Below are 115343 nucleotides of genomic sequence, written 5' to 3'. Positions count from 1 at the left end.
CAGCTGGCTGAAAAACTGCTGAAAGACCGTGGTGTCGAGCTGCAGCCGCCAGCCCCCGTGGTCGCCGAACCCGAAACCAGCGTCGCCCCCGTCGAACAGGCAGGTGAAGCCATGAACACTCCCGCCCAGCCCACTGCACCTGCGCCCATGCGTACCACCCCGCTGACCCGGGACGAAGCCTTCAGCATGCTGGCGGGCATCGCCCAGTTTTTCAAACAGACGGAACCGCAAAGCCCGGTGCCGTATCTGATAGAACGTGCCATCAAGTGGGGCAACATGCCGCTGGAAGGCTGGCTGAGCGATGTGATCAAAGACAGCAATGTGGTGGACAACATTCGCGACGTACTTGGCACCCGCGAACCGAAACCCTGACCCACGTCAGCGACTATGCTGCTACCGTGAGCTTCCCGTACCGCCAAGGAAAGCGCCATGCCGCCACGTTCCACTCCCCCCACCGGTTTCGTTCGTGTCCGTGGTGCCCGCGAGCACAACCTGAAAAACATCGACGTGGATATTCCGCGCGATGCGCTGGTGGTGTTCACCGGGGTGTCCGGCTCGGGGAAATCCTCACTGGCGTTCTCCACCCTGTACGCCGAAGCCCAGCGCCGCTATTTCGAATCGGTGGCACCCTACGCGCGGCGCCTGATCGACCAGGTGGGTGTGCCGGATGTGGATGCCATCGAAGGCTTGCCCCCGGCAGTCGCCTTGCAACAGCAACGGGGCACGCCAAGCGCTCGCTCTTCGGTGGGCAGCGTGACCACATTGTCCAGCTCCATCCGCATGCTCTATTCACGCGCCGGGCATTACCCGGCAAGCCAGGCCATGCTGTACGCCGAGGACTTTTCGCCGAACACCCCACAGGGTGCGTGCCCGCAGTGCCACGGCCTGGGCCGCGTCTACGAGGTGAGCGAGGCGACCATGGTGCCCGACCCGTCACTGACCATCCGCGAACGCGCGATTGCGGCCTGGCCAATGGCCTGGCAAGGGCAGAACCTGCGCGACATCCTGGTCACGTTGGGGTATGACGTGGACATACCCTGGCGCGACCTGCCCCAGGCCCAGCGCGACTGGATCCTGTTCACTGAAGAAACGCCCACTGCACCGGTCTACGCCGGCCTGACCCCGGCACAAACCCGCCAAGCCCTCAAGCGCAAGCTGGAGCCCAGCTACCAGGGCACTTTCACGGGTGCCCGGCGCTATGTCATGCATACCTTCATGCATTCGCAAAGTGCACAGATGCGCAAGCGCGTCGCCCAGTACATGCGCCCCAGCGCCTGCCCGCTGTGCCACGGCAAACGCCTGAAGCGTGAAGCGCTGGGCGTGACCTTTGCCGGGCTGGACATCGCCGAGCTGTCGCAGTTGCCGCTGCAAGCGCTGGCCGAGGTGCTGCGCAAGGTCGCGGCAGCGGACTACCTGGAGCCAAAGCAAAGCCAACTGACCCTGGAAAAGCGCCTGGCCGCGCAGCGCATCGCCCATGAACTGCTGGAGCGCATCGACACCCTGCTCGAACTGGGCCTGGGCTACCTGGCCCTGGAGCGCAGCACGCCCACCTTGTCATCGGGCGAACTGCAACGCCTGCGCCTGGCCACCCAGCTGAATTCGCAGCTTTTCGGCGTGATCTACGTACTCGACGAACCCTCGGCCGGCCTGCACCCGGCCGACAGTGAAGCGCTGTTCCAGGCGCTGCAACGCCTGAAGCAGGCGGGCAACTCGGTGTATGTGGTGGAGCACGACCTGGACACCATGCGCCGGGCCGACTGGCTGGTGGATGTAGGCCCCGCCGCCGGCGAGCACGGGGGCAGCATCCTGTACAGCGGGCCACCGGCGGGCCTGGCCAAGGTCGAGCAGTCCTGCACGCGCGCCTACCTGTTCGGCGCCCAGGCGCAGGCCCCGCGTACGCCACGTCAGCCCCGTGGCTGGCTGAAGCTGGAAGGCATCAGCCGCAACAACCTCGACAACGTCAGCGCAGCATTTGCGCTGGGCTGCTTCACGGCTGTAACGGGTATTTCCGGTTCGGGCAAGTCGAGCCTGGTCAGCCAGGCCCTGCTGGAGCTGGTGGGCGCGCACCTGGGCCATGCCGGGCAAGGCGACGAGCCTGAAGAGCAGAGCCTGGAAGACGAACCGCAACAGACCAGCAGCGGCCACGTCAGCGCCGGCCTCGAGGCTATCAAGCGCCTGGTGCAGGTAGACCAGAAGCCGATCGGGCGCACGCCGCGCTCCAACCTGGCGACCTACACCGGGTTGTTCGACCATGTGCGCAAGCTGTATGCCGCGACCGAACAAGCCAAGGCGCAAGGCTTCGACGCCGGCCGCTTTTCCTTCAACGTGGCCAAGGGCCGCTGCGCCAATTGCGAGGGCGAGGGTTTCGTCAGCGTCGAGTTGCTGTTCATGCCCAGCGTGTATGCACCCTGCCCGACCTGCCACGGTGCGCGCTACAACCCCGAAACCCTGGCGGTCAGCTGGCAAGGCATGAACATTGCGCAAGTGCTGCAACTGACCGTCGACCAGGCCCTGCAGGTGTTTGCCGAACAGCCGCCGGCCCGGCGGTGCCTGCAGGTGCTGCAAGACATCGGCCTGGGTTACCTGCGCCTGGGCCAGCCGGCCACCGAGCTGTCCGGGGGTGAGGCGCAACGCATCAAGCTGGCGACCGAACTGCAACGCATGGCCCGGGGCGCGACGCTGTACGTGCTGGATGAGCCGACCAATGGCCTGCACCCACAAGACATCGACCGGCTGCTGGTGCAACTGAACCGCTTGGTCGAAGCTGGGCACAGCGTGGTGGTGGTGGAACATGACATGCGGGTGGTGGCCCAGAGTGACTGGGTGATCGATATTGGGCCAGGTGCCGGGGCTGCCGGGGGCAAGGTGGTGGTCAGCGGTACACCGCAAGTGGTGGCCAACTGCAAGGAAAGCCGCACGGCGGCGTTTCTGGCCAAGGCATTGTAAGGGCCCGTACCCGCACGTGTGCCTCCGCCAGCATAGATTTCTGACGCACCCGTCAGCCAGCAGGCCCGGCCCTTCCTCGGATAAACCCGCTCCCTTGTGGGAGCGGGCGTGCCCGCGAACACCGGCGCAGCCGGTGCCAGCCACCGCGCTGGGTTAGGTGCCACCCGCGAATACGGTGCTACCGGCAACGCACACTATGTTCAAAACCAAAGCCTGCACCTAGCAGCAACAAGCGCCGCTCAAGTACAGTCTGCCCCATGAACAAATACGCCCCACACGCGTGGCTACCCCACGAAAAGCCCACCCTGCCAGGTTCCCCCTCCACGCCTTTGCATTCGCCAGCCAAACGCCTGGCGTATGGCGTGGTCGGCCTGCTGGTAGCCATTACCGGTGGTTTGGGCAACGCGCTGGTCACCGCCAACCTGGTATTCCTGCAAGGCGCGCTAGGTGCCACCACCGCGGAAATGGCCTGGCTGCCAGCGGCCTACGTGATGACCAACGTGTCCATGAACCTGCTGTTGGTGAAATTCCGCCAGCAATTCGGCTTGCGCGCCTTCACCGAGGTGTTCCTGGTCCTTTACGTTCTGGTCACCTTCGCCCACCTGCTGGTCAACGACCTCAACTCGGCCATCGCCGTACGCGCTGCCCACGGCATGGTGGGCGCCGCGCTCAGCTCACTGGGGCTGTACTACATGATCCAGGCCTTCCCCGCACAATGGCGGTTGAAGGCCATGGTACTGGGCCTGGGCGCTTCGCAGCTGGCATTACCCCTGGCGCGGATCTTTTCCGAAGACTTGCTGCAAATAGCCGAATGGCGCGGGCTGTACCTGTTCGAACTCGGGCTGGCCCTGGCGGCACTGGGATGTGTCCTGCTGCTCAAACTGCCACCCGGCGACCGCTTCAAAACCTTCGAGCCACTGGACTTCCTGACCTTCACCCTGATGGCCAGCGGTACCGCCCTGCTTTGTGCCGTGCTGTCGCTGGGGCGCATAGACTGGTGGCTGGAGGCCCCGTGGCTCGGCGTGGCGCTGGCGGCATCGATTGCGCTGATGCTCAGCGGCCTGGCCATCGAACACAACCGCCGCAACCCGTTGCTGATGACCCGCTGGCTTGGCAGTGGCGCCATCATCCGCCTGGCCCTGTGCGTGGTGCTGATCCGCATGGTCACCTCGGAGCAATCCACAGGGGCGGTAGGCTTTCTGCAGGCCTTGAACATGAGCAGCGAGCAGATGCGCAGCCTGTACTGGATCATGCTGCTGGGTGCCGTGGCGGGCCTGGCCAGCAGTGCCCTGACCATAAACCCCAACCACCTGATCATCCCGCTGTTCGTGTCCTTGCTGGCCATGGCCGTCGGTGCATTCATCGACAGCGGTTCCAGCAACCTCACGCGCCCGGCACAAATGTACTTCAGCCAGTTCCTGCTGGCCTTTGGCAGTACCTTCTTCCTGGGGCCGTCGATGGCCCTGGGCATCAGCCATGTGCGCGCCAACCCCCGTAACCTGGTCAGCTTTTCGGTGCTGTTCGGCATCTGCAACAACGTTGGCGGCCTGGTTGGCGCGGCCTTGCTCGGCACCTTCCAGACCTGGCGGGAGAAGTTCCACTCCAGCCACCTGATGGACCACCTCAGTTATTTGGAACCACTGGTCAATGCCCGCGTACAAAGCGGTGCAGCAGCCTACAGTGGCATCCTCGCCGACCCGGCCCTGCGCACTGAAGCCGGCATGCGCCTGCTGGCCACGGCCGCCAGCCGCGAAGCCAATGTCATGGCCTACAACGATGTGTTCGTCCTGATCGGCAGCATCGCCATACTGACCATGATCTGGATCTGCATACGTAGCGCCTGGCTCTGGTACTCGAAACGCCAGGCCACCACCACCGACTCCACCCCCGGCGTGCCCACCCGATGACCGACGACACCCGTACCACGACCACCACCGCCATCGCCGAAACCCCGGAAGGCGCCACGCCCCCCAGCGAACCGGGTAGCCCGGTACGCACGCGGCGGGTGCGCTTGCTGTCCTCGATCTGCTTTGCCGCCGTGGCCCTGGCAGGTGTTCTGCTGGTGCTGTATGCCTGGCGCCTGCCGCCCTTCAGCAGTGCCATCGAAAGCACCGAAAATGCCCTGGTGCGCGGGCAGGTCACCCTGATCGGCCCCCAGCTCAGTGGTTACATCGTCGACGTGCCCGTGCACGACTTCCAGTTCGTCAAGGCCGGCGACCTGCTGGTGCAACTGGACGACCGTATCTACAAGCAGCGCCTGGCCCAGGCCCTCGCCCAATTGCAGCAGCAACAGGCAGCCCTGGCCAACAACCTGCAACAGCGCAAGAGCGCCGAAGCCACCATTGCCCAGCGCCAGGCCGCCATTGGCGATGCCCAGGCCCAGACGGCCAAAGCCAAGGCCGACCTGCGCCGTAATCAGGCGCTGGTCAGCGACGGCTCGGTTTCCCGCAGTGAACTGGACGTGACCCGCGCCAACGAGGCAGCTGCCGTCGCCAGCCTGGCCCAGGCCAAGGCCGCGCTGGAAATCGCCCGCCAGGAGCGGGAGACCGTGGTGGTCAACCGGGCTGCGCTCGAAGCGGCCGTGGAAAACGCCAAGGCCGCCGTGGCGCTGGCGCGCATCGACCTCGACAACACCCGGGTTACCGCCCCGCGTGACGGCCAACTGGGGCAGATCGGCACGCGCCTGGGTGCTTATGTCAATTCAGGTGCACAGTTGATGGCGCTGGTGCCCGACAGCCTGTGGGTCATCGCCAACATGAAGGAAACCCAGATGGCCAATGTGCGCATCGGCCAACCCGTGAGCTTTACCGTGGACGCGCTGAACCACCTGAAGCTGTACGGGCACGTGCAGCAGATTTCGCCAGCCACCGGTTCGGAGTTCGCCTTGCTGCAGGCCGACAATGCCACCGGCAACTTCGTCAAGATCGCCCAGCGGATACCGGTACGGATCACCGTGGATGCCGACCAGCCACCCGCCCGGCAGTTGCGGCCGGGGATGTCGGTCGTGGTCAGTATCGATACCCGGGAGCAGCCTTAGCTGCCGGGCGCAGTTGCCTGGCTGCCTGCGGCGTCTCGTCGCAGGGCCAGGCCCCTTGGGCAAACCCTCGCAACCCCGTAGAATCGCGCTTCCTTTTCGCCCGTCGCCGTCAACGGTGGCAACCAGCAGCAATGACAGAGTCCGTGCCTGAACACATGCCCACCATGTGAAATAGGCTCAACCCTCCCCGCCCGGCCCCATCCCCTACGGCCCAGCGGTTGAGTCTTGCCCAGGTCGCATCCGTGCAGCTACTCGCCCTTTGCGGGGTCGAGCCGGTGTGCGCGTCCGAAAAGGCGCTCATTCCGCTCATCCAACCAGAGGTACCTATGTCTCCGCGTTTGCTGGCCATGGCGCTGGCGCCCCTGCTCGGGCTGTTCATCATCGCCCTGGGCAACGGCTTCATGTCTTCCCTCACCACCCTGCGCCTGGGCGCCGCCGGTGAGTCTGCCACCACCATTGGCATCGTTTCGTCGACCTACTTCATCGGCCTTACACTGGGCGCCATCTTCAACGACCGGCTGATCCTGCGCATCGGCCACATTCGCGCCTATACCAGCTTCGCCTCGCTGATTGCCGTGACCATCTTGCTGCAGGGCTTGTTCTACGACGTGACCTGGTGGTCGGTGCTGCGCCTGATCAACGGCTGGGCCGCCGTGGGCGTGTTCCTGGTGATCGAAAGCTGGCTGCTGCTGGCCGGCGACGCGAAAATCCGCGGCCGCCTGCTGGCGCTGTACATGATCGCCTTCTATGGCGCCGGGGTCATCGCCCAGGCCGGCCTGGGGGAGATCACCCAGTTGGGCGATACCGCGCCGTTCATGCTGGCCGGCGTGCTGGCCGCGCTGTCGGTGCTGCCCATCGTGATCCTGCCGCGGGTATCGCCCTTGCTGGAGCAGGTCGAACCCCTCAAGCCCCGGCAGTTGCTGGGCGTGGCCCCCTCGGGCCTGGTGGGTTGCTTCGGCTCTGGCGTCGCCATCGCCGGCATCTATGCCCTGCTGCCGCTGTACCTGCAACGCATCGGCCTGGAGGTGGGCGAAGTCGGCAACATGATGGCCTGGGTCATCCTTGGCGCCATGCTGTTGCAGTACCCGGTCGGGCGCTGGTCGGACCGCAAAGACCGCCTGGACGTACTGCTGGCGCTGGCCGCCTTGTGCGTTGTGCTGTCACTGGTCACGGTCTTCCTGCCATCGGACTCGTTCCTGCTGCCGGCCATGCTGTTCCTGTTGGGCGGTGGCGTGTTCACCCTGTACCCGGTCGCCGTCAGCCATGCTGCCGACCGCGCGCCGTCCGATGCGCTGGTGCCGATGATCCAGGGTTTGCTGCTGATCAACTCACTGGGCTCGGCCATGGCACCGGTAGCCATTTCGCCGATGATGACCGAGTTTGGCGAGGCCGGACTGTTCTGGGCGTTTGCCGTGGTCAACCTGGCCATGCTGTGCTTCTTCATGTGGCGCCGTGGCAAGCGCCCGGCGGCAGAGCACCCGGCGCCGTTCGCCGCCTCTACCACGTTCTCGCCCACCGGTGCCGAACTGCGGGTAACCGAAGACCTGATGCATGCCGCGCAAGAGCATCCGCCGCTGGAGCCCGCCGACCCTGCACCGGCTGCCCAGAGCCAGGCCCACTGAGCCAACGGGCTGCCGTAACCCCGGCGGTCCCACCGTGCTGCCTGCCCCGGCCCCGTGCGTGCGTACCCGCGCCTACGGCATGTGGGGTTGGGCAGGCAGCGCCTGCACGGTCAGGTTATCAAGGACCAGCAGGTTATCGTCCTCTTCGGAATCTACGGTCACCCGAATTATCTCAGGTCCATCAATGATGAACTCCTTGGTGCCATAACGCATGGCTCCCGGGCCGTCGGAGGAAAGCTCCTCGTAAACTTCAGCGATCTCGGCCTGCATCCCGCAATAGCTGTTACAGCCCCAGGAAAATCGCACCAGCCGCCGCCCGGCCCCCTCGAGCACTAACTGGATGGTGGCACTCACCGCGAGGTGCTTGCCGGCGATGCGTCCGCCGCTGCCCGGGTGTGCGGTGTCGCTGACGCCACGCTGGCTACCGCTCAACTGGAACTCGACGCCGTCGGCGGTGATCTGGGTGTATGGCCCCACCGCTAACGCCTCGAAGTCGACAGACGGTGTGGGTATAGGTCGTCCTACTGCCTGGTCTTGAGCCTCGTAGGCAAACGCAGCAATGCCTGCCTTGTTTTCGGGAAACGTTACACGCACCACCGGGATCAGCTGTTGGTAATGCTGGTTGTAGCGAATCTGGTCATATTGTGCTTTGGCCAATGCCTGGCGCTCGCCCTGGACGTAAAAGAACGAGTGCACCGGGAGCACCCCGCCCTCACCCTTTGACCACGCGCGTAGCAGCACTTCGTTGTTGATGCTCCAGAGGTCGTCAGCCAAGCCGGCCCGAGCGGCGATTGCCGTGTGGAAGCCTTCAGCGCTGGAACCTTCAAGTGCCCGCATGTCCCACCCGCAAACTCGATAATTGCCGGCTTGTGGGTAACGCTCCAGCCACTGCTGAGCTGTGATTATGCCGAGCGCCTGGCAGGTGTCGGTGGTTGACTCATAACCGGTGATCGGCCCGCAGCCCTGCAAGGTAGGGCGCTGGTTGGTGTTAGCGTTGATCGGGAAGGCGCACAGCACGTGCAGGTCGGCGACTTTGTCTTTTGGGACGGCTTGGTTCGGATACAGGATCAAGCCGTTCTGGTTACCGAATGGCTTGCCGAAATTGCTGTCCTGGCGGAGCCAGGAGAAGGCCACACTGCCTTTTCTAATCTGACTATCGGTGGGGTCCCAGGGCAAGAAGTTCGAGCTGCTGCCAGTGGTGCGCAAAGCGATGCCGCTGCATAAGTAGCCAGGCTTGTCCGGGCCGCCGCAGTCGTCGGTAATGCTCTGGTACCACCGTTTCAGCTCGATGACTGCCAGGCTGCCGCGCTCATCGAGTGAGGCTAGGGTGGAGGACGGTGCAGGCGCTACAGCGGTACAACCGCTGATGAACAGCCATACCAGACACATGATAGTTCGCATGATAATGGACCTCAGCCTTGATCGTGATTGCGGATTGGCCGAGGCATTTATGCATTGGCAAAGGGAGGCAGCTACTGGCAGAAATGACAGGTACCCCCCGATGTATGGGTATCCACCCCCAAACCAGGGCGGGCTAGCCTGCTTCTACCCCACCAACCCTCGCACACAGAAGTACAGGATCGACGGCCCCATCAGGCACCCCAAGCCGGTATGGAACGTGGCGGTCAGCGCCCCATAAGGCACCAGCCGCCGGTCCGTCGCCGCCAACCCGGCGGTCACCCCCGACACAGTCCCCGCCAAACCGCCGAACACCATTGCCGAGCGTGGGTTGTCCAGCGCCAGCAAACGGGCCGATACCGGGGTGAAGACCATCACCAGAATCGCCTTGATCAAACCGGTGGCGATCGACAGGGCCATCACGTCCGAACTGGCACCCAGCGCGGCGCCGGTCACCGGGCCGACGATGTACGTCACGGCGCCGGCACCAATGGTGGTCATGCTCACCGCGTCGCGGTAACCGAAGGCGTACGCCACGCCCGCCCCGACAATGAACGGCAAGACCGTGCCGAGCAGCAGCGCCACCGCGCCGATCATCCCGGCACGGCGAGCCTCGGTGGCCTGCACCTCGAACGCCGTGGCAACGATGGCGAAGTCGCGCAGCATGGCCCCGCCCATCAGGCCGATACCGGAAAACAGCGCCATGTCGGCCAGGCCTTTCTGGCCGCCTGTGAGGGTACCGCCCACCCAGGCCAACACCAGCCCGATGACAATGGCGATGGCCGAGCCGTGCACGCGGCCGAAGGTCAGGTACCTGGACAACAACACCGACAGCCACATGATGCCGCCCACCACCGCGAAGGCAGTGATCAGGCCGTTATGTTCCAGGGCATTATCAATGATCGGCCACATGTTCAGCGCCCCCCTGCAGGGGCAGCATGCCCATTGGCCTGGGGTGGCGCCTCGACCGCGGGTAGCGGTTCGCCGCGGTGGCTACGGCTGATCAGCGCAATGGTCGCACCGCACACCAGCACCGCACCTATCGCAGCCAGCAGCGCCACCGGCCCGCCGTGCAGGGCAGTGACCACGTTCTGTTGCGCCGCCATGGCCACCACGACCGGAATGTACATGGCCCCCCAGAAGCCCACACCGAACTCGCACTCCTTGCTCATGCCACCGTGACGGTGCATGTAAAGGCGTGCGCAGATCAGCAGGATCATGGCGATGCCGACCCCGCCTACATTGGATTTGACGCCCAGCAGTACGCCCAGGAAGTCGCCGACGATAACCCCAGCCAGCGTACAGACCGCCAGCAGTGCCACACCATAGATGATCATTGTTGTTGTCCTCAGGTAGTGTCGAAGTTGCTTGTTGTTGTTCTTCGCCATCGGTAAACCCGCAAGCGCCGCACTGGCTTCATTAACGGGCGTAGCCCGTGCCAGCCGGCGCGCTGCCCGCCATCATCGCCGGTCCGCCACCTCCTGGCGCAGCAGCGCATCCAGGCTGTCCCATCGGGTGCCTTCCACCGCCAGCACCCTGCCCTGTTCGAACACCGGCCTGGCCAGGCCGCTGAGCGTGCTGCCAGGCGGCATTTCCAGGTGCAGGCGCACGCCGCGTTCATAGGCATTGCGCAACGCTGCCCGCCAGTCCACCCGGCGCGCCATGTTGCCGGCCAGATCGTCGCGCAGGCGCTGCGGGTCGACTATCACCCGTGCGCTGCTGCCACTGAGGTAAGTGATACGTGGCCGCTGCAGTTCGACCGCAGCGAAGGCCGCAGCCAGCTCTGCTGCCGGGCCAGCCAGCAACGGGCAATGCGATGGCACGCTGACTGCCAGCCGGCGCGCGATGCCCCTGCCCAGGCTGCGCGCGCGGGCCGCCACCGCCGCCATCGCCGTTTCGCTGCCGGCAATGACGATCTGCTGCTCGCTGTTGAGGTTGGCGACATACACCTCGCCGCCCACCTCGCCCAGCAAGCGCTCGACACTGGCCAGCTCCAGGCCACTGAGCGCAGTCATGCCATAGCCGCGCGGATAGGCCCGTTGCATCAGTTCGCCGCGCAGGGCAACCAGGCGCACAGCGTCGGCAAAGCCCAAAGCACCGGCCACCACTGCCGCCGGGTAGGCGCCGACCGACAAGCCCGCCACGCAATCCGGCCCTGGGCTGCGCTGCATCAACCAGCGCGCCCAGGCCACGCCACTGAGCAGCAGGCACAGCTGCACGGCGCGGGTCGACTGCAGGGCGTGCGCGTTGTCCAACGCCAGTGCGGCCTGGCCGAGGGCATCGCTGGCCTCCTCCAGCACCGGCCCGCTGCCTTCGGGCAGGCGCTGCAACATGCCCACCTGCTGGGCACCCTGGCCCGGGAACGCGAACAGAGTGCTCATGCGGCACGCTCCCGTACAGCCCACGGGTCTTCGCACAGGCATGGCCCCATGGGCGACTTGAGCAATACACGCTGGGCGAAACCGGCCCATTCACGCAACGCCACAGCCCCGGCCGGGGTTTCCAGCTGCGCATCGATACGGCATGGCGCGCCGTCCAGCATCGCCAACAGCGTGCGGGCCTGCGCGCGCGCCAGCGGTTGCGGCGTGCGCACCAGTATGTCCAGGTCGCTGTCGGCGTGCAGCACGTCGATACCCGTTGCAATCTGGTAACCCACGCCACCTGTCGGCCCCCAGGCCAGGCCGCAGGCATCGAGCATTGGCGCTACCGAGGCCAGAGCCTGCAATGCTGGCCAGGCGCGCTGTGTTGGCCGGTGCAAGGCTTCGGGGGCCTGCTGGCGTTGAATGTCGCCAACCCGCATCAACGCTGCCAGGCGCTGCGCCCGCCCTTGGCCACGCACGCCCACGGCGACCCAGCCGGCGTCACACACCGCGCGGCGCACGACCACCGGCTGGCCGCCGGCCAACACTTTCCGTGCCCACAGCGGCGCGTCGGCCGGCAGGGCCGAAGTGGGCATACCCCACAGCAGGTCATGGGGGCGTGGCGCGCTCACCTCAGGCACCCTGCCATTGGCGGCGCAGTTGCTCACGCACTTGCCGCGAGGCACTGCGGTGTTCGCCCGCCAGCCGCGACGACAGGTCAGTCGAGCTGCCAATATCCCGGACCGCGTCGGCAAGGCAGGCACGCACCAGGGCAATGTCGGCGCTGCCAGGCGCTTGGGCGTTGGCCACCGTCAACCGACGCCACAGCAGGCCCAGTGAGGCATAGCTGGCCAGGTCATAGGCCATGGGCGGCACCTCGGCGGCCAACGCTTCCAGTTGCTCGACACTGCGCAGGGTAATGCGCGCGGCTGCCGCCTTGCCCATGGCATGCACCATTACCCCGGCGTCGTCCAGGGCGATCAGGCGCTGGGCCTGGTAGCCGTGGGCAAGAAAAGCGCCAGACATGGCCTTGCCGACCAGCAGCCCGATGACCGGGTGGCCGGCCAGCCGGGCCTGGGCATAAGCCTGCACAGCGCCAGCCAAGGCCTGATGGATACCCAAGGCCTCCTCACGGCGACCGTAGGCCTGGCTGGGCACATCGATTACCGCGACAATTGCGCGCTTGTGCCCCTGGCGGTCAGCTTCGACCGCGTCGCTCACGGCCTTGGCCAGGCCCCAACCCTCCAGCAGACCGACTTCGCCCCCGCGGGCCCGGGGGAACGGATTGGCGGGGTCCGGTACCACGGCGATAAAGCGCGCCAGGCGGTTGTCCAGTTCGCCATCGATAACCTGCAACGACGCCGGGTAGCCCGGCAAGGGTTGGCCGCCTGCCAGGCCCGGCAGCCAGTTCAGGGCACGGTTCATTGGGCTTCTCCTTGGTAAAGGGCACGCACGGCGGCAGCGTCCAGTTGCGGGCAGTCGGCGCCCAGCCGGGCCAGGCGCTCGAGGAACCAGGCGTGTTGCCGGGCGCGGTCAGCGCCAGGCGAGTCGAGCAATTGCAGCAGGCAGTCGCGCAGCGCCTGGATGTCATCGGCCACATAGCCATCGACCAGCCCGCTGGCATGGCGCTGTTCGCCGCCGCTCAGGCTCCAGATGAACGGCCGGTCCTTGGCGTCATACTCGGCAATGCCGGCTTCCTGTTCGATGACCTGCGGCCCGTTGAGGCCCAGGCGGGCCTCGCGGGTGACCAGTAAATGGCTGCACAAGCCAGCGGCGATCGACATGCCCCCGAAGCACCCCACGGAACCGGCAATCACCCCGATCACCGGCTGCCAGGCCCGCAGTTCGACGATCGCCGCCTGGATTTCGGCAATCGCTGCCAGGCCAAGGTTGGCTTCCTGCAACCGCACACCGCCGGTTTCCAGCAGCAGCACTGCACACGTGGGGATGCCATTGCGGTTGTCTTCGATGGCCAGCTCCAACGCCCCGGCAATCTTGGCGCCGCCCACCTCGCCCATGCTGCCGCCCTGGAAGCCGCCCTCGATAGCGGCGACCACCGCATTGCGCCCGTTCAGCGTGCCTTTGGTGATGACCACGCCGTCGTCAGCCTGCGGCACGGTGCCCTGCAAGGGCAGCCAGGGCGACATCAGCCGGTCGAAGGGGCCGAGCAGTTCGCGGAAACTGCCCGGGTCGAGCACGGCGCGGGCGCGCTGCCGGGCACCCAGTTCTACGAAGCTGCGGCTGCGCAGCAAGCGTGCGGTGTCAGTCATGGGCGATCTCCTCGAAGCCTTGTTCCAGGCGCAGGCGGACCACCCCTGGGGTGGCGCCGAAGTCATGAATGTCGATGTTCACGGCCGGCCAGGCGCGGCCCTCGAACAGGCGCTGGAACAGTTGCGCCCAGCGCGCGGCGCTGCCATCGACCGAAGTCACCACCTGGATCTGCAGGTGGCCGGCGGTGCCGGGTTCGATCAGTACTTCAAGGTCGCCGGAGCTGACACAGCCCACCAGCGTGCGGCCACGCCCCGGTTCGGCGGCGGGGAAATCGAAGGTCAGGGTTTCCATGTCACAGGCTCCCGGCTTTGTCGAGGAACAGGCAGGCGGCCAGTAGATCGGCGGCGCCGCCCGGTGAGGCGTTCAGTTGCAGCAGTTGCTGGTCCAGCGCACGCAAGTGGCGGCGCCCGGCCAGGGTGGCACTGCCCCCGGCACCCAGTACCGCGCGGGCGCCCTGCTGCACGGCGGCCAGTCCGGCAGGGCCGCTGCGCCACAGCACACAGGTATCGCTGAGCACGGCCATGATGGCGAGCAAGGCATCGAGCCGTGCGTTGGCCTCATTGGCACCGTTGGCACGGCTGCATTGCAGGTGGGGCAAGCCGTGGCCGATAACCGCAGGGAAGCCTTGCTGCGCCTGTTCGCGGGCCCCGCTGCTGCCATAGCGCTGGCGCACCTGCAGGCCGTGGCTGTGCTGCTGCGGCATGGCCGGGTCGTCGAACAGGGCGATGCGCCCCGCCCGCGCGGCCACCGTGCTGGCGTCGGCATCGGGGTCAAGGGCCTTGGCGGCGACCAGCAGGCCCAGGGCCCAGATTGCGCCGCGGTGAGTGTTGACCCCATGGGTCGCGGCCAGCATCGCGGCTTCGCCTTCACGGCCGAGCTCGCCCAAGCCGGCTCGCAGGGGTTGGCCGATGGTGCCGATGGTTTGCGCGGCTGCGGCCATGTTGCGCAGGGAGGGCCACAGGGCCAGGGCCGAGGCGTGCATCAGGGCCAAGGTCATGTCGGTGTGAGCGCCGTTGCTGCGGCGGTCGACCAGGCCGGGTTTGGGGGACAGCTCGGCTTCGTCGATCAGGGCTTCCACGGCCAGGTCGGCCAGGTGGTCTGGCAGTAGGATCCGGGTTGTGTGGGCTGGCCTCTTCGCGGGTAAACCCGCGCCCACAGGGACCGTAACAGGTTCAAGGCGCAAGTCGTGTGCTTTCATCACCAGCTCCTGAACCGTGCCGGCGGGTTGTACAGGCCGCCGGACCATTCAACCAGGTCGGCAACGCTGCGCGCTGCCAGCAGCTCGCGGCTGGCGTCGGTGCGGCGGATGCCCAGGTCTTCGGGCAATGCGACCAGGCCTTGCTGGCGCAGGCGCTCAGTGGCCTTCGGGTCATGCCGCAGGCCGATGGCGGTAACCCCGGCAACGGCGGCGATCATCTGCTGGCGTTCTTCCAGGCTGCGGGCCTTGTACAGGTAAGCAATGCCCTCTTCGGTCAACAGGTGGGTAACGTCGTCACCGTAGATCATCACAGGGGCCAGCGGCATGCCGGCCTTTTTCGCCACGGCCACCGCATCCAGGGTTTCCACGAAGGTCGGTTTGCCGCCTTCCTGGTAGGTTTCGACCATCTGCACCACCAGCTTGCGGCCGCGCTCCAGCAGGGTTTGCGGCACGGTCATATCGAGCCAGGCCGGCGTTGCATGGCGCCGGCCCCGGGGGTCGTGGCCCATGTTAGGCGCCCCGCCAAAGCCGGCCAGGCGGCCACGGGTCACTGTCGACGAATGGCCATCGCCGTCTACCTGCAGGGTCGCGCCAATGAACAGGTCCACGGCGTACTGCCCGGCCAGCTGGCACATCATGCGGTTGGAGCGCAGCGAACCGTCACGGCCGGTGAAGAACACATCGGGCCGCTGGGCGATGTAGTCCTCCATGCCCAGCTCGGTGCCAAAGCAATGCACGCTTTGCACCCAGCCGCTTTCGATAGCGGGGATCAGCGTAGGGTGCGGGTTGAGGGTCCAGTTGCGGCAGATCTTGCCCTTGAGCCCCAGCGACTCGCCGTAGGTGGGCAGGATCAGCTCGATAGCAGCGGTATTGAAGCCGATGCCATGGTTCAACGACTGCACCTGGTGTTTTTCATAGATGCCGCGAATGGCCATCATCGCCATCAGCACATGCACCGGCTTGATATGACGCGGGTCGCGGGTGAACAGCGGTTCGATGTAGAAAGGCTGGTCGGCAACTACCACGAAATCGACCCATGACGCCGGGATATCGACCCGCGGCAGGTCATCCACACGGTCGACCAGCTGGTTGACCTGGGCGATGACGATACCGTCGCTGAATGCGGCCGGCTCCACCAGCGCTGGGGTGTCTTCGGTGCTGGGCCCGGTGTACAGGTTGCCCTCACGGTCGGCCATGAAGCCTGCCACCAAAGTCACGTTGGGGATCAGGTCGACCAGCAGCCGCGAGTACAGCTCGATATAAGTGTGGATCGCGCCGACTTCGAGCAAGCCGTCTTCAAGCAACTGGCCAATGCGCAGGCTTTGTGGCCCGGCGAAGGAGAAATCCAGCTTGCGGGCGATGCCGCGCTCGAACAAGTCCAGGTGCTCTGCACGGCTGACGCTGGGCATGATCATGTGCAGGTCGTGCAGGCGCCCAGGGTCGACTTTGGCCAGCGAACGCGAGAGGAAGTCGGCCTGCTTCTGGTTGTTGCCTTCCAGCACCACCCGGTCGCCGGGGGCCAGCAACAGCTCCAGTGCTTCGACGATACGCTCGCTGGGCAGCACCGCACCGTCGGCAAGGTGGCGGACCTGATCGAGGCGGCGTTGCTTCTCGGCACGCCGTCGCGACCATTGCGGCGGTGGATTCTGTGTTGTTGTCATGGTGACTCCACGGGTTCGCTGTCGTGGGGTCACCTTAGGGCGGCGCCCAGCCGGGCATCAATCAAGCTCGGCGCCGGATCGTTACGCTAAGGTTAATGATCGGGGTTGGTTGCGGCGCGGATTCCAGAGGCGCCAATGATCAGACGTTTTGGTGAACCTCTTGGTACAGTTTTGACAAAACTTTTCGCCGCTTTTATACAAACATCCTCTTACACTTCAGCCCTCGACCTGATGCACTTCCCTATCGCAAGGTTTCATATCATGGCTTAATTGGCAATGTTCATTTTCCACGACAAGGCTTTAGATTTAGGTAACTTTTCCTACAAATAAACCCATCTTCCCGCTCGGACTATCAAGAGAACTTCACATGGACGAGGACTCAGAAAAAAGAAGAGCCTGCGACTCAATGGACGTCATATTCAAAGAGGCTCATCGGTACCCGTATTTCGAGCTGCTGGAGCTGATCTACCAGCTGCACGGGGACGACCTTGAACAGCGCCCGTATAGCGAGCAGACCCGCCGCAGGCTGAAGATCGAAGTCTCGCCCACCCTGTCCTTTCCCGTTGCCGACGTATTGAGCGGTGAGCGCCTGGCGGAACACCGCTACAGCATCCAGACCAGCTTCCTGGGGCTGCATGGCACGGACTCGCCACTGCCCTCCTACTACCTCGATCAGCTGAGCTACGAACATGCCCAGGGCATTGGTATACGTCCGGCTTACTTCAATTTCTTCAACCACCGTTTACATACCTTGCTGCATCAAGGCTGGCGCAAGTATCGCTACTACCGGCGCTTCAAACCTGGCGCCACAGATGGGTTCTCGCGCTATATCTTCGCCTTGATCGGCCTGGAAGACGCGGGGCTGCGCGGCGCCACGCCGCTACCGTGGAGCCGGCTGCTCAGTTTCGTGGGGATGATCGCCAGTCGCAGCCGTTCCCCCGGCATGGTGGCCGGCATGGTTGCGCATTGCTTCGACCTCAAGCAGGTATCCATCCGCGAATTCGAGAAGCGCATGGTGCTGATTCCCCATTCCCAACGCAACCAGCTTGGCACCGACAACTGCGCCTTGGGCGGGAACTTCCTCGTAGGCGGCAGCACCGAGTCACGCAGCAGCAAGTTCACCATCGTTATCGCGGGCCTTGATCAACAGCAGTTTCGCGCCCTCCTCCCCAGCGGCGACAACTACCACCGGCTGGCCAAGCTGGTGGACTTCCTGCTGCGGGACGTGGGCGCCTATGACCTTGAGTTGCGCATGCGCGCCGAGCAGGCGCCCCCCTTCAGCCTGCGGGCCAAACACGGCACTCACCTGGGCTGGACCAGCTTCATCGCTGACCGCAACGACCCCACCCCGCCACCTGTTCGCATCATGGTACGCGCATGAGTACAAATGGTTTCCCGCCCAGTATCACCCTGGTCATTCTGAACCCAGAAACACTGCACCACGGCACCGAGCCACAGCACCGCTTCGACCGTACCGGTGGCACCCTTGGCCGACAAGGCGCCTGGCAGCTGCACGACCGGGAGTCGCGCATCCTGCCTGCCCATTGCGAAATCCGCTGGCATGAAGGCCACTTCTGCCTGATTGACCACAGCGGCAGCAGCTTCATGAATGGCAACGACACCGCATTGATATCCGGCACCCCGATCCGCCTTAGGCATAACGACAGGCTGCAGATCGGCGATTACCAAATAGCGATCCACCTACTTGGTCAAGACGAAACGAAAAGAATGCAGCAGTTGCACACCGCCTCTGACAGAGATCCTCTGTCGGAGCAACGAATGACCCAGCAACAGTGCCCTCTTCAAGTCCTGGGAGTACCCACCAACGAGCTGTTCAATTCATTCCGCACCAGCGAGCCCCAGCCCCTGGACGAGCTTGACCCCCTGGCCTACCTGGACAGGGCCGCTCAGGCTCGAATCGACCCGGAAATTGCACGCATCTTCGGCAAGGAGGCGCAATGAACAAGCCCTTTGCACTCCTGTTGATCTGCCTGACGCTAGGTGGCTGCAGCACAACGAATCGCGTCTACCAAGTCCTGAAAGACCCAACGCTGCCGGTCGGCGGGCCCAGCGATGACATCAGTCGAGTAGCGCTCAGTCTCTACGCAGCCGACACGCCCGCCGCAGTAGGGCCGGAACAAGCCAATCTTGAGTCCCCTTCAACACTACGCCCTTCAGGGCACTTGTCAGCCAACCTCAGCGCGGCCGATGCCACTGCGTTGTCTGACAAGGTGAACGCGCTGGCGCAACAGCTGCACCAGAACTACCCAGGCTCCACGGACGATGAGAAGACCCGAGCACCTGCCGACCTGGCCAGTTATGCCTTGGCTCAATCCGAGCCCCCACCCGCCCCCGATCCAGCACCACAACGCCAAGGACCCTCGTCGATCGCCTTCAAGATCCTGCAACTGCGCGACGACTCGCTGTTGCTCGATGCCACCTATGAACAGGTAGAAGAAGACCTGGACGAGGCGCTGGGCACGACATTGATCAGCGTCGACGACTTCCGCCTGGTGCCAGGCCATTTCAAGTACATCGAACCTGAAGAGGTCAATGAACGAACTCGCTACATCGCAGTAATTGCGCGCCTGGGCAACAGCCCCGGTGGCAAATGGAAGGATACCCTGCGTATTCAGCCTCGCGGTTACGACCATACCGTCCATGTCCACTTCGAAAACAATGGCGTTGAACTTCGGCACGACCGTGAGTACCGCCGCGATCAATAACATCATCTGTTGAAGGAAGCACTTATGAGTTCACGCAATTCCGTACTCTGGAAAGAGGGTTTGTTCGTCAAGCCCCAACACTTCCAACAAATGGCACATGCGGCGGAATCGGCACTACACCAACGCGTATCCAGCCTGAATGACGCGTTTTACGGTTTCAGCGAACTGGAACTGAATGCCGAGTACCTGAGTTTTGGCAAGGTCGCAATCATACGGGCGCGTGGCGTGATGCCGGACGGCACGGTGTTTGACATCCCTGGCGACATGCCGCCACCAGCGCCTCTGGAAATCCCCCAGGGTGTCTCGAACAAGGTCGTCTACCTCGCGCTGCCTTTGCATGCGCCTGGGGCTCCTGAAGTCCGCTGGCCCGACAGTGAGGGGGTAGATGGACGCTTCATCGCCAAGGGCGTTCCGGTCATGGACAACCATGGCGCCAGTGGCGATTCGATGATTCTTGATGTCGCCATTCCAAACTTGCAGATCAAGCTGCAGGACGACGACAACAGTGCCTACAGCTGCTTGGCCCTGACCAAAGTCATGGATAGACGCCCGGACGGCAGCTTGCTTCTGGACCCGCGCTTCTATCCGACCTGCATCTCGATCAAGGCCGCCCCCGCCCTGCTTGGCTTTCTGGAGGAGGCCTCACAGCTGATACGCGAGCGGGCGCGCAACCTTGCGGCGCGGATCTGCTCGCCTGGCCAGTCGGGGATCGCCGACGTGACCGATTTTGCATTGCTGCAAGTGCTGAACCGTCTGCACCCCTACTTCCATCACCTGGCACGCCGGCGCAATGTGCACCCGGAGCAACTGCATATCGCCCTGGGCCAGGCCTGTGGCGAACTGGTCACCTTCACCGACGACGGGCGCTTGCCCCTGGACTACCCGGCCTATCAACACGACGACCTGGCCGAGTCCTTCCACATGCTGGAAGAAACCTTGCGTCGGTCACTGAGCACCATCTTGCAGCCGAAGGCCGTTTCACTGCCCATTGAAGAGCAGCAGTACGGTGTACTCACCGCGACCCTGCACGAGCGCCGACTGCTTGAAGCTGCCACCTTCATTCTGGCCGTGCGGGCCGACCTGCCCGGCGAGGAACTGCGCAGGAAGTTCCAACAACAGGGCAAGGTCACCTCCATCGAGCAACTGCACCAGTTCGTGCACCTGCAGATGCCCGGCTTAGCGCTCATTCCTCAGCTTGTTACCCCCCGGCATCTCCCCCATCACACAGGCTTCGTCTACTTCGAACTGGATCGCCAGCACGAAAGCTGGGAACAGCAGCTCAAGAACGCCAGCGGCTTCGGCTTCCATATCGCCGGTGAATTCCCCAACCTGGAGATGCAGTTCTGGGCGATCAGGCCGGACTGACTCTCCACTGGCCAATAAATATCCCGATCCAGATGACTTGGTATCGGGATTACTGCGCCGACTGCTCCGCCTATCGTTCAACCACTTCGTCGCGTGTGCGCTCTCGCAAAAGCCGCTGGGGCAATGCGAAACCTGCAAAAAGCGTCCGTGTGAAGGGGTTATTGGCACCGGTTGCGTGGAATTTGTAGCGTGCCGTATCGCCGGCAATCTTGAAGCTCAGGTCAACGCTAGTGGGAGTACGTGCATTCAAACCACCACGGCTAAGCAAGCGATACAGTGACCAAGGCCCCTGGTAACCCAGGCTGACAGTGGTACCCGCCGCCTGCACCAAGGTGATACGGCTATGGCTGCTCTCCCCCGCAGACCCAGGCCAGGTCATTCCAATTGGCTCCTTGCCCCGCAGGGCAAAGGCATGCAGTTGCCCATCCAGCCCGAAGACGCTCCCGCGCAGCCCATGGCTGAGCGCGACCGGCTCCAGCCCAAAGCTCACGTTCAACTCGCCGCGGTTGTCGAAGAACGCATTGCGGATGGTCTCGGCCTGCTTGAGCTGTGCCATGACCTCGGGGCGTATCAGGTATCCCTCATCGGCACTGGAGTACAGGGCACTGAGGTTGTCCTTGAGGAACACCGTGAGGTACGCGTCTTCGAAGCGCTTGAGCTGCCCCTGAGGCCCGAAGAAAGCTTCAAAGTCCTTGAGCGACAGGTCCGGCCCAGTCGGGTCGATGGGATAGCGCGAAGCCAGTCGTTCCTCATAGAGGCTGTACACCTCCGAGTTCCAGCGCTGCTCCAATTCGCGCAGCGCCATGACCATCAGCACCTGGGAGGTCTGGTCCGCCAACTGGCGCACATGCCGGTTCAGTGGCTCTGGCAACCCGGTGGCGACCCGCTGCAAGTTGCGAATAGGGTCGGGCGCCTTCTCCGAGAAGCGACTCAGTGCCAGCGCCAAGGCCGCTTTGCCCTGATTGGGGTTGTCCTGCACCGCTTTCACATAGTCGTAGACAGCGGCGATGGCCTGTTGCATCTCATCGTAAAACGACGGCTTGTCACCCTGCACATCCAGCATCCCGGACAGGCCCGCGAAAGCGCGGTAGATTCCCATCGCCTGCAACCGGCCTTCCTGCTCGGCCGCTGAGTCGTTGTTGTTTTCGGCCGCCAGCGAGTAAATCAAGGTATTGCCACGCACCGTTTCCAGCAGGCGGCGCATCGGTGCAGCTGGCCCAGTCACCTGTTCCAGCACGCTCAACCCATGCGCGAGGTCGGTAAATGGAGTAACGGAAAACTGGTTCAGCACCCGTCGCCAGCTGTCGATGTAATCGGCACTGTACAAGGCACGCAAGCGCTCTGTCAGGGCCTGGCGGTCCACTTCGGAATAGTCGAGCGTCCGCCGCTCCCCCAACACCCACTGATCGATCAGGGCGAGGTCAGCCACATTCTGGCTGTACTGCTCGAAGTAGTCCCGAAAGCCGCTCGCGGTCAGCAGTGGCGGTAAAGACAGATTGCCATCTACGGCCGCCTGATGGTTTCGCTGCGCCAAGGGGACGTAGACGATATCGAAAGCCGGGCCGATCTCGTTACGCAGGTCCAACTCACCGTGCAGCTTCTGCTGGGCTTGTTGCCTCAGGCTGATATAGACACGCTGAGCCAACGGCAACTTACGCAACTGTTGTTGTGCTTGGGTCACCACCTTCTGGTACTGCGGCAGTTCTACGTCGGCGAAAGCCAATGCGTACTTCAAGTGGCGCATCAGGGCGGCCTGCAACTGGCCTTGCCCCGGATACGCCTTCTGCCATTCTCGCGCCATCCACAGCTCCACCAGTTCGGGCCGGCGATTAGCGCGGTCTTCGATCATGCGGTATACACGCAGCGCCGCCAATTGCTCTTCACTACCTGGCGTAGCGTGCTGGATGGCCGCCGCCACACCGCCCGAGATCGCCGGCAGAAAACGCGCCGCCAGGGCATGCAAGTACGCCTGGTCCACCTGTGGGCTGATGGCCTGGCCCTGGTACAACCCCATATCGGTGAATACGGTCCACCCTGATCGGTAATCGCCATACAGACTCACCGCATCGCGGATTTCGTCCAACGGTTCCAGCAAGTTGCGCCCGGTCAGGTCCTGCTGGGTATCCGCGCCGGTACTGCTGAATGCATGGCTTTTCTGAAGAACATGCTCGGCCTTGTCGCGGTTGACGCTGTAGAAGTACAGCCAGCCGCCGATCATCGCCACCCCGCAGATGCCAGCGGCCACCGTGCCCCCTCGCAACAGCCGGGCCTTGTGCTGCGTCACCTTGTGGTTGTCACCGGCCAGGCCCGCTTCGGGGTAGACCACCCGCTGCAGCAGCTGTTGGGCGAAATACACCACGGACGTGCCTTGTGGCTTGGTGGACAGTGCCGGTGGCGTGAACGCAAACGCCCGAGCAGAGGCGTCCGCAAGCAGGTTATGAACCTCCCCGCGCTGGTACACGGAAGAGAAGTACACACCCCGCACCAGAGGCGGCGTGGTGTAACGGTCACTGGCCAGCACGTCGCCGAGGAAGTCCAGCAGCATGGAATGAGCGCCGCTCAGCTCCCGTAACAGCGAGTACGCGCTCTTGCGCACCGCAGCTGGCATCCGCTCGGTGGCAGCGAGCAGTTGGCTACCGAGCTGTTCGATGAATCGCTCGTAGGCCTTGCCCATTTCATCCAGCCAGGCATCGACGTCCTTCACCGAGTCCAGGGTGAAGGTAAAACCTTGCACCTCTTCCCGCTCGCGGGCCGGCAGCTTGGCGAACAGTTCCTCGAAACCGGCCAGCAGATCGATCTTGCTCATGACCACGTACAACGGCAAGCGCGTGCCCAGCTCGGCGCCCAGCTCCGTCAAACGCGCACGCAGCACGAATGCAAGGTCACGACGCTCCTTTTCAGAGCGGCCGAACAGGTTAACCATATCCACCAGCAAGACCACGCCGTTGAGCGGGCGTCGGCTGCGGTTCTGGGCAAGCCAGCCAATCATGTGCCGCCACAGGCGCCGTTCAACCCCGGCAGGCAGGCCGATGGTTTCAGTGGGCTTGGCAACCTGAACGGTGACTTCTTCAGCTTCACCCTCCCCCTCTTTTTCACTCGCTGAGGGTGGCTGCACGGCCTCGATCACTTGCACCGGGCGCTCAGGCTGACTGATGAATGCGCCTGGTGGGTCGATGACTACCGCGTCGTCACCGATCCACCAGTCAATACCAAACGCCAGGTCCGGGTCTGCGCTGGATCGCCGCAGGACACCACGCTCGATCCTGGTGAGCGCAAAACGCTGATCCGACCGGCTTATGAAACTCGACTTGCCTGCGTTCTCCTCGCCGAGCATGAGGTACCACGGTACATCGTTGCGATGCCCTCGCCCACCTCGGCTATCGCGCAAGCGCGCCACACTGGCGTCGAGGGAGCGCTGCTGAGCGTGTAGATACGGCAAGCAAGGGTCCGCCACCTCGCGCTGCTGTTGTTGCTGCTCGCGGATGATCGCGCGGTTGCGCCGATGCACCTGTACCGTCCAGATTACACCTGGCAGGCCCAGCAGCAGCATGGTCAACGCAACACGCACCGGCACATCTGCCAACGGCTGATGATCACGCCACTGCCAGTGGGGCCCCCACCACCACAACCCGATCACGGCTGCGGCAAGTAACAGCAGCATCACAATAATGATTACGGGCATTGCCTGACGCTGCACCAGCGATATACCACGCAGCCATCCGTCCTTGTTTATTTTCATCGCGGTAACCCTTACCGACTGCAAACATGAATGACCCATTCCCCTCAGGGCATAGCCCCACGACAGTAACAGCGTTCAAAAACATTATTCAATAACGTGCCCAAAGAAATAGCATCTTACATATTTTTCGCAGTCAAGGTGAAAACAACGGCATTATTAAAAAGGCAAGCGACAAGGGAAGACCGCAACTAAGCCGCAAGTTGTAGGAAGTTTCCCACAACAATTAGCCACCCTGCCACATCAACCTTGGCGAGTGCCGCCAATCAGAGCAGACGACATACTAAACATGAAGTTTAAAGACTGGTTCAGGCTGGAGCAGCGCTACCTCCAGACGCTAGGTGACGATTTCGTGGCAGACGAGCCGCGGCTTGCCCCCTTCCTTGGCAGTACCGCCTCAGATGCAGACGCCGAGTGCGTGATGGAGCACTTCGCCTTCCTCACCGCACGCTTGGCCATGAAGGTCGACGACCATCTGCCCGAGTTGACCCACCCGTTGTTGCAACTGGTTTACCCAAACGTTCTACGGCCACTGCCCAGCATGACGCTGATGCAGTTCACACCAGCCGATCATGCGTTGACCGAGACCCAGCTACTGCCCAAAGGAACCCCCGTGTTCGCCCGCCCGGTCGAGGGTGTGCGCTGCGAGTTCCGCACCTGTGTGGACCTGGCCCTCGCACCTCTGGAGGTCCGCAGCGTTACCGCTCGGCCCAGTGCAGACGCGCCGGTGATGTCCATCGACCTCGCCACCCTGACCGAGCAACCGCTGCGGCGCATGCGGTGTGATCACCTGCAGTTTCATCTGGCAGGCGGCAAGCGCAACGCGCTGACGGTGTATCAGTGGCTAGCGGTGCATCTGGACAAACTCTACCTGCACGTTGGCGAACACCGCTTTTCACTCCCACCTTCGGTGACGTTCATCGGCTTCGACCCCGATGAAGCGCTGCTGCCCAGCGCTGGCGGGCAGCTGGATAGCTACCGTGTTCTGCAGGAGTTTTTCTGCTTTCCCGAACGCTTTCATGGCTTTCGCATCGACGGCCTGCAGAATGTCTGGCCGGATGAGGCAGCCACGCACCTGCAGCTGGAGTTCCGCTTCAACGCCCCACTACCGCCTGACCTGCGAATTGATCGGACAACCGTGTTGCTCAACTGCGTCCCGGCAATCAACCTGTTCCCCCGCCTGGCCGACCCCATCGCCCTGGATGGGCAGACCGTGAGCAAACTGATAAAGCCCGGGCGGCAGAACGGTGGGCAAGACGAGATTTTCAGCGTTGATCGTGTCAGCAGCCTGCACCAGAAATCCCATCGAGTGGTTCAGGATTTCAAACCGTTCGAGGCACTGGACTCGCGCTTTCCTCTTGCCGAGCCGTCGCCACGCTACTACAAGCTCGACATCGAGCATGAACCTGTGAACGACAGGGTGCAGCACCGTGTGAGCCTGGTGCAGCGAAACCTCACGCCCTATCTCGCCCAGCAGGAACGCCTGAGCATCGAGCTGACCTGCAGCAACGGCACACGGGCGCAACAGCTCAAGGTGGGTGATGTCGATGTGACAACTCAGGACACCCCGTCCTTCGTCACCTACCGCAACCTGACCCGTCCTTCTCGTTGCTACCCACCGATGCTGCAAAGCGGTGGCCATGGCGACCGCCATTGGGCACTGATATCCAACCTGGCCCTGAACAACCTGTCGCTGTCGTCCCCGGCTGCGTTGGCGTCGGTCCTGCGCGCCTATGACTTTGTGGGCATGCACGACCTACAGCAACAGCGCACAACGCAGCAACGCCTGAACGCCATCAAGCAGGTGGACAGCGAACCCTACGACTGGCTGATCAAAGGCCTACCCATGCGCGGACTGCGCACCACCCTGCACATCGACCCCGCAGGCTTCGAATGCGAGGGCGAGGTGCAGCTGTTCGGTAACGTGCTGTCGCACTTCATGGCGCTGTATGCCAGCAGCAATTCCTTCCATCAGTTGCAGATCGTCAATACCGCCAACGCAACCCGCCAGCTGTGGCCAGCCCGTACCGGGCAGCAGCCGGTCATGTGACCAGGAGGTCTACCGTGAAGAATGTGCCTGAGCAAGATTACGAACGAGGTCATACAGATGCGCGCAGAACGCAGACCCAGAGCGAGCTCTTCCCACAGTTCGATGCCCTAGGCTTTAACACCCGCTCAAACACCTTGAACCCCATTCTGGACATCGCCTCGCCACTCCTTGGCCTAGTCATCCGCCTGGAAGGCACAGAGAAATACGAGCACGCCGAGCAACTGTACGCCCACGTCAAAACCCTGATCCTTGGCATGGTCGAGGAAGTGCGTCAGCTTGAGCAGTGCGACGAAGGCGACCGCGTGGTGTTCTCCTACAGCCTGTGCTGCGTGGTTGATGAAGCCGTGATGGCGACACCATGGGGGCAAGGCTCGCCCTGGAAAGCCCAGTCGCTGCTCAGCGCCATTCACCAGGAAACCTGGGGTGGGGAGAAGTTCTTCAGCGTGCTCGAACGCCTGCTCGAAGCACCCGAAGCCCGCTATGACCTGTTCGTGTTCCTGTTCTGGTGCCTGGCACTAGGCTACCGCGGCAAGTACGCCAACCGCACCAATGGTGACGCGGAACTGGAGGTCTGGATTGACCGGCTGCGTAAACGCGTCCTGCAACTGCGCGAAACCCGCGTGAAAACCGAGCGCCTGACGGACCCGTTCAGCAATGTGGCGCCCCGTCACTACCGCATGCATCGCCAATTGCCCTGGTGGACACCTTGGGTGGTCATGGGCGTGATCTGCACAAGCGTTTACGCCTACTTGTCGATAAAACTCGACGGCATTACCCAGCAAGTATTGGCTTCACTGCAAACAATGCTCCAACCCTAAATCCGGCTCTGCCGGATTGATATGACTCAGCAGTCACTGCGCTCATCAGCGCAGCAAGTACGGCTTTGCCCATGAAAAGTTGGAAATCCGCATTTAGCGAACTTTCCTACGACACTTACGGAAGTTTCGTCGGCGACACGAAATGAATTCCTCACTACGGTCTTGAATGCACTTTTGCTGCGCGCATCGCCACGCAGCCAGCCCTATAAACCTGCCCGAAGGAATGAACAGCAGGAGTTCTGCATGAGCAACTTGAACGATGTGCGCTTTACCTTCAGTACACCGGCCGATGAGGCTATCGCATTCGATGTCGTCTCCTTCGAACTGATCGAGGCCATCAGCGAGCTGTACCGGCTAGAAATAGAACTGGTCAGCTTCGCCGAGGATGCCGACTTCGCCAAACTGCTCGACCAACCCGCCACGCTCACGATCTGGCAGCAGAATGAGGCAGTACGCCATGTCCATGGCCTGGTCAGCAGCTTCGAACAAGGCAAGACTGGCCACCGCCGCACCCGCTACCGCGCCGTGGTCGAGCCGCAGTTGGCGCGCGCCGGCTTGCAGTCGGACTGGCGTATCTTCCAGCACCGGCCGGTGCCGCAATTGATCGATGAACTGTTCCGTGAACGGCTGTGGGGTACGCTGAAACAGTACGTGGTCGCCCCCCACCAGAGCCGCGAATTCTGCGTCCAGGCAGGTGACCTGGACCTCGACTTCTTCTGGCGCCTGTCGGCCGAAGAAGGCCTGATCTCGATCTTCGAGCACAGCGAAGGCCGCCACACGGTGATCCAGGCCGACCAGATCAGCCAGTTCGGCACACTGGAAGGCGAACCGGTCATGTACGTCGCCAACCGCGGCGGTATCGCCGAACAGCCCTGCCTGCATCAATTCAACTACCGCGAGCAAGTGCGCAGCAACGTACAGACCCAGCGCGATTACACCTTTTCCCACCCACGCTACGACCTGCAGCAGACCCAGTTCCCACTGGCGGCCAGCAACCAGCAGAACGACTACGAACGCTACGATTACCCCGGTCGCTTCAAGCACGATAACGCCGGCAAACCCTTTACGCAGACCAAGGTCAACGCCCTGTTCGGCGATGCCCGCGTGGCCGAGGTCGCTGGCGACGATGCCCGCCTGCGGCCGGGCATTGCCTTCCAACTGGCGGGCCATGCCCGCGAGGACATGAACATCCTCTGGAGGCCGCTGCGCATCAAGCATGAAGGGCGCCAGTTCACCGCGTTGGAAGAAGATGCCGCCGAGTCCGAGCACGGCACCTCCTATCACTATACCGCCACCCTGATCCCTGCCGAGGTCGAATGGCATGCCCCGGCACGCCCCAAACCCGTCATCGAAGGCCCACAGATGGCCAAGGTGGTCGGGCCGCCCGGCGAGGAAATCTACTGCGACGAGCATGGCCGTGTGCGCGTGCAATTTCCCTGGGACCGCCTGGGCCATGAAGACGACAAGAGCTCATGCTGGGTCCGCGTGACCCAGGCCTGGGCCGGCGCCACCTGGGGCCATATGGCCATTCCCCGCATCGGCCAGGAAGTGGTGGTGAGCTTTCTCAACGGCGACCCCGACCAGCCGATGATCACTGGGCGCAGCTACCACGTGGTCAACCGCACACCGTATCGTTTGCCCGAATTCAAGGCCGTGAGCCCGATCCGCAGCAAGGAGCACCACGGCCAGCGCCACAACGAACTGCGCCTGGACGATACCACCGGGCAGATCAGCGCGGCGCTGATGAGCGATCACGATCACTCGGCGCTGAACCTTGGCTACCTCACCCATCCGCGCCACGCCGGTGGCAGGGGCCGGGGCCAAGGCTTCGAGCTGCGCACCGATACCCACGGCGTGGTCCGTGCTGGCGGCGGCCTACTGCTGAGCACCGAACTGCGAGCCCGCGCGAGCGAACACCACACGGATTTGGCGGAGACCGCCGAGCGCCTTAAAACGGCGCAGGAATATCACACCACCTTTGCCAGCGAGGCCCGCAATCATCTGGCCCAGGAAGATGGCGATCAGGATGAGGTGGGTGATGCGCTCAAGGCGCAGCACGCTGCCATTCGCGGTAGCGGCGGCAACCCCGAAGCCAACCGCTTCCCCGAACTGGCCGACCCGCAATTGGTGCTCGCCAGCCCGACCGGCATCGCCACCAGCACACCGGAATCCACCCACATCGCCAGCGGCGAGCACCTGGGCCTGAGCACGGGTGGGCACACCAGCATGGCCATCGGCAAGCGCCTACTGATCAGTGCCAGTCGAGGGGTGCGGCAGTTCGTGCAGAGCATGGGTTGGCGGTTGGTTGCAGCGTCCGGTGATATCGACCTCAAGGCGCTGAAGGACAACATTAACTTGCTGGCCAAGCTCAAGGTCAGCGTCACTGCCGAGCGGATCACGCTCAGTGCCAAGGAAGAACTGGTGATCCTGGCCGGTGGCAGCAGCACCACCTACAACGCAGGTGGCATCGTGCACGCCACGGCGGGTCAGTACACCGCGCATGCTACCGACTTCATTTACAAAGGCTCGAAAAGCCAAGCGGCGGCGTTTCCTGAAGACCTCAAGGCGGGCGCAGGCAACCTGGAAGTGCTCCAGCACTATGCCAGCCGCCATGCCTACGACAAGGCTGACTACCGCGTAGAAGATGCGCTCGGCCGGGTGTTCACAGGCACACTGAATAGCGAGGGCTTCGCCAGCGTGGCAGGGCTCGCCTCCGGGCCGGCCAAGGTGACGCTGGGCAAAGACCCGACTGAAACATGGTCGCCAGCAAGTGAGATTAAAGGCAGCAACCACCCCGCTGCGGACTCTACGGTCGCCGAAAACGCCATTCAAGCAGCCCAGCAGATCGCCGACACCATTCTCTCGAATGCATCGGTCACCTCGGCCTCAGATGTCAGGGGACTGCTCAAACAAGTGCTCAAGAACCAAGCATCCGATGAACTGAAGACCCTGGTTTCCGCGCCAGTGGGGAAGACAAAACCATGAGCACGCCACCATCTGCACGTCCAGCCGAAACCGCCGTAGCGCCGATCAAAGATATACCCGACGAGGACATTGAAGAAGGTGCCAATAGCGTCGACCTCTGGCTAAGGGAAATCAGCGAGAACAGATTAAACCTGGCCAACTTGAAAACGGCTGCCGAGTTCATTCCCATCGCCAACAACATCATGGCCGCGATAGACGCCGTAGGGGACATCATCGCGCTGACAGAAAATGAGAACCCAAGCCTGCTTGATTGGGTCAGCCTCGGAATCAATCTGATCGGCATGATCCCGTTTCCACCGGCCATGGCATTCGCAAGAAAGAGCCTCAGGCCCGCCTTACACTTGGTCAGGCAGCAGGTAAACGCTAATCCCAAAGGTGCGATCGGTGACGCATTGATAACCGTCCTGACCAATCACCTCAACGCAACGATATTAGGGGAGTTGGAAAACTTTGTAACCTACGCTCAAGCCGAACTATCAGGAATACTGACGAAGTGCGGCAGCTCCGGCAAAGCACTGATGCTGTCGGTCGCTGGCGGCGTCGATGACTTCCTCCGGGGCCAGTTGAAACACAAGCCTGCAGCCTCAAGCGAGTCCCTTTCGTTCTTCGAGGAACTGGCGAAACACGCAACTCTGCCTATCGAATACGCTGCCGTTGAAGCGCTGAATCAGCTATCCAAACTTATTCCGCCTTGGATCAAGAAAATTGGCTTCAAATATGTCGCACTCCTTCGGCAACTGGCCACCAAAGTGGAGGACAGCTTCAAGGATCTCGCCAACGCCGGAAATGCACATAGCATCGCCTATCTGCTCACCATGGTGGCCAAGGCCGCTGGGCGCAAGCGCGCTCACCTAAGCGCCAATGTTTCGCCTACTGGCATAAAACAGGCCAAGGGCGTAAGCAATCAACATGAGCTGGGCGCCATCGGTAAACAGCCTGGTCCACGACAAGACGCCAAGCCCGCCAAAAATGGGACATGCCCCTGCACGAAGAACAGCATCACATTCGCTCGGGGCTCGGAACAGCTTATACATACCGATTTTACCCTCTCCGGGCCATTCCCCATCTCTTGGACTCGCAACTACCGATCCAGCCAATCAGCACTCGATCTCGGCCCATTGGGTGCCCGCTGGATATCCCCCTACACCGTGCACTTCAACGTTCTCGAAGACAACCTAACCTATCAGGCCGATGATGGACGATCACATGACTACCCGCTGCCCAAAATCGGCAAGTTCCACCATGACCCGATCGAGGAAGTCGTAATCGTTCGCACCGGCGAAAGCACACTGTCGTTGGCGCGCGGTCACGAAGTTGAAGAGCAGTATGAAGAGGTTGGGGATGTCTTTCGACTGGTAGGTATCCGGCGGCGTGGCGGAGCCCGCGTGGCCCTGCATTACGAGCACTTCAACGGGGGTCGCCATATCCTTTCCGACCTGCTGACCTATCAAAATGACGACCTGCACCAGCACATTCATTCAGAGATTGATAACAGTGGTCACATCGTTAGCCTATGGCTGATGGAGGGCGGCCTGCCGACGCGTCAGTTGAGTACATACGAGTACGACAGCGAAGGCGACCTCATCTGCGCGAAAGATGAGCATCAACGGCAATGGAAGTATGAGCATCAACACCATCTGATCACGCGCTATACCGACCGTACCGGGCGGGCAATGAACCTGGAATGGCTGGGTGATGGGCCTGATGCCAAGGCCGTTCACGAGTGGGCTGATGATGGTAGCTATGAAGTACGGCTGGAGTGGGATCGCAATATTCGTCTGACGTACGTCACGGATGCCCTTGGCTACGAGACCAAGCACTATTACAACATCCTCGGCTACACCTATCGTGTCGTTCATCCTGACGGCAATGAAGAGTGGTTCTTCCGCGACGATGCAATGAATGTCGTGCAACACGTTCATCGGGACGGAAGCATAGACCGATATGCCTACGACGAACGCAGCAACCTCCTGCAACACACCCGCCCAGACGGCCAGTCAGTACATCATGCCTACGACGAGCTAAATCAGCGATTCAAGACGCGCGATGCCGAGGGTGGGCTGTGGAAGTACGATTACGACCAACGCGGCAACGTTATCGAAACCCTCGATCCGCTGGAGAATAGAACTCAGTACGCCTACAACAGCGATAACCTGCTCATCGCTATCACCGACGCCAATGGCGGCGAGAAAAAACTTAGCTATACGCCTGACGGACACCTGGCCAGCTACACCGACTGTTCGGGCAAAACCACCCAATGGAAATACGACACCTTCGGGCAACTGACGAAGCTGATCAATGCCGCGGGTGAAGAAACCGACTATCACTACGAGGCGGGCCATCTCAGCAGCCTGTTGTATCCCGACAAGACCCGAGACCGTTTCGAATACGATGCCGAGGGCCGTCTGCTCAGCTACGTCGACGCCCTGCACCGTCGCACCACCTGGACCTACAACGAAGCCGGGCTGATCCAACAGCGCCTCAACCCCGACGATTCCACCCTCCATTACCACTGGGACAAGATCGGTCAGTTGGTGCGCCTGCGCAACGAGAACAACAGCGAGGCCAGCTTCAAGTACGACCCCGTGGGCCGCTTGGTCATGGAAACCGGTTTCGACAAACAGATCACCGACTACTTCTACGACAACAGCAGTGAGCTACCTACCCGCCGCCTCGATGGTAACCGTATCACCCACTTCGAGTACGACCCAATGGGCCGTTTGGTCGAGAGTAACGCGGGCGAGCGCGGCGGCAAGGTTTGGGAAACAGAGACCTTCGCTTACGACGGCAACGGCAGATTGCTGCTCGCCGAAAACAAAGACTGCAAGCTGCAATGGTTCTACGACCTCGCGGGCAACAACACTCGTGAGCACCAGCACTTCAAGTACATGCAGCAGCCAAAGGTCGCGGTGTTCACCCATGAATACGACGCGCTCAACCTGCGCATTGCTACCACAAGGCCCGACGGTCACCGGGTCAGCTGGTTGACCTATGGCAGCGGGCACCTGCTGGGGCTGAAGTTTGACGATCGCGAACTGCTCAACTACCAACGCGATGATCTGCACCGGGAAATTGCCCGCGAGCAGGGCAATGGCTTGGTACAACGCCAGACTTGGACGCCAAACGGCCAATTGCTCGAACAGACGTTGGCACACCACGGCGCCACCAAGCGCATCGCCATGCGCAGCTATCGGTACGATGAAGCTGGGCAGCTCACTCATATCAATGACCTGAATCGCGGGGACCTTCGATACCGATACGATCCCGTGGGGCGGCTGCTCGAAGCCAGGCTCAACAATGACAAGGAGCTTTTTGCCTTTGACCCAGCGAGCAACCTGCTCGACCCTCAGGCTCCGCCTGGGCCAAATCCGCATTCACCACGCAAGATCGGCGACAACGTACTGCGCAGCTACTGCGGGACACAGTACCGCTACGACGAGCGCGGCAACCTGCTGGAAAGAATCGAGAATGGCAAAGCAGGTCACTTCACCTGGGACCTCTACAACCGGCTGCGAAGGTACGAAGATGATCGGCTGATTGTCGATTTCGCCTATGACGCACTTGGCCGTCGTCTCTACAAGAATTCTCGCTCCAAATACCGGGATCGCCCGCAGGCAGGTCCACTGTGGAACGAAAACGCTCGACGCCAGCGGGATGAGGAATTGGGCTGCGGGTTCACCTGGTTCACCTGGGAAGGTGACACGCTCGCTACGGAGTGCCGTGACCGGGAGGAACGCGGCGGTAGTACGACCCACTACGTGTTTGAGCCTGGAACATTCGTTCCCGTTGCGCAGGCGGTAATCAACTCGACGCTCGATTTGTTACCACAACCTACCTACGGCGATCACTACGACATTGATCGGGACCCGGTGTGGCTGCACAAGCCAAATCCAACGCTGGTAGACACGTTCGGCTGGTATCAATGCGATCAGATTGGCACCCCTATGGAGGTTACGGATGCAAATGGAGAAATTGCGTGGAGTGGGGCCTACAAAGCCTGGGGAATGGCAAAAGAGATAGGGAGCATCAAAACAAATCACACTATCATTGACAATCCAATACGGTTTCAAGGGCAATACTATGACATCGAAACCCATCTTAACTACAACAGGTATCGCTACTACACCCCTCATCTCGGACGCTTCATCAGCAAGGACCCCATTGGTCTAATAGGTGGAATAAATTTATATCAGTACGCATACAATCCCATATTTTGGATAGACCCACTAGGTCTCGCACAACGCGGGCCTGTTCCAGGAGGTAAGGGCCCCCACAACGAGGTCATTGCCGCTTGGGGCAGAGAGGTCATCGACAATGGCGGTTCAGTCCTTTCTGGGGGTGGAGTTAAGAATGAGAGACTGATTCCTACTCCAGGCGGGCACAAGAATGGTAGGCGTGCAGATATCGTAATTCTTGACAGCGAGGGAAAACTCATTTACGGCCAAGTCGGCAGAACTTACGTCAACGGCCAGCCAGTGAAACGCGAGGTACTAGCAATGGATGACTTGAAAAACCGTACGCAAAATGGTGACGTACCTGATGAGATTCAGTTCCGCGCCTACTGTCCTTGCAAGGATAAAAAATGATGGACATCACTATCTTCATGACACTCCGCGAATTCATAAACATAAACAAAGAACTAGCAATAAAAACCGGACTAACAATCTATGGCGCAAACAGCCCCGAGTCATTATACGAGCCGTTATCCGCACATAAACAAGACGCATGGACTGAAGCTTCACCGCTCGGACTGCTTATTGGAACCCCTGAGAATAGCGAACAGCTACATAACTTACCTCAGGGAAAAATATTAAGAGACAACCGACAAGGTTTTGTCACTGCAACCTTCGGTGGAGAGGATGAATTCGCCCTAGGCGGCTCTCACTTCGGGTCTGACCCATCACCAATTTCTGACAAAGTAAACAAAGAACTTCGTAAATTACTTAAGAAACACTCTAATCCTGGCATTACAGCAAGTAACGGAGACATTCTCAAGAATCACTTCTGGACTGAAGAGGCTCTAATACTAAACAAACAGTGGCATCGATTCCTGAGGACCGGGAAATATCAATACAAAAACAAAACCCCAGGATTCAAGCCACTGCTATCAGAAAGTAAAAATTCGAACGCGCGGTTACCAAAACCAAAATAGTGAAGACACAACATGACTACAAAAAGCGGTGCTTTCCAAAATATTCAGTTGAATTAGTGTGTTGGAGCACCTTCAAATCGAGCGTAAAATCATGAATATAGTTCGACTAGGGGATATGACCGATCACGGGGGGCGCGTCATAGACTCGATCCCCCACACCGACCTCAACGGAAAAGCCATGGCAGGAAAAGGAAACATGGTGCTTTGCCCAAAGTGCAAGGGGGCATTTCCGATTATCGAAGGCAGCTCCACTTACCGAGTCAACGGCGTGCCCGTCGCCCTCGACGGCATGAAAACCGCCTGCGGCGCCAGCTTGATCGCTAGCGCATCACACGGCAGCGTTCATCGTTGAAATCATGAAACTGAGATGAGTCGGCGCGCAACGGGCGTCAATAACCACGCCTTTTGTCGCCGCTCTCAGCACAGGAGAGAGCCCTGATTAGTTGACGAACACCTGGCCAGCTACACCGACTGCTCGGGCAAACCACCCAATGGAAAGACGACACCTTCGGACAACTGACGAAGCTGATCAATGCCGCGGGTGAAGAAACCGACTACCACTACGAGGCGGGCCATCTCAGCAGCCTGGTGTATCCCGACAAAACCCGAGACCATTTCGAATACGATGCCGAAGGCCGTCTGCTCAGCTACGTCGACGCCCTGCACCGTCGCACCACCTGGACCTACAACGAAGCCGGGCTGATCCAACAGCGCCTCAACCCCGACGATTCCACCCTCCATTACCACTGGGACAAGATCGGTCAGTTGGTGCGCTTGCGCAACGAGAACAACAGCGAGGCCAGCTTCAAGTACGACCCCGTGGGCCGCTTGGTCATGGAAACCGGTTTCGACAAACAGACCACCGACTACTTCTACGACAACAGCAGTGAGCTACCTACCCGCCGCCTCGATGGTGACCGTATCACCCACTTCGAGTACGACCCGATGGGCCGCCTGGTCGAGCGCAGCGCAGGGGAGCGTGGTGGCAAAGTTTGGGAAACCGAAACCTTCGCCTATGACGGCAATGGCCGCTTGCTACTCGCGGAAAATCATGCCTGCAAGCTGCAGTGGTTCTATGACTTGGCGGGTAACAACACCCGAGAACACCAGCATTTCAAGTACATGCAACAGCCAAAGGTCGCGGTGTTCACCCATGAATACGACGCGCTCAACCTGCGCATTGCTACCACAAGGCCCGACGGGCACCGGGTCAGCTGGTTGACCTATGGCAGCGGGCACCTGCTGGGGCTGAAGTTCGACGATCGCGAACTGCTCAACTACCAACGCGATGATCTGCACCGGGAAATTACCCGCGTGCAGGGCAATGGCTTGGTACAACGCCAGACTTGGACACCAAACGGCCAATTGCTCGAACAGACGTTGGCACACCACGGCGCCACCAAGCGCATCGCCATGCGCAGCTATCGGTACGATGAAGCTGGGCAGCTCACTCATATCAATGACCTGAATCGCGGGGACCTTCGGTACCGATACGATCCCGTGGGGCGGCTGCTCGAAGCCAGGCTCAACAATGACAAGGAGCTTTTTGCCTTTGACCCAGCGAGCAACCTGCTCGACCCTCAGGCTCCGCCTGGGCCAAATCCGCATTCACCACGCAAGATCGGCGACAACGTACTGCGCAGCTACTGCGGGACACAGTACCGCTACGACGAGCGCGGCAACCTGCTGGAACGGAACGAGAATGGCAAAGCAGGTCACTTCACGTGGGACCTCTACAACCGGCTGCGGCGATACGAAGATGACCGGCTGATTGTCGATTTCGCCTATGACGCACTTGGCCGTCGTCTCTACAAGAACTCTCGCTCCAAGTACCGGGATCGCCCGCAGGCAGGTCCACTGTGGAACGAAAACGCTCGACGGCAGCGGGATGAGGAACTGGGCTGCGGGTTCACCTGGTTCACCTGGGAAGGTGACACGCTCGCTACGGAGTGTCGTGACCGGGAGGAACGCGGCGGTAGTACGACCCACTACGTGTTTGAGCCTGGAACATTCGTTCCCGTTGCGCAGACGGTAATCAACTCGACGCTCGACCTGTTGCCGCAACCCACCTACGGCGATAACTACAACATTGATCGCGATCCGGTGTGGCTACACAAACCGAACCCAACATCTGTAGATACCTTCGCCTGGTATCAATGCGATCAGCTTGGAACGCCAATGGAAGTGACGGATGAAGACGCGCAGATTTCTTGGAGCGGCAATTACAAAGCGTGGGGGCTGGCACAGGAAGTAAGAGGCGAGACGGCCCTGTGGCCTGCAATCGGAAATCCTCTACGCTTTAAAGGGCAATATTTTGATATTGAGACTGGCCTCCACTACAACAGACATCGCTACTACGCCCCCGACCTCGGGCGCTTTATTAGCAAGGATCCAATTGGATTCTCTGGCGGTATAAATACATACAGTTATGCACCGAATCCCAATAACTGGATAGACCCCCTCGGACTCGCATCATACTGCCCCTGTGAGTGCGAAAAAATCCTTGCCGCTGAGGGTGTGATTACAGGCCGACATGGAGACCTGAAGAGGATTGGAGGCCTTCAAGATTCTCATCACATCTACCAAGACGCAGCCGTCGCCAAGCTAAAGAACTATAATACTTCAGACGCAATAACTGTCAGCATTGAAGGCAGAAACCAAGATGGAAAAACTAAAGGAACGCCTCATTACAGAGCCAACCAGTCGCAAAATAATTCTTCAACCGCCGGATTGCTTGGGAGTGAAACTGTAGTAGCATTTAACTCACTCCGAGCGGCTGGGCTCAGCCCGGCAGCCTCAAAATGCGCCACACTCAAAGCACGAGGCTACTTAACCGGACTCGGCGCCTCAGCGGGAACCACAACACTAACACCAGCAGCACGAGCCAGGAGAAAATGATGGAAGTCAACCTTAGCGCACAACAATACTCTGCACTTTCAAACCTTATAAATTCGATCTCTAAAAGAGATAGCGCCACCCTATCTAGTGAATTCAACATATCACAAGAGATACAGGAAGAAATCATCGAAAGCTTAGAGAATTATTATGATACTTCGACTATCCTTACTGCACCTCCGAAGGACAGAGCATCCGAGTCAGCCGGCGGCGGCAGGTCCTTCATCGAGGCATTTCATATGAATGACGGGGCTATAGGCATCGAATGTATCCTGTTCGCGGATGGAGAGCCGGGCGAGGCCATTATTCATATCGAGATGTCTACAAACACTACCAACCCCAAACTAACCTATAAGTACATCGGCTCTTGAGAGGCAACTTATATTGAGGAGTATAATAAGACTGGGGGATACAACTGATCATGGAGGAGTGGTGATTGACTCCATCCCCCACACCAACCTCAACGGCAAGCCCATGACTGGGAAAGGAAACATGGTGCTTTGCCCAAAGTGCAAGGGGGCATTTCCAATTATCGAAGGCAGCTCCACTTACCGAGTCAACGGCGTGCCCGTTGCCCTCGATGGCATGAAAACCGCCTGCGGCGCTAGCTTGATCGCTAGCGCCTCACACGGCAGCGTTCACCGTTGAAGTCATGAAACTGAGATGAGCGGGCGCACAACAGGCATCAATCACCACGCCTGTTGTCGCGCTCGACACGAGTCCGTACACCTTTACATCTCCCTACATAGGCCCCTGCAATGCCGAGCCCTACCCACCTTGATACCCATGCCATCGATCAATTGATCCAGTACCCCTACCACGGCAGTTAACTCTCAGCGCGAGTCCACCACCCCCCAATAACATCGGCTACCCACACACCAACCCAGCCCGGTAAACCTGAAACCTTGCTAGAGTGGCAACACTTCCAGGCACGCAAAAATGCAGATTCCCCCTGCAGATTTGTCGATTGTACAAGGCAAATTCGCATGCAAGGATCGCCAGATCCTCCAGCGGAATCCAGACTTCACTTGGAAAATCAATAACAAAGCAGGGAGAAGGCAATGACTGCGCACGCTTACACCTCGGCCACCGACCATGTACTGGCCGAGGTCCGCAACCAGGTCGGCCACCTGACACTGAACCGCCCCGCCGGCCTCAATGCCCTTACCCTGGACATGGTCCGTAGCCTGCGCCACCACCTGGAGCAGTGGGCTCGGGACCCGCACGTACGGGCGGTGGTGCTGCGCGGTGCAGGCCCCAAGGGTTTTTGCGCCGGTGGCGATATCCGTTCGCTGCACGACAGCTTCAAGGCCGGCGATACGCTGCATGAGACCTTTTTCGTCGAGGAGTATGCCCTCGACCTGGCCATCCACCGTTACCGCAAACCGGTGCTGGTGCTGATGGACGGCTTCACCCTCGGCGGTGGCATGGGCCTGGCCCAGGGCTGTGACCTGCGTGTGGTGACCGAGCGCAGCCGCCTGGGTATGCCTGAAGTCGGCATTGGCTATTTTCCCGACGTGGGCGGCAGTTATTTTCTGTCGCGCCTCCCCGGCGAGCTGGGCATCTACCTGGGTGTGAGCGGCGCACAGGTGCAGGCCGCCGATGCGCTGTACTGCGGCCTGGCCGACTGGTACCTGGCCAGCGACCAGCTCGCCGCCCTGGATCAGGGCCTGGACCAGCTGAGTTTCGGCGACCACCCGCTCAAAGACCTGCAGGGCCTGCTGGCCAGGCTCGGTAGCCAGGTGCTGGAGGATGCCCCGCTGGAAAAACTGCGCCCGGTCATCGATCACTTCTTCGCCCTGCCCGACCTGCCGGCCATCGTCGAGCAATTGCGCGCGGTCAGCATTGGCGACAGCCACGCCTGGGCCATGGTCACCGCCGATCAGCTGGAAAGCCGCTCGCCGCTGGCCATGGCCGTTACGCTGGAGATGCTGCGCCGGGGCCGCGAACGGGATCTGGAAGCGTGCTTTGCCATGGAACTGCACCTGGACCGCCAGTGGTTCCAGCATGGCGACATCATCGAAGGCGTACGCGCCCTGATCATCGACAAGGACAAGCAACCGCGCTGGAACCCACCCACCCTGGCTGCACTGCAACGCCAGCGGGTCGAACAATTCTTCGAAGGCCTGTGAGCCCGGGAGTACACCGATGCAAGACCTGGAACTGAGCGAAGAACAGATCATGATCCGCGACATGGCGCGCGATTTTGCCCGTGGCGAAATCGCCCCGCACGCCCAGGCCTGGGAAAAGGCCGGCTGGATCGATGACGACGTGGTGCGCAAGATGGGCGAACTGGGCCTGCTGGGCATGGTCGTGCCCGAAGACTTTGGCGGCAGCTACACCGACTACGTTGCCTATGCCCTGGCGGTAGAGGAAGTTTCCGCCGGCTGTGGCGCCACCGGGGCGATGATGAGCATTCATAACTCGGTAGGTTGTGGCCCCCTGCTGGCGTATGGCACGGCCGACCAACAGCAGCAATGGCTGCCGCGCCTGGCCACGGGTGAAGTGATTGGCTGCTTCTGCCTGACCGAGCCGCAAGCTGGCTCCGAGGCGCATAACCTGCGGACCCGCGCAGAGTTGATAGACGGCCAGTGGGTAATCAATGGCGCCAAGCAGTTCGTCAGCAATGCCCGGCGTGCCGGCCTGGCGATCGTGTTTGCGGTTACCGACCCGGACCTGGGCAAAAAGGGCCTGTCGGCCTTTCTGGTGCCCACCGACAACCCGGGTTTCAAAGTCGACCGCAGCGAACATAAGATGGGCATCCGCGCCTCTGACACCTGCGCGGTCACGTTCGACAACTGCCGGGTGCCGGCCGCCAACCTGCTGGGTGAGCGCGGCAAGGGCCTGGCCATCGCCTTGTCCAACCTCGAAGGGGGCCGGATCGGTATCGCCGCGCAAGCGCTGGGCATCGCCCGTGCGGCGTTCGAAGCAGCGCTGGGTTATTCCCGGGACCGTGTGCAATTCGGCAAGCCGATCAACGAGCACCAGAGCATCGCCAACCTGTTGGCCGACATGCAGGTGCAGGTCAACGCCGCGCGGCTGCTGATCCTGCATGCTGCGCGCCTGCGCAGCGCCGGCAGGCCGTGCCTGTCAGAGGCATCCCAGGCCAAGCTGTTCGCCTCGGAAATGGCCGAACGGGTGTGCTCGATGGCGATCCAGGTACATGGCGGCTACGGCTACCTGGAAGACTACCCGGTAGAGCGTTACTACCGCGATGCGCGGATCACCCAGATCTACGAAGGCTCAAGCGAAATCCAGCGCATGCTGATTGCGCGGGAATTGAAGCACTACACGCTTTAGTAGGTCGACGACCGCACCCTGGCGCCAGGCTCTGCCAGCTAGCGCCAGTAGCGGGCGTCGTCCACCACCTCGGCGTGCCTTTCGAACAGCGCTGGCAACTGCTCCTTGAGGTAGTCGATCCAGGTACGCACCTTGGCATCCAGGTAGTGCCGTGACGGGTAGATCGCATACAGCGCACTCTCGCGCAGCCGATACGGCGCCAACAGGCGGCACAGCCGCCCCTGCCCGATCGCCTGGCTGGCGGTGTAGAACGGCAACAGGCCAATACCCATGCCCAGCTCGCTGGCTACCAGCATGGCATCGGCAACATTGGTGGAGAAACCGTCCTTCGGTACGATCACACACTGGTCGACCCCCTGCGGGAACACCCAGTCGCCTTCGTACAGGGGGTAAGACATGCGCAGGCAACGGTGGCCGTGCAAGTCTTCGGGGCTTTCCGGTACGCCATTGGCTTCCAGGTACGCCGGGGCCGCGCAGGGGATACTGAAGATATTGCCCAGCGGCACGGCGATCAGCTGCGAATCGGGCAACGCGCCGTCAACGGTAATCACCACATCATGCCCTTCGGCCAGCGGGTCGGGGTTGCGCTGCGACAGGGTCAACTCGATCACCACCTCCGGGCACAACGCGTTGTAGCCGGCCACCAGCGGCATCAGCAACAGCCCCAGGCCATGGGGACAGTGCAGGCGCAACCGCCCACGCGGCGTCAGGTGCGCACCACGGGCCTCGCCCACCGCTTCTTCGGTCAGCAGCATGATCTGCCGCGCCCGCTCGAGAAACCGCTCACCGGCCTCGCTCATGCGCAAGCGCCGGGTGGTGCGGTGCAACAGGCGGGTCTGCAACTGGTTTTCCAGCTCCGCCACGATGCGCGAAACCTGTGCCGCAGAGATGTCCAGGGCGTTGGCGGCCGCCGCGAAGCTGCCGCATTCCACCACACGGGCGAAGGTACGCATGGCATGCAGCATGTCCATGAAAGTGAGCTCCTTAGCGGGTGTTATTATTGCGTTAAAGGCAGGAATCTATCACGACTTAGCCCATTTATTGTGTACGGCCTTTGAATACATCATTAGTCATACATTGTAAAAGGAGCCAGCCATGAAACCCTCCCTCGCTGTAATCGCCCTTTCCGCTGCCTTGGCTTCGTGTGCAGCCCTCGCCGCCACGGGCAACGATCAGCCAGCCAGTAGCAACTATGCATACGGCATGCACCTGGATGTGGCCAAAGTGATCTCCATCACCCCGCCCAGCAACGTCGGCGACTGCCAGATCGGCACCGCTCACATGGTGTACCTCGACCACCATGACCAGAAGCACGAAATCAGTTACCGCGAGCTGAGCCACTGCTCGCAACAGTAACTCAGGCCAGCAGCTGCGTTATCCAGCCTACCTGCTGGTTGAAGTCGTCTATCTTCGCCTGTGGCACTGCGCCCCGGGCCCGCTGGAAATTGGCCAGGGTGTGCTGTTTCTGGCGCAGCATGCGCTGCCATTTACCCATAAAAGCCGCGCTCTTTTCCTGCATCAGCAACGGCCCGAAGTACAGCTGTTGAGCGGTGTACACCGCCCTGCCCGGCTCGGCAACGATGATTTCGTAGTCGAAACGGTTTTCCCGCAGCAGTTCCTCGTGGACGATCCGGTAGCCATTGCCGGCCAGCCACTGGCGTAGTTCGCGCTCACCGCCGTTGGGCTGCAGTACCAGGCGGGTGACGCCGGCCAGGCGCTGCGGGCCTGCCTGCAAGATGGCGCACATGGTGTCGCCGCCCATGCCGCACAGGCTGACCACCGTGATACGGTCCTGTGGCTCGATGGCGGCCAGGCCATCGGCCAGGCGCACGGCCACAGCGGCCTCCAGGCCGTTGCGGCTCACCGTGCGCTGGGCCGAAGCGAACGGCACCTGCGCCACCTCACCGGCCACCCCGGCCTCGATCACCCCGCGCAACATCAACGCCACCGGCAGGAAGCCATGGTCCGAGCCAATGTCGGCCAGGCGCGCGCCCTGCGGCACATAGGCAGCGACGCGCTCCAGGCGCCGGGACAAAGTCTGTTCGTTCAACGTAAACCTCTGGTCTGGCAATCGGCCGCGATTCTGCCGGTGAACGCCGCGCTTTACAAACGCCGGGGTGCGCTCGACCGGTGCGCTGCGCTCGCGTAGGCTTGCCGTTTTCCTTCCGTTGCAAGGCAAACCACACCATGGCTCAAGCAGACATCATCTATACCCCCGACCCGGACGCCGACTCGATTTCTTCCGACGTCGCCGAGTACAACGGCGTGCTGGTCACTACCCAGATCCCGACCCGTGCCGACGGCAGCCTGGAGCTGGGTGACATCGTCGCGCAAAGCGAGTGCACCCTGCAGGCCTTGAAAGTGGCGCTGGAAAAAGCCGACAGCGGCATGGACCGCGTGCTGCACCTGACCATCTACCTGACCGACATGGCCGACCGCGCTGCATTCAACGAGGTGTACCAGCGCTTCTTCAGCAAGCCCTGGCCGGTACGTGCCGCCGTTGGGGTAGCCGCCCTGGCGTTCGACGGCATGCGCGTCGAAGTGACGGCGATGGCCGCCAAGCGCTGACCGACCGTCGTTGCCGCCCCCTCGCACCCTGGCTGCACACCTTCGGGCAGCCCACGGGTGCCGCCAGACCGTTTCGCCGCTACAATGCGCGCCTAACCCGTGACAGCCCGAAAATACAACGACATGTCCCTGCCAAAGAACCACCTGGAACTGCTCAGCCCTGCCCGTGACGTGGCCATCGCCCGTGAGGCGATCCTGCACGGCGCTGATGCCATCTACATCGGCGGCCCAAGCTTCGGCGCGCGCCACAATGCCTGCAACGAAGTCAGCGACATTGCCGAACTGGTCGAGTTCGCCCATCGGTACCATGCGCGCGTGTTCACCACCATTAACACCATCCTGCACGACAACGAGCTGGAGCCGGCGCGCAAGCTGATCCATCAGTTGCATGACGCCGGTGTCGATGCACTGATCGTGCAGGACCTGGGGGTGATGGAGCTGGACATCCCGCCAATCGAGCTGCACGCCAGCACCCAGACCGACATTCGTACCCTGGAGCGGGCGAAGTTCCTCGACCAGGCCGGTTTCTCGCAACTGGTGCTGGCCCGCGAGCTGAATTTGCAGCAAATCCGCAGTATCGCCGCCGAAACCGACGCGGCCATCGAGTTCTTCATCCATGGTGCACTGTGCGTGGCATTTTCCGGCCAGTGCAACATCTCGCACGCGCAAACCGGGCGCAGCGCCAACCGAGGCGACTGCTCGCAGGCCTGCCGCCTGCCCTATACCCTGAAGGATGACCAGGGCCGCGTGGTCGCGTTCGAGAAACACCTGCTGTCGATGAAAGACAACAACCAGACCGCCAACCTGGCCGACCTGGTCGATGCCGGCGTGCGCTCGTTCAAGATCGAAGGGCGCTACAAGGACATGGGCTATGTGAAGAACATCACGGCCCACTACCGCAAGGAACTGGACGCCATTCTGGAGGACCGCCCGCACTATGCCCGCGCTTCCAGCGGGCGCACCGAGCACTTCTTCCTGCCCGACCCGGACAAGACCTTCCACCGCGGCAGCACCGACTACTTCGTCACCGACCGCAAGGTCGATATCGGCGCGTTCGACTCGCCAACCTTCACCGGCCTGCCGGTGGGCGTGGTGGAAAAGGTCGGCAAGCGCGACCTTCACGTGGTGACCGACGTGCCGTTGACCAACGGCGACGGCCTGAATGTGCTGGTCAAGCGCGAAGTGCTGGGTTTTCGCGCCAATATCGCCGAGCCCCGCGGCGAGTTTGAAGAAGACGGCCAAAAACGCTACCGCTACCGCGTCGAGCCCAATGAAATGCCCGAAGGGCTGCACAAGCTGCGCCCCAACCACCCGTTGTCGCGCAACCTGGACCACAACTGGCAACAGGCCCTGCAGCGCACGTCCTCCGAACGCCGGGTGGGCGTGGAGTGGCACGCGGTGCTGCGCGAGCAACGCCTGCTGCTGACCCTGAGCAGCGAGGAAGGGGTCAGTGTGCAGGTAGCCCTGGAAGGCCCGTTCGGCGTCGCCAACAAGCCCCAGCAGGCACTGGAGCAACTGCACGACCTGCTCGGCCAGCTGGGTACCACCCTGTACCACGCCGACCGTATCGAGCTGGACGCCCCGCAGGCGTACTTCATCCCCAACTCGCAGCTCAAGGCCCTGCGCCGCGAGGCCATCGAGGCACTGACCGCCGCGCGGGTACAGGCCCACCCACGCGGGGCGCGCAAGGCCGAGACCACGCCGCCGCCGGTATACCCCGAGTCGCACCTGTCGTTCCTGGCCAACGTGTACAACCAGAAGGCTCGCGACTTCTACCACCGCCATGGCGTGCAACTGATCGACGCCGCCTACGAGGCCCATGAAGAGCACGGCGAGGTGCCGGTGATGATCACCAAGCACTGCCTGCGTTTCAGCTTCAACCTGTGCCCCAAGCAGGCCAAGGGTGTCACCGGCGTACGCACCAAGGTCGCGCCCATGCAGCTGATTCAGGGCGACGAGGTACTGACGCTGAAGTTCGACTGCAAGCCGTGCGAGATGCATGTGATCGGCAAGATGAAGAGCCATATCATCGACCTGCCGACACCGGGCAGCGCAGTTGCACAAGTGGTTGGGCACATCAGCCCCGAAGACCTGCTCAAGACCATCCCGCGCGGGCCGCATTGAGGGCTTCGGCCCTGGGTGATGTTCGCCCAGGTGCCGTGGCGTAACGCTCAGCGTATCTGGTGCTTGTGCAACAAGCGGTAGAACGTCGGCCGCGAAACCCCCAGCACCTTGGCAGCCATGCTCAGGTTGTCACTGTGCCGGTTGAGCACATCGCACAAGGCCTGACGCTCGGCGCGGTGCTTGTATTCTTCCAGGGTGCCTAACGGCTGCTGCTCCTGGTCGTGCAACTGCAAGCCCAGGTCCTGCGCCTCGATCTGCCGCCCTTCGGCCAGCACCAGCCCGCGGCGTACGCGGTTGGCCAGCTCACGAACGTTCCCCGGCCAGTCATGGTGGCCCATGGCTGCCAAGGCGTGTTCACTGAAGGAACGCGGCCGGCGCCCGGTTTCCAGGCTGTAGAAATGGGCAAAATGGTTGGCCAGCATGGACAAGTCGCCGTGCCGGTCGCGCAGCGGTGCTGTCACCACCTGCAACACGTTCAGGCGGTAATACAGGTCTTCGCGAAACCGCCCCTGCTCGATGGCCCGTTCCAGGTCCACGTGGGTCGCCGCCAGCACCCGCACATCCACCGGTATTGGCTGGCTGCCGCCTACCCGCTCGATGTGCTTCTCCTGCAGAAAGCGCAGCAGGTTGGCCTGCAGTTCCAGCGGCAAGTCGCCAATTTCGTCCAGGAACAAGGTGCCGCCGTGAGCCGCTTCGATACGCCCGACCTTGCGCTGGTGCGCCCCGGTAAAAGCGCCTTTCTCGTGGCCGAACAACTCGGATTGGATCAAATGCTCAGGGATGGCGCCACAGTTGATGGCGATGAACGGCTGATCGCTGCGCTGCGACTGGCGGTGCAACGTGCGCGCCACCAGCTCCTTGCCAGTGCCGCTTTCACCGCGTATGAGCACAGGTGACTCGGTCGGCGCCAGTTTGCCCAGCAGCTTGCGCAGTTCGCGAATCGGCCGGCTGTCACCGAGCAATTCGTCGTTCGCGTCATCGACCTTGACTGCCCCCTTGCCGCGCAGGCGCGCCATACCGAACGCCCGGCCCAGGGTGACCTGTACCCGCGAAACGTCGAACGGCAAGGTGTGGAAGTCGAAAAACCACTCACACACAAAGTCACCGAAGGCTGGCATGCGCAGTTGGTCGGCGCTCAGCACGGCGATCCACTCGGTGTTGCTGCGCTTGATCATGTCCTTGACCGCGTCCGGGTGCCGCAGGTGCGCGGCCTGCAAGCGCAGCAGGCCCACATCGCAGGGGTGGTCCAGTGCAGCGGCGAGCATGCAGCTGTCGACGTCCCAGCCGGCGTTGCGCAGGCCCGGCAATAGGCGGTGGCAATCGTCGCAGGGGTCGACGATCAGCAAACGGCGTTGCGCGGCAGACTGTTGCATGACCGATCCTTGGCGCCAAGGTTTGAATTTTTTAAAGTAAAACAGCAAGTTGTGGCGCCCGTTTAACAGTAGCAACGAAGTTGACGGTGCCCAGTACCGTCCGTCTGCCGACGCCTTTTTTTACAAATGCCCACGGGAATTTTCGCACTTTAACGACATCACATGGCGGCGCAGGGAATAACGGAGATTGCCCTGGCAAAAAATTTATTCGCAATGTGTGACTTGCCACCGGACAACGAGCATCAGTACACATAACCCCGCGCTGCACTTCGCGAACCTGAGGCGACTTTGAAGCAACGCGGACTTACTTCGCTGTTTGGGACCATAGAGAGACCGAACCATGAATGCCCCGCTCCGTGTCAACGAAGCACTGCTGATTGCCGACCACGCCTTCGAACCCTTCCAGTGCGTAGCCTGGGATGCCCCTAACGGGACTGGTGAACTCAGCCTGGCAGTGATCGACCGGACCAACACCCGCATTGGCGCCAAGCAGGTGTCTTCGCGCATCTATTCCGACCCCGCGCAGTGGGCCAGCCTGATCGAGGAAGTGCGCGCCGAATTGTGCGAAAAAGGTTACGACCTGCGACCGTGGTCGATGCCGAAATAATACCGGCGTTTATAACAAGTGCGTGCAGCGTCACGCACTTGTGCAACTTTCATCGCGCCGGCCTGACAACTTTGGCACTTGCGACATTGTGCCGCAGCGCCCCTGTTCAATGCGCGAGCTTGAAGTGTTGCAAGTGCTGATAATCCGCCTGCAATTGCTCGGCCAGGCGCTGGGCACGCCCTAGCCGTACCGGCGCCAGTTCCATGTCGACCAACAGCGTGGCACAAGGCATGGGTTGGACCGTGTTGCTGTGCTGCACGCGCCCATCGGTAAACACCAGGCAGCGCAGCACTTCTTGCGGGTGTGCCCGCTGGCGTGCCTGCAGCCAATGCCGGGCCTGCTCCAGGGCTGCGAACAGTGGCGTGCCCCCGCCAGCCCCCAACGCCTGTAGCCATGGCTGCAAGGCCGCCGACGCCTTGAGGCCATGGCGCTGCCACTGCGGCATGCGCCCGCTGGCCGTGAGCAGCGCCAGGCGAGCCCGCTGGCGATAAGCCTGATCGAACAGTGCTGCCAACACCCCCTTGGTCTGCGCCAGGGCCTGGTGGCGGCGGGTTGAAGCCGACGCATCGACGACCACCAACCACAGTTCGGCAGGCCTGGCCTGGCGTTGCTGCCAGCACAGGTCCTGGCGCTGGCGTGGGCGCCCCTTGAGCAAAGTCGCCAGCCAGGCGACCTTACCTGCCAGCGCGTCGCGTGCGCGGCCCCGGCTGGCACCGTGCTGCTTGCCTGCCCCCGCCTTGGCATCCCCCCCTGTGGCGTGTGGCTGGGGGGGGCTCAGGGCTTTTTTGCCCAGTTTGGCACCTCGCGACGGGCGCCACTGGCCACCGGCTGCGCGGGCAATGCACCCCAGTCGCCCTGCCCGCCTTGTTCACCAGGGTTGCTGCCGGCCGGCTGTTCGGCCTGTTGCGGGGGGGCTGGCGGATTGGCCTGTGGCGCCACCCGGCGGCGATGGCGCAAGGCGAATTCGGCCACGGCCTCCACGTCGGTTTCTTCAATGGCTGAAGCACCGCGCCAGGCACAGTGGGCGCGCGCCGCGCGTAGCCAGACCAGGTCGGCGCGCAAGCCATCCACGCCAGCAGCAAAACAGCGCTCGGTGATCCAGGCCAGTGCCTGGTCGTCCAGCGCAATGCCCGCCAGCACATGACGCGCCGCCTGGCAGCGCTCGCGCAACTGCGCCTGCGCCTGCGCCCATTGCGCGCAAAAAGCCTGCGGGTCATGGTCGAAGGCCAGGCGCCGACGGATGATCTGCTGCCGGGCCGCAGGTTCGGGCAAACCTTCCAGGGCCACATTCAGGCCGAACCGGTCGAGCAACTGCGGGCGCAGTTCGCCTTCTTCCGGGTTCATGGTGCCGATCAGCACGAAGCGGGCACTGTGGCGGTGCGAGATGCCGTCGCGCTCCACGCGGTTGGTACCGCTGGCGGCCACGTCAAGCAACAGGTCGACCAGGGTGTCTGGCAGCAGGTTGACTTCATCCACATACAGCACGCCGCCATCTGCCTGGGCCAGCACCCCTGGGGAGAACTGAGCCTTGCCCTGGCCAAGCGCGGCGTCAAGGTCCAGGGTACCGACCAGCCGTTCCTCACTGGCACCCAGCGGCAGGGTCACGAACGGGCCCTCACCCAGCAGGTCGGCCAGGCCACGGGCCAAGGTGCTCTTGGCCATGCCGCGCGGGCCTTCGATCAGCACGCCGCCGATTTTCGGGTCGATGGCCGTCAGGCACAGGGCCAGCTTCAGGTCGTCGGCACCCACCACGGCCGCCAGCGGAAATTGTACGGGTTCACTCATGTCAAGCCTGTTCCTCGCCGTCGAGCAGTTGCTCCTCGAGCGCTTCGCGGTAGTCGCCAGGCGCCTGCCACAGGCCACGTTGCTGGGCCTCCAGCAGGCGCTCGGTAAGGTCACGCAACGCCTCGGGGTTGTGCTCGCGCATGAAGTCGCGGGTGGCTGGGTCGAGCACATAGGCGTCGGCCAGCCCCTGGTAATGATGGTCGTCGATCAGGTGCGTGGTGGCGTCGAAGGCGAACAGGTTGTCCACCGTCGCCGCCATCTCGAAGGCGCCTTTGTAGCCATGTCGCTTGACCCCATCGATCCATTTGGGGTTCAGCGCACGGGCGCGGATCACCCGGTTCAGCTCTTCTTTCAAGGTACGGATGCGCGGCCGGTCCACCTGGCTGTGGTCACCGTGGTAACTGGCCACGCCGGCCCCGCCCAGGGTTTCCGAAGCCGCCAGCATGCCACCCTGGAACTGGTAGTAGTCGTTGGAATCGAGCAGGTCGTGCTCGTGGTTGTCCTGGTTTTGCAACACCGCCTGGACCTTGGCCAGGCGCTGGGCGAACTGGGCGCGGGCTGGGGTGCCGTCATCGCTGCCGCCGTAGGCATAGCCGCCATGGTTGAGGTAGACCTCGGCCAGGTCTTCGCGGCTGTGCCACAAGCGGCCGTCGATGGCATTCTGCACCCCGGCACCGTAGGCGCCGGGTTTGGCCCCGAAGACCCGCCAGCCAGCCTGCCGAGCGGCCTGTTCGGCGCTTGCGCCTTGGGCCTGCAGCGCAGCGCGCTCAGTGCGTACACGGGCAGCCAAGGGGTTGAGGTCGTCGGGCTCGTCCAGCGCGGCCACCGCCTGCACCGCGGCATCGAACAGCCGGATCAGGTTGCCGAAGGCATCGCGGAAGAACCCGGACACCCGCAAGGTCACGTCCACCCGTGGGCGGTCGAGCAAGCTCAGCGGCAAGATCTCGAAGTCATCGACCCGTTGGCTACCGCTGGCCCACACCGGCCGTACGCCCATCAACGCCATGGCCTGGGCGATGTCGTCGCCGCCAGTACGCATGGTAGCGGTACCCCACACTGAAAGACCCAGCTGGCGCAGATGGTCGCCATGGTCCTGCAGGTGGCGTTCAAGGATCAGGTTGGCCGAGGCGAAGCCCAGGCGCCAGGCCGTGGTGGTAGGCAGGTTGCGCACGTCCACGGTGTAGAAGTTACGGCCGGTAGGCAGCACATCGAGGCGGCCACGGCTGGGCGCACCACTGGGCCCGGCCGGCACGAAGCGCCCGGCCAGCGCCGCCAGCAAGCCCTGCATTTCTGCGCTGCCGCAGGCATCCAGGCTCGGCGCCACCTCCATGCACAGGGCTTGCAGCACAGCATGCACGGGGTGCCATGCGGCACTGTCAGGTAGCTGGGCAATGCCGCCCAGCGCCTGCTCGATCAGTTGCAGCGCCAATAGCTCCAGGCGCTCCCGTGTATCGCCACAGGTGCGCCATGCCTCGCAGCTTACCGCTTGCAACGGCTCGGGGCGGGCGCCCTGCCACGGCTGACCGAGTTCGCAATCCAGCGGGTCGAAGCCGGGCACCAGCGCCTTGGCCAAGGTGCGTAGCAGGCTGGCATTGCCGCCTCGGCCATCGCCGCGCTCGACCCTGAGCAACGCCAGCAGCGTATCCAGCCGCAGGCGCCCGGCAGGCGATTGGCCAAACACGTGCAGGCCGTCGCGGATCTGCGACTCCTTGAGGTCGCACAGGTAAGTGTCCAGGCGCGGCAGCCACACGGCAGCATCGTCCAGCTGCCCCTCCAGCTGCAGCTCGCGGTCGATATGGTTGGCCTTGACCAGTTCGAGGATGTCTCGCTGCAACTCGCGCGCCCGCCGAGGGTCGAGCAGTTGCGCTTCATAGAACTCGTCGGCCAGTTGCTCCAGGTGGCGCAACGGCCCGTAAGTCTCGGCACGGGTCAGCGGCGGCATGAGGTGGTCGATGATCACCGCCTGGGTACGGCGCTTGGCCTGGGCGCCCTCACCGGGGTCGTTGACGATGAACGGGTAGATGTTCGGCAGCGGGCCGAGCAAGGCGTCCGGCCAGCACTGCGCCGACAGCCCTACGCCCTTGCCTGGTAGCCATTCGAGGTTGCCGTGCTTGCCGACGTGTATGACCGCGTCGGCAGCGAAGGCATGGCGCAGCCAGAAGTGGAATGCCAGGTAACCATGTGGCGGCACCAGGTCGGGGTCATGGTAGACCGCGCTGGGGTCCACCTGGTAGCCACGCGCCGGCTGGATGCCGACAAAGGTCAGCCCAAACCGCAGGCCGGCGACCATCAGCCGGCCACTGCGGAACATCGGGTCCTGCTGGGGCGGCCCCCACCGTTCCAGCACCGCCTGGCGGTTGGCTTCGGGCAGGCGCGCGAACGCCGCCTGGTAGTCGGCCAGGCTCAAGCTCTGGGCGCAAGGGCGCTGGTCGAGGTGGTCGAGGTCGTTGGTCACGCCACCGAGCAACTGCTGGATCAGTTGCGTGCCACTGCCCGGCAGGTCGGCCACCGGGTAGCCTTCGGCTTGCAAGGCCTTGAGGATGTTCAGGGCCGCAGCGGGCGTATCCAGGCCAACGCCGTTGCCAATCCGGCCATCCCGGGTTGGGTAGTTGGCCAGTATCAGGGCGACGCGCTTCTGCCCATTGGGCAGGCGGGCCAGCTCGACCCAGCGGCGCGCCAGCTCGGCGACGAAGTCCATGCGCTCAGGGTGGGCGCGGTAGCACACCACATCCGACTGGCTGCGTTCGCTGCGCCAGGCCATGTCCTTGAAACTGACCGGCCGGGTGATGATGCGCCCGTCCAGTTCGGGCAAGGCAATGTGCATGGCCAGGTCGCGCGCACCCAGGCCTTGTTCGCTGGCTTCCCAGCCGGGCTGGTTGTCCTGTGCGCAAATGGCCTGCAACACCGGGATATCACGGCGGAACGGGCGCAGGTTGGGGCGTTCGGGGCTGGACAGGGCAAAACCGGTGGTGTTGACCAGCACCTCGGCGCCAACCTCGTCCAGCCAGGCTTCGACCTGCTCCAGGCAGGCGCTTTCCTTCAGGCTGGCCACGGCGATCGGCAATGGATTCAGACCGGCCGCCTGCAGGCGCTGGCAGAACACGTCGATGAACGCGGTGTTGGCCGCTTGCAGGTGCGAGCGGTAGAACAGCAGCGGCGCTACCGGGTGATCGGGGTGCCACTGCGGGTACCAGTCTTCCAGCGCCGCGCTGCCCTTTTGCGGGTGGTACACCGCCGTGCGCGGCAACGGCTGCGGCTCGTCCCAGGCATAGTCGCGGCCCAGCCACTGGCTGGCCAGGCAGTTGAACAGGTTGATGGCATTGGCCTTGCCGCCCTGGCGCAGGTAGTGCCAGAGGCGTTCGGCCTGCGCGCCGGTGACGTTGCCCAGACTGGTAAGTTCCGGGTCCGGGCGGTCGTCGCCCGGCACCAGGATCAGCTGCACGCCACGGGCCGCCAGTTCGACCAGTTGTTCTACGCCATAGCGCCAATAACCGACGCCACCGTGCAGCGACACCAGGATGACCTTGGCGTGGCGCAGCACCTCGTCAATGTACAGGTCGACCGAGGCATGGTTCTGCACCTGCATCGGGTTGGCCAGGCGCAGGCTGGGGAAGTCTTCGGGCAATTGCTCGGCGGTGTCGGCGAGCAATGCCAGGTGGGAATCGCCGCTGCAGAGAATCACCAGTTCGGCGGGTGTCTGGCCAAGGTCGGCGATGCTGTCATCCGGCACGAAGCCGCCGGGCTGGGTCCGCAGCAGGTGCATGGGTCAGGCGCCCAGGGCCTGGCGCAGGCGCGCTTCCAGCTGGGCCGCATCAAGGTCCTGGCCGATCAGCACCAGGCGGGTGATGCGCGGCTCGTCGGCGCGCCAGGCACGGTCGAAGTGCTTGTCGAAACGGGTACCCACGCCTTGCACCAGCAGGCGCATCGGCTTGCCCGGGATAGCAGCGAAGCCTTTGGCACGCAGGATGCCGAACTCCACCACCAGCTGGGTCAGGGCGTCGAGCAGCAGGCTTTCGTCGGCTTCCGGCAGGTCGATGGAGATGGAGTCGAAGGCGTCGTGGTCATGATCGTCATGGTCGTCGCCGTCGTGGTGCGCATCGTGATGGGTACGGCGGCCATCGATATGCACTTCGGACTCGGCACCCAGGCCCAGCAGCACTTCCAGCGGCAGCTTGCCGCTGCTGGCTTCAACCACTTTCACTGCGGCGGGCAGTTCTTCGGCAACTTCGGCACGCACCTTGGCCAGGTCTTCGGCGCCGATCAGGTCAGCCTTGTTCAATACCACCAGGTCAGCGCTGGCGAGTTGGTCGGCGAACAGCTCATGCAGGGGCGACTCGTGGTCCAGGTTGGGGTCTAGCTTGCGCTGCGCATCGACCTGGTCCGGGTAGGCGGCAAAGGTGCCGGCAGCCACCGCCGGGCTGTCGACCACGGTGATCACGGCGTCGACGGTGCAGGCGTTGCGGATTTCCGGCCACTGGAAGGCCTGCACCAACGGCTTGGGCAGGGCCAGGCCGCTGGTCTCGATCAGGATGTGGTCCAGGTCGCCACGGCGTGCCACCAGCTCGCGCATCACCGGGAAGAATTCTTCCTGCACGGTGCAGCACAAGCAGCCGTTGGCCAGCTCGTAAACGCGGCCGTTGGCCTCTTCTTCAGTGCAACCGATGCTGCATTGCTTGAGGATTTCGCCATCGATGCCCAGTTCGCCGAACTCGTTGACGATGACCGCGATGCGGCGGCCCTGGGCGTTGTCGAGCATGTGGCGCAGCAACGTGGTCTTGCCCGAGCCGAGAAAGCCGGTAACGATGGTAACGGGGAGCTTGGCCAGTGTTTTCATGTCGCAGTGCCCTTGGCAGTATGGCGCGGGCATGCAGGACGACAGCCACCGGCCAGGCCGGCCGGGCTTGTTCGCCACCGGATCACCCCGCCCGGTTGAAAGTCGAAAACGTGACGAGGCAGGTCTCCTGGCTTGCACCGTTCCAGTTGCCTGCCACGGCAGCAGTCTGGCGGGATGACGCCTTCCCGCGCGTTGGCGCAGTGGCTGTGTCGATCCGTTGTCGGTGCTTACAGTTGCGGGGGCAGCCGCGGCTTGTACCGCGTTCCCGTCTTAGCTTCGGCCTGGCCGAAGAACCTCGAAGTGGCAAGGCTACGCAGTGGTTGGCGGGTGGTCAACCGTTGCGGGTTGGCCGGGCGGCGGTGGGCAGTGCAAATGGGTTAAAGTGGCAGCCCGACCCACGTTCAAGGCCACCTCATGTCTCACGCCCCCTACCCGCCCGGCCCTGTGCAGTGTACCGGTGAACACCGCCTGCCCATGCAAGCCAATGACGAGGTCAACCCGTGAAAGCGCTGAGCAAACGTGAACTGGCCCAGCTGGAGCGCGAGCTGGTGGCGTGCCTGACCGAAGCCTGCGAAACCGCCAAGGCGGAAATTCTCGGGTTCAGTTGGCTAACCCACCGTCTTGACCCGCATGAGTTTCCCGCCAGCCTGCGGATAACCTGGGTGTTCGAGCAGGAGGCGGACAAGTTGGCGGCCCTGGCGGGTGACGCGAAGGGGCGCATGCTGGCATTGACCCGCCTGGCGCTCGAGGAAGCAGGCATAGCGCTGGACCACCCCGCCTGGCATGTGCGCTTCGACAGTGAGCAGGCCTGTCAGGAACGCCACGGCGGCGACTGGGCCAAACGCTTGCAGGGGCGCTGAACGCTCGCGACAAAACCGGTAGGCCTGGGTTTTCTCCCCGGCCTGGCCTTGCCCGCTGGCGGGCTGCTCGACGAAACCTGCGACCGGCCGTTCCCGATCCGCCACGGATGTATTAAGGTGGCGTGGTGCGCATATAACAGCAGCCCGAGCGATCGGGCACTAGCAAGACAATGAGGGTGTCATGAGCAACGAAAGCATTAATTGGGACAAGCTGGGTTTCGACTACATCAAGACCGACAAACGCTACCTGTCCGTATGGCGCAATGGCGAGTGGGACAAGGGCACCCTGACCGAAGACAACGTGCTGCACATCAGTGAAGGCTCCACCGCGCTGCACTATGGCCAGCAATGTTTCGAGGGCCTGAAGGCCTACCGCTGCAAGGATGGCTCCATCAACCTGTTCCGCCCGGACCAGAACGCCGCCCGTATGCAGCGCAGCTGCGCCCGCCTGCTGATGCCGCAGGTGCCGACCGACGTGTTCATCGAGGCGTGCAAGCAAGTGGTCAAGGCCAACGAAAAGTTCGTGCCACCGCACGGTAAGGGCGCCTTGTACCTGCGCCCGTTCGTGATCGGCACCGGCGACAACATTGGCGTGCGCACCGCCCCCGAGTTCATCTTCTCGGTTTTCGCCATTCCGGTTGGCTCGTACTTCAAGGGCGGCATGAAACCGCACAACTTCCAGATCTCCAGCTTCGACCGTGCAGCACCGCAGGGCACCGGTGCCGCCAAGGTCGGCGGCAACTACGCTGCCAGCCTGCAGCCAGGTGCCGAAGCGAAGAAAGCCAACTTCGCCGACGCCATCTACCTCGACCCGCTGACCCACACCAAGATTGAAGAAGTCGGCTCGGCCAACTTCTTCGGCATTACCGCCAACAATGAGTTCGTCACGCCTAAATCGGCCTCGGTGCTGCCAGGCATCACCCGCCTGTCGCTGATGGAGCTGGCGCAATCGCGCCTGGGCCTGACCGTGGTCGAAGGTGACGTGGAAATCAGCAAGCTGGAGCGCTTCGTCGAAGCCGGCGCTTGCGGTACTGCTGCGGTGATCACCCCGATTGGCGGCATCGAGTACAACGGCAAGCTGCACGTGTTCCACGACCTGGAGAAGGTCGGCCCGGTCACGCAGAAGCTCTACAACGAGCTGACCGGCATCCAGAGCGGTGATGTGGAAGCACCGGCTGGCTGGATCGTCAAAGTCGCCTGAAGCGCTTTTGCGTTGTAAAGACGGGGCATGCCATCGCTGGCATGCCCCGTTTTTTTCATGGACCAAGCCATCAGGCAGCGCCTTAAAGGTTTGAGCCTCTGCGCGTCAACGGCCAGGGCGGCGTGCATCAATAGTCACTATCGAGAGGGGCAATTTCTACCACGCGCGCCAACCACATAACCTAGCTCCATCGCCTCGCCACTTACGCCCTTGGCCCTTGGAGCTACCTGATGAACACCCTGGCCCGCTTGCTGACCGCCACTTTTGCCCTGCTTGCCCTCGCCATCAGCAGCGGCTGTGCCAGCCACCCTGAACTGCGCCCGTACAGCGCCGACGAAACCCGCCAATTACAGCTGGAGGCCTTGCAGCGCCGCGGTCTGTCGCTGGACGACTATGAGCAGCAACGCCGGGTGATCCAGCGTGCCGGCAACCTGCCGGTGGTGACCGAGGCAGCCGATGCCGACCGTTCGACCAAAGGCTGAACCCGCCGCTACAAGGTTTTCAGAGGCCGCTCGGGCAGGTATCCTTGAACGCTCTACCGTAAGCCCTCCAGGACGGTGACCATGTTCAGGCCCCTGCTGTTGCTGAGCATTGCCCTGCTGTTCAGCCCCCCTCTGCTGGCCCAGCAGATGAAGCGCCAACTGGGCGATTTCGACTTTACACTCGGCACCACCCCTTCCCGCAGCATGGCCCAAGGGTTGATTTCACCCACAGCGGTCGGCGCGTTTCATGGCGGCATGGATTTCAGCCACCCCAGTGGGCTGTACGTCGGCCAATACGCCCCAAGCATGGGGGTGGCGGCCAACTCGACCCTGCGCCTGGACAGCTACATGGGCTACAAGCACCACTTCGACAGCACCCTGGGCTATGAGGTGGGGTTGATCCACTACAGCCAGCCAAACATCGCCGGCGCCGACAGCGTAGCCCTGTATGGGGGAGTGTCGGTACTTGGCAGCCGGTTCGGCGGCGCACTGCGCGACAACCCCGACAACCGCACCGGTACGCTGTTCGCCGACTTTGGCCAACTGCCATTGTTCGATGTCGACCTCACCGTCAAACTCGCCCATCACCGCCTGGGCACACCCTTCACCATCGGCGATGGCAGCCAGGTGAATGCCTTTTCCGACTGGTCGCTGGAACTGTCGCGCCCTTGGCTAGGCATCGACCTGAACCTGATCTACAGCAACTCGAGCCTCAGTGGCACCAGCTGCGACGCCTATTCAGGCATGAACACCTATTGCGACAGCGTGGTCACCCTCAAGGCCCAGCGCAGCTTCTTCTAGGCTTTTCATACAGGGCCTGGCGGCGCGGTACCAGCGCCAGGGCAATGCCGCCCAGCACCACCACACTGGCGAGCAACAAACGCAGCGATAACGGCTCGCCTATCAGCGCAACCCCGCCCAACCCTGCCAGCACCGGCACACTCAGCTGCAGGGTCGCCGCCTGTTGCGCACTGACCTGGCGCACCACGCTATACCACACGGCGTAACCGGCCCCGGAAGCCAGCACACCGGAGCCCAGGGCGAACAGCAAGCCACCGGCGCTGAGGTGTGGCCCGCCCCCCAGCAACAGCAGCGGTGCCAGCACCACCAGCCAGGGCAGGCTGCGGGTAAAGTTGCCGGCCGTGTCGGCCAGCGGCCTGGGCGACCCTCTGCCGAGCAAGGTGTACGCCCCCCAGGCGATGCCAGACATAACCATCAGCAAGGCCCCGCTGAACGGTGGCGCCGAAGCGCCTGGCAACAACAGCACCAGCAAGCCGGCGAAGGCGATCAGCATCCCCAGCACGCCCCGTGCGCTGATGCGTTCGCCCTTGCACCAGGCAAAGCCGAACATCGTGATCTGCACAGCACCGAACAGCAGCAAGGCGCCCGCCCCGGCGCTCAGTTGCAGGTAGGCCGCTGAAAACAGGAAGGCATACAGGCACAAGGCCAGGCCTGCTCGCCAGGTGCCGCCCATGCCCTCTGCCGGCCGGCGCAAGCGAATCAGCACCAACAGGAATACTGCACCACTGGCCAGGCGCACCACCGTGAACGAGGCTGGGTCGATCGCCCCGTCTTTAAGGGCCAGCCGGCAGAACACCGAGTTGGCGGCAAATGCCACCAGGCTGAACAGCGCTGGCCAGAGCCAGGCCCGAGCCTTGTGTTCGGCAAGCGAGGTAGTGCCAGTGCTCATGGTGAGGTCACCTCTGAGTGAATTTTGTTGTTGTAACGGCACTGTAGTTGGGTCCGGCCCTGCCAGACAAGCAGCGAACCACCCTGGCGAGGTGGGGATAGGCATTGCTGCCGGGGTGGAACAGCCCCTCGGCACCGAACCTTAAGTTAATTCGAGGTCAAGTAGGCCATTTCCTACAAGCAGCTGAAGTGATTGAACATCGCGTTCGTTTGCTCAGCCGGCGCATGCCGGTATGGTGCAAGGTACGGCACGGAGGCCTAACCACAATCAAGGACAAAACCATGAGCAAATTCGAATTTCAGTTGGCTTACACCGTCGAAGGGGATGAGGCGGATGCAGCGAAGGCACGTACGTACCTGCGCGAGAAAACCGGCCTGGAGACCGTGCAGCACATCGAGACCACATTGCTTGGCGTGGTCACGCTCGAAGCCACGACGCTTGCTGACCGCCAGAAGGATGCCGAGCGCGTGTTCCACGCATTCATACACGATGCGTTGAAGACGCTGGGCGTGCTGTCCACCGTGAAGTTCTACGGCTGCCTGATGGTGAACGGCCTCGGCCCCGCCATTCGCTTCAGCGTGCTGCCCAAGTGACCGCTGAAAAGTGACCGCTGACGGTATCAGGCGCGCGGGCGCCTGATACCTGTGCCGGTCATTTTTCTTCGAGTACGGACCGGCCTTTGACGGCGCGCGGGCCACGCCAGGCCCAGAACAACAAGCCGGGGATTGGCGCGTAGACCACGAACACCACCCACAACATCTTGCGTTCGGCGCGCCGCTCACTGCCGATGATGTTCCAGATGGCCCAGATTTCCATGAGGATGACCAAGGCTGCGACAATGATCCAGATCGTTCCGACTTCCATAAGCGCTCTCTCTTTGCCGTGTAATGGCTTGGGTTGTTATTGACGCTGAGGGTTCAGATTGTTTTGACCACTCCTGCAGGTAACGCACCTCACTGCTGCGGCGCACGCTCCAGCGCCGCCTTCAATTTCGCGGCATCGGTGAACGCCTGCTGGCTCACCAATCTGCCTTCTTGCAACTGCAACCACTGCACCTGCCCTGGCTGCCCGGGGTACCGGCTGGCTACCCGCCCTTCCCGGTCGAGCAGCACCCTATAGCTGTAACCGCGCATGGCCGGGATGGCGAACAGCTTGCTGATCAACGCAGGCATGCGCTGGATGTCGGCGACGAATACGGCCTTGCGTGCTTCCAGGTAGCCTTTGTGCGCGTTGGCCAGTGCAGCCTTGACCAACTTGGCGCCGTCCATGTCGCGCGCCACCAGTAGTACCTGGGTGTCCGCGCTCAGGGTGTAGGCCTTGTCATACTGGTCAAGCAACGTGAAGGGCGCGAGCGGTTCGCCCGGCTCCATGGCCGTGGCCAGCAATGGCAACAAGCTGAGCAACAAGGCAGCGGCGTATTTCATCGAAAGGTTCCTCAAGGGCCAGGCGTTTGATGCAAACGCCTATGGCAAAGCATAGTGGCAAAGTCTGCAGCCATACAGGTTGCCTGAACACGACCTGTAATACGACACCGCCACCGGGGAGATTGTCTTTCCTCCAGCCACCGGCCACACTCTGCGAGCCAGCCAGCAAGCGGAGTTCAGAGTGCCCACGCCACGCCAGTTCAGCAAGAAGACCAGTACCAGCAACATGCTGCGGCTCAAGGCCAGCAGTGCCGATGCAAAGGCCCCTTATCGAGTCGATTTCGTGCTGCTCGAACACTTCTCCATGGCCAGTTTCACCGTGGCCATGGACGTGCTGGTCACGGCCAACCTGCTGCGTACCGACAGCTTCAGTTTCACCCCGCTGTCGCTGGACGGCGACCGCGTGCTCAGCGACCTGGGGCTGGAACTGGTGGCCACCGAATTGTCGACGCAGGCGTTGCAGTCACCGGACCTGCTGGTCATCTGCGGTGGCTTGCGTACGCCACTCAAATACCCGGTACTCGACCGCTTGCTCAGTGATTGCGCGGCCCATGGCATGGCCTTGGGTGGTTTGTGGAACGGCGCCTGGTTCCTGGGGCGCGCCGGGGTGCTGGATGACTATGGCTGCAGCGTTCACCCCGAGCAGCGTGCCAGTTTGTCCGAGCGCAGCCCGCAAACCCGTATTACGCCGGCCAGCTTCACCCTGGACCGCGACCGGCTCAGTGCCGCCAGCCCGAACGGCGCCATGGAACTGATGCTCGGGCTGGTGAGGCGCTTGTATGGTGACGGCCTGGCCGAAGGCGTGGAGGAAATTCTGTCGTTCTCAGGCGCCCGTTACCGCCAGGTCGGGCCGGGGGCCAAGAAGTCCATGAGCCTGCACCTGCGTACCATCGTCGAACTGATGGAAAACAACCTCGAGGAAACCCTCAGCCTCGACCAGTTGGCCGCCTACAGCGGGCGCTCACGGCGGCAGATCGACCGGCTGTTCCAGGCCCAACTGGGCACATCGCCGCGGCGTTACTACATGGAGCTGCGCATTACCAAAAGCCGCAGGCTGCTGCAGTATTCCGACCTGTCGGTGATGGAAGTGGCGGTGGCTTGCGGCTTTGTCTCGGTGTCACATTTCAGCAAATGCTATGCGGCGTATTTTGGCTACCCGCCCTCGCGTGAGCAGCGGTTGGGCGACTGAGCAGGTTGGCGCAGCGTCAGGGGCGCTGCTCGACCTGGATGTAGCGCAGCACCGCATCACAGATCATCGCCTTGTGCCGCAGCTTGACCTGGTCATCCGACAGGTCTATCTGGAAGATCTCGCCAAAGGTATGCCGGTTGGACACCCGGTAGAAGCAGAAAGAGCTCATCAGCATGTGCAGGTCGATCACCTCGATACCGCTACGGAACACCCCTTCTTCTACCCCGCGGCGCAGCGTATTGCCCAAGGCTTCGAGCACCAGGCTGCTCATTTCGCGAATAGCCGGGGACTGCTTGACGTATTCGCCGTAGTGGATGTTTTCGGTGCAGATAATCCGCACGAAGTCGACATTGCGGTCGTGGTGGTCGAAAGTGAACTCCACCAGCCTGCGGATCGCCTGGTCGGCCGGCAGTGACTCCAGGTCGAGGCTTTGCTCGGTCTTGCGAATATCGCCGTATAGCTTGACCAGGCACTCGCAATACAACTGCTCCTTGCTGCCGAAGTAGTAGTAGATCATGCGCTTGGACGTAGCCGTGCGTTCAGCGATGGCGTCTACGCGAGCCCCGGCCAGCCCTTGCTGAACGAATTCGTGGATGGCGGCCTGGAGGATATCCTCGCGGGTTTTCTCGGGGTTGTTCTTGCGCGTTCTGCGCCCCCCTTCGGTTTCAGGCTGGCCAAGGCCGACTACGGAATCACTCATACCCACTCACAGGCTGTTTATTGGAATGTGGGGGATTATCCGTGAGCACGGCCGTGCAGGGAAGCACGCTGTTGCGGCTAGCGCTGGGCCGTGACCGGCTCTGCTGGCGGCGTCAGGTGCAATACACGGTCGCGTCCGCCCTCGGCCAGCAGGTAACCGCCCTTGCCGTCGGCGATGATGGCCTGGGGCGCCTTGAGAAACGTCAGCACCGTGTGCTGGCTGCCGTCGGCAGCGATGCGCAGCAGCCGGGCGCGGTGCGTGTTGTCCTCGCTGATCCACAGGCCACGCTGGTCGCAGTACAGGAACGTGGGGTTGCGCAAACCGTCGACTACCACCGGGTCGCTGCCATCGTCGGCCAGGGCGCGCACGGTGCCCTTGGCTTTTTCGGTGTACAACAGGTCGCCCCGACAGCGTGTCAGCCCTTCGGTTTCTGTCAGGCCGGAACGCAGTACGTCCAGTTGCCCGCTCTGCCAGTCGTAGCGCATGAGGCGGCCGTTACCTTTTCGGTCTTCGATGGCATACAGGTGCTTGCCGTCGTTCCACAGCCCTTGCACGCTGTCGCCATCGAACAAGGGCGTGACCTTGCCATCGCGGGCCAGGCTGACCGGGGCGGCTCCGCCCTCCTGGCTGAATACCCAACCGCCCTGGGCCGCGACCATGCCGTCGGGCTTGGACAGGTTGTCGACAACTACCACCCGGGCACCGTCGGCGGCGATCTTGAGAATGCTGCCGCGGCCGTCGTCCAGCTCGCGGCTGACCAGCAGGCTGCCATCGGCTTGCGGCAGCAGTGACGCGGCCTTGGTCACGTCACGGTGCAGCACACCGACTGTCCAACCTGCCGCGGCCTGCACCGGATAGAAACTTTGCCAGGCGAAAAAGCCCAATGTGGCCACGAACAGGCCAGTGGTGGCGCTGAAGACGATTCGGGTGCTGCGCTTGCGCAGGATAGGCGGCATAGGGGGCTCCTCGGAAATGCCGGGGGATCCTAACAAGTGAATGTGAAAAATATGTCGGAAATATCTGATCGGTAGCCCACGACCTGATGTCAGTCCGTCAATCGGTTGGGGCCGCTTTGCGGACCAATGGGTCCCATCCTCCCACCCCCCTGCGTGCGAACGCGCATTCAGCTATCGAATCCTGGGTATTCCAACATTTAATTTGTGCATGGCGCGCGATCGACCCTATTCTGTCGCCACATCCCCTGCGCCGCACCGGCCGGTGCGGTTCACGGCATGGGGAGAGAACAACAAGTCGAGATTGTCCATGTCGAACCATTCGTACTTCGCCCCCCACGGTGGGCACCCGGCTCAAACCGAGCTGCTGACTGACCGTGCCATGTTCACCGAAGCCTACGCCGTCATCCCCAAAGGCGTGATGCGTGACATCGTCACCAGCCACTTGCCATTCTGGGACAAGATGCGCATGTGGGTCATCGCCCGCCCACTGACCGGTTTTGCAGAGACTTTCTCGCAGTACATCGTCGAAGTGGCCCCGGAAGGCGGCAGCGAACGCCCTGAGCTGGACCCTGATGCCGAAGCCGTGGTGTTCATCGTCGAAGGTGAACTCGACATCACCGTCGAAGGCAAGCACCACACCCTGGTGCCAGGCGGCTATGCGTTCCTGGCGCCAGGCGCCGAGTGGAGCCTGCGCAACAACAGCAAAGCCAATGTCACCTTCCACTGGCTGCGCAAGCACTACCAGAAAGTCGAGGGCCTGGACGCACCTGAGTCGTTCGTGACCCACCGTGACAACGCCACCGTCATTGAAATGCCGGGCACCGAAGGCCGCTGGGTCACTACCCGCTTCGTCGACATGGCCGACATGCGTCACGACATGCATGTGAACATCGTCACCTTCCAGCCCGGCGGCGTGATCCCGTTCGCGGAAACCCACGTGATGGAGCATGGCCTGTACGTGCTGGAAGGCAAGGCGGTGTACCGCCTGAACCAGGACTGGGTCGAAGTGGAAGCCGGCGACTTCATGTGGCTGCGCGCCTTCTGCCCGCAAGCCTGCTACGCAGGTGGCCCAGGCAAGTTCAGCTACCTGCTGTACAAGGACGTAAACCGTCACGTGCACCTGACGCTGAACCCCAAGCGCTGAGGCACCGGGGCGCATGGCGCCCTGCTCCCGACACAAGGCCGCCCCCGCAGGTTTGCGTGAACCTGCAGCGGCGGCCTTGTTTCAGGCGCGCGAGCAAGCGTTTACTGCACGACCCCGCAGGCCACCCGGGCTCCACCGCCACCCAGCTTCTCGGGGTGGTCGCTGTGGTTGTCACCGCCGGCGTGCACCATCAATGCATGGCCTTTGAAATCGGTGGCCTTCAGCCGCGGCGCGAGGACCGGATAGGTGGCCTTGCCATCAGCCCCCACATACAGCGCCGGCAAGTCGCCGCGATGACCGCTGTCATCATAAGGGCCTTTGTGGGCGTTGCTGGAATCCGGGTCCCAGTGCCCGCCCGCAGCGCCCGCTGGTACAGGCTTGCCGCCCTCTTGCGCCGGTGCGCACGAGGCGTTCTGGTGGAGATGGAAGCCGTGCACGCCTGGCGGCAGGTCCTTAAGGGCGGGGGTGAGCAACGTGCCATATTTGTTCTGCTCGATGCTGATAGTGCCAATGGACTTGCCAGGGCCGTCGGGGCCGGCCAGCTTGAGTTCGACCGTTTCGGCCGCCTGGGCCAACCCGGCGCTGGCCAGTAAAGCGACAAATGCAGCTGTTTTCATAGTGCGTCTCCATGGCTTGGGTTGCTGGGCGTATTGCCCACGTTAACGGTGGGACTGCACGGCCCTGCCAGACATTCCATCGCGCCACAGCCTGAAACACTTTCCTCGCTGGGCTAGATGCTGCCCCCGGCCAGCAATTGAGTCATCACCTCGGCCAAGGCCTTGACCATGATGTCGGCGGTCGGCCGGTGCACAATGACGATTTCATAGCTATCGATCTCCGGCAGCCCCTGCCCCTCGCCCAGCACCCGGTGCTCGCCTGTCGCCGCGCGCGGCGGGAGCAAACTGATGCCCATGCCATCGGCCACGGCCGCCTGGATGCCACTGAGGCTGGAACTGGTGAAGCTGATACGCCAGCGCCGGCCCATGCCTTCGATGGCATTGATCATGTCTTCGCGGTACAGGCCGCGGGGCGGAAAGGTCACCAGCGGAATCGGGTCCAGCTCGAAAGCGGGCGCGCGGGCACTGTCGATCCACTGCAGGCGCTCTGGCCAGCATGCCACGCCCTCGCGGGTGTTGCGCCGCTGCTTGAGCAGCACCAGGTCGAGCTCACCGTTGTCGTAGGCCTGGCTGAGGTCGCGGCACAGGCCGCTGGTCACCTCCAGCTTTACCTGCGGGTGCAGGCGGCTGAACGCCGCCAGCGCATTGGTGGTCCGCCCGCCGACGAAGTCTTCCGGCACACCCAGGCGCACGGTGGTGCCGACCATGGCCCCGGCCAAGGCTTCGAGCATCTGGTCGTTCAGCGCCAGCATATGCCGGGCATAGCCCAGCAGGGTCTGCCCGGCGTCGGTTGGCAGCACGTCGCGGTTGCCGCGTACCAGTAACCGGTGGCCAACCATATCCTCCAGGCGGCGAACCTTCTGGCTGATGGTCGACTGGGTGGAATGCAGGCGCGCGGCTGCGGTGGTGAAACTGCCGCAATCGGCCACCACCACCGTGGCGCGCAACAGGTCAAGGTCGAACAGGGCCCTATTCGATTTCACGCTACTGGGCATCTTGGTATTCAACTAATGAATGGCAAGATTGATTTCTACCACGCTACCCCAGGCACTGCAACGCCCTGCTCAGTCGCCGAGGGCGACCCCTTCGCGCCGCGGATCGGCCCCTCCGGCCCAGCCGTCAGCCGTGCGCTGGATGATCTGCATGCCGCTGGTCATGGTCATTGGCGTGACTTCGTGGCCCCAGGCCGCCAACCGGCGGACCAGTGCCGGGCTGGCCAGCCCTGCTTCCACTTCCGTGCCGGCATTGCGGCTGCCGAAGTTGGGCAGGCCCGCAGCCTGCTGCGGATCCAGTTGCCAATCCAGCAGGCCGAGCAGTGCCTTGTTCACGTAACCGATGATCTGTGAGCCCCCCGGTGACCCCAAGCTGGCCACCAGCTCGCCGCCAGCGCGGGAAAACACCAGGGTCGGCGCCATGGCCGACAGCGGCCGCTTGCCGGGTTGTACCCGGTTGGCCACAGGCCGGCCACGCTCCTGCGCGATGAACGAAAAGTCGGTCAGGGTGTTGTTGAGCAGGAAGCCCCTGACCATCACGTGCGCGCCGAACGCGGCCTCGACCGAGGTGGTCATGGCCAGGGCATGACCGCTGTCATCCACTGCGCTCAGGTGCGAGGTAGAAATGCGCAGGGGCGAGCGGTCCGGCGCCAGGGCCAGGTCGACACCCGGCGGCTGGCCTGGGCGCGCACGCTTCATGCTGTGCGCCCCGATCAAGGCGGCGCGGCTGGCCAGGTAGGCCGGGTGGGTGAGCGCCTTGACCGGCACGGGCACGTAATCGCTGTCTGCCAGGTACTGGGCGCGGTCGGCATACGCCAGGCGCTCGGCCTCGGCGACCAGGTGCACGGCCATTGGCACTGCTTCAAGGCCGGCCGGGGATGAAGTGGGCTGCGGCCGCAACCCAGCCAGGTCATGCGCAGGGACGGCACGTTGAGCGGCTTCAAGGATGCCCAGGGTCTGCAACACCGTTACCCCGCCGGAAGACGGCGGCGGCACGCCGCAAATTTGCCAGGCCTTGTAGGGGCCGCATACCGGCTCGCGCTGCCTGGCCTGGTACAGCTGCAAGTCCTGCAGCGACAGGTAACCGGGATTGGCATGGCTGCGCACCTGGGCCACCATGGCCTGGGCAATCTCGCCGCTGTAGAACACATCGGCGCCGTGCGCAGCGATCAGCTCCAGGGTTTGGGCAAGCGCCGGGTTGCGCAGGGTAGCCCCCACTGGCAAGGGCCTGCCCTGTTCATTCAGAAAATAACGCGCCATGGCCGGTGACTGGGCAATGAACGGGTCACCCGCTATCAACGTGTGCAAGCGCGGGGAAACCGCAAAGCCGCTGCGGGCCAAGGCGATGGCCGGTGCAAACAGGTCGCGCCAGGGCAGCTTGCCATAGCGCTGGTGGGCCATCTGCAACGCCCGCAGCACACCCGGCACCCCCACCGAGCGGCCACCGATCTGCGCCTGGCGGAACGGCATCGGCTCACCATCGGCCTGCAGGAACAGGTGTTCCGTGACCCCCGCTGGGGCTGCCTCGCGGCCGTCGAACGCCTGCACGCGCTCGCCATCCCAATACAGGATGAAAGCCCCACCGCCAATGCCACTGGACTGCGGCTCGACCAGGGTCAGCACCATTTGCATGGCGATGGCAGCGTCGATGGCGCTGCCACCGGCCCGCAGTATCGCCCGCCCCGCTTCGCTGGCCAGGGGGTTGGCAGCGGCCACCATATGCCGGCTGGCATGCACCGGCTGCAGGCCAGTGCGGTACCCGGAAGCAAGCTCCGGTGCTACGGGCAGCGCCTGGTCGGCCTTCGCCGCCCCGCTGGCAGCCAGCAGCCACAGGGCCACGAGCAGTGGCTTGGAAAATGTCATCGCGTGCTTCCTGCTTCACCCATTCAGCCCGCCACTGTGGGTCATGGCTTAACCCCAGTTCAAGCTTTTGCGCGATTTTCCTGGCTCCCGGCCTCGTCAGCGGGAGGCGGCAGCCTCAAACCACCTCTTCGAACGGCAGGCCCACATAGTTTTCGGCAATGTTCAGCAAGCCTGCCGGCGAGGTCAGGAAGTACTCGCGATCAGCCTCTTGCATCTTCTGGTCCCAGGCATCCTTATGGCTGCCGAAGTCGTGCAGCAGTTGGGTCATGAACCAGCTGAACCGCTCGCCCTTCCATACCCGGCGCAGGGCCAGGGGCGAATACTGCTGCAACAGCTCGGTACGCCCCTCGCGGTACACCTTGAGCAGAATCCGGTACAGGTAGTTGACGTCCGAGGCTGCCAGGTTCAACCCCTTGGCCCCGGTTGGCGGAACGATATGCGCGGCATCGCCGACCAGGAACAGGTGGCCATACTGCATGGGTTCCACCACCAGGCTGCGCAGCGGCGCGATGCTCTTTTCCAGGGCCGGGCCTGTGACCAGGTCCGCTGCCACCTCGGCAGGCAAACGCGCTTTCAGTTCGCCCCAGAAGCGCTCGTCGGGCCAGTCCTCGACACGGTCTTGCAGCGGCACTTGCAGGTAGTAACGGCTGCGGGTTTGCGAACGTTGGCTGCACAGCGCGAAACCGCGGGCATGGTGGGCATAGATCAGTTCATGGTTGACCGGCGGTGTGTCCGACAGCAGGCCCAGCCAGCCGAAGGGGTATACCCGTTCGTACTGTTTGAGCACGCCCTCGGGAATGCTCTGCCGAGAAACCCCATGGAAGCCGTCACACCCAGCAATGTAATCGCAATCCAGGCGATGGAGCTGACCATCTTTTTCAAAGGTCAGGTAGGGCTTGTCGCCCTTGAGCTCATGCGGCTGAACATTGCTGGCCGAATAGAGGGTGGCTGCCCCGCTGGCTTCACGGGCCTGCATCAGGTCACGGGTCACTTCAGTCTGGCCATAGACCATCACCGTCTTGCCGCCGGTGAGGGCCTTGAGATCCAGGCGCTGGCGGCGCCCGCCCACCAGCAGCTCGACACCTTCGTGCACCAGGCCTTCGCGGTCCATGCGTTCGGCCACACCGGCCTCGCGCAGCAGGTCGACCGTGCCCTGCTCCAGCACCCCGGCGCGTATGCGGCCCAGCACGTACTCGGCGGTCTGGCGCTCGACGATCACCGTGTCGATACCGGCGTTATGCAGCAGTTGACCCAGCAGCAGGCCCGACGGGCCCGCGCCAATGATTGCAACCTGAGTTTTCATTGTTGTTGTCTCTGTTGGAACGATACCGGCCCAGCACTGGCGGTGGCGCGGCATCTGCTGTTAGGGTTTGCCTTTGCATTTTTACGGGCAAAAACCGCAGCTGAGCTGTGCTATTCAATGCAAAACCTGCACTTTTACAAAAAACGTTCGATTAACGGACAGGCCAAAGCTGATGAAATCCACCCTTCCCGGCGTTCCACTGTTCAAGTTGTATGGGGAAAACCAGGCCTGGCCTGGCACCGACCTGCTGCACTGTGAATCAATCCCGGCACGCAGCCGCCTGCACCACTGGGAGATCAAGCCCCACCAACATGCCGAGCTGTTTCAACTGCTGTACGTGCAACGCGGGCAGGCCCAGGTGGAAATCGAGGGCACACGCTTTGCCATAAGCGAAGCCGCGATCCAGGTGGTGCCCCCCCTGACCGTGCATGGCTTTCGCTTCAGTGCCGACATCCAGGGCCACGTGCTCACGTTTGGCGCCGCGCTGGTGGCCAACCTTGAGCAGCGCCTGGGCGCACCGCTGGCGGTGTTGTCCAAGCCGGTAAGCTACCCGCTGGGCCGGGACCGCGCGCACCTGCGCAGCCTGATCGAGACCTTGCAGCAGGAATACCAGGGCAACGCCGCCTCGCGCGCGGCCATGCTGGAGGCGCTGGTGACCGCCCTGATGGTGTGGATCAGCCGCCGTCAGCAGCTTGGGCAGGCCCCGCGCACGCGCGATGAACGCGACCACCAGTTGCTGGGGCAGTATTTGCGCCTGGTCGAAGCGCACTACCGCGAGCACTTGTCGATAGAGGCATTCGCCGCACGGCTGAATGTGCAGAGCCTGCAGTTGAACCAGCTGTGCCGGGCGCTGAGCGGGCAGACGGCGTTGCAGGTGGTGCACCAGCGCCTGTTGCTCGAGGCGCGGCGCAGCCTGGTTTATACACGCATGAGCATCGGCCAGTTGTCCGATAGCCTGGGGTTCAGCGACCCCACCTACTTTGCCCGCTGGTTCAAGCGCCTGAGCGGGCAAACGCCCAATGCGTATCGGCGGGCAGTGCAGCCTGAATGATCGGCCTGCCTGGCCCCAGGTCCGCAGGCCATGCCCACGCTCGCGCTTGCTTGACGTTTACGTCAAGCAAGCCTCAGGATACCCGGATACTTCCGCCCGAGCCCCAGCATGAGCACGCAGACCTACAGCATCTCCGACCTGTCCCGCGAACTGGACATCACCACCCGCGCCATCCGCTTCTACGAGGAACAGGGCCTGTTGAGCCCAGAGCGCCGGGGCCTGGAACGTATCTATTCGGCGCGCGACAAGGTCAGCCTGAAGCTCATCCTGCGTGGCAAGCGTATCGGCTTTTCCCTGGCCGAGTGCCGCGAGCTGATCGAGCTGTACGACCCCACCAGCGGCAACCTCAAACAGCTCAACAGCATGCTGGCGAAAATCGCCGAACGCCGCGCCCAGCTGGAACAGCAACTGCTCGACATTCACCAGATGCAACTGGAGCTGGACACGGCCCAGGAACGCTGCGAGCAAGCATTGGCCGCCACCCTCAACAACACCGACAACCGCTGAACGCCACAGGAAAACCACCATGTCCCTGCCCAAACACGTGCGCCTAGTCGAAGTCGGCCCCCGCGACGGCCTGCAGAACGAAGCCCAACCCATCAACGTCGACGCCAAGGTGCGCCTGGTAGACGACCTCACCGAAGCGGGCCTGGCCTACATTGAAGTGGGCAGTTTCGTGTCGCCCAAGTGGGTCCCGCAAATGGCCGGCTCGGCCGAGGTGTTTGCCGGCATTCAGCAGCGCCCGGGTGTTACCTATGCAGCGCTGGCACCGAACCTGCGCGGTTTTGAAGACGCACTGGCCGCGGGGGTCAAGGAAGTGGCGGTGTTCGCCGCGGCCACCGAAGCGTTCTCGCAGCGCAACATCAACTGCTCGGTCAGCGACAGCCTAAAGCGCTTCGAACCGATCATGGCAGCTGCCCGCAGCCACGGTGTGCGGGTACGTGGCTATGTCTCGTGCGTGCTGGGCTGCCCCTACGAGGGCAAGGTCAGCGCCGAGCAGGTGGCACCGATTGCCCGCGAGCTGCGCGACATGGGCTGCTACGAGGTATCGCTGGGCGACACCATCGGCACTGGCACCGCCGGCGACACCCGGCGCCTGTTCGAGGTGGTGTCGGCGCAGGTGCCACGCGAGCAATTGGCCGGTCACTTCCATGACACGTATGGCCAAGCCCTGGCCAATGTCTACGCCAGCCTGCTCGAAGGCATCAATGTGTTCGACAGCTCGGTCGCCGGCCTGGGCGGTTGCCCGTATGCCAAGGGCGCCACCGGCAATATCGCCAGCGAGGATGTGCTTTACCTGTTACAGGGGCTGGGCATCGAGACCGGCATCGACCTGGACCGGCTGATTGCCGCTGGGCAGCGCATCAGCGAGGTACTGGGCCGCAGCAACGGGTCACGGGTGGCGCGGGCGCGCACGGCGCAGTGAGTCATGAAGGTGTCACAGAGGTGTGGGTGAGTGTTACCGCTCCCCATTCCACAGCGAAAAATCGGGTAACAGGGAAACAAATCGACAAAAATTCGGGCCATGCATTTTTGTCAGATTTCCATAACTGCTTGATTTTAAACGATATTCAAAAGTTGGCACGCTGCCTGCTATATCTTTCGTACAACAACAAAAAAAATGCGACACCCAATAAAAACAACAGATAACGGCTCTGACATAACAAGAACAACACGGCAGAGGCGCAGCAAGCAGATTTTTTTGGAGTAGACACGCTTTTCAGGGGGCCGCCCCGCGGTCTGGCACAGAACAACAAAACTACCTCAAGGTAGCGGCAGCCAGGTTCGGATCAGCAATGATGAAAGCAGGTCAGCGCTCAAAAAAATACGTTTGCTCTTGACCCCGCATGGGGGTCGCCCGCAACACCAGGACACGCCGACAAAAACAACAACAGGCCAGTCCCAATAATAAAAAAAGAGCAGGCAACAACGCTTTGAGGGGAGCTTCGGCTCCCCTCAGTGCTTCCTGCCCTCCTCCTCCTTCTGTTTGTCCTCGTTTTCCCCCTCGAATTTGTCCACCAGCACCGGCATCGTGGCCAGCACCATCAGGGCCAGCACCGTGCTGATCAGCGCCGTGGCTTCGCGGCCCATGCCAGCGGCCGTGCCAATGGCAGCGGTCATCCACAAACCTGCGGCCGTGGTCAGCCCCTTCACATGGCTGGTGTCCTTGCCGTTGCCTTTGAGGATGGTGCCCGCACCCAGAAAACCGATACCGGCGACGATACCCTGTATCACCCGGCTCAGGGCTTGTGCATCGGCCCCGGCCATGCTCGGTGCCAGCACGAACAGCGCGGCCCCCAGCGACACCAGCATGTGCGTGCGTACGCCCGCCGACTTACCCCTGTGTTCACGCTCGAACCCCAGTACTGCACCGAGTACCGCAGCCATCAATAACCGCAAAAGGATGCGCGTAACCTCGCTCGCGTCGGCGACATCGGCGAATTCGGCCTGGATTACCTGCCAGATCAGCTCCATTGCCTGGTTCCCATGCTGAGCATTGTCTTACTCCGCCCGGCGGCTCGCGAGCTTGCATGCGAGCAGCCGGGCCTGCTGTGTATAGACACTGACCTCCAGCCGCCGTGCAAAGTGCCACTGAGCCCGATGCAACGACCCACCCCCCATCGCGGTCCACCCTGTAACCCACCCAGGAGGCCTGACCCATGTCCGTTGAAATCGATGAAGCCACCCGCCGCTGCACCTTGAGTGGCCAAGACCTGCGTATCGAGTGTGCTGGCCCGGATATCGAAATCATTACCGACGAACAGTTGCGCATGTCGGTGGCGCTGCACGGCGGTCAACGCGTGCCCATCACCGAAGCCGAGGCCGACGCCTTGACCGTAGCAGGTGCGGTGGATAGCCGCAGGCACCTGAAGGCCAGCACTCCAGGCTCGGTAATCTAGGGGCCGGCGACTCCTGCGCAGTATCTGATATGGTTTTTGGCGCTAAATCTGAACCTGTGCTGCAAACAGTTTCGGCGCCATAGTGCTCAGGCCTGATCGAGGCCTGATGAGCACCCACCCATGAATGACAGAATCCTTTGCACAGAGATCGACAGCGCCCCGGCCAGCGTCAAACCGCGCCGCACGGACAGCGGCATTCACACCCGCAGCTTCACCGGGCTGTACCGTAACCTGCGCATGGGTTTCGCTGGCGCGCTTTTCTTGCTGTTCTTCGGCACCGCCTGGCTCGACTGGAACGGCCGCCAGGCCGTGCTGTGGGACCTGGCCAACAGCAAGTTCCACATCTTCGGCGCGACCTTCTGGCCCCAGGATTTCATTCTGCTGTCGGCGTTGCTGATCATCTGTGCCTTCGGCCTGTTCGCGGTGACCGTGTACGCCGGCCGAGTGTGGTGCGGCTACAGCTGCCCACAAAGTACCTGGACGTGGCTGTTCATGTGGTGCGAGAAAGTCATCGAGGGCGACCGCAATAAGCGCATCAGGCTGGCCGCCGCCCCCTGGAGCCTGAACAAACTGGCCCGGCGCACGGCCAAGCACTGCCTGTGGCTGGCCATTGGCGTGGCCACTGGGCTGACCTTCGTCGGCTATTTCACCCCGATCCGCCCGCTGGCTGCAGAACTGCTGACCTTGCAATTGGGCGGCGTGGCGCTGTTCTGGGTACTGTTCTTCACCGCGGCCACCTACATCAATGCCGGCCTGCTGCGCGAGGCCGTGTGCCTGCACATGTGCCCGTATGCGCGGTTCCAGAGCGTGATGTTCGACAAGGATACCCTGGCGGTTGCTTATGACCCACGGCGTGGCGAGACACGTGGGCCACGTAGAAAAGGCAGCGATGCCCGCACCCAAGGCTTGGGCGACTGTATCGACTGTACCCTGTGTGTGCAGGTCTGCCCCACCGGTATCGACATCCGCGACGGTTTGCAGATGGCCTGCATCGGTTGCGCGGCATGCATCGACGCCTGTGACGGGGTCATGGACAAAATGGGCTATGCCCGGGGGCTGATCGGCTACAAGTCCGAACACAGCCTGCAAGGCGGCTCCACCCACTGGCTGCGGCCACGCCTGCTGGGCTATGCCACTGCGCTGGTGGTCATGCTGGCAGCGCTGGTGCTGGCCGTGCATCTGCGCCCGATGGTGTCGCTGGATGTGATCAAGGACCGCGGCCTGTTCCGCGAAAACGCCCAGGGCCAGATCGAGAACGTCTACCTGCTCAAGGTCATCAACAAAACCGAGCGCACCCAACACTACGTGCTACGCCTGCAGGATGCCGACGGCTTCACCTTGCAGGGCGACACGGCACTGGTCATCCCCGCAGGCGAAATGAGCGAACTGCCGGTGTCGGTGGCAATGCTCGCCGAGCGGCCGACCAGCAGTTCGCAGACACTCAGTTTCGTCATCAGCGAACGCGATGACCCCGCCGTCCGCAGCGTGGCCCACAGCCGCTTCGTCGCACCGATGAACCGCTGATCCCTTACACTGCAACCACCTTGCCTGCCAGGCTTCGACAGAAGGCCAGAATGAAACGTTACGAACGCTTCGCCGACGATATTGCCGAACTGATCCGCTCCGGGGTGCTCGGCCCCGGCCAGCGGGTGCCCTCGGTGCGCTACGCCAGCCAGACCCACGGGGTCAGCCCGTCCACGGTGTTCCAGGCCTATTACCTGCTGGAACGGCGCGGGCTGATTCGCGCCAGGCCCCGCTCAGGCTATTTCGTCAACGCCCATGCGCCGCGCCAGTTCTGCGAGCCGCAGCCGCTGCAGCCGGTCAGCGAGTCCACCGCTGTCGACGTCAGTGCCCTGGTGTTCTCCATCCTCGACTCGATCAAGGACCCCAACACCGTGGCGTTCGGCTCCGCCTTCCCCAGCCCCGAGCTGTTCCCGCTGCAACGCCTGGCGCGCTCGCTGGCCAGCGCCAGCCGCAGCATGGACCCGCGCATGGTGGTGACCGACCTGTCACCCGGCAACCCGCAACTGCGCCGGCAGATCGCGCTGCGCTACATGGTCGGCGGGCTGATGCTGCCCATGGAGGAACTGCTGATCACCAACGGCGCACTGGAGGCGCTGAACCTGTGCCTGCAGGCGGTCACCCAGCCGGGCGACCTGGTTGCCATCGAGGCGCCGGCGTTCTATGCCTGCCTGCAGGTGCTGGAGCGGCTCAAGCTCAAGGCAGTGGAAATCCCGGTGCACCCGCGCCAGGGCATGGACTTGGAGGTGCTTGCGCAAACCCTGGACAAGCACCCGGTCAAAGCCGTGTGGTGCATGACCAACTTCCAGAACCCGGTCGGCGCCAGCATGCCAGAGGCGAACAAGCAGGCACTGGTACAACTGCTGGCACGGCACCAGGTGCCCCTGATCGAGGACGACGTTTACGCCGAGCTGTACTACGCGCAGCAGGCGCCCAAGCCGGCCAAGGCATTCGACACCCAGGGGCTGGTGATGCACTGCGGCTCGTTCGCCAAGAGCCTGGCCCCTGGCTACCGCATAGGCTGGGTTGCGGCCGGGCGTTACGCGCAGAAAATCGAGCGGCTGAAGTTGATGACCTCCCTGTGTGCCTCGATGCCTGCCCAGGCCGCCATCGCCGACTACCTGCAGCACGGCGGCTACGACCGCCACCTGCGCAAGCTGCGCTACGCACTGGAAGGGCAACAGGCCAACATGCTCGCCGCTATCGCTCGGTATTTCCCGGCCCAGACGCGGGTCAGCCAGCCCTCCGGGGGTTACTTCCTGTGGCTGGAGCTGCCCGAGCAAATGGACGCCCTCAAACTGTTCCACATGGCCCTGGCTCAAGGCATCAGCATCGCCCCCGGGCCGATATTTTCGCCCACCCGACGTTTCGGCAACTGCATTCGCCTGAACTACGGCAGCCCCTGGAACGCCGCCGCCGAACAGGCCATGGAAACCCTGGGGCGGATCATTCGGTCATTTTGAAGGCAAATGGCAATCAAGGTAACTATAGTAGTGCGATCCATTACCGAGGGAGCTCAGCATGGTTCAGGACGATGCCGCTGCTCGCACACAGATACTTCAGGACAGGGTGCTCGAACTGGAGGCCCAGGTTGCTGAGCTGCGCCTGAAAGCGGCCTGCCAGGAAGTTTTACTCCAGCACATGGAAGAGGGGTTTTGTGTGCTGGAGCTGCTGGAGGACGATAACGGGCAGGTACATGACTACCGCTACATCCTCAGCAATGAGGCCTGCCTTCGTCACACTGCCCATGCCAAACAGATGGGCCAGACCGCCCGTGAACTGATTCCGAACGAAGTCGATACCTGGCTGCCCCGCTTCGCCGAAGTGGCGCGCACCGGCCGTGCGTTGCAGTTCGAAGAACGGCTGGCCGCGACCGATCGCTGGTTGAGCCTTTCGGTGCACCGGCTGGAGCCTGCCAGCGATAAACGGGTGGCCGTGATCTTTACCGGCATGCCAGCCGCGCAAGTCAGCGTGCACCGGCTGCAGGCAATCAATCAGCAACTGGCCGAGCGTGTCGACCAGGCAGACGCAAACAACAAACTGCTGGGGGAATTGGTCGACCACAGCTTGGCCAGTGTATTTGCTGCCGACTGCAACCTCAGGCTGCTGGCCATCAATCGCACAGCGCAGGAAACGTTCCTGCGCCTGCGCGGGTTTGTCCCCCAGGTCGGCGACCACATTCCGCAGTTGCTGGCGCGCCAGCCCGATATCATGAGCCAGCTGGCACCGGTCTGGCCGCGCATTGTGGCGGGCGAGGCCTTCGTCGACAACATTGCCGTGGGGCCGCCTGAAGCACTACGGCACTACGAAATCCGCTACAACCCGTTGCGTGATAACCGCTTGATGATTCAGGGTGGCTACCTGTTCGCCTACGACATCACCGAGCGCATCAACGAGCAGCAGCGCCTGCGCAAGATTGAAGGTGCCCTGGTCCAGTCGCAGAAGATGGAAGCGGTCGGTCAGTTGACCGGCGGTATTGCCCACGACTTCAACAATTTCCTGGGCAGCATCCTGGCTGCCCTGGAAAGCGCCATTCAACGCCAGGATGAACAGCGCTACCCCGAAGCTGCGCGGTGGCTTGGCGCGGCCCGCCAGGACGCCCAGCGGGCCGCGGCGGTGGTACAGCGGCTATTGGCATTTGCCCGCCAACAGGTGCTGACGCCCCAAGCGGTGGATGTGCATCAGCTGCTGGCTGGCATGCGCGAACTGATCATCAACTCGCTGCATGCGGGCATTCATTTCAACGACCAGACCCAGCCCGGTGGGTGGCCGGTACGCGTCGACCTCTCGCAACTGGAGAGCTCCCTGCTCAACCTGTGCATCAATGCCCGCGATGCCATGCCCTCAGGTGGCACGCTGTGCATTGGCAGTGCCAACCAGACATTGACCCACGAGCAGGCCCTCAGCCTGGACCTGCCTTGTGGCGACTATGTCCGGATCAGCGTCAGCGACTCGGGCATCGGCATGCCGGCCAACGTGATGCAGCGGGCATCGGAACCGTTTTTCACCACCAAGCCGCTTGGCCAGGGTTCTGGGCTGGGGCTGTCAATCGTCTACGGCTTCATCCGGCAATCCAGGGGCCAGCTGCAAATCGACAGTGTGCCGGGTAAAGGAACCTGCATCGATATCTACCTGCCCAAGGACGACGCCCAGGTGGCAGCGCCGGGCGCGTTGCAACACCCCCCGCCGCCCATGCCTGCCAGAACGGCCAACCTGATCATGCTGGTGGAGAACCAGGAAACCATGCGCCTGGTCATCAGTGAAATTCTGCAAGAACAAGGCTACGACGTGCATGCATTCGTCGATGGCCAACACGCCGTGGCCGCGCTGCAGGGCGGCCTGCAGCCGGACTTGTTGATCACCGATATCGGCCTGTCTAGGGGGCTGGTTGGTCAACCCCTGGGCAACCGCCTGCCCGAAACCACGCCGGTGGTGTTCATCACCGGCTATACCAGCAAGCAACTCGAGCTGCCCACTGCACACCGTTTCGCGGTCCTGCACAAGCCCTTCGAGCTGGCACAGCTCAGCGACCTGGTCACGCGGATGCTGGCCGGCACGCCGCCCAGGTCGATGAACCTGCCCGTGGCATAAGAGGGAGGCGCAAGCGACAGCCGCCACCCCGTGCCAACCTGCAGAACGGCATCAATGCCCCGCCGACGCCGGCCCCGCCTTGGCGGTGAACGGTGGCTTGGCGAACCACACCAACAGGATCAACCCGGCGAACACCCAGGTCATCAGGGTGAAGTAGTCCACCGTGGACATCATGTAGGCCTGCCCGTTGAGTATCTGCTCAAGCTGCGCATAACTCTGCGGGTTGGCCCCGCCCAGCTGTTCGAGGGTATGCCGCGTGGTCGGGTCGAACTGGCTGATGTTCTCGCTCAGGTAAGCATGATGCTGGTCCGCCCGGCGAATCCAGATCCAGGTGGTCAACGACGCCGCAAAGCTGCCGCCCAAGGTCCGCAGGAAGGTGGCAAGCCCCGAGCCGTCGGCGATCTGCTGCGGCGGCAGGTCGGACAGCAGGATGCTCAAGGTCGGCATGAAGAACAACGCGACCCCGATACCCATGAACAACTGCACCAGTGCCACATGCTGGAAATCCACCTCGCTGGTGAACCCGGCGCGCATGTAGCAGCTGCCGCCGATTGCCAGGAACGCCAGCCCCGCCAGCACGCGCAGGTCGAAACGGTGCGCGTACTTGCCCACGAACGGTGACATGATCACCGGCAGCAAGCCGATCGGCGCCACCGCCAGGCCCGCCCAGGTGGCTGTGTAGCCCATTTGCGTCTGCAACCACTGCGGCAGGATCAGGTTGATACCGAAGAACCCGGCATACCCCCCGACCAGCACCAGGGTGCCCACGCGAAAATTGCGGTGCACGAACAGCCGCAGGTTGACCACCGGGTGGCGGTCGGTCAGCTCCCAGATCACGAACACCGCCAGGAACACCACCGATATCAGGCTGCCGACGATGATGAACGACGACTCGAACCAGTCCAGGTCGTTGCCCTTGTCCAGCACCACCTGCAACGCACCCACGCCGATGATCAGTGTCAGCAGCCCGATGTAGTCCATCGGCTGGCGGCTGGTCACCACCGGCCGGGTGCGCATTTGCTGGCGCACCACTGCAGCAGCGAACAGGCCGATCGGCACGTTGATGAAGAAGATCCATGGCCAGCTGTAGCTGTCGGTGATCCAGCCGCCCAGAATCGGCCCGGCAATCGGCGCCACCACTGTGACCATCGCCAGCAGCGCCAGGGCCATCCCCCGTTTCGCCGGGGGGTAGACGGCAATCAGCAGGGTCTGGGTCATGGGATACAGCGGCCCGGCCACCACGCCCTGCAGCACGCGGAAGCCGACCAGCTCCGGCATGGACTGGGCGATACCACAGAGGAACGAGGCCAGCACGAACAGCAACGTGGCCCAGATGAACAGCTTCACCTCACCAAAACGCCGGCTCAGCCAGCCGGTGAGCGGCAAGGCAATGGCATTGCTCACCGCAAACGACGTGATGACCCAGGTGCCCTGCTCGTAGCTAACGCCCAGGTTGCCGGAGATGGTCGGCAAGGCCACGTTGGCAATGGTGGTGTCGAGCACCTGCATGAACGTGGCCAGCGACAGGCCGATGGTGGTCAGCAGCAGGCTCGGCGGGGTGAACTGCGCTGCGGCGTTATCGCTCATCGCTGCGCCGTCTTGCCAGGGGCGCTGTTTTCGTGGATCAGCTTGGCAATCAGGGTATCGGCTTCGCCCAGCTGGCGGTCATAAACCTCGGTGGTATAGCTGGCCTTCTGCGGCGGTTGCTGGGCAAGGGTCGGGCCGCTCTGGTCGTGCAGGTTGACCTCGACCACGGTGGACAGGCCGATACGCAGCGGGTGGTCCTTGAGTTGCTCGGGGTTCAGGTGAATACGCACGGGCACCCGCTGCACGATCTTGATCCAGTTGCCCGTGGCGTTCTGCGCCGGTAGCAGGGCGAAGGCGCTGCCGGTGCCTGCACCGAGGCTGTCGACCGTACCGCTGTACGTCACCGCGCTGCCGTACAGGTCGGCACTGATCTCTACCGGCTGGCCAATACGCATGTCGCGCAACTGGGTTTCCTTGAAGTTGGCGTCGATCCATACCTGGTCCAGCGGGATCACCGCCATGGTCGCGGTGCCCGGCTGCAGGCGCTGGCCCAGCTGCACGGTCCGCTTGGCAACATACCCGGTGACCGGCGCCACCAAGGTAGTGCGCGCGTGGTCGAGGTAAGCCTGGCGCAGGTCGGCTGCAGCCGCCATGACCTCAGGGTGCGAAGACACCACGGTGTCGTCGACCAGGGCGCTGCTGGTGCTCAGTTGCTGGCGGGCGCTGTTGACCGCGGCTTGGGCCACGCTCAGGTCATCGCGGGCGTGGGACAGCTCTTCGGCAGCGATGGCACCGCTGTCGGCCAGCACCTTGCGCCGGTTGAAGTCCTGCTGCGCCTTGCGCAGTTCGGCCTGGCGGGTCGCCAGCTGGGCCTTGAGCGAGTCGACATTGCTGTACAGCCCGCGCACCTGGCGCACGGTGCGCGCCAAATTGGCTTCGGCCGACTGCAGGGCCACCTGGCTGTCGGCCGGGTCGAACTGCAGCAGCACCTGGCCGGCATGCACCAGGTCGCCGTCATCGGCGCCAATGCTGGTCACAGTGCCGGTGATCAAGGGGGTGATCTCCACCACGTTGCCATTGACGTAGGCATCGTCGGTGCTTTCATACCAGCGGCCGACCAGGCTGTACCAGGCCCAGGTGCCGATGCCGGCAAGCACCAGCAGCAACAGCAGGCCAAGCAGCCAGGCCTTGCGCTTGCGCGACGGCTTGGGCGCTGCGGAGGGTGTCGGGGTGTCTGTGGAAGTGGCCATGACAATACCTTGATAATTCGTGACAGGGTTCAACGGTCGCCGAAGCGGCGCACCGTCAAGGGGTCGCCGGCATTGAGCAGGACCTTGGCCAACAGGCCTTCCAGGGTCTGCAACTCTTCTGGGGCCAGCACGCCGCACAGTTCGTTCATGGCGGCAGCGCCGATTTCCGGCAGGCGGTCGGCCAGGCGCTGGCCGTCGGCCGTCAGCGCCAGGCGCACCTGGCGCCGGTCACCGGCGCAGCGGTTACGCACGATCAGCTCCTTCTGCTCGAGGCGGTCGAGCATGCGGGTCATCGAACCGCTGTCCAGCCCAAGGTAGCGACACAGTTCGGCCGGCGTGTCCACCTGGTACTGGGTGACGATGATCAACACCTTGAACTGAGCGGCGGTGACGCCCTCGGGCTCCAGGTGCCAATCGAGGATGCGGTCCTTGAGGATCGCCGCGCGCCCCAGCAGCATGCCAATGGCGCAGCTCTGGAAATTTTCGGGGGAAAAATGGGCCATCGATAACCGCTCGGGGAGTTGTGTGAAAATATTACTGCCTAGGCAGTGAATGTCAAAGCTTTGATTAGCTCGCTATGTAAAATTTCATCATTCAGCCCGCTTGGTACCCACGGTCGTGGCCCACGCAAAGCCCGGCGCATTGCCGAGGCGCCACCCGCGGTGCTATTGCCGAGCCCGCAGCCCCAACGCTTCGACCGCCCCGCAGGCTATGGCCATGCCCACCAGCTCTGCCAGGCTGGCCGCCTGAAGCCGCTTCATCACCCGGCCGCGGTAAAGGTCGACAGTTTTCACACTGATGCCCAGGCGCTCGGCGATTTCACGGTTGCTCAGCCCCTGGGCCAACGGCACGAACACGTCACGCTCTCGCGGTGTGAGGCTGTCGATCCGCGCCTGCACCTGCGCCAGCGCCTGATCGCCCTGGCGTAACCGCCCCGCGCGCTCCAGTGCGGCCTGCACACTGTCGAGCAGCAACTGATCGTTGTAGGGCTTTTCGATGAAGTCACAGGCGCCTGCCTTGAACGCCCGTACCACGATGGGCACGTCGGCATGCCCACTGACGAACACCACCGGCAGTGCCAGCCCACGCGCGTGCATGGCTTGCTGCACGGCAAGGCCACCGAGCCCCGGCATGCGCACATCCAGAAGCACGCAGGCAGGCCCGTCGTCGACGCACGCCTCCAGAAACGCCTGCCCGGTGGCAAATGGCAGCGCCTGCAGGCCTACCGACTGCAGCAACCAGACGGTCGACTCACGCATCCCTTGGTCGTCATCGACCACATAGACTTTTGCTTGCACTGCAGCTTCCCCTTAGCGCCTGCTGACCACCAGCCGGCAGCACAATACCAGACCACCGTTGGCTCCCGCCCGCGCCCACAGGCTGCCGCCGAAGCCTTCGATCAGGCTGCGGCTCATGCTCAACCCCAGGCCCAGGCCATCCGCCTTGCTGGTGGTGAACGGGGTAAAAATCGCGTCCAGGCGCTCAGGCGCGACCCCTGCGCCCTGGTCGGCGACTTCGACCAGCACGCCGTCGCCATCCCGGGTTGCGCCAAGCAGGATATGCGATGGCCGCTCGCCGTGGTGTTCACGGTTGGCATCTATGGCGTTGCGCAGCAAGTTGAGCAGCACCTGCTCCAACAGCACCCGGTCGGCATAGACCAAAGGCAGCTGCGCGCTGACGCGTAGCTCGATCTGCACCTGGTCACGGGCAGCCTCCCAGGCGCACAGGCGCATGGCTTCGCCTGCCACTTCAGCCACGTCCAGCGCCTGCAGACGCCGCGGCCCCTTGCGCAGGAACGCGCGCAGGCGGCGGATCACTTCGGCGGCATGGGTAGCCTGCTCGCTGATACGCTGCAGGCCCTGCCCCACCCGCTCCAGGGCCTGCGGGTCACGCCCCAGGCTGTGCAGGTAACGCTGACTGGCGTTGGCATAGTTGACCACAGCAGCCAGCGGCTGGTTGAGCTCATGGGCAATGCCCGAAGCCAGTTCACCCAGGGTGGCCAGGCGCGCGCTGTGCGCCAGGTTCTCCTGGGCTTCGATTCGCAAGGTGATGTCGCGAGACACGCTGACCACCTCCACAACCGCGCCCGTGTAGGTATCGCGGATCGCCCGGCTGGCGATCTCGAACCAACGGTAGCCACCGCTGGCCTGGCGCACCCGGCAGGTCATGGTGTGGTAGCCGTCCTGGTCCAGTGCAGCGGCGGCCTGGCGCAGCACCTGGCGGCGCTCCCGCGGGTGCAGCAGGCCATGCACCAGCCTGCCACGCAGTTGCTCAGGCCAAAGGCCCAACAGACGGTAGGCGGCCGGTGAGGCATCGAGAAAACGGCCGTCGGGGCTGTGCCGCGAAATCAGGTCAGTGGTGTTTTCGATGATCAACCGGTACAGGCGCCTGGCGCGGCTGGCTTCGCGTGCGCCCTGGCGCTCTTCGCTGGCGTCACGGCAACGGCCCAGCACCTGCTGGCCCTGATCGTCCGGCATGAAGGTCCAGAGCACGGTGCGCGCGCCGACCTGTACCTCCACGTCGCTGATTGCGCGGTGCTGGCGCAGGCAGGCGCGGACCAGCGCCGAACAGTTGGCCGGCAACCAATCAACCAACCTCGGCCCCTCGGCAACCCAGGCCTGCAAGGCCGGGTTTAGCGCCACCACGCTGGCATCGCCGGCCAGCAGCAGGCTCGGTTGTGGGTCCATGGCCAGCAAGCAGGCGGCAAGGTGATCCACGTTGAACGGCTCCTATCTAGTATTTTTACTATATTGCTATAGTCGATATTCCTATTACCATAGCCATTCGCGTAAAACTGCGACAGAGGGAGCGCCCCACCGTGCGCCTCCCTGTGCACCCTGAACAGAGCTAACAATCAGCCATCGGGAGCCAGGCAGCAGCCGCTGCGCCTGCCTCCCTAACAGGACTACCGCATGTCGATCTATGCCCAGGGCCTGCAGCCCGCTGCCGTCAACCATGTCGCCCTCACCCCGCTGAGTTTCATCGAGCGCACCGCCGCCGTATACGGTAACTACCCCGCGGTCATTCACGGTGCCATCCGCCGTAGCTGGCAGGAAACCTACCAACGCTGCCGACGCCTGGCCAGTGCCCTGGTCGGCCGCGGCATTGGCCGTGGCGACACGGTAGCGGTCATGCTGCCGAATATCCCGGCCATGCTCGAAGCGCATTTCGGCGTGCCGATGACCGGTGCCGTACTCAATACCCTGAATGTGCGCCTGGATGCCGAGGCCATTGCCTTCATGCTGCAGCATGGCGAAGCCAAGGTGCTGATCACCGACCGCGAATTCCACACGGTCATCGCGGCCGCCCTGGCCCTGCTCGAACACCCGCCACTGGTGGTGGATGTGGATGACCCGGAATACGGCGAGGGCCGCGCAGTCAGCACGTTGGACTATGAAGCCCTGCTTGCCGAGGGCGACCCGGCGTTTGCCTGGGACTGGCCGGATGACGAGTGGCAGGCCATTTCGCTGAACTACACCTCCGGCACTACCGGCAACCCCAAGGGCGTGGTCTACCACCACCGTGGCGCGTACCTTAACGCCATTGGCAACCAGATGACCTGGGCCATGGGCCATCGCCCGGTGTACCTGTGGACCTTGCCGATGTTCCACTGCAACGGCTGGTGCTACCCCTGGACCATCACCGCCCTGGCCGGCACCCACGTGTTCCTGCGCCGGGTCGACCCGCAAAAGGTCCTGAACCTGATACGCGAACACCGGGTCAGCCACCTGTGCGGTGCGCCGATCGTGCTCAATGCCCTGGTCAACATGCCCGAGGCAGCCAAGGCTGCCATCGAGCACCCGGTGCAGGCGATGGTCGCCGGCGCAGCGCCCCCGGCCAAGGTCATTGGCGCCGTCGAGCAAATGGGCATCAAGGTGACCCACACCTATGGCCTGACCGAGGTCTACGGCCCGGTGACGGTGTGCGCCTGGCACGAGGAATGGGATGCGCTGACGCTGGAAGAGCGTGCGCGGATCAAGGCCCGCCAGGGGGTGCGCTACCCCACCCTCGACGGGCTGATGGTCGCGGACCCGCAAAGCCTCGAACCCGTGCCGCGCGATGGCAACACCCTGGGCGAGATCTTCATGCGCGGCAATACCGTGATGAAGGGCTACCTGAAAAACCCGGAAGCTACCGCTGAAGCCTTCCGTGGGGGCTGGTTCCATACCGGCGACCTGGCCGTGTGGCATGCCGATGGCTATGTGGAAATCAAGGACCGGCTCAAGGACATCATCATTTCCGGCGGCGAGAACATCTCCACCATCGAAGTCGAGGACGCACTGTACAAGCACCCGGCAGTGCTGGAGGCCGCCGTGGTGGCCCGCCCGGACGAAAAGTGGGGCGAAACCCCGTGCGCCTTCGTCGCCCTCAAGCCCGGCCGCGAAGACACGCGCGAAGCCGACATCAGCAGTTGGTGCCGCGAGCACCTGGCCGGGTTCAAGGTGCCGAAGACAGTGGTGTTCGGTGAACTGCCCAAGACCTCCACCGGCAAGATCCAGAAGTACTTGCTGCGCGACCGCGCCAGATCCCTCTGACCCCATGGGGCCTGTTCGCGGCTTGACCCACCTGCACCCGCTGTTGCGCAAGCGGGATCAGCCGCGAAGGGCCAACCCTGATAAGCATTTCTCAAGAGCCGCCGATGACCACCTACTCTGCCCCCCTGCGCGACATGCGCTTCGTTCTGCACGATGTATTCAACGCCCCGGCCGTGTGGGCGCGCCTGCCAGCCCTGGCCGAGCACATAGACGCCGACACCGCCGACGCCATTCTGGAAGAGGCGGCCAAGGTCAGCAGCCAGCTGATCGCGCCGCTCAGCCGCCAGGGTGACGAGCAAGGGGTGCGCTTCGACGCCGGCAGCGTCACCACGCCCGATGGCTTCCGCGAAGCGTGGAACACCTACCGCGAGGGTGGCTGGGTCGGCCTGGGCGGCAACCCGGCCTATGGCGGCATGGGCATGCCGAAGATGCTGGGGGTGCTGTTCGAAGAAATGCTCTACGCGGCCGACTGCAGCTTCAGTTTGTATTCGGCGCTAAGCGCTGGCAGTTGCCTGGCGATCGATGCGCACGCCAGCGAGGCGCTCAAGGCCACTTACCTGCCGCCCCTCTACCAAGGGCGCTGGGCCGGCACCATGTGCCTGACCGAGCCGCATGCCGGCACCGACCTGGGGTTGATCCGCAGCCGCGCCGAAGCCCAGGCCGACGGCAGCTACCGCATCACCGGCAGCAAGATCTTCATCACCGGCGGCGAGCAGGACCTGACCGAGAACATCATCCACCTGGTGCTGGCCAAGCTGCCCGATGCCCCCGCCGGTGCCAAGGGCATCTCGCTGTTTCTGGTGCCCAAGTACCTGGTTGACGCCGATGGCCGGCTGGGCGAGCGCAATGCTGCCCACTGCGGCTCGATCGAACACAAAATGGGTATCAAGGCGTCGGCTACCTGCGTGATGAATTTTGACGCAGCCACGGGTTATCTGGTGGGCGACCCGAACAAGGGCCTGGCGGCCATGTTCACCATGATGAACTATGAACGCCTGTCGATCGGCATCCAGGGCATCGGCTGTGCCGAGGCGTCGTACCAGGCTGCTGCCCGCTACGCCAACGAGCGCCTGCAGAGCCGCGCCGCCGTGGGCCCGCAGCTGCGGGACAAGGTCGCCGACCCGATCATCCACCACGGCGATGTGCGGCGCATGCTGCTGACCATGCGCACCCTCACCGAAGGGGGCCGGGCGTTCGCCGCCTATGTGGGCCAGCAGCTCGACCTGGCGCGCTATGCCGAAGCTGCCAGTGAACGCGAGCAGGCCCAGCGCATGGTGGCGCTGTTGACCCCGGTGGCCAAGGCGTTCTTCACCGACAACGGCCTGGAAAGCTGCGTGCTCGGCCAGCAGGTGTACGGTGGCCACGGCTACATTCGCGAATGGGGCCAGGAGCAACGGGTACGTGATGTGCGCATCGCGCAGATCTATGAAGGCACCAATGGCATCCAGGCCCTCGACTTGCTGGGGCGCAAGGTGCTGGCGGATGGCGGCCAGGCACTGGCCAGCTTCGCCGCCGAGGTACGGGCGTTCAGCCTGGACGCCCCGTTACACCGGGCAGCCTTGCAGGCGAGCCTCACGCGGCTGGAGGCCACCAGCGCGTGGCTGCAGGAACGCGCCGCTGAAGACGCGAACCTGGTCAGTGCGGTGGCGGTGGAGTACCTGCAGCTGTTCGGGCTCACCGCGTATGCCTATATGTGGGCACGCATGGCGGCGGTGGCGTTGGCCAAGCAGCATGAAGACAGCGGGTTTTATGGCGCCAAGCTGGCCTGTGCGGACTTTTTCTTCCAGCGCGTGTTGCCACGCGAGTTGGCACTGCAAGCAAGCATTCGCGCAGGCAGTGCCAGCCTGTACGGGCTGGCACCAGCGCAGTTCTGACGGCGCCGGCGCGAAAGGTTCTCAAACGCTCAAAACCGTTGCAATTGCAGCGAAAAACCGGGACAACTGATAGTCATTCGCCATTACCCAGGTGCTCCGGGCCCATGCGCAAGGGTAGAATGCGCAAAACCCGGAGCCGCAATGAACCACGACCGCCTCAAGCCCAACCCTGACGACGCTATCACCGACGCCGCCGCGCATTGGTGCATGCGCCTGCATGCAGACGATTGCACGGCGGCCGAGCGCGAGGCATTCCTGCGTTGGCAGGCGGCCGACCCCAGGCATGCCGATGAATACCGGGCCATGCTGGAAATCTGGCAAACCGCCGACCTGCTGCCGCGCACCGCCACGATCATGGACGTCAACCCAGCGGCCATCGCCGTCAGGCGCCGGCGTAACTGGCGGCCGCTGGTCTCTGCCGCCGCCATCGCCCTGGCCGTGCTGCCATTGGCAGGCTGGCTCGGCTGGGAACAGGGTTGGTTGCCCAATCACTACCAGCACTTCAAGGCGACTGACCGCATGCAAAGCGTGGTCCTGAGCGACGGCAGCCAGGTGCAACTCAACCTGCACAGCGAGCTGACCTTCCTCAATTACAAAGACCAGCGCCAGCTCACCCTCAAGCGTGGCGAGGCGTTCTTCAAGGTCTGGCACGACAGCAGCCACCCGTTCGTCGTACGCGCCGGCCGCGGCCAGACGCGCGTGACCGGCACCCAGTTCAACGTGTGGAAATATCGCGATCAGGTCAAGGTCACCTTGCTGGAAGGTTCGGTGCTGGTCTCCAGCGACGGCAGCGCCGGCGGCTACCGCCTTGGCCCTGGCATGCAGGCCAGCTACCACAAGGGCGACTTCGAACCGCAACTGGAACAGAGCGGCGACGTTGACAATAGCCTGGCCTGGCGCAGCGGCAAGCTGGTGCTCGACAACCTCAGCCTGGAACAGGCACTACCGGTGATCAACCGCTACCTCGACGCGCCGTTGCGGCTGGCCGATGCCAGCACCGGGCGCATCCGCATCAGCGGTGTCTACAACACCCGCGAGGTGGCAGGCCTGGTCAACAACCTGCCCAAGGTGCTGCCGGTGTACCTGACCCGCAGCAAGGACGGCAGCACCGTGCTCAACCGCATTTCGCCGCCGCCTGGCAAAGGCTGACGCCTGCCCCGCCTTACAAGGTCATGGCCGCCAGCCAGCCGAACGCCAGCAATGGCAGGTTGTAATGGATAAAGGTAGGGACCACGGTGTCCCAGATGTGGTGGTGCTGGCCATCCACGTTCAGCCCGGAGGTCGGGCCCAGGGTGGAGTCCGACGCCGGCGAGCCGGCGTCACCCAGGGCACCGGCAGTGCCGACGATGCATACCGTGGCCAGCGGATCGAAGCCCAGTTGGACGCACAGTGGCACGAAGATCGCAGCCAGGATCGGCACGGTGGAAAACGACGAACCGATGCCCATGGTCACCAACAGCCCCACCAGCAGCATCAGCAAGGCACCTACGCCCTTGCTGTGGTCGATCCACTGTGCCGAAGCCTGCACCAGGCTGTTCACCTCACCCGTGGCCTTCATCACTTCGGCAAAGCCCGAGGCGGCGATCATGATGAAGCCGATCATGGCCATCATCTTCATGCCTTCGGTGAACAGGTCGTCGGTGTCGCGCCACTTGACGATGCCCGACAACGAGAAGATCAGAAAGCCGACCATGGCGCCAATGATCATCGAATCGAGCAGCAGTTGCACGATGAACGCGGCGGCAATCGCCAGCCCGGCCACCAGCAGCGTCACTGGGTTGTACTGCACGCCTACCTGCTCCACCTGGGCAATGCGTGCCAGATCGTAGTCGCGTTTCTTGCGGTAGCTGATGAACACCGCCAGCAACAGGCCGACAAGCATGCCGGCAGCCGGGATCGCCATGGCGTGGGTGACATTGACGCCACTCACATCGACACCGGCGCGGGCAACGTTGGCCAACAGGATTTCGTTGAGGAAAATGTTGCCAAAGCCCACCGGCAGGAACATGTAGGGGGTAATCAGACCGAAGGTGATGACGCAGGCGATGAGCCGCCGATCGATGCGCAGGCGGGTCAGTACATACAGCAGCGGCGGCACCAGCAGCGGGATGAAGGCGATGTGAATGGGCAGGATGTTCTGCGACGACACCGCCACCGCCAGCATCAGGCCGATCATCAGCCACTTGAGCTTGCCAGCATTGGCATGGCCCTGGCGGTCGATCATGGCCAGGGCGCGGTCGGCCAGGGCATGGGCCAGGCCGGACTTGGCGATCGCCACGGCAAAAGCGCCCAGCAATGCATAGGACAAGGCCACCGTCGCCCCGCCACCGAGGCCGCCGTTGAAGGCCTTGAGCGTGCCTTCCATACCCAGGCCACCGGTCAGGCCACCGACGAGGGCGCCAATGATCAGGGCGATGACCACGTGCACGCGGGACAGGCTGAGTATCAGCATGATGCCGACCGCGGCGATCACTGCATTCATGGTGGGCTTACCTCTTTACGACAGAAAAAAGCGCGAACTCTGAAGCAGTGGGCGGCAGATGTCAAAAATGCCAGGTTGCGGCGGATGTCACCGGCGACAAATTTAAATTGAATGTTTGAATAAAGAAAAATCCTACAGCGCCGATACGTTGATGTTGGGGCCACTTGCCTGCCCCTACGACCTGCACACCCTGCCCAAAGCCATAACCCTTACTGCATCAAAAAGGGAACCGCCCCATGCCTTTGCGACAACTCTCCATCCAGTGGAAGATCACCCTGCTCGCCGGTCTCTGCCTGGCCAGCATCGTCACCCTGCTCGTCGGCCTGTCGCTGTACCGCATGGACCACAGCTCGGACCTGGTCAAGGCCAGCAGCATGCAGATGTTGACCGAAGCGGCGCAGTCGCGCATCGAGTCGCAAGGTGAAGTGCAGGCGCTGAACATTCGCCGCCAGTTCATGGACGCCTACCAGTACGGTGCCGGTTTCGCCCGCCAGGTGCTGTTCCTGCGCGAACAGGCCGAAAAGCGCTTTCTCGATGCCTTCGACCTGCGCGAGGACATGACGCGCCAGGTCCGCGCCGCCTTGCAGGCCAACCCCGACCTGCTTGGCCTGTCACTGGTGTTCGAGCCCAATGCGCTGGACAACAAGGACAACCTGTTCGCCGACAAACCGGAACTGGGCAGCAACGAGACCGGGCGCTTCGCCCTGTACTGGTCGCAGCCGCGTGCCGGCCAGCTGACGGCCATGGCACTGCCTGAACATGACATGGCCAACACCGAGATCGGCCCCAGTGGCCAGCCGGCCAACACCTGGTGGGTATGCCCGCGCACTACCGGCAAGGTGTGCGTGGTGGAGCCGTACTTCTATGCCATCGACGGCCAGCAAGTGCTGATGACCAGTATCGTTTTCCCGCTGACGGTCAATGGCAAGATCATCGCCACGCTGTCCATCGACATCAACCTCAACAGCCTGCAGGCACTCAGCGAAGAGGCCAGCCGCAACCTGTACGAGGGCCGCACCCGGGTCGGCATTCTCAGCCCGGTCGGCCTGCTGGCCGGCTACAGCGCCGACGCCAGCAAGCTGGCCCAGCGCGTCGACCAGGTCGACCCGGCCCATGGCGCCGAACTGGTGCGCAGGCTGGCCGCTGGCAAGCTGAGCATCCTGCATGACCAACAGCGCCTGAAAGTGCTGGCAGCGTTCCGGCCAATCCCTGATGCCCAGCCTTGGGGCGTGTTGCTGGATGTGCCGGAAAATGCCCTGACCGGCCCCGCGCAAGCGCTGAAGCAGGAACTGGACACCCTGAACACCAGCGCCACCTTGCTGGAGCTCGGCCTGGGCCTGGCTGCCGCGATCGCCGGCCTGCTGCTGGTATGGCTGATGGCGCGCGGGGTGACCCGGCCGATTCTTGGCGTGGCCGCCATGCTCAAGGATATCGCCAGCGGCGAAGGTGACCTCACCCGGCGCCTGGCCTACCAGAAGCAGGACGAGCTCGGTGAACTGGCCGGCTGGTTCAACCGTTTTCTCGACAAGCTGCAACCGACCATCGCCGAGGTGAAACGCTCGGTGCAGGCCGCCCGTGGTACCGCCGACCAGTCTTCGGCGATCGCGAGCGAAACCAGCGCCGGCATGGAGCAGCAGTACCGCCAGGTCGACCAGGTAGCCACCGCTTCGCACGAAATGAGCGCCACCGCCCAGGATGTGGCACGCAGCGCCGCCCAGGCGGCCCAGGCGGCACGTGATGCCGACCAGGCCACCCGGGAAGGCCTGGCGGTGATCGATCGGACCACCAGCAGCATCGACGCCCTGGCCGCCAACATGAGCGATGCCATGGCCGAGGTCGAGGGCCTGGCACAGAACAGCGAGAAGATCGGTTCGGTGCTGGAAGTGATCCGTTCGATTGCCGAACAGACCAACCTGCTGGCGCTCAACGCCGCCATCGAGGCGGCGCGCGCCGGCGAGGCCGGCCGGGGCTTTGCGGTGGTCGCGGATGAGGTGCGCAACCTCGCCCAACGCACCCAGGAGTCGGTGGAAGAAACCCGCCAGGTGATCGAGGCGCTGCAGAACGGCACCCGCGAAGTGGTCGGCGCCATGGACCAGAGCCACCGCCAGGCGCAGGGCGGTGTAGAGCAGGTCGGCCAGGCGGTGACCGCGCTGCAGCGCATCGGCCAGGCGGTAACGGTGATCACCGACATGAACCTGCAGATTGCCTCGGCCGCCGAGGAACAAAGCGCAGTGGCCGAGGAAATCAACAGCAACGTGGCCACCATACGTGACGTGACCGAATCGCTGTCAGGCCAGGCCAATGAGTCAGCCCGGGTCAGCCAGTCGCTCAATAGCCTGGCCAACCAGCAGCAGGCGCTGATGGACCAGTTCCGCGTCTGAACCGTCGGGGGCGCCAATGGCCCCCCGGAGCCGCCCAACCTCGTCGTCTACACTTGCCGCACTGTCGACGACGAGGTGTACATGAAAACAATCCCCGCGCTCCTGGCCGGGCTGCTGCTGACGGTTGGCCTGGCCAGCACCGATAGCGCAGCAGCGGCCGAACAGCCAGCCCCCATTCACTTCGGCGCCATCGGCTGGGAAAGTGGCGCACTCACCACCGAGATATTGCGGCTGATTGTCGAGCGCGGCTACGGCTACCCCACCGACACCCTGCCCGGCAGCACGGTCAGCATGGAGGTGGCGCTGGCACGTAACGACCTGCAGGTCATCGCCGAGGAGTGGGCCGGGCGCAGCCCCGCCTGGGTCAAGGCCGAGCAGGCCGGCCAAGTGTTCGCCCTGGGTGACACGGTAAAAAATGCCGAAGAAGGCTGGTGGGTGCCGGCCTATGTGATCGAGGGCGACCCTGCCCTTGGCATCAAGCCCAGTGCCCCCGAGCTGCGACAAGTCGAGGACCTCACGCGCTACCCGCAGGTGTTTCGCGACCCCGAGTCGCCCGACAAAGGCCGCTTCCTCAACAGCCCCAGCGGCTGGACCTCCGAAACCGTGAACAGCCAGAAGCTCAAGGCCTACGGTTTGAATGAGCTGTACACCAACTTCCGCAGTGGCTCCGGTGCCGCCATGGATGCTGAAATTACCTCGGCCATCCGCCGTGGCCAGCCCGTGCTGTTCTACTACTGGAACCCTACCCCACTCATGGGCCGTTACAAGCTCGTACGCCTGCAAGAACCACCATTCGATGCCAACGCCTGGGCCACCCTCACCGATGCGAGCAACCCCAACCCGCAAGGCAGCCAGTCGCTACCGGCGAAATTGTCGATCGGGGTGTCCAAGGCTTTTCGCGATGGCTACCCGGACCTTGTGCGCGCCTTCGAGCAGGTCGACTTGCCAATCCAGCGCCTGAACCAGGCGCTGGCGAACATGAGCGAAAAGCGCACCGCACCGCGCGAGGCCGCGCTGGCCTTCCTGCGCGATAACCGCGAAGTATGGAAGGCCTGGCTGCCCGCCGATATCGCGGCCAAGGTCGAGGCCAGCCTGTGAGCGGCGGTTTTCCTCAAGCCTTGCAGTTTTCCATCGCTGACGGCGTCAACCGCGTGGTCGACTGGCTGGTGTTGCACTACGGCGACCACTTGCGCAGCGTGTCCGACCAGTTGCTGCAGGTGCTGGTCGGGCTGGAGAACCTGCTGCGCCTCGTGCCTTGGTGGCTGCTGCTGGCGATGGTCGGCCTGCTGGCCTGGCACGCCAGCCGCAGCCTGCTGCGCAGCGTGGTGCTGGTAGCCCTGCTGGCGCTGATCGGCATGCTCGGGCTGTGGGACAAACTGCTGCAGACCCTGGCCTTGGTGCTGGTGAGTACGGGTTTGTGTGTACTGGTTGGCGTGCCGCTGGGCATCCTGCTGGCCGCCCGGCCACTGGCCAGGCGGTTGTTGCTGCCGGTTCTGGATGTGATGCAGACACTGCCGGCGTTCGTGTACCTGATCCCGGTGCTGATGCTGTTTGGGCTGGGCAAGGTGCCGGCAGTATTCGCCACCCTGATCTACGCCCTGCCACCCTTGGTGCGCCTGACCCAGCTGGGCCTGAGCCAGATCGACCCGTCGTTGCTCAAGGCCGCCCACGGGCTGGGCGCCAGCCGCTGGCAGCGGTTGCGGCGCATAGCCCTGCCGCTGGCGCTGCCCAGCATCATGGCCGGGCTGAACCAGTCGGTGATGATGGCCTTGTCGATGGTGGTGGTCGCGTCGATGATAGGCGCCCGCGGCTTGGGTGAGGATGTGCTGGCCGGTATCCAGACCTTGAACGTGGGCCAGGGTGTGGAAGCCGGGCTGGCGATCGTTGCCCTGGCCATGGTCATCGACCGCATCAGCCAGGCCTACGGGCGCGGTGCACGCTGAACGGCGCGGCGGGTCCGCTTGACCACGTACCCGCCGACCCGGCTCAGCCCAGGAACAGTGCGTATGCCGGGTTGTCGGTCTCATCCCAGTACTGGTAGCCCATGGCATCCAGCGCCATGGGCAAGCCCGCCAGCTCTTGCGCCGGCACTTCCAGGGCGGCGAGCACCCGGGCCTGGGCCGCGCCATGGTTGCGGTAATGGAACAGGCTGATGTTCCAGTGCTTGCCCAAGCGCTCCAGAAAGCCCAGCAACGCCCCTGGCCGTTCCGGGAACTCGAAGCGCAGCACCCGCTCAGTAGCCCCCGGGGCGGCATGACCGCCCACGGTATGGCGCACATGCAACTTGGCCAACTCGTTGTCGGTCAGGTCCTGTACGCTATAACCCTGCCCAGCCAGGCTGGCCAGCAGTTGCTTGCGCGGGTCGTGCACCGGGTGGGTCTGCACCCCGACGAACAGGCGCGCCTGCTGGCCGGGGTAGTAGCGGTAGTTGAACTCGGTGATCTGGCGTTTGCCCAGGGCCTGGCAGAATGCCCGGAAGCTGCCGGGTTGTTCCGGGATGGTCACTGCAATGATTGCCTCGCGCTGCTCGCCGAGTTCGGCGCGCTCGGCCACATGGCGCAAACGGTCGAAGTTGACGTTGGCGCCGGAATCGATCGCCACCAGGGTCTGCCCTTGTGCACCGTGCAGCGCCACATACTGCTTGATCCCGGCCACCGCCAATGCCCCGGAAGGCTCGGTGATGGAACGGGTGTCATCGTAGATATCCTTGATCGCCGCGCACAGCTCGTCACTGCTCACCGTCAGCACCTCGTCGACGAAGTGCCGGCACAGCTCGAAACAATGCGCGCCGACCTGCGCCACCGCCACCCCATCGGCAAAGCTGCCCACCTGCGGCAGGACCACCCGCTCCCCCGCTGCCATGGCCGCTTGCAGGCAATTGGAGTCGTCCGGCTCGACGCCAATCACTTTAACCTCGGGGCGCAGGTACTTCACGTAGGCGGCGATACCGGCGATCAGGCCACCGCCGCCCACCGGCACGAAGATGGCGTCCAGCGCACCCGGGTGCTGGCGCAGTATTTCCATGGCCACCGTACCCTGGCCAGCGATGACATCGGGGTCATCGAACGGCGGCACGAAGGTGGCGCCGGCCTGGTCGGCCAGTTTCAGGGCATGGGCCAGGGCATGCGGGAAGCTCTCGCCGTGCAACACCACATGGCCACCCCGTGAGCGCACCCCCTCCACCTTCAACGACGGTGTGGTGGTGGGCATGACGATGGTGGCCTTCATGCCCAGGTGCGCAGCGGCCAGGGCCACGCCTTGGGCATGGTTGCCCGCCGACGCCGTGATGACCCCGCGCTCGCGTTGCGCGGTGCCAAGCCGCGAAAGGCGGGTGTAGGCACCGCGGATCTTGAACGAGAAAGTCGGCTGCAGGTCTTCACGCTTGAGCAACACCTGGTTACCCAGGCGGGCAGACAAGGCCGGGGCAGCTTGCAGCGGCGTTTCGATAGCCAGGTCGTACACCGGCGCGGCAAGAATGCGCCGCACATGCTCCGACAGCAGTTGCTGGGGGGTTGCTGGGGTACGGGGGGTGCTGAAGCTGGTCATCGATGACTCCTTGGCGTTTTTACGTTGCCCAGGAGTCAGAGAGAAAAAACCCGCCTCCAGGGCGGGTTCGGTGCACGTACGCGCTAGCCCACCAAGCTGATAATGGCGGTAATAATAATGGCGTTCACGTGCGGATAGGTGTTCATAGGCCAGGAACTTAGCCTGCCGCGCAGGCCCACGTCAACACTTGGCTTGCTGCGCCGACAGCGGCACATCGAACACTTTGTCGAAGCCCCACTGGAACACGAAGGCGTAGACGAAGAAGAACACGAACAGTGCCAGGTTGGTGAGCAGCGCCGCCCAGAGACTGACGTTCAGCCAGTAGGCCACCAGCGGCAGCAGGATCAGCACCAACCCCCCCTCGAAGCCCAGGGCGTGCAGCAGGCGCCGGGTGAATGTACGTTCACGCCGCTGCTGGCGCGCCTCCCAGCGCTCGAACACCCAGTTGTAACCCATGTTCCAGCTCATGGCGATGCCTGACATCAGCACCGACAGCACCGTGGATTGCGCCATGCCGGCGCCGAACGCCAACTCCAGCGCCGGGGCCACGCAGGCGACGGCGATGGCCTCGTAAAGAATGGCCTGGACGATCTTGCGTGCCTTGCCTTGCATGTTCTGCTCCCTGGCTATAAGAGCTGTAAACCTACAAGAACTGGCCAAGAAGAAAAAGCCTGTACGCGCCTGCCGCCTGCTAACGGGCAGGCAAGCGGATGCGCAACTGCGCACCGCCCAGCGCCGACTGTGCGACAGTCAACGTTCCGCCCTGGCCCTCGATCGCCCGCCGGCTGATCGCCAAGCCCAGGCCAAACCCCCCGGTGTTCCGGTCACGGCTGCGGTCCAGCCGGTAGAACGGCTGGAAGATCCGCTCCCGCTCCGCCACCGGAATGCCGATACCGTCGTCTTCCACCGTCAGCAGGCACGCGCCGTCCTGGTCCAGGCACAAGCGCAGCAACAGGCTCTGGTCACAGTAGCGCATGGCATTGCGCACCAGGTTCTGCACAGCCCGGGCGGTGAGCCGCGGGTCGAGCACAAAGCGGGGTAGCTCGCCTTCGGCGCGAACTTCCCACTGGATGCCGCGGCCATCGAGCTCCTCGGCGAAGCCCCCCAGCACGCTGTCGACCAGTTCCAGCAACGACACCTCGACCCGCTCGCGGGCCTGGTCGGCGTTGTACAGCCGGCTGTACGACAACAATTCCAGCACCAGCTCATCCAGCTCGCGCACATGGCCAACCAGTTCCAGCAAGCGCTTGCGGCTGGCTGGCGGCACTTCGTCGAACAACAGCACCAGGCCGAAGTCGAGCCGGGTCAACGGCGTACGCAGCTCGTGCGACACCGCATTGAGCAGCTCGCGTTGCTGGTTGACGTGCCGCTCAAGGTCGCTGGCCATGGTATCGAACACCCCGGCCAGCTCGCCGATGTTGGAGTGCGGCGAGATGTGCGTACGCTCGGCCATGTGCCCCTGGCCCAGGCGCCGTGCGGTTTCCTTCAGGCGCTCCAGGTCACGCCAGTGCGGCCACACCCACAGCAGCAGGCAGCCGAGCATGGCGGCACCGATCAAGACGGTCACCCCCCAGGACAATACGTTGATGTCGAGCGGGTCCGGTGGCGAATGCAGCTCTACCAGCCACTGCTTGTCCAAAGGGGCCAGCACGGTTTTGTAATAGCCCCACTCGCCAATGCGTACCGCGTGCAGCCCCTGCGCCAGGCGCGCCTGCTCCTGGTCGCTCAGGCCCGCGCGGTCCATGGGCAACAGCTGCAATTGCAGCGGTGCGAAATCACCGGCCAGTTCCTGCGCCACCGTTGGCCACTGCTCGCGCGGCGCCTGGCGGAACTGGCGCACGACCATCGACTGCACACCCTTGGCCTGGTCCAGGTTGTAGGCCATGAACCGGTCATGGAACAGGCCGACGATACTGTCGGGAATAAGCAGCAGCGCACCGGCATAGGCAATGATGATCACCAGGTACAGCCGCACCAGGATCTTGAGCATGGCCGGTCAGCACTCCCACTCGACGCGGCTGAACAGATAGCCCTTGCCCCAGACGGTCTTGATCTTGCGCGCTTCACCGGCGTTGTCGTCGAACTTGCGCCGCAGCTTGGAAATGGCCACGTCCACCGAGCGGTCAGTACCATTGAATTCGATGCCCCGCAGTTGCTGCAGGATGCGGTCGCGGTTCAGCACTTCGCCGGCATTGCGCGCCAGCACCACCAACAGGTTGTACTCGCCGCTGGACAGCTCCACTTCGTCGCCGCGCCAGCTGACCGTGCGTTCGGCCAGGTCGATGCGCAGGCCGCCGATCACGATCAGGTCGTGGTCCAGCCGTGGCTCGTTGACACTGCTGCGGCGCAGCAAGGTACGCACCCGCGCCAGCAGCACACGAGGCTCGCAGGGTTTGCTCACATAGTCGTCGGCACCCATTTCCAGGCCCAGTACCTGGTCGTGGCTGTCGTCACGGGCGGTCAGCATCAGGATCGGCAAGCCTTGCGATTCCTGGCGCAACAGGCGGCAGACCTGCAGGCCATCGAGGCCTGGCAGCATCAGGTCAAGAATGACCAGATCGGGCTTTTGCCGGCGGTACTCGTCCAGCACATGATCGCCGCGGGCGATCACCTGCACATGAAAATCGTTGCGTTGCAGGTAGCTGGCAATCAGCTCGGACAGGGCACTGTCGTCTTCGACCAGGAGAATATTCGGCATAGGTGCTTGGGAATCTAGGTTGTGTTGGACCTTGCCGGCCTCTTCGCGGGCTTGCCCGCTCCCACAAGGACCGCACAGTATCTGAAATCTGTGCTGTACCTGTGGGAGCGGGCAAGCCCGCGAAGAGGCCGGCACAGGAATACTCAGGATATAGAACACTGCAACACCACAGGCTTGTTCTTTACATTTTTTCACACTCGCCCTACAGGTATTAACAGCCGCCCAGCAATGCCTGCCGTAGCATATACCCGGTCATCATCGGAAGATCCGCATGCCTACTACCCTCTCCCTTCGCCTGCGCCCAGTGGCGCTTCTGGCGTTTCTGAGCCTGTCCCTGGCCGGCTGCGGCAACAGCACCGAGCAAGACCAACAGGCGCCCACCCCGCAAGTACGGGTGGAAACCCTGCAACTGCAGCCCTTGGCCATCAGCAGCGAACTCAGTGGCCGCATCCTGGCCCCGCGTACCGCAGAAGTCCGCGCGCGGGTCGCCGGCGTGGTCCTCAAGCGGGTGTACCGCGAAGGCAGTGACGTCAAGCAAGGCGATGTGCTGTTCCTGATCGACCCGGCGCCGTTCAAAGCCGACCACGACAGTGCCCGCGCAACCTTGGCCAAGGCCGAAGCCACACACTACCAGAGCCGCCTGCAAGAGCAGCGCTACCGCCAGCTGGTCGACGACAAGGCGGTCAGCCGCCAGGAATACGACAATGCCAAGGCCAGCCTGCTGCAGGCCGATGCCGCCGTAGCCGAAGCCAAGGCAGCACTGGCGCGCGCGCGCCTCAACCTCGGCTATGCCACGGTCACCGCGCCCATCTCCGGCCGCATCGGCCGTGCCCAGGTCACAGAAGGCGCGCTGGTCGGGCAAAACGAGAGCACCCCGCTGGCGACCATTGAGCAACTGGACCCGATCCACGCCGATGTCACCCAGTCCACCCGCGAGCTCAATGCCCTGCGCCGCGCCTTGCGCGCGGGCGAGCTGCAGCAGGTGGGCGACGGTCAGGCCCGGGCGACGCTGATCCAGGACGACGGCAGCGCCTACCCACTGCCGGGCAAATTGCTGTTCTCCGACATCAGCGTCGACCCCAGCACCAACCAGATCACCCTGCGCAGCGAGTTCCCCAACCCGGACCTGGACCTGTTGCCCGGCAGCTATGTGCGCGTGCGCCTCGAGCAGGCCGTGCAACCCAATGGCCTGAGTGTGCCGCAGCGCGCCATCCTGCGTGACAGCGCCGGGGTGCCCAAGGTACTGGTGGTCGACCAGCAGGCACGGGTGAGCGAGCGCGAGGTGGTGCTGGGCAATACCCAGGGCGACCGCTGGATCGTCAGCGCCGGCCTGGCCGCTGGCGAGCGCGTGGTCATCGAGGGCCTGCAGCACGTCAAGGCCGGCGACCAGGTGCAGGTCGCCCCCAGCCCACAAACGCCGCCCATCGCACAGCACAACGGCCAGTGAGGGCCTGACCCATGCCGCAATTCTTCATCGACCGCCCGGTATTCGCCTGGGTGGTCGCGCTGTTCATCCTGCTGGCCGGTGCGCTGGCCATCCCGCAACTGCCGGTGGCCCAATACCCTAACGTGGCACCGCCGCAGGTCGAGATCTACGCCGTGTACCCGGGTGCCTCGGCAGCCACCATGGACGAAAGCGTGGTCAGCCTGATCGAACAGGAGCTCAACGGCGCCGACAACCTGCTGTACTTCGAATCGCAGAGCAGCCTGGGTAGCGCCACCATCACCGCCACCTTCGCCCCGGGCACCCACCCGGACCTGGCCCAGGTCGACGTGCAGAACCGCCTGAAGGTGGTCGAGTCCCGCCTGCCGCGCCCGGTCACCCAGCAGGGCCTGCAGGTCGAGAAGGTGTCCACTGGCTTTCTGCTGCTGGCCACTCTCACCTCCACAGACGGCAAACTCGACGAAACCGCCCTGTCGGACATTCTGGCGCGTAACGTCATGGATGAAATACGCCGCCTCAAAGGCGTCGGCAAGGCCCAGCTGTATGGCTCGGAACGGGCCATGCGCATCTGGATCGACCCGCGCAAGCTGGTCGGTTTCAACCTCACGCCCAACGACGTGGCCGACGCCATCGCCGGCCAGAACGCCCAGGTAGCCCCTGGCAGCATTGGCGACCTGCCCAGCCGCAGCACCCAGGAAATCACCGCCAACGTGGTGGTCCAAGGCCAACTGAGCACGCCGCAAGCGTTCGCCGCCATTGTGCTGCGCGCCAACCCCGACGGCTCCGTGGTCACCCTTGGCGATGTCGCCAGGGTGGAAGTCGGCGCACAGGAATATCAGTACGGCACTCGCTTGAACGGCAAGCCTGCCACGGCCTTCAGCGTGCAGCTGGCACCAGGCGCCAATGCCATGCAAACCGCCACCCTGGTGCGGGCGAAACTGCAGGACCTGGCGCGCTACTTCCCCGAGGGGGTCAGGTACGACATCCCCTACGACACCTCGCCGTTCGTCAAGGTGTCGATCGAGCAGGTCATCAGTACCCTGTTCGAAGCCATGCTGCTGGTGTTCGCGGTGATGTTCCTGTTCCTGCAGAACCTGCGCTGCACGCTGATCCCGACCCTGGTGGTACCGGTGGCACTGATGGGCACCTTCGCCGTGATGCTGGCGCTGGGCTTCTCGATCAACGTGCTGACCCTGTTCGGCATGGTGCTGGCCATCGGCATCCTGGTCGATGACGCCATCGTGGTGGTGGAAAACGTCGAGCGCATCATGGCCGAAGAAGGCTTGCCGCCCCGGCAAGCCACGCGCAAGGCCATGAGCCAGATCAGCGGCGCGATCATCGGCATCACCCTGGTACTGGTGGCGGTGTTCCTGCCCATGGCCTTCATGCAAGGGTCGGTGGGTGTGATCTACCAACAGTTTTCGGTCGCCATGGCGGTATCGATTCTGTTCTCGGCCTTCCTCGCCCTCAGCCTGACCCCGGCACTGTGCGCCACGCTGCTCAAGCCTGTGGCCAAGGGCGAACAGCATGCACGCAAGGGTTTCTTCGGCTGGTTCAACCGCCGTTTCGAGGGCATGAGCAATGGCTACCAGCGCTGGGTCATGCAAGCGCTGCAACGCAGCGGGCGCTACCTGTTGCTGTATGCGCTGCTGCTGGGGGTATTGGGCTATGGCTTGAGCCAGCTGCCCACGGCGTTCCTGCCCACCGAAGACCAGGGCTACACCATAACGGACATCCAGCTGCCGCCGGGCGCCAGCCGCATGCGCACCGAACAGGTGGCCGCCCAGATCGAGGCGCACAACAGTGAAGAACCGGGGGTCGGCAACACCACACTGATCCTGGGTTTCAGCTTCTCGGGCAGTGGGCAGAACGCTGCGCTGGCCTTCACCACCCTCAAGGACTGGTCCGAGCGCGGTGCCCAACACACTGCCCAGTCGATTGCCGAGCGCGCCAACCAGGCCTTCACGCAACTCAAGGATGCGGTGGCCTACGCCGTACTGCCGCCGCCCATCGACGGGCTTGGCGAGTCGACCGGCTTCGAGTTCCGCCTGCAGGACCGGGGTGGCATGGGCCACCGCGCGCTGATGGCGGCGCGTGACCAGCTTCTCGAGCAGGCCGCCAAGAGCAAGGTGCTGAGCAACGTGCGCGAAGCCTCGCTGGCGGAAAGCCCGCAGGTGCAGCTGGAGATCGACCGCCGCCAGGCCAATGCCCTAGGCGTGACGTTTGCCGATATTGGCTCGGTACTCGACGTGGCAGTGGGCTCCAGCTACGTCAACGACTTCCCGAACCAGGGCCGCATGCAGCGCGTGGTGGTGCAGGCCGAAGGCGACCAGCGCAGCCAGGTGCAAGACCTGCTGAACATGCATGTGCGCAACAGCAGCGGCAAGATGGTGCCGCTGGCCGCGTTCGTCCAGGCCAAATGGGTCAGCGGCCCGGTGCAGCTGACGCGCTACAACGGCTACCCGGCAGTGTCGATTTCAGGCGAACCGGCCGCCGGCTACAGCTCGGGCGAAGCCATGGCCGAAATCGAGCGCCTGGTCGCGCAACTGCCCGCCGGTACCGGCCTGGAATGGACCGGTCTGTCACTGCAAGAACGCCTGTCCGGCAGCCAGGCGCCGATGTTGATGGCGCTGTCGCTGCTGGTGGTGTTCCTGTGCCTGGCTGCGCTGTACGAGAGCTGGTCGATACCCACCGCAGTGCTGCTGGTGGTGCCACTCGGCGTGCTGGGTGCGGTACTGGCGGTAACCCTGCGCGGCATGCCCAACGACGTGTTCTTCAAGGTCGGCCTGATCACCTTGATCGGCCTGTCGGCGAAGAACGCCATTCTGATCATCGAGTTCGCCAAGCACCTGGTCGACCAGGGCATGGACGCCGCCGATGCCGCCGTACAGGCCGCCCGCCTGCGCCTGCGGCCGATCGTGATGACATCGCTGGCGTTCATCCTCGGCGTGGTGCCCTTGGCGATCGCCAGCGGTGCCAGCTCGGCGAGCCAACAGGCGATCGGCACCGGGGTTATCGGCGGCATGCTGAGCGCAACGCTGGCGGTGGTATTCGTGCCGGTGTTCTTCGTCAGCGTGATGCGGCTGGCTGGCACGCGCAAAACCGCAACGGCGGGCGAGGCGCTGCACGGCAGCCACTGAATGAGGGTCCCCAGGGACCCTCTGCGTTCACTTGCGGGGGCTGGTCTTGGCCTCGGACTCCCCGCGGAATCTGACGGCATCCTTCGGATCCTTGCCAGCTCGAAACTTGACCGTCATCGCCGCAGGTATGTTCAACGGCTTGCCAGATAGCGGGTCCCTGCCGACCCGCGCTGACCTTCGGACGGTCTCGAACTTGCCGAAACCCACCAAAGTGACAGGCGTGTGTGTGCTCAGCGACGCCTTGATCCCATCGATGAAGGCATCGACGGCCTTTTTGGCCATCGCCTGGCTGAGTACGGCGCGCGCTGCTACCTGTTCAATAAGTTGCGCTTTGTTCAATTGCCTTCTCCTTGGAATCTTGCTTGCCCTCATTGCGAGCGCAAGGCTGCTGCCCTATTCAAGGGAGAAGCAGCGGCGGGCACAACTGGCAAAAATGTCAGTGCCCTGGCCCCGCGTTCACGTCTGCTGGACATCCGCTGTCGTGCGTGTGAGGGTTGCCTGCGTACCTGCCTCGGACTTTAGCCAATGACTGAACAATTGCTCACCTGCTCCGCCCTGATCCTCGCGGGAGGCCGCGGGCAGCGTATGGGCGGCCGTGACAAGGGCCTGATCAGCTGGCAGGGCGAACCACTGGTGGCCGCTATCCACCGCGTGCTACGGCCCCTGACTGACGACCTGGTGATTTCCTGCAACCGCAACCAGCAGGCATACCGGGTGTATGCCGACCAGTTGGTGAGCGATGCCGACCATGACTTCCCCGGGCCGCTGGCGGGGGTGATTGCCGGGCTGAAGGTGGCGCGGCATGCATGGGTGGTGGTGCTGGCCTGCGATGCGCCACTGGTTGACCGCGCATTAATCGAAGACCTGCTGCGGGTTGCTGCGGCCAATGACAGTGCCGCGATGGCGCACCAGGGCGGCTACTGGCAGCCGATGTTCAGCGTACTGCCGCGCCGGTTGCTGCCGATGCTGGAGCAGGCCTGGGCCGAGGGTGAGCGGAGCTTGCAGAAGGCCCTGTTGCGCGCCAAGGTGCAAGCGCTTGAGTGCAGCGAAGACGATCGCCGCTTGAGCAACTTCAACAGCCCCGAGCTGCTGCAAGAACACGCACAATCTCGCTGATCGCCGGCCCGGCGCAGCGGCCCCCATCGCTTGTTGCGCTTACCGCTCGTCGCCCGAACGGCACCCAGCCCAGCTCACCAGGCCAAACGAATGACAGATCATCCGCACGATGGAGATATCCCATGATCCGCATTCGCCCGCTCTCTCTGTGCCTGGCACTGGCGCTGACCCCACTCGCTGGCACCAGCTTCGCCGCCACGGCCACCAACACCGACAGCCACCCACAAACCGACCAGTCAGGTGGCAAGACTGCTGGTGAGGGCAGCAGCGTCAACACCCCTGGCAGCGGCAAAAGCAATGACAGCAGTGACACCGGCAGCAGCACCGGTGCCGCCGATGGCGCCACGGGCGGCTCCAACAGCACCGGCGAGGCCACTGGCTCGGGTGCCGGTGCCAGCGGTGGCACCGCTGAAGATCAGGACAGCCGTTGACAGGGCTGTTTAACCATTCAGTACACAAATAAATGATTGAACACATAGTATTTATCCATTGAATGGCCCAGCCGAACTGCAGTAAGCTCGGGCTCATTCACTGGAGTGCCACATGCCAACACACATCCGCCATCTCGCCAACCACACCGGTCGCCAGCCGCGCCCTGTGCTGGCCGTTGCCGGCTGCGTAGCTCCAGCAAGCTATTACTTCGGGTATTGGTTTAGCCATTAGGCGCCGATACCTGCACGGCGCCCACCTTCGAGGGGCCGCCGAACATGAGAATACTCAAACCCCCGGTCGGCTCCCCGACCGGGGGTTTTGCGTTTCAGGCCTTTGAAAACCATCGATTCACATTGAGGACCGCTTCATGAACTACGCCACCTATTACTACGCCGACACCTACACCTGGCGATTTAGCCAATCCCGCTCGGGCCAGCCAGCCGCCTCCGATCGGTCTTGCACAGGTGGCAATGCAGCAGCCAACAGTAATTCAACGATCTGTCGAACACCTCGATAGGGCCGACCGCGCGGGCCAGCCCCCGCCGTCCGCCCAGGGAAAAATGCCATGCACGCCTCCAGCCTCGCCCTGCCCCTGACCCAGCCGCAAGCGGCCAACACCGCAGTCAGCAAACGCCTTCCCAGTGCGCACCTGCTCAAGCAGCAAATGCCGCTTGCCACTGACCTGGCCCAGCAAGTCCATGCCCACCGCCAGGCTATTCGCAACATCCTCGAAGGCCACGATCAGCGCCTGCTGGTGATCGTCGGCCCTTGCTCGATCCACGACCCGCGGGCCGCGCTGGAATACGCCGACCGCCTGGCCGCCCTCAGCCGCGAAGTCGATGACAAGCTGCTGTTGGTGATGCGCGCCTACGTCGAAAAACCACGTACCACGGTGGGCTGGAAAGGCCTGGCGTATGACCCGCACCTGGATGGCAGCGACGACATGCATGCCGGCATTGCCCTGTCTCGCGGGCTGATGCTGAGCATGATCGAGCGCGGCCTGCCCATCGCCACCGAGCTGCTGCAACCGCTGGCCGCGGGCTACTTCGACGACCTGCTGGCCTGGGCTGCGGTAGGCGCGCGCACCACCGAATCGCAGATCCACCGCGAAATGGTCAGTGGCCTGGCGCTGCCAGTGGGCTTCAAGAACGGCACCGACGGCGGTATTGCCGTAGCCAGCGACGCCATGCGCAGCGCTGCGCACCCGCACCGCCACTTCGGCCTGGACGCGCAAGGCCACCCGGCGATCATCGAAACCCTGGGCAACCCCGACACCCACCTGGTGCTGCGCGGCGGCCACAAGGGGCCTAACTACGATGCCCCTAGCATTGCCCTCGCCCGCCAGGCGCTGGCCAAGGCTGGCTTGCAGCCGCGGATCATGGTCGATTGCAGCCATGCCAACAGTGGCAAGGACCCAGCGCGCCAGCCTGCGGTGTTCAACGAGGTGCTGGCCCAACGCCTGAGCGGCGACCGCTCGCTGGTGGGCGTAATGATCGAAGGCCACCTGTTCGACGGTTGCCAGGCGCTGGGCAAGGGCGCCCTGAAATACGGCGTGTCGATCACCGACGGCTGCCTGGGTTGGGCCTCGACCGAAACACTGTTGCGCGAAGCCGCACAACAACTGTGAGCCGATGGTTGCAAGCCTGGCGAGACATACCCCGGACAAGTGCGCTAGGCTTGCACTTTTTACCCCAAGGAGCAGTACCCATGGCCCGTGCAACCGCCCGTCACATCCTCGTTGCCAGCGAAGACAAGTGCAACGAACTGAAAGCCCAGATCGAAGCCGGTGCCGATTTCGCTGAAATCGCCAAAGCCAACTCCACCTGCCCGTCCAGCCGCCAGGGCGGTGACCTGGGTTCGTTCGGCCCAGGCCAGATGGTCAAGGAATTCGACACCGTGGTCTTCAGCGCACCTGTCAATACCGTGCAAGGCCCGGTAAAGACCCAGTTCGGCTACCACCTGCTGGAAGTCACCAGCCGTCAGGACTAAGCAGCCAACAGCTGTTGATGCCCCCGGTGGCAGCGGGTTCACACGCGAATACGTCAGCTCAGGCAACGAGGCTGCATGCTCGGGCGTATTCGCGGGGTAACCCGCTTTTGCACGGGTTGTGGTGCCTGTTGCTGCTTTGTTTCGCCCCCGATGCCCTGGCCGCCCCCACCCATGCCCTCACGGTGTACGGCGAAGCCCCCCGCTACGGCGCCAGTTTCCAGCATTTCGACTATGTGAACCCCAGTGCCCCCAAGGGCGGCATGCTGCGCCGCTCGGCCATCGAAATTGGCCAGTTCGACCATATCCTGCCGTACATCGACAAAGGCATTGGCGTCAGCCAGGTCGATGGCCTGTTGTTCGCACCCTTGGCCGTGCGCTCATTCGACGAGCCCTACACCGTCTATGGGCTGATCGCCAGGCGCATGGAACGTGGCCCGGAGGACGCCTGGCTGCGTTTCGATATCGACCCACGGGCGACCTTCGCCGACGGCAAGCCGGTACGCGCCGAAGACGTGCGCTTCACCTACGAATTGCTGATGAGCAAAGGCAGCCTGACCTACCGCACCCAGTTCGCCGACGTCAGCGCGGTGACCGTGGAAGGCCCGCGCAGCATCCGCTTCGACTTCAAACCCGGGCACGGCCGTACCCTGGCGCTGGACCTGGCCAGCTTGCCCGTGCTACCCGAACACGACTGGCAGCAACGCGATTTCGCCAACGGGGCCGGCTTCGACAAACCGGTCGGCAGTGGGCCCTACCGCATCGGCCAGATCGACAATGGCCGCAGCATCACCTTCGAGCGTGACCCCACCTGGTGGGCCCGTGACCTGCCGGCCAACCGTGGCCGGTACAATTTCGCCAAACTGCGCATCGAGTACTTCGGCGACACTGAGGTGGCGCGCCAGGTGCTCAAGGGCGGGGGCTACGATTACAACCGCGAGTTCTCCGCAACCGCCTACACCCTGGGTTACAACGGCGCCACACTGGACGACGGCCGCCTGCAGCGGGCCCACCTGGGCCCAGCCAAACCGCAGGTCGCCCAGGGCTTCGTGTTCAACCTGGACCGGCCGCAGTTCAAGGACCGCCGTGTACGTCAGGCACTGGGCATGCTCTGGGACTTCGAGTGGAGCAACCGGCAGATGATGCGCAACCTGTACATCCGCCAGCAGAGCGTGTTCTCCAATACCCCGCTGGCCGCCCGCCAGCTACCCGATGCCGGCGAGCTGAAACTGCTCGAACCGCTGCGTGGCCAGGTGCCGCAGGAAGTCTTCGACCACGTGTTCACGGCACCGGTCACTGACGGCTCGGGAATCATCCGCGCCCAGCAGTTGCAAGCCCTGGCCCTGCTGCAGCAGGCCGGCTGGCATGCCGATGGCGACCGCCTGGTCAACCGCGAAGGTGAGCCACTGGCGTTCACCTTCCTCAACGGCCAGGCCGGCATGGAGCGCCTGTTGTTGCCCTGGAAGCGCAACCTGGCACAGATCGGCGTTACCCTCAACATCCGTAACGTCGACTCGGCGCAGTACGTCAACCGGCTGATGGCCCGTGACTACGATATGGTCGTGACCGGCTACCCGGTGACGCTTTCACCGGGTGCCGAGCTGTACAACTACTTCGGCTCGGCCGCTGCCCACGACCCCGGTTCGAACAACCTGATGGTGTTGCAGGACCCGGCCGTCGACCACCTGATCGACGGCCTGGTACGCGCTGCCAGCGAGGCCGACATGCTGCGCCACGCTCACGCCCTGGACCGGGTGCTGCAGTGGAATTACTACTGGATCCCCAACTACTACCCGCCAGGCAGCTCCACCGTCTGGTGGAACCGCTTCGGCTTGCCCAAGGTTCAGGCCACCTACGATGAAGGCCTGGACACCTGGTGGGAGATCAGCCCAACCGCGCTGACCAATGAACAGATGGCCATACGCCGGAACGCCGCCCCATGACCCGCTACCTATTGCGCCGCCTGCTGCTGATCATTCCGACCTTGCTGGCGATCCTGCTGGTCAACTTCGTCATCGTACAGGCCGCGCCAGGCGGCCCGGTGGAACAAGCCGTGGCGCGCCTGCAAGGGATCGGCGGTGGCGCCCCCGGTGCGCGCTCGGAGGTTGTGCACGGTGAATCACGCGCCACCCGCGGGCTCGACCCCAAACTGATCGAAGAGATCAAGCGCCAGTACGGCTTCGACAAGTCTGCGCCCGAGCGCCTTTGGCTGATGCTGGGCCAGTATGCCCGGCTGGACTTCGGCAACAGCTTCTTCCGCGGTGCCAAGGTCACCGACCTGATCCTCGACAAACTGCCGGTCACCCTGTCGCTGGGCTTCTGGGCCACGCTGATCACCTACCTGGTGTCCATCCCCCTGGGCATTCGCAAGGCGGTGCGCCACGGTAGCCACTTCGATGCCTGGAGCAGCGCACTGATCGTGGTCGGCTACGCCCTGCCCTCGTTCCTGTTCGCCCTGTTGCTGATCGTGGTGTTTGCCGGCGGCACTTCGCTGAACTGGTTTCCGGTGCGTGGCCTGGTTTCCGATAACTTCGACGAGCTGAGCCTGCTCGGCAAGGTGGCCGATTACTTCTGGCACCTGGTACTGCCCGTCGGCGCCTTGGTGATCGGCGGGTTCGCCACCCTCACCTTGCTGACCAAAAATGCCTTCCTCGACGAAATTTCGCGCCAGTACGTAGTCACCGCCCGGGCCAAGGGCCTAAGCGAGCGGCGGGTGCTCTACGGCCATGTATTGCGCAACGCCATGCTGCTGGTGGTGGCAGGGTTGCCACAGGCACTGATCAGCGTGTTCTTCGCCGGCTCGCTGCTGATCGAGGTAATTTTCTCACTGGATGGCCTGGGCCGCATGAGCTACGACGCCGCCGTGTCCCGCGACTACCCCATCGTCTTCGGCACGTTGTTCATCTTCACCTTGGCAGGGCTGCTGATCCGCCTGATCGGCGACCTGGCCTACACCTTGCTGGACCCGCGCATCGACTTCGACACGAGGGCACACTGATGTTGTCGCCTGTGGCGCGCCGGCGCCTGCAACGTTTTCGCCGCAACCGCCTGGGCTGGGTATCGCTGTGGGTATTCGCCGCCCTGCTGTCGCTGAGCCTGGGCGCCGAGCTGGTGGCCAATGACAAGCCGTTGCTGCTGGGCTACCAGGGCGAACTGTACGTACCGGCGCTCAAGCGTTATACCGAGCAGCAATTTGGCGGCCAGTTGCCGTTCCAGCCCGACTACCGCAGCGCCTACGTGCGCAAGCTGATCGAGGACCAGGGCGGCTGGATGCTGTTCGCACCGATCCCGTTCAGCGCCGACACCCCGAACTACGACTTGCAGGTCCCAACGCCCAGCCCACCGAGCAGCAGCAACTGGCTGGGTACCGATGACCAGGGCCGTGATGTGCTGGCCCGGGTGTTGTATGGCACGCGGGTGTCTTTGCTGTTTGCCTTTGCCCTGACCGTGATCAGCGTGGTCATCGGGGTGACGGCAGGCGCCCTGCAGGGCTACCACGGGGGCTGGGTCGACCTGTTCGGCCAGCGCCTGCTGGAGGTATGGTCCGGGCTGCCGGTGTTGTACCTGCTGATTATCCTCAGCGGGTTCGTCGAGCCGGATTTCTGGTGGCTGCTGGGGATCATGGCGCTGTTTTCATGGCTGACCTTGGTCGACGTGGTGCGGGCCGAGTTCCTGCGGGGGCGCAACCTGGAATACGTCAAGGCAGCCCGGGCGCTGGGTTTGCCAGACAGCCAGGTCATGCTGCGGCATATCTTGCCCAATGCCTTGAATGCCACACTGACCTACGTGCCGTTCATGCTCACCGGGGCCATCACCACGCTGACCGCGCTGGACTTCCTCGGTTTCGGCATGCCCGCGGGCAGCGCCTCGCTGGGGGAGTTGGTGACCCAGGGCAAGCAACACCTGGAGGCACCGTGGCTGGGCTTTACCGCGTTCTTTGCCCTGGCGCTGATCTTGTCGCTGCTGGTGTTCATCGGCGATGCCTTGCGGCAGGCGTTTGACCCGAAGGGCTGACGTTTCAGGCGAGGTGCCCGCGCGGGCAAACAACGTATTCAGGACTTTCTCCATGCACGACAGCGACAGCCTCAAGGACTACCCCCACGTTCGGCAACTGGCGATTCGCTCGCTGTTCGAGATCATCGAACAGTCCAGCGAAGGTACAGTGATCGTCGACCGCCAGGCGCGTATCGCCTGGATGAACGAACGCTACGCCCGGCGCTTTGGCCTGGCCGACGCGGCCAGTGCGATTGGCCAGCCCTGCGAAGCAGTGATCCCCGGTAGCCTGATGCGCGAGGTGGTGAGCAATGGCCGGCCTATCCTGCTGGACATGCTGGACACGCCGAACGAGCCGTTGGTGGTCATGCGCCTGCCTATCCACGACGACCAGGGCGCGCTGATCGGCGCCATCGGTTTTGCCCTGTTCGATCAATTGCGCAGCCTGTCGCCGTTGCTCAAGCGTTATTCGAGTATGCAGCAGGAGCTTGCCTCGACCCGCTCGCAACTGCGCGCCCGCCAGGCCAAGTACAGCTTTGCGCAGTTCGTTGGCAGCAGCGCTGCCAGCCTGGAAGCCAAGCGCCGTGCGCGGCGCGGTGCAGGCAGTGACTCACCGGTGCTGTTGCTGGGCGAGACGGGCACGGGCAAGGAGTTGCTGGCGCACGCCATCCACGCCGCCTCGGCCCGCGCGCACAAAGCGTTCGTCAGCATCAACAGCGCCGCCATCCCGGAAACACTGCTGGAGGCCGAGTTCTTCGGCACAGCGCCCGGTGCCTTTACCGGGGCGGACCGCAAAGGCCGCAGCGGCAAGCTGCAACTGGCCGAAGGCGGCACATTGTTCCTCGATGAAATCGGCGACATGCCGCTGGCCTTGCAAAGCAAGCTGCTGCGGGTGCTGCAGGAAAAGGAATACGAGCCGGTGGGGTCGAACCAAATGCTGCGCAGCGACGTGCGCATCATTGCGGCCACGTCCATCGACCTGCAGGCGGCCATGGCCCGCGGCGCATTTCGCGCCGACCTGTACTACCGGCTGAACGTGTTACCGATCGAAGTGCCCCCGCTGCGGCAGCGGCTGGAGGACCTGCCAGCGTTGTGCGAGGCCGTGCTGGCAGAGCTGGGCAGCCAGTACGAGCTGGAAACCGAGGCGCAGCAACTGCTGGCACGCCATGCCTGGCCGGGGAATATCCGCGAACTGCGCAACGTGCTGGAGCGGGCGACCTTGCTGGCCGATCAACCGCGCCTGGGGGTGGCAGACTTGCGTGCAGCGTTGGGGCCGTTGAGTCCGCTGTCGGCGGCACCGGTGCGCCAGACCTACCGCCAGGCGTGCGAGGCATTCGAGCGCTCACTGATCGCCGGGGCGTTGGCGGACCATGCGGGCAACGTGCCGCAGGCGGCAAAGGCGCTGGGGCTGGGGCGCTCTACCCTGTACAAGAAGATGGTGGCGCTTGGTCTCTGAGTAGAGACTTTTGTTTCTTTTTGGAGATAGCCGTACAACCTCCGGTGTGCAGGCAGGCAGCCTGCAAAGCTGGGCGGAGATGGAGCGTGCGATGCAACGGTAAAATCTCAAAACAGAGACTGAAACACTGATGATAATAAAAACTTCATATAAATCAATAATTTAAAAACTGGCACGATATCCGCTTTCTCCTGCAAACCGATAACAACAAGACTCACCAGGAGACTCCCGATGACCGTGCTCATCGCCCTTGCCGCGCTGGCCCTGCTGATGCTGGCCGCCTACCGCGGCTACAGCGTCATACTGTTCGCCCCTATCGCCGCCCTCGGCGCCGTTCTGCTCACTGACCCGTCCGCCGTTGCCCCCGCCTTCACCGGGGTGTTCATGGAAAAGATGGTGGGCTTCATCAAGCTGTATTTCCCGGTGTTCCTGCTGGGTGCAGTGTTCGGCAAGCTGATCGAGCTGTCCGGCTTTTCCCGCTCGATCGTGGCCGCTGCCATCCGCCTGCTCGGCACCCGCCAGGCCATGCTGGTGATCGTGCTGGTCTGTGCGTTGCTGACCTACGGCGGCGTCTCGCTGTTCGTGGTGGTGTTTGCGGTATACCCGTTTGCGGCCGAGATGTTCCGCCAGAGCAACATCCCCAAACGGCTGATCCCGGCCACCATTGCCTTGGGGGCGTTTTCGTTCACCATGGACGCCCTGCCCGGTACCCCGCAGATCCAGAACATCATCCCCAGCACCTTTTTCAACACCACCGCCTGGGCCGCACCCTGGCTGGGCCTGATCGGCACCCTGTTCGTGTTCTGCACCGGCATGGCTTACCTGCAGCGCCAGCGCAACAAAGCCCAGCGTGCCGGTGAAGGGTATGGCACCGACTTGCGCAACGAACCGGAAACCGCTGCCGACCTGAGGTTGCCCAACCCCTGGTTGGCGATATCCCCGTTGATGCTGGTGGGGGTGATGAACCTGCTGTTCACCCACTGGATCCCGCAGTGGTACGGCGCCAGCCACAGCTTGCAACTGCCCGGCATGAGTGCCCCAGTGAACAGCGACGTGGCCAAGCTGACCGCCATCTGGGCGGTACAGGCGGCGTTGCTGGTCGGCATCCTGATGGTGCTGGCATGTGCCTTCGGCGCCATCCGCAGCCGTTTGGCCGAAGGTACCAAAAGTGCTGTCGGCGGCGCCTTGCTAGCAGCCATGAACACCGCTTCGGAGTATGGCTTTGGCGCAGTGATCGCCTCGCTGCCTGGCTTCCTGGTGCTGGCCGATGCCCTGCGCGGCATCCCCAACCCCCTGGTCAATGAAGCCATCACCGTAACCTTGTTGGCCGGCATCACCGGCTCTGCCTCAGGCGGCATGAGCATTGCGCTGGCGGCCATGGGTGACACCTTCATCGCCGCCGCCCATGCCGCCAACATTCCGCTCGAGGTGCTGCACCGGGTAGCGGCCATGGCTAGCGGCGGCATGGACACCCTGCCGCACAACGGCGCGGTGATCACCCTGCTGGCAGTCACCGGCCTGACCCACCGGGAAGCCTACAAGGACATTTTCGGTATTACCCTGATCAAGACCCTGGCAGTGTTCGTGGTGATTGCCACGTTCTACGCCACTGGCATTGTCTAAGGAGCATTGCATGACCCTCAACGGCAAGACTGCACTCGTGACCGGCTCGACCAGCGGCATCGGCCTGGGTATCGCCCAGGTACTGGCCCGGGCCGGTGCCAACATCGTACTCAACGGTTTTGGCGACCCGGCCCCCGCCCTGGCGGAAATTGCCCGGCATGGAGTAAAAGCCATCCATCACCCGGCCGACCTGGCCGAGGTCGCCCAGATCGAGGCATTGTTCGTCGCGGCCGAGCGCGAGTTCGGCGGCGTCGACATCCTGGTCAACAACGCCGGTATCCAGCATGTGGCCCCGGTCGAACGGTTCCCGGTGCAAAGCTGGGACAAGATCATCGCGCTCAACCTGTCGGCGGTCTTCCATGGCACACGCCTGGCGCTGCCGGGCATGCGCGCGCGCAATTGGGGGCGCATCATCAACATTGCCTCTGTGCATGGCCTGGTCGGTTCGACCGGCAAGGCGGCGTACGTGGCCGCCAAGCATGGCGTGGTGGGCCTGACCAAGGTCGTGGGCCTGGAAACCGCCACCAGCCCTGTGACCTGCAACGCCATTTGCCCGGGCTGGGTGCTGACCCCGCTGGTGCAGCAACAGATCGATGACCGTGCCGCCAGCGGTGGCGATGCGCTGCAGGCGCAGCATGACCTGCTGGCGGAAAAGCAACCTTCGCTGGCCTTCGTCACTCCGCAGCACCTGGGCGAGCTTGTGCTGTTCCTGTGCAGCGAGGCTGGTAGCCAGGTGCGTGGCGCTGCCTGGAACGTTGACGGGGGCTGGTTGGCCCAGTGACGCAGGCTCCCGTGTTGGTTGGCACCGGTTTTTGCCGGTGTTTGCCGCTAACGCGGCTGCTCGCTCATGCGCTATCAGCGGTGCGAGAGCACCGCCCACGGGGCTGGGTGAATGGCCACAAACGCGCAGCAATCAGGCATAATGCGCGCTTTTCGCCCCCCCCCCGAAGCACAGGTAATCCATGAAAGCTCAAGCCCGCCATATTCTGGTCAAGACCGCTGACGAAGCCGAAAAGCTCAAGCAGCGTATCGCCAATGGCGAGGCGTTCGACGTGCTGGCGAAAAAGTTCTCGACCTGCCCGTCCGGCAAACGGGGCGGCGACCTGGGTGAAGTCCGCCCAGGGCAAATGGTCGGCGCCATCGACCAGGTCATCTTCAAGAAGCCCCTGCGCGTGGTACACGGCCCGATCAAGAGCAAGTTCGGCTACCACCTGGTGCAAACCTTCTACCGCGACTAACGCACTGGCCCTGTGCCACCTGACATTTTTGCCAGTTGTGCCCAGCACGCACACCTCTATAAAAACCGCGGTAACCCTGCACGCCATGCGTGACCTGCAGGGCCCCCTGGTCAATGGAGGTTTCCCTGATGCGTCTGCGCCTGATGCTGGCTCTTGGCTCACTGCCGTTACTGAGCATTACCCTGCCCGCTGCACATGCCGCGTGCACCTTCACGCCCACCGCCGGTAACGACAATTACAGCTGCGACAGTGGCAGCGCCCCTTCGCTGGTGGATACCAGCGGCGATAACCGCCTGGTGCTGCCAGCATCGGGCAGTGGCGCGATCA

Annotated in this window: 97 protein-coding genes and 1 riboswitch (2 of these 98 running past the window's edge); of the genes, 58 read left to right on the top strand and 39 right to left on the bottom strand. The window is 63.3% G+C overall.

Features of this window, described 5'->3' with window-relative positions; genetic code table 11:
* From tssA to ACF8SD_RS22430, 5 genes are all read left to right on the top strand, one after another.
* Positions 1-372, top strand: partial view of a type VI secretion system protein TssA gene (gene tssA, locus ACF8SD_RS22450; protein WP_173888949.1) — the 3' end only. The gene continues 726 nt to the left of window position 1, outside the view; 372 of the gene's 1098 nt are visible here — the last part of the coding sequence; its start codon lies beyond the left edge, outside the window; the stop codon is at positions 370-372.
* Positions 373-429: 57 nt separating this feature from the next.
* Entirely contained in the window at positions 430-2946 is a 2517-nt protein-coding gene (locus ACF8SD_RS22445) for an excinuclease ABC subunit A (RefSeq protein ID WP_392485178.1), read from the top strand.
* A gap of 257 nt (positions 2947-3203) precedes the next feature.
* Positions 3204-4853: an MFS transporter gene (locus ACF8SD_RS22440; RefSeq protein ID WP_173888945.1), complete on the top strand. Its 1650-nt coding sequence runs from the start codon at positions 3204-3206 to the stop codon at positions 4851-4853.
* On the top strand, positions 4850-5983 hold the full coding sequence (locus tag ACF8SD_RS22435) for an HlyD family secretion protein (RefSeq protein WP_392485177.1): 1134 nt from the start codon (positions 4850-4852) through the stop codon (positions 5981-5983). The genes ACF8SD_RS22440 and ACF8SD_RS22435 overlap by 4 nt, the downstream gene beginning before the upstream one ends.
* 326 nt (positions 5984-6309) lie before the next feature.
* Positions 6310-7605: an MFS transporter gene (locus ACF8SD_RS22430; RefSeq protein WP_009686723.1), complete on the top strand. Its 1296-nt coding sequence runs from the start codon at positions 6310-6312 to the stop codon at positions 7603-7605.
* A 72-nt stretch (positions 7606-7677) separates the two neighbouring features.
* Here the strand turns inward: ACF8SD_RS22430 and ACF8SD_RS22425 are convergent, their stop codons facing one another.
* The 10 genes from ACF8SD_RS22425 to mdcA form a co-directional block, all read right to left on the bottom strand.
* Positions 7678-9006 carry a hypothetical protein gene (locus ACF8SD_RS22425; protein ID WP_173888942.1) on the bottom strand — a complete coding sequence of 443 codons (1329 nt, stop codon included), beginning with the start codon at positions 9004-9006 and terminating at the stop codon, positions 7678-7680.
* A 144-nt stretch (positions 9007-9150) separates the two neighbouring features.
* On the bottom strand, positions 9151-9915 hold the full coding sequence (madM, locus tag ACF8SD_RS22420; protein WP_009686722.1) for a malonate transporter subunit MadM: 765 nt from the start codon (positions 9913-9915) through the stop codon (positions 9151-9153).
* A 2-nt stretch (positions 9916-9917) separates the two neighbouring features.
* Complete coding sequence (madL, locus tag ACF8SD_RS22415) at positions 9918-10340, bottom strand: malonate transporter subunit MadL (protein ID WP_009686721.1); 423 nt, start codon at positions 10338-10340, stop codon at positions 9918-9920.
* 123 nt (positions 10341-10463) lie between these two features.
* The gene (mdcH, locus tag ACF8SD_RS22410) at positions 10464-11384 is read right to left on the bottom strand and encodes a malonate decarboxylase subunit epsilon (RefSeq protein ID WP_173888940.1); all 921 of its coding nucleotides are present in this window, start codon (positions 11382-11384) and stop codon (positions 10464-10466) included.
* The gene (locus tag ACF8SD_RS22405) at positions 11381-11995 is read right to left on the bottom strand and encodes a malonate decarboxylase holo-ACP synthase (protein ID WP_392485176.1); all 615 of its coding nucleotides are present in this window, start codon (positions 11993-11995) and stop codon (positions 11381-11383) included. The genes mdcH and ACF8SD_RS22405 overlap by 4 nt, the downstream gene beginning before the upstream one ends.
* 1 nt (position 11996) lies before the next feature.
* Positions 11997-12788 (bottom strand): biotin-independent malonate decarboxylase subunit gamma, encoded by a 792-nt coding sequence (mdcE, locus tag ACF8SD_RS22400; RefSeq protein ID WP_173888936.1) that lies wholly within the window; start codon positions 12786-12788, stop codon positions 11997-11999.
* Positions 12785-13633: a biotin-independent malonate decarboxylase subunit beta gene (locus tag ACF8SD_RS22395; protein WP_392485175.1), complete on the bottom strand. Its 849-nt coding sequence runs from the start codon at positions 13631-13633 to the stop codon at positions 12785-12787. Before ACF8SD_RS22395 ends, mdcE begins: the two co-directional genes overlap by 4 nt.
* On the bottom strand, positions 13626-13925 hold the full coding sequence (locus tag ACF8SD_RS22390; RefSeq protein ID WP_009686716.1) for a malonate decarboxylase subunit delta: 300 nt from the start codon (positions 13923-13925) through the stop codon (positions 13626-13628). Before ACF8SD_RS22390 ends, ACF8SD_RS22395 begins: the two co-directional genes overlap by 8 nt.
* A gap of 1 nt (position 13926) precedes the next feature.
* Positions 13927-14832, bottom strand: a complete 906-nt coding sequence (locus ACF8SD_RS22385) for a triphosphoribosyl-dephospho-CoA synthase (protein WP_392485174.1) — start codon at positions 14830-14832, stop codon at positions 13927-13929.
* Positions 14832-16493 carry a malonate decarboxylase subunit alpha gene (gene mdcA / locus ACF8SD_RS22380; RefSeq protein WP_173888931.1) on the bottom strand — a complete coding sequence of 554 codons (1662 nt, stop codon included), beginning with the start codon at positions 16491-16493 and terminating at the stop codon, positions 14832-14834. The genes ACF8SD_RS22385 and mdcA overlap by 1 nt, the downstream gene beginning before the upstream one ends.
* A gap of 406 nt (positions 16494-16899) precedes the next feature.
* On the opposite strand from mdcA, the gene tssG reads away from it, so the two are divergent.
* Genes tssG through tssK form a run of 4 tightly spaced genes read left to right on the top strand, consistent with a single transcriptional unit; the run spans position 16900 to position 20584 of the window.
* Positions 16900-17874, top strand: coding sequence for a type VI secretion system baseplate subunit TssG (gene tssG, locus ACF8SD_RS22375; RefSeq protein WP_392485173.1), 975 nt, complete (start codon positions 16900-16902; stop codon positions 17872-17874).
* Positions 17871-18455 (top strand): FHA domain-containing protein, encoded by a 585-nt coding sequence (locus ACF8SD_RS22370; protein ID WP_392485172.1) that lies wholly within the window; start codon positions 17871-17873, stop codon positions 18453-18455. Before tssG ends, ACF8SD_RS22370 begins: the two co-directional genes overlap by 4 nt.
* Complete coding sequence (tssJ, locus tag ACF8SD_RS22365) at positions 18452-19219, top strand: type VI secretion system lipoprotein TssJ (protein WP_392485171.1); 768 nt, start codon at positions 18452-18454, stop codon at positions 19217-19219. Before ACF8SD_RS22370 ends, tssJ begins: the two co-directional genes overlap by 4 nt.
* Before the next feature lie 24 nt (positions 19220-19243).
* Complete coding sequence (gene tssK, locus ACF8SD_RS22360; RefSeq protein ID WP_392485170.1) at positions 19244-20584, top strand: type VI secretion system baseplate subunit TssK; 1341 nt, start codon at positions 19244-19246, stop codon at positions 20582-20584.
* A 70-nt stretch (positions 20585-20654) separates the two neighbouring features.
* Here the strand turns inward: tssK and tssM are convergent, their stop codons facing one another.
* On the bottom strand, positions 20655-24266 hold the full coding sequence (gene tssM / locus ACF8SD_RS22355; RefSeq protein ID WP_392485169.1) for a type VI secretion system membrane subunit TssM: 3612 nt from the start codon (positions 24264-24266) through the stop codon (positions 20655-20657).
* A 343-nt stretch (positions 24267-24609) separates the two neighbouring features.
* Between tssM and tssF the strand changes: the two genes are divergently transcribed.
* The 11 genes from tssF (at position 24610) to ACF8SD_RS22300 (ending at position 41520) form a co-directional block, all read left to right on the top strand.
* Positions 24610-26370 carry a type VI secretion system baseplate subunit TssF gene (gene tssF / locus ACF8SD_RS22350; RefSeq protein ID WP_392485168.1) on the top strand — a complete coding sequence of 587 codons (1761 nt, stop codon included), beginning with the start codon at positions 24610-24612 and terminating at the stop codon, positions 26368-26370.
* Positions 26371-26384: 14 nt separating this feature from the next.
* Positions 26385-27188: a type IVB secretion system protein IcmH/DotU gene (icmH, locus tag ACF8SD_RS22345; protein WP_392485167.1), complete on the top strand. Its 804-nt coding sequence runs from the start codon at positions 26385-26387 to the stop codon at positions 27186-27188.
* Positions 27189-27431: 243 nt separating this feature from the next.
* A complete protein-coding gene (locus ACF8SD_RS22340; protein ID WP_392485166.1) occupies positions 27432-30173 on the top strand; it encodes a type VI secretion system Vgr family protein in 2742 nt (913 codons plus the stop codon).
* On the top strand, positions 30170-34759 hold the full coding sequence (locus ACF8SD_RS22335) for an RHS repeat-associated core domain-containing protein (RefSeq protein ID WP_392485165.1): 4590 nt from the start codon (positions 30170-30172) through the stop codon (positions 34757-34759). Before ACF8SD_RS22340 ends, ACF8SD_RS22335 begins: the two co-directional genes overlap by 4 nt.
* Entirely contained in the window at positions 34759-35325 is a 567-nt protein-coding gene (locus ACF8SD_RS22330; protein WP_392485164.1) for a hypothetical protein, read from the top strand. Before ACF8SD_RS22335 ends, ACF8SD_RS22330 begins: the two co-directional genes overlap by 1 nt.
* A 91-nt stretch (positions 35326-35416) precedes the next feature.
* Entirely contained in the window at positions 35417-35677 is a 261-nt protein-coding gene (locus tag ACF8SD_RS22325) for a PAAR domain-containing protein (protein WP_392485163.1), read from the top strand.
* Between the two features lie 236 nt (positions 35678-35913).
* Entirely contained in the window at positions 35914-38223 is a 2310-nt protein-coding gene (locus ACF8SD_RS22320; protein WP_392485162.1) for an RHS repeat-associated core domain-containing protein, read from the top strand.
* Positions 38223-38591, top strand: a complete 369-nt coding sequence (locus tag ACF8SD_RS22315) for a hypothetical protein (protein WP_392485161.1) — start codon at positions 38223-38225, stop codon at positions 38589-38591. The genes ACF8SD_RS22320 and ACF8SD_RS22315 overlap by 1 nt, the downstream gene beginning before the upstream one ends.
* A 13-nt stretch (positions 38592-38604) precedes the next feature.
* Entirely contained in the window at positions 38605-38868 is a 264-nt protein-coding gene (locus ACF8SD_RS22310; RefSeq protein WP_392485160.1) for a PAAR domain-containing protein, read from the top strand.
* Positions 38869-39281: 413 nt separating this feature from the next.
* On the top strand, positions 39282-40352 hold the full coding sequence (locus ACF8SD_RS22305) for an enoyl-CoA hydratase/isomerase family protein (protein ID WP_392485159.1): 1071 nt from the start codon (positions 39282-39284) through the stop codon (positions 40350-40352).
* 16 nt (positions 40353-40368) lie between these two features.
* On the top strand, positions 40369-41520 hold the full coding sequence (locus ACF8SD_RS22300; RefSeq protein ID WP_392485158.1) for an acyl-CoA dehydrogenase family protein: 1152 nt from the start codon (positions 40369-40371) through the stop codon (positions 41518-41520).
* 38 nt (positions 41521-41558) lie between these two features.
* Here the strand turns inward: ACF8SD_RS22300 and ACF8SD_RS22295 are convergent, their stop codons facing one another.
* Positions 41559-42491, bottom strand: a complete 933-nt coding sequence (locus ACF8SD_RS22295) for a LysR family transcriptional regulator (protein WP_173888925.1) — start codon at positions 42489-42491, stop codon at positions 41559-41561.
* A 124-nt stretch (positions 42492-42615) separates the two neighbouring features.
* Here ACF8SD_RS22295 and ACF8SD_RS22290 point away from each other — a divergent pair, with 124 nt between their 5' ends.
* Positions 42616-42876, top strand: a complete 261-nt coding sequence (locus tag ACF8SD_RS22290; protein WP_392485157.1) for a DUF2790 domain-containing protein — start codon at positions 42616-42618, stop codon at positions 42874-42876.
* A gap of 1 nt (position 42877) precedes the next feature.
* On the opposite strand, the gene ACF8SD_RS22285 is transcribed toward ACF8SD_RS22290, so the two are convergent.
* Complete coding sequence (locus ACF8SD_RS22285; RefSeq protein ID WP_392485156.1) at positions 42878-43570, bottom strand: tRNA (adenine(22)-N(1))-methyltransferase; 693 nt, start codon at positions 43568-43570, stop codon at positions 42878-42880.
* Between the two features lie 137 nt (positions 43571-43707).
* Between ACF8SD_RS22285 and ACF8SD_RS22280 the strand changes: the two genes are divergently transcribed.
* Both ACF8SD_RS22280 and ACF8SD_RS22275 read left to right on the top strand, forming a co-directional pair.
* On the top strand, positions 43708-44088 hold the full coding sequence (locus ACF8SD_RS22280) for a RidA family protein (RefSeq protein WP_392485155.1): 381 nt from the start codon (positions 43708-43710) through the stop codon (positions 44086-44088).
* A 123-nt stretch (positions 44089-44211) separates the two neighbouring features.
* Positions 44212-46212, top strand: coding sequence for a U32 family peptidase (locus ACF8SD_RS22275; RefSeq protein ID WP_392485154.1), 2001 nt, complete (start codon positions 44212-44214; stop codon positions 46210-46212).
* Between the two features lie 47 nt (positions 46213-46259).
* Here ACF8SD_RS22275 and ACF8SD_RS22270 read toward each other — a convergent pair whose 3' ends face one another.
* Positions 46260-47585 (bottom strand): sigma 54-interacting transcriptional regulator, encoded by a 1326-nt coding sequence (locus ACF8SD_RS22270; protein WP_392485153.1) that lies wholly within the window; start codon positions 47583-47585, stop codon positions 46260-46262.
* 340 nt (positions 47586-47925) lie between these two features.
* Between ACF8SD_RS22270 and ACF8SD_RS22265 the strand changes: the two genes are divergently transcribed.
* On the top strand, positions 47926-48192 hold the full coding sequence (locus ACF8SD_RS22265) for a hypothetical protein (protein WP_173888917.1): 267 nt from the start codon (positions 47926-47928) through the stop codon (positions 48190-48192).
* A 106-nt stretch (positions 48193-48298) separates the two neighbouring features.
* On the opposite strand, the gene ACF8SD_RS22260 is transcribed toward ACF8SD_RS22265, so the two are convergent.
* The 4 genes from ACF8SD_RS22260 to cobW all read right to left on the bottom strand — a co-directional run bounded on the left by ACF8SD_RS22260 (position 48299) and on the right by cobW (position 54811).
* Positions 48299-48877, bottom strand: coding sequence for a VWA domain-containing protein (locus tag ACF8SD_RS22260; protein WP_173891686.1), 579 nt, complete (start codon positions 48875-48877; stop codon positions 48299-48301).
* 89 nt (positions 48878-48966) lie between these two features.
* Positions 48967-49977 carry an ATP-binding protein gene (locus tag ACF8SD_RS22255; RefSeq protein ID WP_173888915.1) on the bottom strand — a complete coding sequence of 337 codons (1011 nt, stop codon included), beginning with the start codon at positions 49975-49977 and terminating at the stop codon, positions 48967-48969.
* Between the two features lies 1 nt (position 49978).
* Positions 49979-53740 carry a cobaltochelatase subunit CobN gene (gene cobN, locus ACF8SD_RS22250; protein WP_392485152.1) on the bottom strand — a complete coding sequence of 1254 codons (3762 nt, stop codon included), beginning with the start codon at positions 53738-53740 and terminating at the stop codon, positions 49979-49981.
* A 3-nt stretch (positions 53741-53743) separates the two neighbouring features.
* On the bottom strand, positions 53744-54811 hold the full coding sequence (gene cobW, locus ACF8SD_RS22245) for a cobalamin biosynthesis protein CobW (protein WP_173888911.1): 1068 nt from the start codon (positions 54809-54811) through the stop codon (positions 53744-53746).
* A 99-nt stretch (positions 54812-54910) separates the two neighbouring features.
* Positions 54911-55124, bottom strand: a riboswitch (cobalamin riboswitch).
* A gap of 187 nt (positions 55125-55311) precedes the next feature.
* Here cobW and ACF8SD_RS22240 point away from each other — a divergent pair.
* The 4 genes from ACF8SD_RS22240 to ACF8SD_RS22225 all read left to right on the top strand — a co-directional run bounded on the left by ACF8SD_RS22240 (position 55312) and on the right by ACF8SD_RS22225 (position 58155).
* Positions 55312-55671 carry a hypothetical protein gene (locus ACF8SD_RS22240; protein WP_173888910.1) on the top strand — a complete coding sequence of 120 codons (360 nt, stop codon included), beginning with the start codon at positions 55312-55314 and terminating at the stop codon, positions 55669-55671.
* A gap of 181 nt (positions 55672-55852) precedes the next feature.
* Complete coding sequence (locus tag ACF8SD_RS22235; RefSeq protein WP_392485151.1) at positions 55853-56872, top strand: branched-chain amino acid aminotransferase; 1020 nt, start codon at positions 55853-55855, stop codon at positions 56870-56872.
* A 230-nt stretch (positions 56873-57102) separates the two neighbouring features.
* Positions 57103-57354 (top strand): hypothetical protein, encoded by a 252-nt coding sequence (locus ACF8SD_RS22230; RefSeq protein WP_173888906.1) that lies wholly within the window; start codon positions 57103-57105, stop codon positions 57352-57354.
* 81 nt (positions 57355-57435) lie between these two features.
* The gene (locus ACF8SD_RS22225; protein ID WP_173888904.1) at positions 57436-58155 is read left to right on the top strand and encodes a TorF family putative porin; all 720 of its coding nucleotides are present in this window, start codon (positions 57436-57438) and stop codon (positions 58153-58155) included.
* On the opposite strand, the gene ACF8SD_RS22220 is transcribed toward ACF8SD_RS22225, so the two are convergent.
* Complete coding sequence (locus tag ACF8SD_RS22220) at positions 58130-59044, bottom strand: DMT family transporter (RefSeq protein ID WP_173888902.1); 915 nt, start codon at positions 59042-59044, stop codon at positions 58130-58132. The two genes, ACF8SD_RS22225 and ACF8SD_RS22220, sit on opposite strands and share 26 nt — an antisense overlap.
* Before the next feature lie 281 nt (positions 59045-59325).
* Between ACF8SD_RS22220 and ACF8SD_RS22215 the strand changes: the two genes are divergently transcribed.
* Positions 59326-59637, top strand: a complete 312-nt coding sequence (locus ACF8SD_RS22215) for a hypothetical protein (protein ID WP_173888900.1) — start codon at positions 59326-59328, stop codon at positions 59635-59637.
* A gap of 58 nt (positions 59638-59695) precedes the next feature.
* Here ACF8SD_RS22215 and ACF8SD_RS22210 read toward each other — a convergent pair whose 3' ends face one another.
* Positions 59696-59908 carry a PLDc N-terminal domain-containing protein gene (locus ACF8SD_RS22210; protein ID WP_009686692.1) on the bottom strand — a complete coding sequence of 71 codons (213 nt, stop codon included), beginning with the start codon at positions 59906-59908 and terminating at the stop codon, positions 59696-59698.
* Between the two features lie 89 nt (positions 59909-59997).
* Positions 59998-60468 carry an FAD/FMN-containing dehydrogenase gene (locus ACF8SD_RS22205; protein ID WP_173888898.1) on the bottom strand — a complete coding sequence of 157 codons (471 nt, stop codon included), beginning with the start codon at positions 60466-60468 and terminating at the stop codon, positions 59998-60000.
* A gap of 181 nt (positions 60469-60649) precedes the next feature.
* Here ACF8SD_RS22205 and ACF8SD_RS22200 point away from each other — a divergent pair, with 181 nt between their 5' ends.
* Positions 60650-61657: a GlxA family transcriptional regulator gene (locus tag ACF8SD_RS22200; protein WP_173888896.1), complete on the top strand. Its 1008-nt coding sequence runs from the start codon at positions 60650-60652 to the stop codon at positions 61655-61657.
* 16 nt (positions 61658-61673) lie between these two features.
* On the opposite strand, the gene ACF8SD_RS22195 is transcribed toward ACF8SD_RS22200, so the two are convergent.
* Positions 61674-62357 carry a TetR/AcrR family transcriptional regulator gene (locus ACF8SD_RS22195; protein WP_173888893.1) on the bottom strand — a complete coding sequence of 228 codons (684 nt, stop codon included), beginning with the start codon at positions 62355-62357 and terminating at the stop codon, positions 61674-61676.
* Positions 62358-62434: 77 nt separating this feature from the next.
* Positions 62435-63313 (bottom strand): hypothetical protein, encoded by an 879-nt coding sequence (locus tag ACF8SD_RS22190; protein WP_173888891.1) that lies wholly within the window; start codon positions 63311-63313, stop codon positions 62435-62437.
* A 307-nt stretch (positions 63314-63620) separates the two neighbouring features.
* On the opposite strand from ACF8SD_RS22190, the gene ACF8SD_RS22185 reads away from it, so the two are divergent.
* A complete protein-coding gene (locus ACF8SD_RS22185) occupies positions 63621-64457 on the top strand; it encodes a bifunctional allantoicase/(S)-ureidoglycine aminohydrolase (RefSeq protein WP_029886486.1) in 837 nt (278 codons plus the stop codon).
* Between the two features lie 101 nt (positions 64458-64558).
* Here the strand turns inward: ACF8SD_RS22185 and sodC are convergent, their stop codons facing one another.
* The 4 genes from sodC to pobA all read right to left on the bottom strand — a co-directional run bounded on the left by sodC (position 64559) and on the right by pobA (position 69232).
* Positions 64559-65074 carry a superoxide dismutase [Cu-Zn] SodC gene (gene sodC / locus ACF8SD_RS22180; protein WP_392485150.1) on the bottom strand — a complete coding sequence of 172 codons (516 nt, stop codon included), beginning with the start codon at positions 65072-65074 and terminating at the stop codon, positions 64559-64561.
* Between the two features lie 113 nt (positions 65075-65187).
* Positions 65188-66069: a LysR substrate-binding domain-containing protein gene (locus tag ACF8SD_RS22175; RefSeq protein ID WP_173888888.1), complete on the bottom strand. Its 882-nt coding sequence runs from the start codon at positions 66067-66069 to the stop codon at positions 65188-65190.
* 69 nt (positions 66070-66138) lie between these two features.
* A complete protein-coding gene (ggt, locus tag ACF8SD_RS22170) occupies positions 66139-67929 on the bottom strand; it encodes a gamma-glutamyltransferase (protein ID WP_392485149.1) in 1791 nt (596 codons plus the stop codon).
* A gap of 115 nt (positions 67930-68044) precedes the next feature.
* On the bottom strand, positions 68045-69232 hold the full coding sequence (gene pobA, locus ACF8SD_RS22165; protein ID WP_392485148.1) for a 4-hydroxybenzoate 3-monooxygenase: 1188 nt from the start codon (positions 69230-69232) through the stop codon (positions 68045-68047).
* Between the two features lie 172 nt (positions 69233-69404).
* Between pobA and ACF8SD_RS22160 the strand changes: the two genes are divergently transcribed.
* The 3 genes from ACF8SD_RS22160 (at position 69405) to ACF8SD_RS22150 (ending at position 71709) form a co-directional block, all read left to right on the top strand.
* Positions 69405-70283 carry a helix-turn-helix domain-containing protein gene (locus ACF8SD_RS22160; protein WP_392485147.1) on the top strand — a complete coding sequence of 293 codons (879 nt, stop codon included), beginning with the start codon at positions 69405-69407 and terminating at the stop codon, positions 70281-70283.
* 108 nt (positions 70284-70391) lie between these two features.
* Entirely contained in the window at positions 70392-70790 is a 399-nt protein-coding gene (locus ACF8SD_RS22155; RefSeq protein ID WP_009686680.1) for a MerR family DNA-binding transcriptional regulator, read from the top strand.
* Positions 70791-70809: 19 nt separating this feature from the next.
* Complete coding sequence (locus ACF8SD_RS22150) at positions 70810-71709, top strand: hydroxymethylglutaryl-CoA lyase (RefSeq protein ID WP_392485146.1); 900 nt, start codon at positions 70810-70812, stop codon at positions 71707-71709.
* Between the two features lie 530 nt (positions 71710-72239).
* On the opposite strand, the gene ACF8SD_RS22145 is transcribed toward ACF8SD_RS22150, so the two are convergent.
* The gene (locus ACF8SD_RS22145; RefSeq protein WP_392485145.1) at positions 72240-72758 is read right to left on the bottom strand and encodes an MgtC/SapB family protein; all 519 of its coding nucleotides are present in this window, start codon (positions 72756-72758) and stop codon (positions 72240-72242) included.
* 185 nt (positions 72759-72943) lie between these two features.
* Between ACF8SD_RS22145 and ACF8SD_RS22140 the strand changes: the two genes are divergently transcribed.
* The 4 genes from ACF8SD_RS22140 to ACF8SD_RS22125 all read left to right on the top strand — a co-directional run bounded on the left by ACF8SD_RS22140 (position 72944) and on the right by ACF8SD_RS22125 (position 78295).
* Positions 72944-73183, top strand: a complete 240-nt coding sequence (locus ACF8SD_RS22140; RefSeq protein WP_173888876.1) for a DUF3203 family protein — start codon at positions 72944-72946, stop codon at positions 73181-73183.
* 120 nt (positions 73184-73303) lie between these two features.
* Entirely contained in the window at positions 73304-74707 is a 1404-nt protein-coding gene (gene ccoG / locus ACF8SD_RS22135) for a cytochrome c oxidase accessory protein CcoG (RefSeq protein WP_173888874.1), read from the top strand.
* A gap of 50 nt (positions 74708-74757) precedes the next feature.
* On the top strand, positions 74758-76167 hold the full coding sequence (mapR, locus tag ACF8SD_RS22130; protein ID WP_173888872.1) for a GntR family transcriptional regulator MpaR: 1410 nt from the start codon (positions 74758-74760) through the stop codon (positions 76165-76167).
* Between the two features lie 487 nt (positions 76168-76654).
* On the top strand, positions 76655-78295 hold the full coding sequence (locus ACF8SD_RS22125; RefSeq protein WP_392485193.1) for an ATP-binding protein: 1641 nt from the start codon (positions 76655-76657) through the stop codon (positions 78293-78295).
* Between the two features lie 51 nt (positions 78296-78346).
* On the opposite strand, the gene ACF8SD_RS22120 is transcribed toward ACF8SD_RS22125, so the two are convergent.
* From ACF8SD_RS22120 to ACF8SD_RS22100, 5 genes are all read right to left on the bottom strand, one after another.
* Complete coding sequence (locus ACF8SD_RS22120) at positions 78347-79882, bottom strand: DHA2 family efflux MFS transporter permease subunit (protein WP_173888868.1); 1536 nt, start codon at positions 79880-79882, stop codon at positions 78347-78349.
* A complete protein-coding gene (locus ACF8SD_RS22115) occupies positions 79879-81072 on the bottom strand; it encodes an HlyD family efflux transporter periplasmic adaptor subunit (RefSeq protein WP_173888866.1) in 1194 nt (397 codons plus the stop codon). The genes ACF8SD_RS22120 and ACF8SD_RS22115 overlap by 4 nt, the downstream gene beginning before the upstream one ends.
* A 29-nt stretch (positions 81073-81101) precedes the next feature.
* Positions 81102-81575: a MarR family winged helix-turn-helix transcriptional regulator gene (locus ACF8SD_RS22110; RefSeq protein ID WP_173888864.1), complete on the bottom strand. Its 474-nt coding sequence runs from the start codon at positions 81573-81575 to the stop codon at positions 81102-81104.
* Between the two features lie 162 nt (positions 81576-81737).
* Positions 81738-82370 (bottom strand): response regulator transcription factor, encoded by a 633-nt coding sequence (locus ACF8SD_RS22105; protein WP_173888863.1) that lies wholly within the window; start codon positions 82368-82370, stop codon positions 81738-81740.
* A 12-nt stretch (positions 82371-82382) separates the two neighbouring features.
* Entirely contained in the window at positions 82383-83759 is a 1377-nt protein-coding gene (locus ACF8SD_RS22100) for a sensor histidine kinase (RefSeq protein WP_173891685.1), read from the bottom strand.
* A 225-nt stretch (positions 83760-83984) separates the two neighbouring features.
* On the opposite strand from ACF8SD_RS22100, the gene ACF8SD_RS22095 reads away from it, so the two are divergent.
* The 3 genes from ACF8SD_RS22095 to ACF8SD_RS22085 all read left to right on the top strand — a co-directional run bounded on the left by ACF8SD_RS22095 (position 83985) and on the right by ACF8SD_RS22085 (position 88630).
* Positions 83985-85607 (top strand): acyl-CoA synthetase, encoded by a 1623-nt coding sequence (locus ACF8SD_RS22095; RefSeq protein ID WP_173888861.1) that lies wholly within the window; start codon positions 83985-83987, stop codon positions 85605-85607.
* A 104-nt stretch (positions 85608-85711) separates the two neighbouring features.
* Entirely contained in the window at positions 85712-87481 is a 1770-nt protein-coding gene (locus ACF8SD_RS22090) for an acyl-CoA dehydrogenase C-terminal domain-containing protein (protein WP_392485144.1), read from the top strand.
* Positions 87482-87622: 141 nt separating this feature from the next.
* Entirely contained in the window at positions 87623-88630 is a 1008-nt protein-coding gene (locus ACF8SD_RS22085; RefSeq protein WP_392485143.1) for a FecR family protein, read from the top strand.
* Positions 88631-88643: 13 nt separating this feature from the next.
* Here the strand turns inward: ACF8SD_RS22085 and ACF8SD_RS22080 are convergent, their stop codons facing one another.
* Positions 88644-89963 (bottom strand): Na+/H+ antiporter family protein, encoded by a 1320-nt coding sequence (locus ACF8SD_RS22080; RefSeq protein ID WP_173888856.1) that lies wholly within the window; start codon positions 89961-89963, stop codon positions 88644-88646.
* 236 nt (positions 89964-90199) lie between these two features.
* Between ACF8SD_RS22080 and ACF8SD_RS22075 the strand changes: the two genes are divergently transcribed.
* From ACF8SD_RS22075 to ACF8SD_RS22065, 3 genes are all read left to right on the top strand, one after another.
* Positions 90200-92344 carry a methyl-accepting chemotaxis protein gene (locus ACF8SD_RS22075; RefSeq protein ID WP_392485142.1) on the top strand — a complete coding sequence of 715 codons (2145 nt, stop codon included), beginning with the start codon at positions 90200-90202 and terminating at the stop codon, positions 92342-92344.
* Positions 92345-92425: 81 nt separating this feature from the next.
* Entirely contained in the window at positions 92426-93442 is a 1017-nt protein-coding gene (locus tag ACF8SD_RS22070) for an ABC transporter substrate-binding protein (RefSeq protein WP_392485141.1), read from the top strand.
* Positions 93439-94287: a proline/glycine betaine ABC transporter permease gene (locus ACF8SD_RS22065; protein ID WP_173888850.1), complete on the top strand. Its 849-nt coding sequence runs from the start codon at positions 93439-93441 to the stop codon at positions 94285-94287. Before ACF8SD_RS22070 ends, ACF8SD_RS22065 begins: the two co-directional genes overlap by 4 nt.
* 43 nt (positions 94288-94330) lie before the next feature.
* On the opposite strand, the gene ilvA is transcribed toward ACF8SD_RS22065, so the two are convergent.
* The 4 genes from ilvA to ACF8SD_RS22045 form a co-directional block, all read right to left on the bottom strand.
* Positions 94331-95890, bottom strand: coding sequence for a threonine ammonia-lyase, biosynthetic (gene ilvA / locus ACF8SD_RS22060; RefSeq protein WP_392485140.1), 1560 nt, complete (start codon positions 95888-95890; stop codon positions 94331-94333).
* 180 nt (positions 95891-96070) lie between these two features.
* Positions 96071-96502 carry a PACE efflux transporter gene (locus ACF8SD_RS22055; protein ID WP_392485139.1) on the bottom strand — a complete coding sequence of 144 codons (432 nt, stop codon included), beginning with the start codon at positions 96500-96502 and terminating at the stop codon, positions 96071-96073.
* Between the two features lie 79 nt (positions 96503-96581).
* A complete protein-coding gene (locus tag ACF8SD_RS22050; protein ID WP_173888844.1) occupies positions 96582-97880 on the bottom strand; it encodes an ATP-binding protein in 1299 nt (432 codons plus the stop codon).
* A 6-nt stretch (positions 97881-97886) separates the two neighbouring features.
* Positions 97887-98588 (bottom strand): response regulator transcription factor, encoded by a 702-nt coding sequence (locus ACF8SD_RS22045; RefSeq protein ID WP_009686653.1) that lies wholly within the window; start codon positions 98586-98588, stop codon positions 97887-97889.
* A 271-nt stretch (positions 98589-98859) separates the two neighbouring features.
* Between ACF8SD_RS22045 and ACF8SD_RS22040 the strand changes: the two genes are divergently transcribed.
* Together ACF8SD_RS22040 and ACF8SD_RS22035 are read left to right on the top strand one after the other, a co-directional pair.
* Positions 98860-100035 (top strand): efflux RND transporter periplasmic adaptor subunit, encoded by a 1176-nt coding sequence (locus tag ACF8SD_RS22040; protein ID WP_392485138.1) that lies wholly within the window; start codon positions 98860-98862, stop codon positions 100033-100035.
* An 11-nt stretch (positions 100036-100046) separates the two neighbouring features.
* Positions 100047-103172: a multidrug efflux RND transporter permease subunit gene (locus ACF8SD_RS22035; RefSeq protein WP_392485137.1), complete on the top strand. Its 3126-nt coding sequence runs from the start codon at positions 100047-100049 to the stop codon at positions 103170-103172.
* A 27-nt stretch (positions 103173-103199) separates the two neighbouring features.
* Here ACF8SD_RS22035 and ACF8SD_RS22030 read toward each other — a convergent pair whose 3' ends face one another.
* Positions 103200-103511 (bottom strand): HU family DNA-binding protein, encoded by a 312-nt coding sequence (locus tag ACF8SD_RS22030; protein WP_173888837.1) that lies wholly within the window; start codon positions 103509-103511, stop codon positions 103200-103202.
* A gap of 186 nt (positions 103512-103697) precedes the next feature.
* Between ACF8SD_RS22030 and mobA the strand changes: the two genes are divergently transcribed.
* The 12 genes from mobA to ACF8SD_RS21970 all read left to right on the top strand — a co-directional run.
* Positions 103698-104288 (top strand): molybdenum cofactor guanylyltransferase MobA, encoded by a 591-nt coding sequence (gene mobA / locus ACF8SD_RS22025; protein WP_173888835.1) that lies wholly within the window; start codon positions 103698-103700, stop codon positions 104286-104288.
* A gap of 122 nt (positions 104289-104410) precedes the next feature.
* Positions 104411-104719 carry a hypothetical protein gene (locus ACF8SD_RS22020; RefSeq protein WP_173888833.1) on the top strand — a complete coding sequence of 103 codons (309 nt, stop codon included), beginning with the start codon at positions 104411-104413 and terminating at the stop codon, positions 104717-104719.
* A 566-nt stretch (positions 104720-105285) separates the two neighbouring features.
* Positions 105286-106347 (top strand): 3-deoxy-7-phosphoheptulonate synthase, encoded by a 1062-nt coding sequence (locus ACF8SD_RS22015; RefSeq protein ID WP_173888831.1) that lies wholly within the window; start codon positions 105286-105288, stop codon positions 106345-106347.
* 80 nt (positions 106348-106427) lie between these two features.
* Positions 106428-106709, top strand: coding sequence for a peptidylprolyl isomerase (locus ACF8SD_RS22010; RefSeq protein ID WP_009686645.1), 282 nt, complete (start codon positions 106428-106430; stop codon positions 106707-106709).
* Positions 106710-106720: 11 nt separating this feature from the next.
* A complete protein-coding gene (locus ACF8SD_RS22005; protein WP_392485192.1) occupies positions 106721-108649 on the top strand; it encodes an extracellular solute-binding protein in 1929 nt (642 codons plus the stop codon).
* On the top strand, positions 108646-109704 hold the full coding sequence (locus ACF8SD_RS22000) for a microcin C ABC transporter permease YejB (protein WP_392485136.1): 1059 nt from the start codon (positions 108646-108648) through the stop codon (positions 109702-109704). The genes ACF8SD_RS22005 and ACF8SD_RS22000 overlap by 4 nt, the downstream gene beginning before the upstream one ends.
* Positions 109704-110720: an ABC transporter permease gene (locus ACF8SD_RS21995; protein WP_009686642.1), complete on the top strand. Its 1017-nt coding sequence runs from the start codon at positions 109704-109706 to the stop codon at positions 110718-110720. The genes ACF8SD_RS22000 and ACF8SD_RS21995 overlap by 1 nt, the downstream gene beginning before the upstream one ends.
* Before the next feature lie 52 nt (positions 110721-110772).
* Positions 110773-112155 (top strand): sigma-54 interaction domain-containing protein, encoded by a 1383-nt coding sequence (locus ACF8SD_RS21990; RefSeq protein WP_392485135.1) that lies wholly within the window; start codon positions 110773-110775, stop codon positions 112153-112155.
* A gap of 231 nt (positions 112156-112386) precedes the next feature.
* Positions 112387-113778 (top strand): GntP family permease, encoded by a 1392-nt coding sequence (locus tag ACF8SD_RS21985; protein ID WP_009686639.1) that lies wholly within the window; start codon positions 112387-112389, stop codon positions 113776-113778.
* Positions 113779-113788: 10 nt separating this feature from the next.
* A complete protein-coding gene (gene hbdH, locus ACF8SD_RS21980; protein WP_173888825.1) occupies positions 113789-114559 on the top strand; it encodes a 3-hydroxybutyrate dehydrogenase in 771 nt (256 codons plus the stop codon).
* A 181-nt stretch (positions 114560-114740) separates the two neighbouring features.
* On the top strand, positions 114741-115016 hold the full coding sequence (locus ACF8SD_RS21975) for a peptidylprolyl isomerase (RefSeq protein ID WP_009686637.1): 276 nt from the start codon (positions 114741-114743) through the stop codon (positions 115014-115016).
* Positions 115017-115129: 113 nt separating this feature from the next.
* Positions 115130-115343, top strand: partial view of an autotransporter outer membrane beta-barrel domain-containing protein gene (locus ACF8SD_RS21970; protein WP_392485134.1) — the 5' portion only. 2264 nt of this gene lie beyond the right edge of the window; only the first 214 of its 2478 coding nucleotides appear in the window; it begins with the start codon at positions 115130-115132; its stop codon lies off the right edge, out of view.

Source organism: Pseudomonas sp. CJQ_9 (assembly GCF_043106615.1).
GTDB classification, from domain to species: Bacteria; Pseudomonadota; Gammaproteobacteria; order Pseudomonadales; family Pseudomonadaceae; genus Aquipseudomonas; species Aquipseudomonas juntendi.
The sequence above is the reverse complement of the archived record's forward strand: the minus strand, read 5'-3'. Positions and strand labels throughout refer to the sequence as shown.

What these genes read in the sequence shown, in the direction of transcription:
- ACF8SD_RS22445 (WP_392485178.1), top strand. Translation starts at nt 430, where the DNA reads ATGCCGCCACGTTCCACTCCCCCCACCGGTTTCGTTCGTGTCCGTGGT.
- ACF8SD_RS22440 (WP_173888945.1), top strand. Translation starts at nt 3,204, where the DNA reads ATGAACAAATACGCCCCACACGCGTGGCTACCCCACGAAAAGCCCACC.
- ACF8SD_RS22435 (WP_392485177.1), top strand. Translation starts at nt 4,850, where the DNA reads ATGACCGACGACACCCGTACCACGACCACCACCGCCATCGCCGAAACC.
- ACF8SD_RS22430 (WP_009686723.1), top strand. Translation starts at nt 6,310, where the DNA reads ATGTCTCCGCGTTTGCTGGCCATGGCGCTGGCGCCCCTGCTCGGGCTG.
- ACF8SD_RS22425 (WP_173888942.1), bottom strand. Translation starts at nt 9,006, where the DNA reads ATGCGAACTATCATGTGTCTGGTATGGCTGTTCATCAGCGGTTGTACC.
- madM (WP_009686722.1), bottom strand. Translation starts at nt 9,915, where the DNA reads ATGTGGCCGATCATTGATAATGCCCTGGAACATAACGGCCTGATCACT.
- madL (WP_009686721.1), bottom strand. Translation starts at nt 10,340, where the DNA reads ATGATCATCTATGGTGTGGCACTGCTGGCGGTCTGTACGCTGGCTGGG.
- mdcH (WP_173888940.1), bottom strand. Translation starts at nt 11,384, where the DNA reads ATGAGCACTCTGTTCGCGTTCCCGGGCCAGGGTGCCCAGCAGGTGGGC.
- mdcE (WP_173888936.1), bottom strand. Translation starts at nt 12,788, where the DNA reads ATGAACCGTGCCCTGAACTGGCTGCCGGGCCTGGCAGGCGGCCAACCC.
- ACF8SD_RS22395 (WP_392485175.1), bottom strand. Translation starts at nt 13,633, where the DNA reads ATGACTGACACCGCACGCTTGCTGCGCAGCCGCAGCTTCGTAGAACTG.
- ACF8SD_RS22390 (WP_009686716.1), bottom strand. Translation starts at nt 13,925, where the DNA reads ATGGAAACCCTGACCTTCGATTTCCCCGCCGCCGAACCGGGGCGTGGC.
- ACF8SD_RS22385 (WP_392485174.1), bottom strand. Translation starts at nt 14,832, where the DNA reads ATGAAAGCACACGACTTGCGCCTTGAACCTGTTACGGTCCCTGTGGGC.
- mdcA (WP_173888931.1), bottom strand. Translation starts at nt 16,493, where the DNA reads ATGACAACAACACAGAATCCACCGCCGCAATGGTCGCGACGGCGTGCC.
- tssG (WP_392485173.1), top strand. Translation starts at nt 16,900, where the DNA reads ATGGACGTCATATTCAAAGAGGCTCATCGGTACCCGTATTTCGAGCTG.
- ACF8SD_RS22370 (WP_392485172.1), top strand. Translation starts at nt 17,871, where the DNA reads ATGAGTACAAATGGTTTCCCGCCCAGTATCACCCTGGTCATTCTGAAC.
- tssJ (WP_392485171.1), top strand. Translation starts at nt 18,452, where the DNA reads ATGAACAAGCCCTTTGCACTCCTGTTGATCTGCCTGACGCTAGGTGGC.
- tssK (WP_392485170.1), top strand. Translation starts at nt 19,244, where the DNA reads ATGAGTTCACGCAATTCCGTACTCTGGAAAGAGGGTTTGTTCGTCAAG.
- tssM (WP_392485169.1), bottom strand. Translation starts at nt 24,266, where the DNA reads ATGCCCGTAATCATTATTGTGATGCTGCTGTTACTTGCCGCAGCCGTG.
- tssF (WP_392485168.1), top strand. Translation starts at nt 24,610, where the DNA reads ATGAAGTTTAAAGACTGGTTCAGGCTGGAGCAGCGCTACCTCCAGACG.
- ACF8SD_RS22340 (WP_392485166.1), top strand. Translation starts at nt 27,432, where the DNA reads ATGAGCAACTTGAACGATGTGCGCTTTACCTTCAGTACACCGGCCGAT.
- ACF8SD_RS22335 (WP_392485165.1), top strand. Translation starts at nt 30,170, where the DNA reads ATGAGCACGCCACCATCTGCACGTCCAGCCGAAACCGCCGTAGCGCCG.
- ACF8SD_RS22330 (WP_392485164.1), top strand. Translation starts at nt 34,759, where the DNA reads ATGGACATCACTATCTTCATGACACTCCGCGAATTCATAAACATAAAC.
- ACF8SD_RS22325 (WP_392485163.1), top strand. Translation starts at nt 35,417, where the DNA reads ATGAATATAGTTCGACTAGGGGATATGACCGATCACGGGGGGCGCGTC.
- ACF8SD_RS22315 (WP_392485161.1), top strand. Translation starts at nt 38,223, where the DNA reads ATGGAAGTCAACCTTAGCGCACAACAATACTCTGCACTTTCAAACCTT.
- ACF8SD_RS22305 (WP_392485159.1), top strand. Translation starts at nt 39,282, where the DNA reads ATGACTGCGCACGCTTACACCTCGGCCACCGACCATGTACTGGCCGAG.
- ACF8SD_RS22300 (WP_392485158.1), top strand. Translation starts at nt 40,369, where the DNA reads ATGCAAGACCTGGAACTGAGCGAAGAACAGATCATGATCCGCGACATG.
- ACF8SD_RS22295 (WP_173888925.1), bottom strand. Translation starts at nt 42,491, where the DNA reads ATGGACATGCTGCATGCCATGCGTACCTTCGCCCGTGTGGTGGAATGC.
- ACF8SD_RS22290 (WP_392485157.1), top strand. Translation starts at nt 42,616, where the DNA reads ATGAAACCCTCCCTCGCTGTAATCGCCCTTTCCGCTGCCTTGGCTTCG.
- ACF8SD_RS22280 (WP_392485155.1), top strand. Translation starts at nt 43,708, where the DNA reads ATGGCTCAAGCAGACATCATCTATACCCCCGACCCGGACGCCGACTCG.
- ACF8SD_RS22275 (WP_392485154.1), top strand. Translation starts at nt 44,212, where the DNA reads ATGTCCCTGCCAAAGAACCACCTGGAACTGCTCAGCCCTGCCCGTGAC.
- ACF8SD_RS22270 (WP_392485153.1), bottom strand. Translation starts at nt 47,585, where the DNA reads ATGCAACAGTCTGCCGCGCAACGCCGTTTGCTGATCGTCGACCCCTGC.
- ACF8SD_RS22265 (WP_173888917.1), top strand. Translation starts at nt 47,926, where the DNA reads ATGAATGCCCCGCTCCGTGTCAACGAAGCACTGCTGATTGCCGACCAC.
- ACF8SD_RS22255 (WP_173888915.1), bottom strand. Translation starts at nt 49,977, where the DNA reads ATGAGTGAACCCGTACAATTTCCGCTGGCGGCCGTGGTGGGTGCCGAC.
- cobN (WP_392485152.1), bottom strand. Translation starts at nt 53,740, where the DNA reads ATGCACCTGCTGCGGACCCAGCCCGGCGGCTTCGTGCCGGATGACAGC.
- cobW (WP_173888911.1), bottom strand. Translation starts at nt 54,811, where the DNA reads ATGAAAACACTGGCCAAGCTCCCCGTTACCATCGTTACCGGCTTTCTC.
- ACF8SD_RS22235 (WP_392485151.1), top strand. Translation starts at nt 55,853, where the DNA reads ATGAGCAACGAAAGCATTAATTGGGACAAGCTGGGTTTCGACTACATC.
- ACF8SD_RS22230 (WP_173888906.1), top strand. Translation starts at nt 57,103, where the DNA reads ATGAACACCCTGGCCCGCTTGCTGACCGCCACTTTTGCCCTGCTTGCC.
- ACF8SD_RS22225 (WP_173888904.1), top strand. Translation starts at nt 57,436, where the DNA reads ATGTTCAGGCCCCTGCTGTTGCTGAGCATTGCCCTGCTGTTCAGCCCC.
- ACF8SD_RS22220 (WP_173888902.1), bottom strand. Translation starts at nt 59,044, where the DNA reads ATGAGCACTGGCACTACCTCGCTTGCCGAACACAAGGCTCGGGCCTGG.
- ACF8SD_RS22215 (WP_173888900.1), top strand. Translation starts at nt 59,326, where the DNA reads ATGAGCAAATTCGAATTTCAGTTGGCTTACACCGTCGAAGGGGATGAG.
- ACF8SD_RS22210 (WP_009686692.1), bottom strand. Translation starts at nt 59,908, where the DNA reads ATGGAAGTCGGAACGATCTGGATCATTGTCGCAGCCTTGGTCATCCTC.
- ACF8SD_RS22205 (WP_173888898.1), bottom strand. Translation starts at nt 60,468, where the DNA reads ATGAAATACGCCGCTGCCTTGTTGCTCAGCTTGTTGCCATTGCTGGCC.
- ACF8SD_RS22195 (WP_173888893.1), bottom strand. Translation starts at nt 62,357, where the DNA reads ATGAGTGATTCCGTAGTCGGCCTTGGCCAGCCTGAAACCGAAGGGGGG.
- ACF8SD_RS22190 (WP_173888891.1), bottom strand. Translation starts at nt 63,313, where the DNA reads ATGCCGCCTATCCTGCGCAAGCGCAGCACCCGAATCGTCTTCAGCGCC.
- ACF8SD_RS22185 (WP_029886486.1), top strand. Translation starts at nt 63,621, where the DNA reads ATGTCGAACCATTCGTACTTCGCCCCCCACGGTGGGCACCCGGCTCAA.
- sodC (WP_392485150.1), bottom strand. Translation starts at nt 65,074, where the DNA reads ATGAAAACAGCTGCATTTGTCGCTTTACTGGCCAGCGCCGGGTTGGCC.
- ACF8SD_RS22175 (WP_173888888.1), bottom strand. Translation starts at nt 66,069, where the DNA reads ATGCCCAGTAGCGTGAAATCGAATAGGGCCCTGTTCGACCTTGACCTG.
- ggt (WP_392485149.1), bottom strand. Translation starts at nt 67,929, where the DNA reads ATGACATTTTCCAAGCCACTGCTCGTGGCCCTGTGGCTGCTGGCTGCC.
- pobA (WP_392485148.1), bottom strand. Translation starts at nt 69,232, where the DNA reads ATGAAAACTCAGGTTGCAATCATTGGCGCGGGCCCGTCGGGCCTGCTG.
- ACF8SD_RS22160 (WP_392485147.1), top strand. Translation starts at nt 69,405, where the DNA reads ATGAAATCCACCCTTCCCGGCGTTCCACTGTTCAAGTTGTATGGGGAA.
- ACF8SD_RS22155 (WP_009686680.1), top strand. Translation starts at nt 70,392, where the DNA reads ATGAGCACGCAGACCTACAGCATCTCCGACCTGTCCCGCGAACTGGAC.
- ACF8SD_RS22150 (WP_392485146.1), top strand. Translation starts at nt 70,810, where the DNA reads ATGTCCCTGCCCAAACACGTGCGCCTAGTCGAAGTCGGCCCCCGCGAC.
- ACF8SD_RS22145 (WP_392485145.1), bottom strand. Translation starts at nt 72,758, where the DNA reads ATGGAGCTGATCTGGCAGGTAATCCAGGCCGAATTCGCCGATGTCGCC.
- ACF8SD_RS22140 (WP_173888876.1), top strand. Translation starts at nt 72,944, where the DNA reads ATGTCCGTTGAAATCGATGAAGCCACCCGCCGCTGCACCTTGAGTGGC.
- ccoG (WP_173888874.1), top strand. Translation starts at nt 73,304, where the DNA reads ATGAATGACAGAATCCTTTGCACAGAGATCGACAGCGCCCCGGCCAGC.
- mapR (WP_173888872.1), top strand. Translation starts at nt 74,758, where the DNA reads ATGAAACGTTACGAACGCTTCGCCGACGATATTGCCGAACTGATCCGC.
- ACF8SD_RS22125 (WP_392485193.1), top strand. Translation starts at nt 76,655, where the DNA reads ATGCCAGCCGCGCAAGTCAGCGTGCACCGGCTGCAGGCAATCAATCAG.
- ACF8SD_RS22120 (WP_173888868.1), bottom strand. Translation starts at nt 79,882, where the DNA reads ATGAGCGATAACGCCGCAGCGCAGTTCACCCCGCCGAGCCTGCTGCTG.
- ACF8SD_RS22115 (WP_173888866.1), bottom strand. Translation starts at nt 81,072, where the DNA reads ATGGCCACTTCCACAGACACCCCGACACCCTCCGCAGCGCCCAAGCCG.
- ACF8SD_RS22110 (WP_173888864.1), bottom strand. Translation starts at nt 81,575, where the DNA reads ATGGCCCATTTTTCCCCCGAAAATTTCCAGAGCTGCGCCATTGGCATG.
- ACF8SD_RS22100 (WP_173891685.1), bottom strand. Translation starts at nt 83,759, where the DNA reads ATGGACCCACAACCGAGCCTGCTGCTGGCCGGCGATGCCAGCGTGGTG.
- ACF8SD_RS22095 (WP_173888861.1), top strand. Translation starts at nt 83,985, where the DNA reads ATGTCGATCTATGCCCAGGGCCTGCAGCCCGCTGCCGTCAACCATGTC.
- ACF8SD_RS22090 (WP_392485144.1), top strand. Translation starts at nt 85,712, where the DNA reads ATGACCACCTACTCTGCCCCCCTGCGCGACATGCGCTTCGTTCTGCAC.
- ACF8SD_RS22085 (WP_392485143.1), top strand. Translation starts at nt 87,623, where the DNA reads ATGAACCACGACCGCCTCAAGCCCAACCCTGACGACGCTATCACCGAC.
- ACF8SD_RS22080 (WP_173888856.1), bottom strand. Translation starts at nt 89,963, where the DNA reads ATGAATGCAGTGATCGCCGCGGTCGGCATCATGCTGATACTCAGCCTG.
- ACF8SD_RS22075 (WP_392485142.1), top strand. Translation starts at nt 90,200, where the DNA reads ATGCCTTTGCGACAACTCTCCATCCAGTGGAAGATCACCCTGCTCGCC.
- ACF8SD_RS22070 (WP_392485141.1), top strand. Translation starts at nt 92,426, where the DNA reads ATGAAAACAATCCCCGCGCTCCTGGCCGGGCTGCTGCTGACGGTTGGC.
- ilvA (WP_392485140.1), bottom strand. Translation starts at nt 95,890, where the DNA reads ATGACCAGCTTCAGCACCCCCCGTACCCCAGCAACCCCCCAGCAACTG.
- ACF8SD_RS22055 (WP_392485139.1), bottom strand. Translation starts at nt 96,502, where the DNA reads ATGCAAGGCAAGGCACGCAAGATCGTCCAGGCCATTCTTTACGAGGCC.
- ACF8SD_RS22050 (WP_173888844.1), bottom strand. Translation starts at nt 97,880, where the DNA reads ATGCTCAAGATCCTGGTGCGGCTGTACCTGGTGATCATCATTGCCTAT.
- ACF8SD_RS22045 (WP_009686653.1), bottom strand. Translation starts at nt 98,588, where the DNA reads ATGCCGAATATTCTCCTGGTCGAAGACGACAGTGCCCTGTCCGAGCTG.
- ACF8SD_RS22040 (WP_392485138.1), top strand. Translation starts at nt 98,860, where the DNA reads ATGCCTACTACCCTCTCCCTTCGCCTGCGCCCAGTGGCGCTTCTGGCG.
- ACF8SD_RS22035 (WP_392485137.1), top strand. Translation starts at nt 100,047, where the DNA reads ATGCCGCAATTCTTCATCGACCGCCCGGTATTCGCCTGGGTGGTCGCG.
- mobA (WP_173888835.1), top strand. Translation starts at nt 103,698, where the DNA reads ATGACTGAACAATTGCTCACCTGCTCCGCCCTGATCCTCGCGGGAGGC.
- ACF8SD_RS22020 (WP_173888833.1), top strand. Translation starts at nt 104,411, where the DNA reads ATGATCCGCATTCGCCCGCTCTCTCTGTGCCTGGCACTGGCGCTGACC.
- ACF8SD_RS22015 (WP_173888831.1), top strand. Translation starts at nt 105,286, where the DNA reads ATGCACGCCTCCAGCCTCGCCCTGCCCCTGACCCAGCCGCAAGCGGCC.
- ACF8SD_RS22010 (WP_009686645.1), top strand. Translation starts at nt 106,428, where the DNA reads ATGGCCCGTGCAACCGCCCGTCACATCCTCGTTGCCAGCGAAGACAAG.
- ACF8SD_RS22000 (WP_392485136.1), top strand. Translation starts at nt 108,646, where the DNA reads ATGACCCGCTACCTATTGCGCCGCCTGCTGCTGATCATTCCGACCTTG.
- ACF8SD_RS21995 (WP_009686642.1), top strand. Translation starts at nt 109,704, where the DNA reads ATGTTGTCGCCTGTGGCGCGCCGGCGCCTGCAACGTTTTCGCCGCAAC.
- ACF8SD_RS21990 (WP_392485135.1), top strand. Translation starts at nt 110,773, where the DNA reads ATGCACGACAGCGACAGCCTCAAGGACTACCCCCACGTTCGGCAACTG.
- ACF8SD_RS21985 (WP_009686639.1), top strand. Translation starts at nt 112,387, where the DNA reads ATGACCGTGCTCATCGCCCTTGCCGCGCTGGCCCTGCTGATGCTGGCC.
- hbdH (WP_173888825.1), top strand. Translation starts at nt 113,789, where the DNA reads ATGACCCTCAACGGCAAGACTGCACTCGTGACCGGCTCGACCAGCGGC.
- ACF8SD_RS21975 (WP_009686637.1), top strand. Translation starts at nt 114,741, where the DNA reads ATGAAAGCTCAAGCCCGCCATATTCTGGTCAAGACCGCTGACGAAGCC.